Consider the following 112,257-nt stretch of genomic DNA (forward strand, 5'->3'; position numbering starts at 1 on the left):
GGCTGGCTCGTGCGGACGCTGGAGAGCGATCCGCTGTCCGCCCAGTTCGTCGTCACCGACGCGGCGACCGGTGCGGAGTACGAGGTCGGCCTTCACAAGGAGGTGCTGTGGCGCCCGCCCGTGCTGACCGGGCTCGGGCCGGCCCTCTCCCTGGACGACCTCGTCGGCACCCGCGTGCGGGACCTGGCCGACCGTGGCCTCGCCCGCGACCTGGTCGACGTGTACGCCGCCTCGGCCCGCTGGAGCCACCCCGAACTGGAGGAACTCGGTCGCCGCCACGCCTCCGAGCCCTTCGACCTCACCGACCTCCAGGCCCGGCTGACCGGCGTGGACTGGCTCGACGACAGCGCGTTCACCGCCCACGGCCTCGACGTCCCGGGCGTCGCCGGACTCCGCCGCTGGGCCCAGGCGTGGGCCGACGACATCGCGGAACGGCTCATCGAGGGCGGGGCCCCGGAGGAGAGCGCCCCGGACGAGGAGTGACACCCTTCGTAACCTCCCCGCGGACGTTCCCTCAGAAGCTCACCGTCCCGGCACCGGTGCCATCGCCCGCTGCTCCCGCCTCCCCGCCGTCATCAGCGCCAGCGTCACCATGGCCGACAGTGTCGCCATGGCCGTCATCGCACCTGCCGGGGACGTCAGTTGGGCCACCGAACCCGCGAGTGCCGCGGCCACGCCCTGCATCGTGAGCATGCCGGCCGAGTGCAGTCCCAGGGCGTGCCCCGTGAGGGCGTCGGGCGTCAGGGCCACCAGGCGCTCCTGCTGGACGAGGCTCGCGCCGAAGCCGACCGAGGCCAGCGTGACGGCGGCCGCCGCGAGCGGAACGGGCGGGTGCAGGAGGAAGGGCACGTACGGGACGGCCAGGAGCAGCAGGAGCGGGAAGCCCAGGCGGGGGCGCAGCCGCGGTGGGACCAGGCGGCCCACCAGCACGTCCCCGGCCAGCATGCCGAGTGCCGCGAAGGCGAACAGGGTGCCGGCGGAGTCGGGGGCGTAGGAGACGTAGAGGGATTCGCAGCCCACGACCAGGCCGTTGGGGATCCACAGGGCCAGATAGACCCGGCGGCGGGGTGCGGACGACCAGAGCAGGGCGTTGGCGCGCCAGGTCGCCGACACCGAGGGGCGGCCCGTCGCGCGGGGTGGGCGGCCGGTCAGGCCGAGGCGGACGACCGCGGCGGCGAGGGCGTAGAGGGCGGCGGCCACCAGCAGGGAGATCCGTGGGGACAGCAGGGCCACGAGCGCGCCGCCGGTCGCGTATCCGGCGATCTGCATGAGGCCGCTCATCATGTTGAGGACCGAGCGGCCCAGCAGGTAGCCGTCCTTGGAGAGGATCTCGTTCAGCAGGCCCCAGCGCACTCCCCCGCCCACCGACTTCGCCAGCCCCATGGCCAGGACGATCGCGAAGAGGGACCAGATCGGCAGGCCGGGCAGGGCCATGGCCGCCGTGCCCGCCGCGAAGAGCAGGGGCAGGGCCGTCAGGGCCGCGCGCGGGGGCAGCCGGTCGGCCGCCGAGAGCAGGAACATCGCGCCCAGCACCTGCACCAGTGACTCGCCGAACATGCTCACCGCGGACAGCAGCGGCGACTCGGTCGCCCGGTACACCAGGGTGCCCAGCGCCAGCCCGCCCATCGTCTGGGCGACCGTCTGCGCCGACGCGGCCAGGAAGAACGGGGTGAACTCGGGCGTGCGGAACAGTTCGCGGTAGTTGCGCATGCGGGGAGTCTCCGGCGCCCCGGATCGCCTGGTTATTGTTTCGCGCGGATGCGAAACATTGGGGGGTCCACATGGGCTGGTGGCAGATCAACGCCGACACCCTGGCCGGGAGCCGGTTCGTGATCTCCCCGCTGGCCGAGACCTTCGCCTGCCTCCAGCTGCTGCACCGGGGCACCCCCGCACACCCGGGCGAACGGGCCTGGCTCCGCGACCACCTGCCCGGCTACCGTGCCCGGCTGGCCGCCGACCCCGTGACCGCGCTGCTCGTCCGCGCCGGGCTGGGCCGGTCCTGGATCGCCGACTTCCTCACGCCCGCCCCGAGAGACCGGGAGACCTTCGAGGAAGAGGTGGCACGGGTGCGGGCGGCCCGCCCCGACGCAGCCCGCTCCCATCTGCGGATCTCCCTCGCCGGCCCGCTTCCCGCCGCCCTGGACCGGGACGACCTCCCCGAGCGCGCGGCCGGCCTGCTGACGTACGTCTGGACCGAGACCGTACGGCCGGACTGGGACCGGCGCCGGCGAGTGCTGGAGGCGGACGTGGTCGCCCGGACCGCGCAGGTGAGCCGGGGCGGCTGGGCGGCGGTGCTGGACGCGCTGCGACCGGGCCGGACCCGGTGGCTGGGTGACAACCGGCTCCAGGTGAACCTGCACGAGTACCCGCCCCGCGAGATCTCCGGCGCCGAGCTCCTGTTCGTGCCGGTCACCCCGAAGACCGGCTGGGTCTCCTGGGAGGAGCCCGACCGGTACGCGGTGATCTACGCGTGCGCGGGCGTGCTCGCCGACACCGGCGGCCGGACCGTGCCCGCGAGCCTCGGCGCACTGCTCGGGGCCGCACGGGCCGGTGTGCTCGTCCTTCTCGACTCCCCGCTGAGCACCAGCCAGTTGGTCGCCGTGACCGGGCAGGGGCTCGGCTCGGTCGGCCGGCATCTGAGGGTGCTGCTGGACGCCGGGCTGGTCGAGCGGCGGCGGGCGGGCCGGTCGGTGCTGTACTCGCGCACCGCGGCGGGGCAGGTCCTGGTGGAGGCCGGAACGGGTCGGCCCGACACCCGCCGGAGTTAGCATCCGCTCATGACGACTGACAACGGTTCCTCTCCCCTCGACGTCGAGATCGGTGCCCTCCAGGGCGGTTCCGCCGACCTGTCCCAGTACGCGGGCAAGGCGGTGCTCGTGGTGAACGTGGCCTCGAAGTGCGGCCTGACCCCGCAGTACAACGGGCTGGAGAAGCTCCACGAGCGGTACGCCGAGCGCGGCTTCACCGTCCTCGGCGTGCCCTGCAACCAGTTCCTCGGGCAGGAGCCCGGCAGCGCCGAGGAGATCGCGGAGTTCTGCTCGGCGACCTACGGCGTGACCTTCCCCCTGACCGAGAAGGTCGAGGTCAACGGTGAGAACCGGCACCCGCTGTACGACCGCCTGACCGGCTTCGCCGACGCCGAGGGGCACAGCGGGGACATCCGCTGGAACTTCGAGAAGTTCCTCGTCGGCCGGGACGGCCGGGTCGTCGCCCGCTTCTCCCCGCAGACCGAGCCGGAGTCGGACGAGGTCGTGGCGGCGATCGAGGCGCAGCTGGCCTGACACCCCCCGGTTGACCTTGCCCCTGGGGCAGGGCCGAGCCTCCTCGTCATCGGGCGGAAGAGCCGCCCGATGACGGAGGATGCCGTGGTGGACGCACCGGACCGTGACCTGCTCACCATCGGGGCGTTCGCCGCGCGCGCCCGGCTGTCGGCCAAGGCCCTGCGGCTGTACGACCGGCTGGGGCTGCTGTCCCCGGCGTACGTCGACGAGGCCACCGGCTACCGCTACTACCGCGCAGGGCAGGTCGAACGGGCCCGGCTCGTGGCCATGCTGCGGCAGCTCGACATGCCGCTGGCCCGGATCGCCGAGGTGGTCGCGGCGGGCGACGGGCCGACGGCGGCGGAGCTGCTCGGCGCGTACTGGGCGGACGTCGAGGCGCGGGTGGCGGGGCAGCGGACGCTCGCCGAGTACCTCCGTGGACGACTGTCGGGGAGGAGCTCCGAGATGTACCGGAAGTTCGCGGTCGAGACGGTGGACGTGCCCGAGCAGGTGGTGATCACCGAGAGGCGGCACACGCTGGCGGACGAGCTGCCGACGTGGATCGGGGCGGCGCTGGGCCGGCTGGAGGAGGCGGCCCGGGAGTGCGGGGGCGTGGCCGGGGTGCCGTACGTCGCCTACCACGCCGAGGTGTCGATGGAGAGTGACGGCCCGGCGGAGGCATGTGTGCCGGTCGCCGACGAGGCGGCGGCCCGGGCCTGGGTGGAGCGGCAGGGGCGGGCGTGGGAGACGGCGGTACGGGTGGAGCCGGCCCGGCGGCTGGCGTACACCCGGATCACCAAGGCGCAGGTGGCGCACCCGCAGATCCTGGCCGCGTTCGAGGCGGTGGAGGAGTGGACGGCGGCTCAGGGACTGGCCCCGGCCGGTCCGTGCCGGGAGCTGTACTTCGCGGACTGGGAGACGGCGGGAGCCGACGACCCGGTGTGTGATGTGGCGTTCCCGGTGAGCTGATCGCACTCAGGGGCCCGCGGGCACGAGCGGAGCCCTCTCGGCAAGGACGGCGAGGCTGGTCGAGAGGGCTCTGTCGGTGGTGCTTGTGCTGTTGTCGAGCGGTGGCTCAGGCCTTGACCGAGGCCACGAAGGCGTTCCACGCGTCGGCGGGAAACGCCAGCTTGGGGCCCTCGGGGACCTTGGTGTCCCCGAGTTCCAGGGCCTCTTCGACGGTCGACCTGACCATCACGCAGGCGCCGTTGTTGTTGGTGTAGGACGACGTCGTCCACGTTTCCGTGGCGCCCAGACGAATTGCCATGTTCGCTCCGTAGCAGTTGCGTTTACGCCAACCTGTGCTGGTGGTTGGCGTGATCGACGCTACTCGCCAACATCCTCGTTTGGAGCAGCCATTCACTCGACCGGATGGCATATTCCAGGGGAGACTTCCAGTCAGGCGTGTCAGGGGTGTAGCATCCCGCGCTTTGCCGGACGGAAGGTCCCGGGCCACGGAAGGTCCCGCGCCACGGACGGTCAGCGCGCGTAGTCCTTCGCGAGGCGCTCGATGAGCTGCCGCGACTGGTCCACGTTCAGCGACTGGGCGCGCAGGTGCTCGTACATCACCGTGTACTTCTGCACGTCGAGCGGCTTCTCCAGGTACAGGTCGCTGGTCACGCCCTCGATGTACACCACGCTGGAGTCGGCCGCGTCGGCGAACTCCAGGATCGAGTACTGCCCGTTGATGCCGGCGTGCGCGCCCACCTCGAACGGCAGCACCTGCACGGTGATGTGGGGCAGCTGCGACATCTCGATGAGGTGCTCCAGCTGCTCGCGCATCACCTGCCGGCTCCCGACGACCCGGTGCAGGGACGCCTCGTCCAGGACCACCCACAGCCGCAGCGGCTCCGTCTCCGCGGTGATACGGCCCTGCCGGCGCAGCCGGACCTCGACGCGCTTGTCGTTGTCCGCCTCCGAGGCCTCGGGCGAGCCGCCCCGGATGATGGCCTCGGCGTACGCACGCGTCTGCAACAGGCCGGTGATGATCTGGGGTTCGTAGACCCTGAGCGACTCGGCGTCCGTCTCCAGGCCGATGTAGACGCTGTACGGAATGTCCCCGAAGGCGTGCCACCAGCCCTGCTGCCGGGAGTCCTTGGCCATCTGCATCAGCGAGTCGACGATTCTCTGGTCCTCGACCTCGTAGACCCCGCACAGGTCCCGGACGTCGCGCTGGCTGATGCTGCGCCGCCCGTTCTCCAGCCGGCTGATCTTCGACTGGGACACCAGCAGCCGCTCGGCGACCTCTTCGGCCGTCATGCCCTTGAGCTCGCGGAGCCGGCGCAGCTCCTGGCCCAGCCGGCGCCGCCTGACGGTGGGATTGACATTGGACGCCACGGGACGTGCACCTCCGGCTGCGTGCCTCTACTTTGCGTGTCTGCTGTTGAGCAGACTGCCACCAAGGCGCTTCCTACCGCTGGGAAACGGTGGATATGCGACGGGTACACGCCAGTTCGGGCAGGCACGCCGAGCGGGGCGGGGAGAGTGTGTGCTCTCCCCGCCCCGCTCGGACAGCGGCTCCCGTGACCGGGTTCGTGGGCGCGGCGTCGTGCTCGTGCCGCCGCGCGGCTCAGTGGGCCACGGCGCGCGCCATGGTCCCGTGGCGCGGTTGCATCGGAACACCACGGGCGGGTTCCGGTGCGGGCCTGGCTCCGCCGGCGGCCTGGCGGCCGGACGGGGCCGGGCTGCGGCGCGGCTGGGCCGCCACGCCGTTCTGGACGTCCATCACCGCGTGCGCGACGAGACCGCCCATGGGGTCGTGCCTGATCAGGTCCCGCAGCCGGGACCGAGAGGAGCGCCCCTCGTTGCCCGGATACAGGTGCTTGCCGAGGCCGACCGCGTGTGCCAGGGCGGCGAGCGCGGCGGTCCGCGGGTCCGGCGGTACGCCGGTGCGGATCGCCGAGTCCAGCCGGGCCCTGATCTCCCGGCTGATGTCGTTGTCCGTCGCCTGGTAGCGAGTCGTCGGCAGCACTCCGCACATCTGGCCCGCCACGGCATGCACCATGCCGCACCGCTCCAGATGGCTGAGGTAGGTCTGGCGTAGCCCCAATCGTGGCCCGCCGATCCAGTGAACGGCCCGTACGGGAGCGCCGCGCCTTCGCAGCAACTCCAACGCGCAGTCCAGAGTTGGATCTCCAGTCGGCCGTGGTACAACCACGGCGATACGATCCCCGTCTGGGGCTATCCGTCCGGCCAGTGCCAGCTCCACTAGCTGTGCACCGGCCAGACCGAGGTCGAGCGACTGCGGCTGCGCAGTGGTACCCGTGGCCGGGTCCAGTGCCAGCAGCAGAAGCTCTTCCGGAAGTGTTCTGCGGCTCCTGCCCATCCATGCCTCCCCGCGTGGATGAATGACAGGGTGACCCCTCTCACATTGGTCTGTCGAGGGTGCGTGACCGGTTCGTAGTGGAACCAGTAGGTATGTCGTTCTCGTCTACCGGATGGGTCCAGTCCGCACACAGGACACTGGTACATGGTTCGGACAGCGCCGGGGAGCGGTGTCACGGGCGGCGGTTCACGGTTCGGTACGCGCACGCGGGTGGTGCGGCGCGAGGAGGAGGCATCGGTGGCGGGCGAGTCCCCCGACAGGTCGAAGCAGCGCGAGTCGTCGGCAGAACCGACGTCGGGGAGCGCGAGTCCGGTTCCCGAGGCCAGGAGCGAGGCCGCACCCAAGCGCGACCCGCGCCTCGCGGTGGCCCGGGACACGGAGAGGTCCGCGAAGCGGGGCGGCGCCGATACGGCGACCCGTGTGCTGTCCACCCGGACGGCGGAGAAGCCGGGCGAGGCGGCCGACACCGAGCGGGACACGGGCGAGGCCGGTTCGACGGCTGACGCCGAGCGAGAGGCTGACGCCGAGCGGGGCGAGGGCCGGGCGGGCGCCGAAGGCACGGTGGCCGATGCCGAGCAGGGCTCGGACGAGGCGGACTCGGCGGCTGACGCCGAGCAGGACGCCGACGACACCCGTGCCGAGGGCGCGGCGGCCGACGCCGAGCAGGGCGAGGACGACGCCGGCGCGGAAGGCCCTGCGGCCGGCGCCAAGCGAGACCCGCGCGAGACGGACCCGGCCACTGACACCGAGCAGGACGCCGACGACACCGACTCGGCCGCCGGCGCCGAGCAGGACGCGGGAGAGCCCGACTCGGCGGCTGACGCCGAGCAGGGCGAGAGCGACGCCGGTGCCGAGGGCACGGCGGCCGGCGCCAAGCGAGACCCGCGCGAGACGGACCCGGCCACTGACACCGAGCAGGACGCCGACGACACCGACTCGGCCGCTGACGCCGAGCAGGGCGAGAGCGACGCCGGCGCCGAGGGCACGGCGGTCGGCGCGTCCCAGCGGTCTGCGGAGGAGGCCGTGAAGGACTCCGGCGAGTCCACCGGCTCCGGTGAGCGCGGGGACGACACTGCCTCCAGTGACGGGCGGCTGCGGGACGCCGTGGCCGCGTGGGTCGCGTCGGCCGACCAGGACGAGGAGCCTGCGGCAGCCGAGGGCGCCGACAAGGGCTCTGAGGGCGGCCAGGAGGCGGCTGAGAGGGCGGAAGGGGCCACGGAGGCCGACACGGACGGCCAGAAGCCTGAGAAGGCTGCTGAGGCCGACGTGGACGCTCGGGACGACCAAGGTGCCGAAGGCGCGGACGAGGCCGCCACCGACGTCGAGGACCGGCCGAGGACAGAAGGCACGGACAACGCTGCCACCGACGTCCAGGACCGGCCGAAGACCGAAGGCACGGACAACGCTGCCACCGACGTCCAGGACCGGCCGAAGGCCGAGGCCGCCGAGGCCGGTGCCGGTGCCCAGGACGGGCAGGAGGAGGCCGACGAGCCCGAGGCGGACCGTTCCGCCACCGGTGCTTCCGAGGGCGCCTCGGCGGACACGACCGCCTCCGACGACACCGACGACATCCCGGAGAAGCCCGAGACGGCCAAGGCCGACGGCGCGGACAAGGCTCCCGAGTCGGACGACACCGACACCGACGAGGGCGACACGGAACCCCCCGTCGACCAGCCCACCGCCGTCTTCAAAGCCGTACGGCCCCCGGTCGATCAGCCGACCACCATGCTGAAGCTCGGCGGTGCCGCCAAGGAAGCCAAGGACGCCAAGGCCGCGCCCGAGAAGGACGCCGAGCGGACCAGCAAGTTCGTCGCGCTCAAGCCGTTGGACGACCCTGCGGCCCGTAAGCCGGCGTCCACGCCCGCCCCCGCCGAGGCCACCGCCCCCGTGCCCACCGTCGGCCCCGAGCGGACCACCCAGCAGCCCCTGCCGCCGCGGCCGCCGCTGGACCTGCTGGCCGAGCTGACGAACACCCCGCCGCCGCCGGACACCCCGCTGCGGACGGCCGTGCGGCGGGTGAAGATCTGGACGCCGCTGGTGCTGCTGCTGGTGATCGTCTTCGGCGTCGTGCAGAGCGTGCGCCCGCTGCCCGCGCCCACGCTGGAGCTCACCGCCGAGGACAGCTACACCTTCGAGGGCGGCGAGGTCGACATCCCCTGGCCGGCCAAGGGCCAGGCCGCGCTCGACGTGCAGGGCATCGGCACGTTCGGGTCGTCCGGCGAGCAGAAGCCCGTGCCGATCGCGAGCGTCGCCAAGGTCATGACCGCCTATGTGATCCTCCGCGATCACCCGCTCAAGAGCGGTGCGGACGGGCCGAAGATCGAGATCGACCAGGCCGCCGAGGACCAGTCAGACGCCGGCCAGGAATCCACCGTCGACGTCACCAAGGGCGACAAGATCAGCCAGCGGGAGGCTCTGGAGAGCATCCTGATCGCTTCCGCGAACAACGTGGCGCGGCTGCTCGCCCGCTGGGACGCGGGGTCCGAGAAGGCGTTCGTGGGCAAGATGAACGACGCCGCCAAGGACCTCGGCATGAAGAACACGACGTACACAGACCCGTCGGGCCTGAACAACACCACCGTGTCCACGGCCGTGGACCAGGTGAAGCTCGCCAAGGCGGCCATGGAGCAGCCCGCCTTCCGCGAGGTCGCGGCGATGATGTCGTACGTCGACTACAAGGGCACCAAGCACGACAACTGGAACCGCCTGGTCGGCTACAACGACGTCACCGGCATCAAGACCGGCACCACCACCTCGGCGCTCGGCAACCTCGTCTTCTCGGCGAGGAAGGACGTCAACGGCGAGACCCGCCGGATCGTCGGCGCCGTCGTACGCCAGCCCGCCGGCGGCCCGGACAACACCATCCTGGGTGCCGCGCTGCACGAGGGCGACAAGCTGATCAAGGCCGCGCAGGGCGCGCTGGAATCGGCGACGATCCTGAAGAAGGGCTCGGTCGTCGGGTACGCGGACGACGGTCTCGGCGGCCGTACGCCGGTCGCCGTCACCGAGGACGTCACGGCGGTCGGCTGGGCGGGCCTGTCCGTCAAGCTGACGTTCGCCGCGGACGAGCTGCCGCACACGGCGAAGGCCGGCAAGAAGGTGGGCACGCTCACCGTCGGTGACGGCAGCACCAACGCGGTCAAGGTCCCGGTCGCCCTCCAGGAGGACCTCGTGGAGCCGGGCTTCGCGGACAAGCTCACGCGGATCGGCTGAGCCGGCTCGCCCGCCCGCACGACCGCACCCCGCCGGTAACGGCCCGTACGGGCGCCGCCCGGCGGGGTGCGTGCTAGCGTCGCGGCGCGGCTGTGAACCGCTGACCAACGGGGCACGGCCGGGTAGCGAAGACGAGAACAGAAGACGGGACACGGGGAGTGCCTTCGAGTGGCCACTGCGGAGCCGACACGCGCCGACGACGCCGAACCGGGCCCGGTAGCCGGCCCGCGAATACGCCTGCCCGCAGCCGGGGAAGGCAGCGGCCGCAACGGCCGTGACGGCGACTCCCCTGACCTCCCGGAATCCAGGTTGCCGTCCGCCGTACTGACGCTGCGTGAGCGCATGCTGCGCCACCCGGTGCTGTCCATCACGGGCCTGGCCGGAGTGCTCCACGTCGTCTGGTTCTTCACGTTCGCGAACAGCGGCGGCGATCTGGCCGCGCAGGACGCCTGGGCCGAGTTCGTCGGCCGGCACCCGGACTCGGCGTACAACCTCGCCTGGTACGGCGGGATGCACCCCGTGTCGTACAGCGTGGTGTCGCCGTATCTGATGTCGGTGCTCGGCGTGCGGACGACGATGATGATCGCGGGGACGGTCTCGGCGGGACTGCTGACCCTGCTCCTCCTGCGCAGCCGGTCCGTGCGCAACCCCCTGTGGGCGTCGCTGGCCGGCGTGTTCGGGCTGTTCTGCAACGCGGTGTCCGGGCGCGTGACGTTCGGGCTGGGCATGATGTTCGCGCTCGGCGCGGTCGCCGTCGTGTTCTGCTGGCCGTACCGGTGGCGCTACAAGCGCTGGGCGAAGGCCCTGTCCGCGGCGCCGCTGGCCGCGCTGGCCACCATGGCCTCGCCGGTCGCGGGTCTGTTCGTGGGCCTGGTCGCGGCGGCGCTGTTCCTCCAGAAACGGCGGCCGGGCGCGTGGGCGCTGGGGCTGGCGCCGAGTGCGGTGGTGGCGGTGTCGGCGTGGCTGTTCCCGTTCTCGGGGACACAGCCGATGATAATCGGCTCGGTGCTGCTGCCGCTCGCGTTCTCGGTCCTCGTCTTCGTCCTGGTGCCGGAGGACTGGAAGACGGTCCGGCTGACGGCCGCGGTGTACGGGCTGGGCGTCGTGCTGGTGTGGCTGGTCAGCTCCCAGATCGGTTCGAACATCACGCGGCTGGCGATGCTGTTCGCCGGGGTGGCGCTGGTCGCCGCGCTGCCGTTCACGGTGCCGCAGAGCCGCAAGTGGTACGCGGCCGTCGTCGCGCTCGTCGGTTTCGCCGTGTGGATCGGCTTCAAGACGGTCGACGACATCGTGCACACGGCCCCGGCGGCGTCCTGGTCGCGCGAGCTGGCGCCGCTGGTGAACGAGTTGCAGGAGGTCCGCGCCGAGAAGGGCCGCGTGGAGGTCGTCCCCGCCCGCTCCCACCGGGAGGCCTCCGCCCTCGCCCCGTACGTCAACCTGGCCCGCGGCTGGAACCGGCAGGCCGACATGGAGCGCAACCCCCTCTTCTACGACGACACGCTCAACTCGGCGAACTACCACGAGTGGCTGAAGCGCTGGGCGGTGCACTACGTGGTGCTGCCGAAGGACGAGCCGGACGGCGACGGAGGGCAGCGGGAGCGGGCGCTGGTGCAGCGCGGGCTGCCCTATCTGACCCAGGTCTGGGGCGACGCCAACTGGCAGCTGTTCAAGGTGACCGACCCCACCCCGCTGGCCGAGCCGAACGCGGTGGTCGACCGGGCCGAGCAGGGCGAGATGATCCTCCAGGTGAAGAAGGCGGGCCGCATCCTGGTCCGCATCCCGTACTCGCCGTGGCTGAGCATCGTCGACGCCGAGGGCAAGAGCCTGAAGCCGCCGCAGGAGACGGAGGCGTCCAAGGACCGTCCCGAGGGCGAGCCGAAGACGTACGTCAACGTCAACGGCTGCCTGGCGGAGACGGAGGAGGACGAGGACGGCGACAGGTGGACGGTACTGGTCGCGCCGAAGCCGGGCACCTACCACCTGGCGGCGCCCTACCAACTGCCCCGGGGCACGCCGTGCCCGGAGGAGCTGCGCTGACCCCGACCCCCCTAGCGGAGCCGGTCGACGTACTGGTCCGTTCCCGGCACCGTCGGGACGAAGGGCGCGACCAGTTCCACCCGCCCGAGCCCGGATTCGCCGACCGCCGTGTCCAGGCCGGTGAAGAAGGCCTCCCAGCACTCGCGCGGGTCCGCCTGGAGGAACCACAGCAGGGTCAGCCGGGTGTCGACGCCCTCGACCTGCTTGACGTAGGTCATGCGGTCGCCGGGCAGCGGGGTCGGGCGGAAGACGGTCACCATCGCCGCCGGGGAGCCCGCGAGCCGCTTGGGCAGGTGGCGGGAGCGCAGCCACTCCAGTAGCTGCGGGCGCTGCTCGGGGGTGCCGGCCTCGACGACCTGGAGGACCAGGCCCGCGTAGGGGTGGTCGAGGGCGTGGACGTCGCGTGGTCCTGCCGCCCCGTCCCGGTAGACCGTCGCCTCGTGGTCCTGGAAGGCCGTGAGGACGTGGGTGCGGTCGTGGTAGACGCGGCCGTCGCGGTTGAGGCGCTTGTTGATGGCGACCGTCCAGCGCATGTGGTCGTCGTAGCGGCCGGCGGTGATCCAGTACGTGGAGAGGTAGCAGCCCGTGGTGACGGGCTGGGCGACCGCCGACTTCTCGGGGTAGCGCAGGAGTTGCAGGTCCCGGGTCGCCACCCAGCGGCGGCCGGCGTACATCCAGGGCATGGCCATCGCGCCGGCGTAGTAGTGGTCGTCCTCGTACCAGCGGTTGTAGGCGTACTCGTGGCCCGGGCGCGGTTCGACCATGGTGATCAGGGCGTGGCCGGGGCGGGTGCCGTAGGGGCCGACGGCGGCCAGTTCGGCGTACAGCTCGCTGCGGGTGTCGTCGCTCATGCCTTCCCCTTCGTAGGCGGCTGGCCCATACTCTGACGCTCCGTCAGATAAAGCGCCAGGGTCCGGACCAGGGAGGCTGCGATGCCACTGCTCGCGGGGAAGACGGTCGTCGTGTCGGGGGTCGGGGCCGGGCTGGGGCGGCAGGTGGCGGCGGCCGTCGTACGGGACGGGGGGTGTGCCGTGCTCGGGGCCCGAACCGAGGGGAACCTGGCGAAGACGGCCGCCGAGCTCGATCCGGACGGGTCGCGCACGGCGTACCGGGCGACCGACATCGCCGACGAGGGGCAGTGCGAGGCACTGGCGGGGCTGGCGCGGGAGAGGTTCGGGCGGATCGACGCGGTCGTGCATGTGGCGGCGCTGGACGGCCACTTCGGCGGCCTGGAGGACGCGGACTTCGAGGCCTGGCGCGCGGTGCTGGACGTGAACCTGCTGGGCACGCTGCGGATGACCCGGGCGTGCCTGCCGGCCCTGAAGGAGGGCGGCGGCTCGGTGGTGTTCGTCGGGACGCAGTCGGCGGTGGCGGCTCCCTCGCAGGTGCGGCAGGCGGCGTACGCGGCGTCGAAGGGGGCGCTGACGAGCGCGATGTACTCGCTGGCGCGGGAGCTCGGGCCGTACCGGATCCGGGTCAACACCGTCCTGCCGGGCTGGATGTGGGGCCCGCCGGTACAGGCGTACGTACGGTTCACCGCCGGCCGGGAGGGCGTGTCGGAGGCGGAGGTGCTGGGCAGGCTGACGGGTCGTACGGCACTGCCGGAGCTGGCGACGGATGCGGACGTGGCGGACGCGACGGTGTTCCTGGCGTCGGACCGGGCGCGGGCGATCACGGGCCAGTCGCTGCTGGTGAACGCGGGTGAGCTGATGCGGTGAGGGTGATTTCCAGCCAGCCGCACGAGTCACGCATGGTTCACGTACATAAACACAAGTCATCTCACCGAACTTTTTTACGGTCTCTTGACCTTCCTCTTCCTTGCCGTGCGCACGTCACCGAACCCAGAGTTCACATGCCTGACCCTGGCGGCGCACCCGTGGAAGGGGACTCATGAACGGTCTCGACTGGGCCGTGCTCATCGGCTACTTCGCCGTGATGGTCGCGATCGGCGTCTGGTCGCACAAACGCGTGGACAACGTCAGCGACTTCTTCACCGCCGGCGGCAAGATGCCGTGGTGGCTCTCCGGCATCTCGCACCACATGTCGGGCTACAGCGCGGTGATGTTCACCGGGTACGCGGGCATCGCCTACACCTACGGCGTCACGTCCTTCGTCACCTGGTCCTTCCCGATCGCCCTCGGCATCGCCATCGGCTCGAAGCTGTTCGCGCCGCGCATCAACCGGCTCCGCTCGCGGCTCCATGTGGCCTCCCCGCTGGAGTACCTGAAGAACCGTTACGACCTGAAGACCCAGCAGGCGCTGGCCTGGTCCGGCATGCTGCTGAAGATCGTGGACGTGGGCGCGAAGTGGGCGGCGATCGCGACGCTGCTGTCCGTCTTCACGGGGATCTCCCTCAACCAGGGCATCCTCATCACCGGCGGCATCACGGCGGTCTACTGCACGATCGGCGGCCTGTGGGCGGACGCGCTGACCGAACTCGGCCAGTTCATCATCCAGTTGCTGGCCGGCATCGCGATGTTCGTGGCGGTGTTCGTACGCCTCGACGACCACGGCGGCTTCTTCGGCGTCTGGGACTCGCCCGAGCTCCAGGGCCACGAGAAACCGCTGGTCGGCCCGTACGGCACGGTCTTCCTGCTGGCGTTCCTGTTCATCAAGCTCTTCGAGTACAACGGCGGCATGCTCAACCAGGCCCAGCGCTACATGGCCACGCCCAACGCCAAGGAGGCCGAGCGGTCCGCCCGGCTGTCGGCGATCCTCTGGCTGGTCTGGCCGCTGGTGCTGTTCTTCCCCATGTGGATGTCCCCGCTGCTGGTCGAGTCGCAGAAGGGCGACGGCTCCGACTCCTACGCCCTGATGACCGAACAGCTCCTCCCCCACGGCCTGCTGGGTCTGGTCATCGTCGGCTTCTTCTCGCACACCATGGCCATGTGCTCCTCGGACGCCAACGCCATCGCGGCCGTGTTCACCCGGGACTGCGCGCCGGTGATCTGGGCACGGGCACGGGCCTGGAACCAGAGCCAGGGCCTGCGGGTCGCCCGTGTCGCGACGGTGGTCTTCCTCGGTCTGTCGATGGCGGCGGCGACGCAGGTCAACTCCCCCGCGTTCAAGGACATCATCACGGTCGTCATCAAGTGGGTGGCCGGTCTGATGGGCCCGATGGCGATCCCGATGATGCTGGGCCTGCTGCGGGCGTTCCGCCGCTCCGGCCCGACGGCGGCCCTCGTCAGCTGGTCGATGGGCCTGCTCGCCTTCTGGCTGGTGAACTACCCGATCCACTGGAACGTCGAGGGCGGCGTGCCGCTCCAGTACCAGGTGTCGATCCCGCTGGCGGTGTCGCTGGTCCTCTACATCCTCGTCGGCTACATCAAGCCGGAGGACACCCCGGAGCGGCTGGCGCTCATCGAGAAGATCAACACGGACGGGGACGGGGCGGCGTCGGCCGCGGTTCCGGTACCGGCCGGGCCGGCGGACGACGTGGTGCGGACGACGGTCAAGGACTGAGGCACGACGGTCAAGGACTGAGGCGCAGCGACCGCGGGGTGGGCTCAGGCCCTCGGATAGCGGGCGAGCCACCCCGGCGACGACCCACCGGGCCCGTGCAGGGCGGGCCCCTGGGTCATCTCCATGGCGAAGTCGTCGGCCAGTTCCAGGATCGTGGGGCGGCCCTCCAGCTCGGCCAGCCAGGCCGGGGGGAGGGCCGTCTCGCCGTGCAGGGCGCCGAGCAGCCCGCCCGTCAGCGCGGCGGTGGCGGCGGAGGGGCCGTCGTGGTTGACGGCGAGAGTCAGTCCGTGCCGGACGTCGGCGGCGACGAGAGCGCAGTACACGGCGGCGGCGACGAGGCTCTCCGCCGTACCGGCCCCGCACAGCTCCGCCACGCGCTCCGGCCCGGGCAGCCCCTGCCGTACGGCACCGAGGGCGTGCTGGAGCGCGTCCGACACGGGCTGGTGCCCGGGCCGGGCGGCCAGCAGCGCGAAGCCCCGCTGCACGGCACCGTCGATGCTCTCCCCGAGGGCGAGGGCGTGCACGATCACCGCGTACGCGCCCGCCGCGAGATACGCCGTGGGATGACCGTGGGTCTGCGCCGCGCACTCCACCGCGAGCTGGGCGACGAGCTGCGGCTCCCACCCCACGAGCAGCCCGAACGGGGCGGACCGGGCGGCGGCCTCGGGCCCGAGCTCGCCGGGGTTCTTGGGCGTCTCGGGAGTCCCCATGGTCTCGTCACCGAGTCCGAGGAGCAGCGCACTGCTCGGGTCCCTGCGCGCGTACAGCCACTCCTCGCGCGCGAGCCACCCGTCGTCCTTGCGCCGCAGGTCGGGCCCCCAGTCCCGCTGGGTGGCGGCCCAGCGCAGATAGGCCCGGTGCAGATCGGTGGGCGGATGCCAGGCGCCGGTGTCCCGCCGCACCTGGGCCCTTATCAGCCCGTCCACGGAGAACAGGGTGAGCTGGGTGAGATGGGTGACGGCACCGCGTCTGCCGAAGGCGGGAGCCAGATCGACCAGCCCCTCCGCCCCGTGCGCCTCCCTGATCCCGTCGATCCCCAGCCCGTCCACGGGCGCACCCAGCGCGTCCCCGACGGCCAAGCCGAGCAGCGTCCCCCGCACCCGGCTGCGAAAGTCCTGCTGTTCCGTACGCCCCCAGACGGCACCGGCAGTCGCACCCACCTTGACCTCCCAGGGACCGTCCATACGTACGACAGCTCAGCACTGTAATCGAACGGGGACGGCGGGTTCAGCGGGGCGGAACGGTGTGGGCCTGCCCGGCGGATCAGCCGGACAGGCCCGGGGTCCCGGGGAGGGCTCAGCGCTTGAGCGTGAAGGTGAAGTCGCCGGAGAGCCTGCCGCTCAGCCGTACCGCCGACACGAGCTTCCCCTCGTCGATCAGTCTCCCGACCTCGGCCGCGAAAGACCGAAGCCTTCGGCGATCAGTCGCACCGGCCGGACAGGGATCCGCGCCGCGAAGCGGACCGAGACGTCGATCACCTCGCGGTCCAGGTGATCCGATCCGCCGGTGTCGAGGCGCCAGGCGTCGTCCCAGTCGAGGGCGATGCGATTACGGCGCCGCACGACCGGATCCTGGAGCAGCTCGGCCGCCAGGCCGGGGTCGTTGTCGTGCATCCGGTCCAGCAGCCCAGGTCGTACGGAGCGCACGTTCATCCGCTCCAGGACCGTGAGCTTCGCCGTGTCCCCGCAAGCGGCGCAGAGCACGAGGAGCCAGGCGTCGAGGAGCTTGTGGTTCGCGTTGACGCGGAACTTGCCGTTCGCCCGGAAGCGCCCGGACGCGCACGCGTGGCAACGGCGGAGGACGGTCGGCAGGCAGGTGGGCATGACAACCCAGTCAATGAGCACAGAAGTACACCGGTTCCAGTGAGAAATCCGCAGCGAAAAGGAGCGCGGCGCACCTGCGCGACGCGCGACACATCAGCTCTCGGGAGGTCTCACAGGGTGTACAACGGCACGTCCTTGCCTGGGCGACTTGATTCGGCAGCACGGTAAGGCGGCACAGCGGCGCCGCTCCACCAGTTTTCGGGCGGCAGTGCGTTCACTTCCACCCAATGCAACGAGCGTCCCTTTCGGTCGTTGCGTTGATTTCAAAACCGTTGCAACGATTACCGTCCTGTGAGCTGCGAGAACGCCAATAGCGCGCAACGAGATAGTTGCCAGTATCGTGAATGCAACGTAGCTTTTCCATCGTTCGAAACGACGAGCCAAGGAGAGCACGATGCAGAACTTCGCCACCCCCGCCCCGATCTCCGCCGTCCTCGACATCCCGGCCGGACGCGTCCAGTTCATCGCCGCGGACCGCGCCGACACCACCGTCGAGGTCCTGCCCGCCGACCCCTCCAAGAGCCGCGACAACAAGACCGCCGAGAAGACCGCCGTCGCCTACGCCGACGGTGTCCTGCGGATCACGGCCTCGGCTTCCGGCAACCAGCTCACCGGCCCCTCCGGAGCCGTGGAGGTCACGGTCCGGCTGCCCGCCGGCTCCCGTGTCGAGGTCAAGGCCGACAGCGCCGAGCTCCGCGGTGTCGGGCGCCTCGGCGACGTCGTCGTCGACGGCGCGTACCGCCAGATCAAGATCGACGAGGCCGCGAGCGTCCGCCTCACCGCGATCGACGGCGACGTCGAGGTCGGCCGGCTGGGCGGCCCCGCGGAGATCAGCACCGCGAGGGGCGACATCCGGATCGCCGAGGCCGTGCGCGGCACGGTCGTGGTCCGCACCCAGTCCGGCGACATCTCGGTCGTCGCCGCCGCGGGCGTCTCGGCCGCCCTGGACGCCGGCACCGGCTACGGCCGTGTCAGCAACTCCCTCAAGAACGACGGCACCACCGAACTCGACATCCGCGCCACGACCTCCCACGGCGACATCACCGCCCGCAGCCTCTGAACGAACAGCACCACGACTGACCGGCCCGAGCCCACCACCAGGGGGAACACATGACGAAGAACAGCACTTCCTCGAACAGTTCGGCGTGGACCGGCATGGTGCCGGTCGACGACACGGCCCTGGCCGTCACCGACACCGGCGGTCCCGGGATCCCGGTGGTCTACCTCAACGGCCAGTTCGCCACCCAGGGGTACTGGCGGCGGGTCATCGCCGAACTGGGGACGGGGTGGCGGCACATCACCTTCGACGAGCGGGCCCGGGGCAAGTCGAAGCGTTCGGCGGACTACTCCTTCGAGGCGGCCGTCCGCGATGTCGACGCCGTCCTCGCGGCCAGGGGCGTGGACCGGGCGCTCGTGGTCGGCTGGTCCTACGGGGCCGTCGTCGGGGCGCACTGGGCCGAGCGGAACCCGGAGCGTGCGATGGGCGCGGTCCTGGTCGACGGCGCGTTCCCCCACGACTGGCTGGACGAGGCCATGGAGCGGCGGATCCGGATGCTGTTCCGGCGGCTGGGCTGGTTCATGCCGCTGCTGCGCCCGACGGGCCTGACCCCGCGGATGACCGCGGCACAGCAGGCCGACAGCAACATCGAGCTCGGCAGGCTCTCCCGGGAGCGGGAGCTGGGGCCCGTGCTGGGCGACATCACCGTCCCGGTGCGGTACGTGGTCGCTTCGGGTACGTCCTTCGGCAGCCGCGGTGACGAGCAGGAACGGATACGCACCGCCCTCGACGCGGTGACCGCCGGCAACCCGAACATCCGGATCAGCGCGAAGGTCGCCAGCAACCACGGCGCGCTCCTCAAGAAGGACTTCCGGGCCACCGCCGATGCCGTACGCGAGGTCGCCGCCCTCGACCGCGGGGAGCACTGATCAAAAATCACCGAACCCACCATCGCCGACGCCGTACGGGCAGGCCGTGTCCTTCCGCACACAGCTGATTCGGGCGCTGTTCACCCGGCGAGGACCGACCCGAGTACCGCACGGTCGGTATCCGAGAAGCGTTCCAGTGCGGAGTCCAGTTCGCGGATCCTTTCCACGTCGGCCCGTGCCTCCGTGAGCCGATCCATCGCCGCGAACAGGACGGCCCGGCGGCACAACGCCCAGACGTATCCCGGCCGGAGTTCCACCGCCCGGTCCAGGTCGGCGAGGGCCTCCGTGTGGCGGCCGAGGCCGGCGAGGGACGCGCCGCGGCTCGCGTACGCCGAGGCGTAGGCGGGGTCCAGGGACAGCGCACGGTCGAAGTCGGCGACCGCCTCCTCGTCGCGGCCCGCGACGCGCAGCGCGTCGCCGCGTTCGCAGCGGGCCCAGGGCCAGTCGGGGCTCAGGATGAGGGCCTGGTCGAGGTCGGCCAGTTGGCGTCGGGGGTCGCCCAGCGCGCGCCAGACCCGGGCGCGGCGGGCGAGCGCCCAGGCGTAGTCCGGCTTGAGGTCCAGTGCCCGGTCCAGGTCGGAGAGGGCCGCGTCCAGGTCTCCGCGGCGTTCGTGCGTGGCTCCCCGGGAGGCCCAGGCGAACTCGCTGGCCGGGTCGAGGCGGATCCCTTCGCTCAGGTCCCGGACGGCCTCGGCGTCGTGCCGGGCGAGCCGGTGGTGTTCGCCGCGCAGGGCGACGTACCAGGAGTTGTCCGGCTCCAGCGCGACGGCCCGGTCCAGGTCGGCGATCGCCGCGTCGTGATCGCCCAGTTCCCCCCGGATTCCGGCCCGGTGACGGTAGGCGACGGCCAGCTCCGGATCGAGGGCGACGGCCCGGTCGTACTCGGCGAGGGCCTGCGCGTACGCGGCCTGTCCGCGCAGCTCGTCACCCCGTACGACCCGGGCCCGGGCCTGGGCCGGCACGTCGAGCACCGCGCGGCGCAGGAGCAGCCCGAGCGCGGACGTGATGCCTTCCGTGTCGAGTGCCGCCGTCAGTTCGGTGCCCCACCCGGCCACCGCCGCCGCGTCCGCGTCCTGGCCCGCGTCCACCAGCACGCGCGCCCACTGCGCGGCCACGGCCGCACCGGCGTCGCAGGCGTGGACGAAGTCCCGCAGCGCCTGCGGCAGCGCGTCCCGCTCACCCGCGCAGAGCAGGTGGTACACCTCGGCCAGGCGCAGGCTCCGCCACCTCTCGTCGGTCCACGGCTCGTCCCCGTCGGCCCGGGCCTCCTCCCGCCAGCCGCCGAACGTCCGCGCCAGGCGTCGTTGCCGCTCGGCCCATCCGCGGGGTGACCTGTTCCGTTCCGCGCGCAGCATCGGCGCCCGTACGACGTCGTGGTAGCGCAGTCGGCCCCCGCCGAGCTCTCCGACGAACGGCATGCTCCGCAACCACGCGTAGAGAGGCTCCAGTTGCTCTTCGGGGCAGTCGGTGGCCGCCCGGAACACGTCCGCGTCCAGCCATCTCGGCAGCGCGCAGGACAGTGCGGCCGCGCGGCGTGCCGGGTCCCGCTCCCACTTCAGGAAGCGTTCCACCGCCGTGGCGCTCGGGTCGCCCACGTCGTCCGGGTCGGCGGGGCGGGACTCGGCGAGGGTGGAGACCAGGACGGGGAGGCCGCCGGTGAGGCGCAGGACCTCCTCGACGACCGGTTCGGAGGTCACGCCCTTGCCGGCGAGCAGGCCGCGGGTCTCCGCCTCGGTGAAGGGGGACAGCGGGACGTCCGTCATGAAGTCCCGCAGGCCGCCCCAGAGGGCCGTGTCCAGGGGGCGCCGGCCCGCCGTGACCACGACGGCCGTGGCCGGCATGGCGCCGTGGCGGTCGGTGGTCATCGTCTCGTGCAGCCAGTGGTCGAGGTACGGGCCCGTCCGCTCGTAGGTGTCGAGGAAGAGGACGATCCAGGGGGCCGAGGCGGCGGCCTCCGAGAGTTCGCGCAGGAGGACCGGGGTGATCACCTGCTCCGGGGCGAGGACCAGCCGCGCGTCCTCGTGGTCGCGGAAGCGGGCCAGCACCCTCTCCCGGAACCGGTCCACTCCGCCCGCGAGTTCCTCGGAGTCGAGCAGGCCAGCCAGGGGGCCGACCACGGGGACCATCCCCAGCGCGACCGTCCCGGCCCGGGCCACGACCCTCCCGCTCACCGTCGGGCCCGCACCCTCCTCCTGCTCGTCCAGTGCGGCGAGCGCGGCCAGCTCCGCCTCGTGCCTGCGTTCGGCGTGGGCGGCGAGCGTGCGGTCGAGTTCCTTCAACCGGCGGCCCTGCGCGGCGAACTGGCGGCCGATCTCCGCCATCACCTCCGGCACGCTGCCGGAGCTGTCGTCCACGTACGCGGTCAGCGCGCCCTGTTCGCGGGCGATCTGTTCCAACTCCCGCAGAAGGAAAGTCTTTCCGACGCCCGCGTTGCCGTGCACGTGGAAGCGGAAGCGGTGGCGTTCGTCGTGTGGAGGAGTGCCGAAGTTCGCGCGGAACGACGCCCGTTCAGCGGCCCGGCCGACGAAACCGGCCCGGGTCCGCTGCCGTATCAGGTCCTGCATCGACGGCCTCGCCTGCGCCATCCCTACGACCCCCTCGTCTCGCCCTGCCGCTTCCGTCGTCATTCTGTCGCGTCGGCGACCGCCGCTCGGGAAGAATGATCGGCATGGCCACCTCCTCCACTTCACGCCGCGGCGCGCTGCCTCTCGCCGCCGCCCTGCTCACCGCCTCGGTCGCCCTCTACATGGCGCTGGTCGCGTTCGGGAACATCACCGACTTCGGTACCAACCAGCAGTTCGTCCGGCATGTTCTGGCCATGGACACCACGTTCAAGGACGAGGACCTGATGTGGCGGGCCATCACCAGTACGGGGCTTCAGGACACCGCCTACGTGCTGATCATCGTCTGGGAGACCGTCGCCGCGCTGGTCCTCATATACGGGACCTGGCTGTGGGCCAGACGTGACCAGCAGCAGGCCCGGCGGATGTCCACGTACGGGCTGCTGATGGTGCTGCTGCTGTTCGGCGCCGGGTTCATCGCGATCGGCGGTGAGTGGTTCTCCATGTGGCAGTCGAAGAGCTGGAACGGGCTGGACGCCGCCACCCGCGTGTTCCTGTTCAGCGGGCTGGTGCTGATCGTCAACCACCTGCCGTCCAAGCAGGCGGACTCGACTACCTGACCACGGTCACCGTCGTGCCGACGGTGCCGAACGCCCACAGTGCCGTGCCGTCCGCCTTCCGCATCCTGACTCCGCCCGTCCTGGCACCGGGGTCGGCGGGAGGCGGCGAGGCGCCGTCGACCGCGTTGGAGAAGGCGACGGAGACGCCGGACTTCGCGGCGAAGTAGATGATGTGCTCGATCTGGACGCCGTCGGAGCCGGTCGTGGCCTCGTTGCGGGACGACACCGTGTACGTGCCGGGGTCGGGGCTGACCGTGCCCGGCCACACGGTGAACGTACGGCGGGTCGACTCGCTCGCGTCGACCAGCCACACCCGCTTCTCGTCGAGGGAGTAGACGACGCGCCGGCCGGTGCCGGAGCCGTCGGGCACCCTCGCCGGGGCCGAAGCGGAGGGCGTGGGCTGCGCCGACACCGAGGTGCTCGGCTTGGCCGAGGTGGCGGTGGGCTGCGGGCCCCGGTCCGCCTGCACGGCCAGGACCGTCACCGCGGCTATCGCTCCCACGGTCAGCCCGGTCACCCAGGCCCACGAAGGAAGTCGGGCAGGCACGGGCACGCATCTCCTCAGTCACGGGACCCCGCGGAACGGGGGTTCCGATCATCGTACTGCGAGCCCGTTGCTCCCCAAGCGGCTCAGGGTCCGTCGACGGTTTTGCGGACCGGTACGGGGCCGGTGCCGGCTCCGTGGGCGGTGTAGCGCGGGGTGCGGACGGGGGCCGGGTAGGAGAGGTGCACCAGCCGGGTCTGTTCCTGCCGCATGTGGGTGAGCGACTCGAGGATGTAGCCCACGAGCAGGACGAGCGCGGCGATGGTCATGATCGCGGCGGCGAGGATCGCCGTGGGGACGCGGGGCACGGTGCCCGTGCGGACGAAGTCGGCGATGACCGGGATGCCGAGGACGACCGAGACCAGGGCCAGGACGCCGGCGATCACGGTGTGCACGAGGGAGGGGCGCTCGCGCCGCGCCAGGTCGAGGATGACCCGCAGGATGCGCCAGCCGTCCCGGTAGGTGCGCAGCTTGCTCTCGCCGCCGGCGGGCCGGACCCGGTAGTCCACGACCACCTCCGCCGTGGGGAGGCGCAGGTGGAGGGCGTGGATCGTCATCTCGGTCTCGGTCTCGAACTCCCGGGCCAGCGCCGGGAAGGACTTCACGAACCGGCGCGAGAAGACCCGGTAGCCGCTGAGCATGTCGGTCACGTCGTTGCCGAACAGGGACCGCACCGCCCCGGTGAGCAGCTTGTTGCCGACCGCGTGGCCGGTCCGGTAGGCGCCGTCGTCCGCCACCCGGCGGGCGCCGACGACCTGGTCGTACGGCCCCTCGAAGAGCAGGTCCACCAGGTCCCGGGCGCACGAGGCGTCGTAGGTGTCGTCGCCGTCGATGATGAGCAGGGCGTCGGCGTCGACATCGGCGAAGGCGCGGCGGATGACGTTGCCCTTGCCCTTGCGGGGCTCCTGCCGGACGATCGCGCCCGCCGCGCGGGCGACGTCCACGGTGCGGTCGGTGGAGGCGTTGTCGTAGACGTAGACGACGGCCTCGGGGAGGGCCGCGCGCAGGTCGCGGACCACCTTGCCGACGGCCGCCTCCTCGTTGTGGCACGGCACGACACACGCGATCGTCGGTTCCACGACCACTCCCCACTCCTCATCCGAACATCCGAGCCGGTGTCAAATAGTCACATATGGGGGAAATCGTGCGGTATGAGCGCGTCCATGAGGCGGGGACGCGCCGGGTGGCTACTCTCGCTCTGTGCCGGTTCTCGCCTCTGTGACACGTTCCGTCCGTGATGCCCTACGGGGCATCTGGCGCGAGGCCGCGAAGTTCTCAGCCGTGGGGGCCCTGGCCTTCGTCGTGGACAACGGCGGCTACAACCTGCTGGTCTTCGGGCTGCCCGGCGGCGCGGAGGGCGGGCCGATGGGGGCCGCTCCCGTCCAGGCGTCCGTCGTCGCGACGGGCGCCGCCGCGCTCTTCAGCTGGGCCGGGAACCGCTACTGGACCTACCGTCATCAGCACCGCGACCAGGTGGCCCGCGAACTGGGCCTGTTCCTCGTCGCGAACGGCGTCGGTCTCGTCATCACGGCGGGCACGGTCTTCGCCTCGCGGCAGTTGCTCGGGCTCGACTCGGCGCTCAGCGACAACACCGCCCGCGTCTTCGGCTGGGTGCTCGCGACCCTGTTCCGCTTCTACGCCTACCGGCGCTACGTCTTCGTCGCACCCTGAGCCGTTAGCATCCGACATATGGGACAAATGCCGTGGTTGCCGCGTGCGCAGCGCTGGGTCTGGGGGCTGGGCGCCGTCGCCGCGGTCTGCTGCCTTGGCACGATCCTCGTGTTCTTCCCCGGCTATCTGAGTCCCGACAGCCTCGACCAGCTCCGGCAGGCCGAGGGGAAGTCGCGCCTGACCGACTGGCACCCGCCCGTGCTGAGTCTGGTGTGGCGTGCGCTCATCGCGGTGACCGGCTCGATCGCGTCCATGCTCGTCCTCCAGGCGATTCTCTTCTGGGGAGCGCTCTGGGTGCTGGCCTGGTGCGTCTGGGAGCTGACCGCGAGCCGCGGCGGATCGCTCGCCGTACTCGGCCTGGGTCTGGCTCCCTTCGTGCTGACGTTCGTCGGGGTGGTGTGGAAGGACGTCCAGGCGGCGGTCGCACTGCTCGCCGCGTGCGCGGTCGCGCTCACCGGGCTGCTGCTGCGGGACCGCCGGCCTCCTCGTCCCGCCGTGCGGTGGGGGCTGCTCGGGCTGGGCGTGCTGTTCCTCGCGTACGCCATGCTGGTGCGCAAGAACGCCTTCTTCGCCGCGCTCCCCGTCTTCGTCATGCTGGTCCTCGCACTGTGGCGCGCTCCCGGACGCCGTACGTGGGCGACGTGCACGGCGGCACTCCTGGCCGCCCTCGTCGTACCGACCGTCGCCATCTCCCTGTTCGCGCGGCCTCTCGAGACGGAACAGGCCGCACAGATCATGCTCGACGACCTGGTCCACGTACTGGAGGTGGACGAGCTCCGGACGGCGGACGTGCCGCCCGGTCTCAGGGACCGGCTCGTGGCATCCGCGCAGGAGTGCGAGCGCGTCGGGGCCCTGTCGGACGCCTACTGGGCCTGCTACGAACGCCCGGCGGACGGGCTGCGCGGGGACTCGGGGGAGATCACGTCCTTGTGGCTGCGCGAGATGAGCGGGCATGTGCCGGAGTATCTCCAGTACCGGCTGCGGCTCTTCACGACTCTGCTGTTCGAGACCGACGATCCGTACAAAGCAGGGGTCAGCCGCAACGACCTGGGCATCGAGGTGGCGCACCCCCGGCTGGAGGACATGCTCGGCACGTACGTCAACGGCATGGTGACGGACCTGCGGTGGCTGTTCCGCGGGTGGTTCTGGCTCGCCGTCGCGCTGGTCCTGGCCATCCGCCCGGGCAAGGGCCGGTTCTCCATGCCGGTCCGGTCGCTGGGCATCAGCTCGGCGGCCTACATCCTCGGCTATCTGCCGATCATGCCCGCGACGGACTTCCGCTACGTCTACTGGCCGGCGATCGCCTGCACGCTCGGCCTGCTCCTGCTCTGGCTGGGCCGGGGCACGGCTCTCCCACCACCGAAGAGCCCCGGCGCCACGCCCGACCGTGCCGTGACGGCACAGCAGCCGGCGGACGCCGGGGGCCACTAGACGGCCTCGCCCAGCCGCCCAGCCGCCCAGCCGCCCAGCCGCTCAGCCGCCCAGTCCAGCACCGGCAGCAACTCCGGCAGATGCCCGTCCGACACCTCCGCCGCCCGCTGCCGCTCCTGCGGGATCTCCCCGTACAGGGTGTTCCGGGGCTTCGCCGGGCGGGCCCGCGGCATCGACCGGCCCGCGGCACGGCCGCCCCGCCACAACCGGACCCCCGCACCACGGCCGGCCGCACGGTGACGGCGCACCAGCCGACCGACACCCAGGGGCCAGTAGACCCTCAGCCGCTCAGTCCAGCACCGGCAGCAACTCCGGCAGATGCCCGTCCGACGCCTCCGCCGCCCGCTGCCGCTCCTGCGGGATCTCCCCGTACAGGGTGTTCCGGGGCTTCGCCGGGCGGCCCGCGGCGTCGGCCACCGCGATGAGGTCCTTGACCGACTTGTACGAGCCGTAGGAGGAGCCCGCCATACGGGAGATGGTCTCCTCCATGAGCGTCCCGCCGAGGTCGTTGGCGCCCGAGCGGAGCATCTCGGCCGCGCCCTCGGTGCCCAGCTTCACCCAGCTGGTCTGGATGTTGGGGATGTACGGGTGCAGGAGGAGCCGGGCCATGGCCGTGACCGCGCGGTTGTCCCGCATGGTGGGGCCCGGGCGGGCGATGCCCGCGAGGTACACGGGCGCGTTGGTGTGCACGAACGGCAGCGTCACGAACTCGGTGAAGCCGCCCGTGCGCTGCTGGATGCCCGCGAGGGTGCGCAGGTGGCCGAGCCAGTGCCGGGGCTGGTCGACATGGCCGTACATCATCGTCGAGGACGAGCGGATGCCCAGCTCGTGGGCCGTCGTCACGACGTCGATCCAGTCGGCCGCGGGCAGCTTGCCCTTGGTCAGGATCCAGCGGACCTCGTCGTCGAGGATCTCGGCGGCCGTGCCCGGGATGGTGTCCAGGCCGGCCTCCTTGGCGGCGGTCAGCCACTCGCGGACCGACATGCCGGTGCGGGTCGCGCCGTTGACCACCTCCATCGGCGAGAAGGCGTGCACGTGCATGCCGGGGACGCGTTCCTTCACGGCCCGCGCGATGTCGAAGTACGCCGTGCCGGGCAGGTCCGGGTGGATGCCGCCCTGCATGCAGACCTCCACCGCGCCGACGTCCCAGGCCTGCTGGGCCCGGTCGGCGACCTGGTCCAGGGACAGGGTGTAGGCGTCGGCGTCGGTGCGGCGCTGGGCGAAGGCGCAGAAACGGCAGCCCGTGTAGCAGACGTTGGTGAAGTTGATGTTGCGCGTGACGATGTAGGTGACGTCGTCGCCGACGGCCGACCTGCGGACGTCGTCGGCGACCTGCGCGAGGGCGTCCAGGGCCGGGCCGTCCGCGTGCAGCAGGGCCAGTGCCTCGTCGTCGGTGAGCTTCGTGGGGTCGTCGGCCGCCGTGCGCAGGGCCTGCCGTACGTCGGTGTCGATGCGCTCGGGTGCCATGCCCGGGGCGGCCGCCTCGCGCAGTGCGCCCCAGTCGCCGTACACCTCGTCGAAGTCGTCCCGGCGGTCCGAGCTGCGGCCCTCGCTGTCGATCGAGGAGTGCAGGTCCGTGCGGCCGGACGCGACGAAGACCTCCTCCGGCTCCTGCCACGGCAGCCCCTCGGGCAGGGCCTCGGGCCGCGCGAGCCCGGTCTCCGGGTCGGCCAGCGCCGCCACGTGCGGACGCAGCCGCGGGTCCAGCCAGGGCTCGCCGCGCCGGACGAACTCCGGGTACACGCACAGCCGTTCCCGCAGTTCGAAACCGGCCGCGCGGGACTTCTCGGCGAGTTGCTCGATCTGCGGCCAGGGGCGCTCGGGGTTGACGTGGTCGATGGTCAGCGGGGAGACCCCGCCCCAGTCGTCGATACCGGCGCCGATCAGCCGCTCGTACTCGGCGTCGACGAGGTTGGGCGGAGCCTGGATGCAACCCGAGGGGCCCATGAGGAGGCGGGCGACGGCCACCGTGGCGACCAGTTCGTCCAGTTCCGCGTCCGGCATGCCGCGCATCGCGGTGTCCGGCTTGGCGCGGAAGTTCTGGATGATCAGCTCCTGGACGCCGTGGTAGGCCCGGGAGACCTTCCGCAGCGCGAACAGGGACTCGGCGCGCTCCTCGTAGGTCTCGCCGATGCCTATGAGCAGCCCGGAGGTGAACGGCACGGAGGAGCGACCCGCGTCCTCCAGGACGCGCAGGCGGACAGCCGGTTCCTTGTCGGGGGAGCCGTAGTGGGGGCCGCCCGGCTCCGACCAGAGACGGGTCGCGGTCGTCTCCAGCATCATGCCCATGCTGGGCGCGACGGGCTTCAGCCGCTGGAAGTCGGTCCAGCTCATGACGCCCGGGTTCAGATGGGGCAGCAGGCCCGTCTCCTCCAGGATGCGGATGGAGATGGCGCGGACGTAGGCGATGGTGTCGTCGTAGCCGTGCGCGTCGAGCCACTCGCGCGCCTCCGGCCAGCGGTCCTCGGGCTTGTCGCCGAGGGTGATGAGGGCTTCCTTGCAGCCCAGGGCGGCGCCCTTGCGGGCGATGTCCAGCACCTCGTCGGGGGACATGAACATCCCGTGGCCCTCCCGGCGCAGCTTGCCGGGGACGGTGACGAACGTGCAGTAGTGGCACTTGTCCCGGCACAGCCGGGTCAGCGGGATGAAGACGCTCTTGGAGTACGTGATGACGCCGGGCCGGCCGGCCGCATCGAGCCCCGCGTCCCGCACCCGGGCGGCCGAGGCCGCCAGGTCCTCCAGGTGCGCGCCCCGGGCCTGGAGCAGGACGGCCGCCTCGGCGACGTCGAGCGAGACGCCGTCCCTGGCCCGTTTCAGGGCGCGACGCATGGAGTTCTCGGTGGGGCCGGTTCCGGAGGTCGCGGAAGTCGTCATCCTTCGAGCATACGATCGCGCTGATCAACTGGGCCGGGCCCCGTCAGTGGAAGGCCAGCCACCCGATGCCCAGGGCGGTCACGAGACCGCTGAGGGCCACGGCGAGGGGCCTGTGGCGGTGCAGGGAGAACCAGACCAGCGCGGCGGTCACCAGCACGGCCGACGTGCCGATCGCGGCGGGCAACAGCCCTTGGCTGTAGCCGTATTCGGTGAAATGCCGCCAGAGCCACGCTAACCAGGCGATCCTCATGACGCTGCGTTCTCTCCCTTTGTCCCGTCGAGTTGTCAGGTACCTGGAAGATATCCCGCCAGCCCGTCCAGCGCCTTCAGAATCTCCGCCTCCCCCGCCGGCGGCAGTTGCGCCACGACCTCCTCGATACCCAGGTCGGCGTAGTGCGCGAGCTTGCCCGGGGTCGGGTGGACGGCGTACGGGACGACCTGGAGGGCCCGGGGGTCGCGGCCCGCTTCGGCCCAGGCGGTGCGCAGCAGGGGCAGGGACTCCGACAGGCCGCGGCCGCCGATGGGGAGCCAGCCGTCGGCGTACTCGCAGATGTGGGAGAACAGCTTGGGCCCGGCGGCGCCGCCGACGAGCGTGCGCGGGCCGACGACCGGGCCGCGCGGCTTCTGGACGGGCTTGGGGTGCGCGTGGCTGGCCCGGACACCGCCGAACTCCCCCTCGTACCCGACCGGTTCCTCCGACCACAGCGCCCGCATCAGCGCCATCCGGTCCCGGACCAGCTCGCGCCGGGTGGGCCACTGCACGCCGTGGTCGGCGGCCTCCTCGACGTTCCAGCCGAAGCCGAGCCCGAGTGTGAACCGGCCCCCTGACAGATGGTCCAGGGTCGCGACCTGCTTGGCCAGGTCGATCGGGTCGTGCTGGGCGACGAGCGTGATGCCCGTGCCGAGCCCGAGCCGCTCGGTGACGGCGGCGGCCTGGCCGAGCGCCACGAACGGGTCGAGGGTACGGCCGTACTCCCGCGGCAGCTCGCCGCCCGCCGGGTACGGAGTGGTCCGCTCGACGGGGATATGCGTGTGCTCGGGCAGATACAGCCCGGCGAAACCGCGGTCCTCCAGCTCGCGTCCGAGCCGGGTCGGAGTGATCGTCTCGTCGGTGAGGAAGATCGTTACGGCGATGCGCATGGCCTATTCCTACCCGCGGGGGAGTCGGCTGTCCCTACCGACGGTCGGCCCCCTCGGTCGGTATCAGGTGACCGTCGCGAGCGCCGCGTACCCCGTGCCCGCCTCGGCGCCGGCCCACAGCAGGGCGGCGACCGCGCTGTAGGGCGCGATCCGGTGGTAGGGCAGGCGGGTGGCGCCCGCGAGGTGCGGGGTGAGCGTGCGGAGCACCGGAACGAAGCGGGCCAGGAACACCGCCTGGCCGCCACGGCGGTCCATCCGGGTCTCGGCGTTCCGCCAGGCGGTGGCCGGGACACGGCTGCCGAGGCGTCCGGTGCGCAGGCGATCGCCGAGCAGGGCTCCGGTGCGGTGGCCGAGGAGGTCACCTGCCACCGCGGCGCCCGCCGTGACCCCGACGACGAGTGGCAGGCTCAGCTGCCCGCTGCGGGCCAGCGCCCCGGCCGCCAGGAGCAGGCCGAGGCTGGGGACGAAGGCGCCGACCAGCAGGACCGACTCGGCCAGGACCGCCACCGCCAGGACGGCGTAGGCGGCGGTGGCGGGGACGTGGCCGAGAAGGTCCGACGGGACGGTCACCGGCGGGCTCCGGTGACGTCGTACAGCGCCTCCCGCGCGTCCGGCGCGTCGCGGGACGGACGGCGCAGCTGCCAGACCCTGGCCGGGGGGAGGTTCGCCCACACCGACCAGCGGCCGGTGGCGTACCGGCGTTGATAGGCGACCATGACCTCCTCGACGGCGTGGTGCCGGCGGGCTTCCGCGCGGGAGGACAGCAGGGCGCGGGCCTGCCGGGTGCCTCGGTAGGCGAAGTAGGTGAGGGTGCCGCCGGGGTGGAGGAGCTCCAGGAACCGGGCCATGATCGTTTCGGTCTGGCCGGGGCTGAAGTTGGTCAGGGGCAGGCCGGAGACGATCACGTCGTAGCGCTCCTCGCCGGGAAGGTCCTCGACGTAGGAGCGGTGGACGCGGACCCGCTCGGGCTCCCCGGCCAGGAGGGGGTGCGTGTCGACGAGGCGGCGCAGCCGTCCGGCGAACCGGGGGTTGGCCTCGACGACGTCCAGGCGACTGCCCGGCGGCAGCTGCGGGACGAGGGCGCGGGTGACCGCTCCGGTTCCGGCTCCCGCCTCCAGGACGGTCAGCGGCCGGGGCGCGAGGGCGCGTACCGGGTCGGTCAGCGCACGGGCCAAAGCCTTGCCGCTGGGGGCGACGGCGCCGGTGGTGCGCGGGTCGCGGGCCGCTTCGGTGAGGAACGTCCAGTCCATGGGTCGAAAATCCATGGTTTCGACGCTAGGAAGCGGCCCGCGCCCGGAAATCCGTCGTTGTGCGGCGGCCTTCCCCTACGAAAGTAGGGGGTCGCAGGGTACTGAGGTCGGACGCCGGACGGGCCGGGCCCGCCTAGCATCCGGTGAGTGATACGAGAAGGATTCCGGTGGAGCACCTGCGGGCGCTGGTGCCTGGTCGTGCTGCTGACCGCCCTCGCGGTGCAGAACAGCGCGACGGTCGCCGGCGGCCGGTACCTGACGCCGGCCACCGCCGCGGCGGTGCTGTGCGGGGCGGCCCTGCTGGTGCGGCGGCTGCCCCGGTACGTCCCGGCCGGGCTTGCCACCGCGGCGACCGGGCTGTGGGGATGGCCCTTGCTGGTGCTGCTCCTCGTCGCACTGTTCGACCTGGCGGCGCAGCGGCGGATCCGGTGGGCGGTGGGGTGCGCCGCGGCCGCGCTCGGCGCCAGCTTGCTTTTGACCCCCGAGACCTCGCTGTGGACCCCGCAGCAGTACGGCTCCACCCTGTTCGTGCTGCTGGCCCTGGTGAGCGGGCTGTGGGTGGGGAACCGCCGCCGGCTGCTGAAGGCGCTGGGCGACCAGGTCGAGCATCTGCGGATCGAGCGGGAGTTGCGCGGAGAGGCCGCCCGGGCCGCCGAGTGGTCCCGGATCGCCGCGGAGATGCACGACGTACTGGCTCACCGCCTGAGCCTGATCGCCCTGCACACGGGCGTCCTCGCCACCCGCAACGAGCAGTTGCCCGCGCCGGTCGTGGAACGCCTGGCCCTGCTGCGTACCGCCTCCACCGAGGCCCTGGCCGACCTCCGCGACGTCCTCGGAGCCCTGCGCGACCCCGATTCCGAGCCCGCCGAGGCCGCTCCCGTCCCCGTCCTGCGTGACGTGGACGCACTGGTCGACCAGGCACGGGCGGCCGGGCAACAAGCCGAGCTGCGGGTCGACGGCCGGCCCGAGCAGGCTCCCGCCGCGCACCGGCTGGCCGTCTACCGGCTCGTCCAGGAAGCACTGACGAACGCCCGCAAGCACGCCGGGGGCGCCCCGGTGCGCATCCAGCTCCGTTACCGGCCGCCCGCCACCACCGTGGAGGTCACCAACGCCCCCGGCAGCCCGGCCGCACACGCCGTCGCCTCCGGTTTCGGGCTGGTCGGCCTGCGCGAGCGTGTCACCGCCCTCGGCGGCCACCTGCACGCCGGACCCGGCGGGGCCGGCAGCTGGCGGCTGGCCGCCCGCATCCCGCACCCCGCGCCCCTCGAACAGAACGGCACCCCCACATGATCCGCGCCCTGATCGCCGACGACGACGCCCTGGTCCGCCTGGGCCTCACCGACCTCCTCGACGGCGACCCGGGCATCGAGGTCGTCGCCCAGGCGTCCGACGGCCTGCACGCCGTCGAGCTGGCCACCGCGCACCGTGTCGACGTCGCCCTCGTGGACGTCCGCATGCCCCGCATGGACGGCATCACGGCCACGGCCCGGCTGCGCGCCCTGCACCGTCCGCCGAGGGTGATCACGCTGACCACCTTCGATCTCGACGAGTACGTCTACGACGCCCTCGCGGCCGGTGCCGACGGCTTCCTCCTGAAGGACACCGATCCGGCCGAGATCCTGCGCGCCGTCCACCTCGTCGCCGCCGGCTCGGCGATGCTCCACCCGAGCGCCGCCCGCCGCCTCATCGACCGCTACCACCGCTCGGGCGGTTCGCAGGCCACCGCCGCCCGTGCCCGCCTCGACCGGCTCACGCCCCGGGAACGCGACGTGCTGACCCTGCTCGCCCAGGGAGAGACCAACGCCGACATCGCCGACCGCCTCGGCATGCGCGAGAGCACCGTCAAGGCCCACGTCAGCCGCATCCTCACCGCGCTGGAGGTCGCCAACCGGGTGCAGGCGGCCCTGCTGGCCCGCGACGCCGGCCTCACCGCCTGAACTCCCCGTCCGGCTTGGCCTGTTCGGCTGTTTCCCGCCGCCGGGTCCCCTTCCCTTACACGCCGGTTCACGGCTGAATACAAAGGTTGCACGCACCACCACTGCACCACCCATGCCTTGTCACCGACGACACCTGGGAGCAGCAGCATGTGCGAGGACAACCACGGCGGGCTCGGCCGACGGGCTCTGTTCGTGACGGGAGCGGCCGCCGCGCTTACGTTGGGAAGCGTGAGCTTCGCTTCAGCGGCCGACGCCGACCAGGGCGACGGAGACCAGGAGAGCAGAACGGTGCGCGGCACCCTGCCGGCCGGCTCCCCCGACTTCGTGTACGTGCCGGTCGAGGTCCCGTCCGGCGTCCGGGAGATCAAGGTCGCCTACACCTACGACCGCCCGTCCGTCCCGGCCGGCACGACCGGCAACGCCCTCGACATCGGCATCTTCGACGACCGCGGCACCGAGCTCGGCGGCCGGGGCTTCCGGGGCTGGTCGGGCGGGGCGCGCACGGAGTTCTTCATCCGTGCGGACGAGGCGACGCCCGGATACATCCCGGGCCCGGTGCGCGAGGGCACCTGGCACATCGCGCTCGGCCCGTACACGGTCGCCCCGCAGGGCCTGTCGTACGAGATCACCATCACGCTGACGTACGGCGAGCCGGGCGAGGCAGTCCGGCCGGTGTACCCGCCGGACCGGGCCAGGGGCCGGGGCCGTGCCTGGTACCGGGGCGACTGTCATCTGCACTCCTGGTACTCCGACGGCCGTCGCACCCCCGCCGAGATCGGGGCGCTGGCGCGGGCGGCGGGGCTGGACTTCATCAACTCCTCCGAGCACAACACGCATGCGGCGCACGCCCACTGGGCGGACGTGGCCGGGGACGACCTGCTGGTCATGCTGGGCGAGGAGGTCACCACGCGCAACGGTCACGTCGTCGCGCTGGGCACCGACCCGGGCACCTTCGTCGACTGGCGTTACCGGGCACGCGACAACCGCTTCGGCCGGTTCGCCCGCCAGATCCGCCGCGCCGGAGGCCTGGTCGTCCCGGCCCACCCGCACGCCACGTGCGTCGGCTGCAACTGGAAGTTCGGCTTCGGCGAGGCGGACGCGGTCGAGGTGTGGAACGGCCCCTACACGCCCGACGACGAGGTCGCCCTCGCCGACTGGGACAGCATGCTGGTGGCGTCCGTGCGGGACGGGCGCGACTGGATCCCGGCGATGGGCAGCAGCGACGCCCACCGCGACCCGGACCCCGTCGGGCGGCCCCAGACGGTCGTCTTGGCCGACGACCTGACCCGCCGGGCGATCCAGGAGGGCATCCGGGCGGGACGGTCGTACGTCGCCGAGTCCGCCAAGGTCGAGCTGTCGTTCCGGGCGTCCGGTGCACGCGGCGAACACGCGGGCATCGGCGAGCGGTTGCGGGTGGACCGCGACACCCCGGTCACCGTCCGCCTGGAGGTCACGGGCGCTCCGCGCTGCACGGTCCGCTTCGTCACCGACCAGGGCGTGCTGCACACCAGCGCCCCGCTGCCGGTGTCCGGCTCGGGTGTCGTCGAGTGGCGGACGACCCCGTCGTACGCGGCGTACGTACGGGCGGAACTGCGGCACGAGGCGGCGGCGGGGCCGGTACCGGGTGTGCTGGCGGCGTTCACGAACCCGGTCTTCCTGGGGCGCGCCGCGGGTTGAGGTGGCTTCAGCCCCGGTCGGGGTCCGGCCCGTCCGCCAGGTCGGCCACGACCGCCGCGTGGTCCGAGGGCCACACCCCGTCCACCGGACCGTCGCACGCCCGCCGGACGTCCCGTACGTGGCCGAGTCCGCCGGGGCCGGGCGGGCCCACGTGGATGTAGTCGATGCGCACGCTCGGCTCGTGGGTCGGCGCCACGTACGGGTTGGCCGCGTCCCAGGTGGCGGAGGGGGCGGCCGGGTCGGCGTACTCCCAGGCGTCGAGGAGGACCTGGCCCGGCACGGCCGGGGCGGTCTTGTAGCCGCCGAGGAGACGGATCTCGTCGGAGTCGGGCCAGGCGTTGAGGTCGCCGGTGACGACGGGCGGGAACGGGGTGCCGCCGCGGTGCCGGGCGACGAACCCGGCGAGCGCGGCGACCTGGCCGCAGCGGACCGCGGAGGCGTCCGGGGCGGAGGCGAAGTGGGTGGTGAAGAAGGGGATCTCGTGGGCGGGGCCGGCCAGGCGGGCGTAGAGGGCCAGCCGGCCGTCGTCCGTGTCCGCCGGGGCGGGCAGCGGCAGCATGTCCCGGTCCACGACCGGCCATCTGCTGAGCACGGCGTTGCCTATGTCCACCGTGGGGTCCCCGATCCGCCGCCGCCAGCGTTCCGGTGCGGGCGAGGCGGCCCAGGCGCAGTGCAGGCCCAGCTCACCGGCCAGCCACTCCGCGAGGTTCTCGCCGTCGGCGGCCCACACCTCCTGGAGGCCGACGACGTCGGGGCGCAGTTCCCTCAGCGCCGTCAGAATCGCCTTCTGCCGTGCCTGCCAGGGCCCGAAGCGCCACCACAGGTTCCACGTCACGATCCGCATCCGCAGCCACCCGCTCTCGTCCCGCCGCGTCAGGGATCATTGAAGCAGGAACCGCTATGGGAGCAGGAACCGTTGCGGAATCCGTGAGAGCTCGTGCGAAGGAGATCCCGACGATGTCCCGTCTCGCCGACCTGAGGTTCCGTGCCGCCACGTCCTTCCAGCGCCGCGTCAACCCGATCGTGCGCCGCCTCCCCCTCCAGACCGTCCTGGAGACGAAGGGCCGCGTCTCGGGCCTGCCCCGCCGCACCCCGGTGGGCGGCCGCCGCGTCGGCGACTCCTTCTGGCTGGTGTCGGAGTTCGGCGAACGGTCGCAGTACGTGCGCAACATCAAGGCCGATCCGCGGGTGCGGGTGCGGATCCGGGGGCGGTGGCACACGGGCGTCGCACACCTGCTGCCGGACGACGACCCGGTGGCGCGACTGCGGCGGCTGCCCAAGGTCAACGGCCTGGGGGTGCGGGCGTTCGGGACGGATCTGCTGACGGTGCGGGTGGATCTGACGGACTGACGGCCCCCTGGCGCGCGGCCCTCACCCCGGCCACACGATCGCCTGTACCTCGCTGTACGCGTGCAGGGCGTACGAGCCGACGTCCCTGCCGACGCCGCTCTTCTTGAAGCCGCCGAAGGGGGCCTCCATGTTGCGGCCCACGGTGTTGATCCCGACACCGCCCGCACGCAGGCGCCGCGCCACCCGGAAGGCCCTGGCCACGTCGGAGGACCACACGTAGTCGATGAGGCCGTAGTCGGTGTCGTTGGCCAGGGCCACGCCCTCCTCCTCGTCGTCGAAGGGGATGACGACCACCACCGGGCCGAAGATCTCCTCGCGGGCCACGCGCATGTCGTTGGTGCAGCCGGCGAGGAGGGTCGGGGTGACGTAGAAACCGGTCGGCAGGGAGGGGCGTTCGCCGCCGGTGACGACCACCGCGCCTTCCTTCCGGCCCAGTTCGACGTACGACTCCACCCGGTCCCGGTGTGCCGCCGAGATCACCGGCCCGACCACCGTGTCCGGCTCCCGGGGGTCTCCCACCTTCAACCGGCGAGCGTAAGTGGCTAGTTGCTCGACGAGTTGGTCGTGCACCCCTCGCTGCGCCAGTACCCGTGTCGGTGCCGTGCAGATCTGCCCGCTGTAGAAGGAGAAGGTGGTCCCGATGCCGGACACGGCCGAGCCGATGTCGGCGTCGTCGAGGACGACCGCCGCGCCTTTGCCGCCCAGCTCCATCAGCTGCCGTTTCATGTCGCGCCCGCACACCTCGGCGATGCGCTGCCCGACCGCCGTGGAGCCGGTGAAGCTGACCATGTCGACGTCCGGCGATGCCACGGCCGCCTCGCCGGCCTCGGTCCGTGCACCGCTGACCACGTTCACCACGCCCGGCGGCACACCGGCGGCCTCCAGCGCCTCCGCCATCCGGTAGACCGACAGGGGGTCCTGGGGTGCCGGCTTCACCACGACCGTGTTGCCCATCGCCAGGGCGGGGGCGATCTTGCCCGCCGGGTTGGCCCAGGGGTTGTTGTACGAGGTGATGCAGGTGACGACACCGACGGGCTGGCGGACGGCGAGTGCGCCCATGACGCCCGCCCGCCCCATCGGCCCGGCCTCGTTGATCTGCGGCGGGATCGCCCACTCGGCGGGCTCCACGCGCGCGTAGCGCCGGAAGCGGGCGGCGGCGACCCCGACCTGCATGCCGCGTGCGGTACCGGTGGTCGCGCCCGTCTCCGCCCGGGCCAGCTCGGCGTACGGCACGAGACGGTCCCGGATGACGTCCGCGGCGCGGGCGAGGACCGCGGCCCGCTCCTGTGGAGGCGTGGCCGACCACGGCCCGAAGGCCTCGCGGGCCGCGGCGCAGGCCGCGTGCACCTGATCCCGCGAGGCCTCCGGCGCCCACCCGACGGTCCGCTCGGTCGCCGGGTCGATCACCTCGTAGTGCCCGCCGTCCGGCTCGACCCAGGAACCGCCGACGAACAGCGGCTGCCGTGCCGTCACCTCGTGCTCACCGTCTCCGTGTCCCGGCCGGAGCGCAGCACCCGGCCCGGCACGGCACCGGTCACCACGTCGTCCCGGATCGCCTCGACCCCGTTGACCCACACGGCCCGCACGCCCAGCGCCCGGGAGTCCAGCCGCGGGCTGTCACCCGGCAGGTCGTGCACCAGGGTGGCCGGGCCCGCGTCGATCCGCTCCGGGTCGAACAGGACGAGGTCCGCATGCCAGCCCTCCCGCAGCTGCCCCCGCTCCCGCAGGCCGAAGAGCCGGGCCGGGTCGTCGGTCAGCATCTTCACGGCCTGCTCCAGACCGACCAGCTTCCGGCCCCGCAGGCAGTCCCCGAGGAACCGGGTCGTGTACGGCGCCCCGCACATCCGGTCCAGATGCGCACCCGCGTCGGACCCGCCGAGCAGCACGTCCTCGTGCTGCCAGGTCTCCGCCCGCAGCGCCCAGGACGCCGGGTCGTTGTCGGGCGGCATCGGCCACAGCACCGTGCGCAGCTCGTCGTTGGCGCAGATCTCCACCAGGCATGCGAAGGGCTCCTGGCCGCGCTCCTCGGCGATGTCCTCGACCACGCGCCCGGTCAGCCCGGCGTTCGCCTCGCTGTAGGTGTCGCCGATGACGTATCGCCCGAAGTTCGCCAGCCGCCGGAAGACGCCCGCCTCCTTGGACCGGGCGCGCCGCAGCATCCCGTCCCGTACGTCCGGGTCGCGCAGCTTCTCGATCCGCTCGGGCACGGGAAGCCCGAGAATCGGCCCCCACCCGGGGATGAGGTTCAGCGCGCAGAAGGTCCCCAGCGACATGTTCATCGGCGTGAGGATCGGCATGGTCAGCGCCACGACCCGGCCGCCCGCCTTCCGGGCCTGCTCGCTCGCCAGGAGCTGCCGGGGCACCCGCTCGGGCACGGCCGCGTCGATGGTCAGGACGTTCCAGTTCAGCGGCCGCCCCGCCGCCGCACTCATCTCGGCGAACAGGTCGATCTCCGCGTCGCTGAACTGATCCAGACAGCCCGCGACGATCGCCTCGATCTGCGTGCCCTCGTGCTCGCCGACGGCCCGCGACAGCGCCAGCAGCTCGGCCGGCCCGGCGTGCCGGGAGGCGACCGGTTTCCCGTCGCCGTCGGAGTGGCTGGTCGACTGGGTGGTGGACAGCCCCCAGGCGCCGGCGTCCATGGACTCGCGCAACAGCCCGGCCATCGCCGCCAGCTGCTCCCCGGTCGGCTGCCCGCCGATGGCCTGCGGCCCCATGACGTACCGCCGCAGCGCACAGTGCCCCACCATGAACCCGGCGTTGACGGCGATCCGCCCCTCCAGGGCGTCCAGGTACTCCCCGAAGGAATGCCAGTTCCAGGGCGCCCCCTCCTCCAGCGCCACCAGCGCCATGCCTTCGACCTTCGACATCATCCGCCGCGTGTAGTCGGCGTCCTCGGGCCGGTCCGGGTGCAGCGGCGCGAGGGTGAACCCGCAGTTCCCCCCGGCGACGGTGGTGACCCCGTGGTTGAGGGAGGGCGTGGCGTACGGATCCCAGAAGAGCTGGGCGTCGTAGTGGGTGTGGGGGTCGACGAAGCCGGGGGCGAGGACGAGGCCGTGCGCGTCCTCGCTTGTGCGCGCTTCCTGAGTGACCTCACCGATGACGGCGATACGCCCGTCCTGGATGCCGACGTCGGCGGTGTGAGCGGGGACGCCCGTCCCGTCCACGACGGTCACACCCTTGATGACGTGATCGAGCATGAGCCCTCAACTCCCTTGAGACCGTTGCCCTATAAGGGGCGCGGGGAACTGCGCGACAAGCCGCAACGCACGCCGCACCCGCCAACGACGCTCAAACACCCCTCCGGAACCGCGAAGTCCGATGCACAGGATCCGTATCGATCTTCGGAATCACGTGCTCCCCGACCAGCCGAATCGTCTGCAGGGTCTCCTCCTTCGGCACCCCCACCGGCAGTCCGAAACTCAACTGGTCCGCCCCCGCCTGCTCCCAGCGCTTGCACTGCGTGAGCACCTCGTCCGGATCCCCGCAGATCAGCAGCTCCTCCTCTATGAGGACCTCCACGAGCTCCTCGGTGTACTCCGGCAGCGTCTCCGGCCACACCGGAAATCCCTCGGGCCGCGGAAACGTGTCGTGGTACCGGAACACCAGCGACGGCAGATAGTGCAGCTGCCCGTTCGCCGCGATCCGCACCGCCTCCTCGTGCGTCGGCGCACAGATCGCCGTCGTCGTCACCATCACGTTGTCGTTGACGAAGTCACCGACCGGCTCGGCGTCCACGATCGCCGTCTTGTACTGCTCCAGCACCCACTCCATGTCGGAGACCTTCTGCACGCTGAAGCCGAGCACCCCGAGCCCCTTCTTCGCGGCCATGGCGTACGACGGAGGCGACCCGGCCGCGTACCACATCGCCGGGTGCGAGCCGCCGTACGGCTTCGGCAGGACCTTCCTCGGCGGCAGCGACCAGTGTTTGCCCTGGAAGCCGACGTACTCGTCCTGGAGCCACATCTTGGGGAACTCGGCGATGGTCTCTTCCCAGATCTCCTTGGTGTGGTTCATGTCGGTCACTCCCGGCATGAAGCCCAGGATCTCGTGCGAACCGGCACCCCGCCCGCTGCCGAACTCGAACCGCCCCTCGCTGAGATGGTCGAGCATGGCGACCTTCTCGGCGACCTTCACGGGGTGGTTGACCGGGGCGAGCGGGTTGAAGATGCCCGAGCCGAGGTGGATCCGCTCCGTGGCGTGGGCCAGGTACCCGAGGAAGACGTCGTTGGCGGAGAGGTGCGAGTACTCATCCAGGAAGTGGTGCTCGGAGGCCCAGGCGTACTTGAAGCCGGACTGGTCCGCCTGGATGACGTACTCGGTCTCCTCCATCAGCGCCTTGTGCTCGGCGAGCGGGTCGGTTTCAGCCCGTTTGCCCACGTATCCCTGTACGAAGACCCCGAATTCCAAGGAGATTCACCGCCCCACGGTCTTTTCTGACGAGTCGTCAGATCGATGGCTCCGACTGTTCCACCGCTCCTGGGGAGCGTCAATAGCTGACGGCTCGTCAGGTCGCGGTGGATCAGATGACGCTCACTCCCGCCAGCCACCCGCCGTCGATCACGAACGGCTGCCCGGTGATGTAGGAGGAGTCGTCGCACGACAGGAACAGGGCGAGCCGCGCCACCTCCTCCGGCTGCCCGACCCGCCCCAGCGGCACGAGCTTGCGGTACAGCCGGTCGAGCCCCCTGGCGGTCTCCTCCGGGTCGGCGTCCGGGTCCAGCCGGGCCGGGTTGGACATCGCGGTGTCGATGGCGCCCGGACAGACGGCGTTGACGCGTATCCCCCGCCCGGCCAGCTCCAGCGCGGCCACCCGGGTCAGACCGACCACGGCGTGCTTGCTCGCCGCGTACGCGCCCACCCCCGCCATTCCGGTCAGCCCGGTGTACGAGGCGGTGTTGACGATCGTGCCCCCGTCGGCCAGCTCGGGGGCGACGGTCCTGATGCCGAGGAAGCAGCCCACCTGGTTGACCTGGACGACCCGCATGAACTCGTCGAGGGGTGTGTCGAGGAGGGAGTCGAAGCGGAGGATGCCGGCGTTGTTCACGAGCCCGTCGACCCGGCCGTACGTGTCCTTGGCCGCGGCGACGGCCGCCTCCCAGTCGTCCTCCCGGCCGACGTCGAGATGGACGTACCGGGCACCGATCTCCTTCGCGAGGGCCTCGCCCTGGCCGTCGAGGACGTCCGCGACGACCACCCGGGCGCCCTCGGCCGCGAACAGCCTGGCCTCCTGCTCGCCCTGGCCGCGCGCGGCGCCGGTGATGATGACGACCCGTCCGTCGAGCTTGCCCATGGCTCTCCTCACAGCTGTGGGGCGACCTCGGCGCCGAACGCCGCGATCTGGTCGGTGAGTTCGGTGCGGTCCCGGCTGCGGAACCGCACTTGGACCTGGTCCACCCCCATCGCGCGATAGACCCGCAGCGACTCGGCGACGGCGTCGGCGGGCCCGCTGACCGTCCGCCGCCCGACGTCCCAGCCCGCCGTCCCGACGTAGAGGGGCTCCGCGATGGCGCCCACGGTGAACGGGCCCTCGATCCCGGCCTCTTCCCTGAGCCGCCGTATCCGCGCGATGCGGTCCGGCAGCACGTCCCTGGGATCTCCCTGCGGCAGCCAGCCGTCGCCCTTGAGCGCGGCCCGTCGCAGGGCGGCGGGCGAGGACCCGCCGACCCAGAGGGGGACCCGGTCCTGCGCCGGGCGCGGCCGCTGCCCGAGCCCTTCGAAGTCGTACAGCTTGCCGTGGTGTCGGGGGAACTCGTCCGGCCCGAGGGCGGCCCGCAGGGCGTCGATCGACTCGTCCAGCACGGTCCCGCGCCGCTCGAAGTCGGCGCCCAGCGCCTCGAACTCCTCGCGCACGTGTCCGGCCCCGACGCCGAGGATCAGCCGACCGCCCGACAGGTGGTCGAGGGTGGCGTACTGCTTGGCGCTGAGCAGCGGATGCCGTAGCCCCACGACGGCGACGTGGCTGAGCAGCCGGGTCCGCTCGGTGGCCGCCGCGAGGAAGGCGAGGGTGGCCACCGGGTCGTACCAGACCGTGCTCATCGCGGACGCGAGGCGGCGCGGGATGGCGACGTGGTCGCAGCACGCCAGGTAGGCGAAGCCGGCGCGGTCGGCGGCACGGGCGACGGCGAGGAGGTCCTCGGGCCCGGCGGCGGCTTCCCACGGTTCGGCGTAGATCGTGCTCCGGGACTGGACCGGGAGCTGGATCCCGTAGGCCAGGCTCACCGCGTCCCGTCCCAGAGCCCGTCGTCGGTCAGCCCCAGCAGTTCGATCGCGTTCCGCCGCACGATCCGCTCCACCACCTCGGGATCCAGGTGCCCCATCTGCGCCTCGCCGACCTCGCGGGACTTGGGCCAGGTGCTGTCGGAGTGGGGGTAGTCGGTCTCGTAGAGCACGTTGTCCAGGCCGATCGCGTCCAGGTTGCGCAGCCCGAAGGCGTCGTCGAAGAAGCAGCCGTAGACGTGCTCGGCGAACAGCTCGGACGGCGGCCGGTGCACCTTGTCGGCGACGCCGCCCCAGCCGCGGTTCTCCTCCCACACGACGTCGGCGCGCTCCAGGATGTAGGGGATCCAGCCGATCTGGCCCTCGGCGTACATGACCTTGAGGTTCGGGAACTGCTCGAACTTGCCGCTCATCAGCCAGTCGACCATCGAGAAGCAGCAGTTGGCGAAGGTGATGGTGGAGCCGACGGCGGGCGGGGCGTCGGCGGAGGTGGAGGGCATCCGGCTGCTGCTGCCGATGTGCATGGCGACGACGGTGCCGGTCTCGTCGCACGCGGCGAGGAACGGGTCCCAGTCGTCGGTGTGGATGGAGGGCAGCCCGAGGTAGGGCGGGATCTCGGAGAAGGCGACGGCACGGACGCCGCGTGCGGCGTTGCGCCGGACCTCCTCGGCGGCCAGCTCGGGGTCCCAGAGGGGGATCAGGGTGAGCGGGATGAGCCGCCCGTGCGCCTCGGGGCCGCACCACTCCTCCACCATCCAGTCGTTGTAGGCACGGACGCAGAGCAGACCCAGCTCGTGGTCCTTCGCCTCGGTGAAGGTCTGGCCGCAGAAACGCGGGAACGTCGGGAAGCAGAGGGCGGACTGGACGTGGTTGACGTCCATGTCGGCGAGCCGGGCCGGGACGTCGTAGGAACCGGGCCTCATCTGCTCGTAGGTGATGACCTCCAGGCGTATCTCGTCCCTGTCGTACCCGACGGCGGTGTCGAGGCGGGTCAGGGGCCTGCGGAGGTCCTCGTAGACCCACCAGTCACCGACGGGACCGTCGTCGCCGGGCGCGCCCATGACCGGCTTGAAGCGCCCGCCGAGGAACGTCATCTCCTTGACGGGCGCACGGACGATCCGGGGGCCGGTGCCCCGGTACTTCTCCGGGAGCCGGTCCTGCCAGACGGTCGCGGGCTCCACCGTGTGGTCGTCCACGGAGATGATCAGCGGAAACGTGCTCTCGTGGGTGTCCATGGCGCTCACGGTAGCGCCGATCTGACGGGGCGTCAGCTATGCGGACGGGGGCGGGTTCCGGCCGCGATGGCCGGGCAGGGACGGGCAGGTGCGGAGAGAGTGTGCGGACCTTGTGGACTCCCGTGCGTCGCCCTGTGATCGGTGTCTCCCACGGCTGACGTATCCGCCGTGCACAAGGCAAACTGGCGTGGTTGCTCAGGATGTCTAGGGGGACTGCATGGACGGTGTACCGGACGGTGTACCGCGCGTACCGGAGCAGCGGCGTTCCGACTCCTCGGCCGAGCCGCCGAGGTCGGCGGAGTCGGCGGAGACGGGGGGATCGACAGAGCGGGCGGCGCTGCGTTTCAGTGTGCTCGGACCGGTGCGCGCCTGGCGTGGCGACGAGCCCCTCACCACCGGTTCTCCCCAGCAGCGCGCCCTGCTGGCCGCCCTGCTGCTGCGCGAGGGCCGTACGGCCACGGCCGCGGAGCTGATCGACGCCCTGTGGGGCGAGGAACCGCCCTCACAGGCCCTGGCGGCGCTGCGGACGTACGCCTCCCGTCTGCGCAAGGTGCTGGACCCCGGCGTCCTGGTCAGCGAATCCGGCGGCTACGCGATACGGGGACTGGGCGACGGCGCCCTGGACCTCGCCGTCGCCCAGGACCTGGCGACCGAGGCGGAGAAGGCGCGGTCGGCCGGCGACCTCTGCCACGCCCGTGAGGTGCTGCGGCGCGCCCTCGCCCTGTGGGACGGGGAGACGCTGGCCGGCGTACCGGGCCCGTACGCGGAGGCGCAGCGCGTCCGCCTGGAGGAGTGGCGGCTCCAGCTCGTCGAATCCCGGCTGGACATGGACCTGGAGCAGGGCTGCCACGCGGAGGCGGTCTCGGAACTCACCGCCCTCACCGCGGCCCATCCGCTCCGCGAGCGGCTGCGCGAACTGCTCATGCTGGCGCTGTACCGCAGCGGCCGCCAGGCCGAGGCCCTCGCGGTGTACGCCGACACCCGGCGCCTGCTCGCCGACGAACTGGGCGTGGACCCGCGCCCCGGCCTCAGCGAGCTGCAACAGCGGATCCTCCAGGCCGACCCGGGGCTCGCGGAGCCCTCCTCCCCGGCCCCCGAGCCCGCCTCGGTCCCGGTCCGCCCGGCGCAGCTGCCGGCTACGGTGCCGGACTTCACCGGACGCTCCGGCTTCGTCCGCGAGCTCGGCGACATCCTGGCCGCGGCCGGGAACCGGGTCATGGCGGTATCGGCCCTGGCCGGCATCGGCGGCGTGGGCAAGACGACCCTCGCGGTGCACGTGGCCCACCAGGCGCGCGGGGCGTTCCCGGACGGGCAGCTGTACGTCGACCTCCAGGGCGCGGGCGCCCGGGCGGCGGAGCCGGAGACGGTCCTGGGCTCGTTCCTGCGCGCCCTCGGCACGGCCGACACGGCGATCCCCGACTCCCTGGAGGAACGCGCGGCGCTGTACCGCTCGGTCCTGGCCGGCCGCCGCGTCCTGGTCCTGCTGGACAACGCCCGCGACGCCGCCCAGATACGCCCCCTGCTGCCCGGCACGGACGGCTGCGCCGCGCTGGTCACCTCCCGGGTGCGGATGGTGGACCTGGCGGGGGCCCACCTGATCGACCTGGACGTGATGGCGCCGGACGAGGCCCTGGCGCTGTTCACGAAGATCGTGGGCGAGGAGCGGGTGGCGTCCGAGCGGAAGGCCGCCCTGGACGTGGTCGCGGCCTGCGGCTTCCTGCCGTTGGCGATCCGCATCGCGGCCTCCCGCCTGGCGGCCCGCCGTACCTGGACGGTGTCGGTCCTCGCGGCGAAGCTCGCCGACGAGCGCCGTCGCCTGGACGAACTCCAGGCCGGAGACCTGGCGGTGAAGGCCACCTTCGAACTGGGCTACGGACAGCTGGAGCCCGCCCAGGCCCGCGCCTTCCGCCTGCTGGGCCTGGCCGACGGCCCGGACATCTCCCTCCCGGCCGCGGCGGCGATCCTCGACCTGCCCGTGGAGGACACCGAGGACCTCCTGGAATCCCTGGTGGACACCTCGCTGCTCGAGTCGGCCGCTCCCGGCCGCTACCGCTTCCACGATCTGGTACGGCTCTACGCGCGTGCCTGTGCGGAAAGGGACGAGCAGCCGCCGGGCGAGCGGGGGGCGGCGCTGTCGCGGCTGCTGGACTTCTATCTGGCGTCCGCGGCGGGGGTGTACGCGATCGAGCGGCCCGGTGACGGGCTGGTGGACCATCTGGAGCCGACCTCGTATCCGGGACTGCGGTTCGAGAACCGGCACACGGCGCAGGACTGGCTGTACGCGGAGGCCATCTGCCTCCTCGCGTGCGTGCGGCAGTCCGCCGGACATCCGGACACCCTCCCCCGGGCGATCGACCTGCTGTGGGCCGCGCACGACCTCTCCGAGTCGGGAGCCAACTCCAGGGAGTACGAGGCGACGGCCCAGACACTCCTGGAAGCGGCACGGCAGTTCGGCCTCGCACGCTCGGAGGCCCGGGCGCTCACGACGCTCGTCAACGTCCACCACGTCGGCGGCCGCTTCGAGCGGGCCGACCAGGAGGCAAAACGGGTCATCGTCCTCGCTCAGGAGGCCGACGACCTGCTTCCCGTCTGCTGGGCCCGCAACGCGCGCGGCATCATCGCGCTCTACCAGAACCGGCATGAGGACGGCGAGGAACACCTCTCCCGGGCCATCGAGCACTTCCGGGCCCTGGGCAACCGCCCCGGCGAGGCCTCCGCGCTCTGCAACCTGTCCCGGATCCACCTCGCGACCGGGCGCACCCAGAGCGCCGTCGCGCTGGCCCAGCAGGGCATCGACATCTACGACGCCATGGGAAACTCCATGCGCGGGGCGAACGCCCGCTACGCCCTCGGCCTCGCCCTCACGCAGAGCGGCGAGCTGGGCGACGCGGCCGGCCGGCTCCAGGAGGCACTGGAGGTGTTCCGCGACAGCAGGCAGCGCCTCTGGGAGGGCATGAGCCTGTTCCGGTTGGCCGAGGTGGATCTCGCCGCCCGGCGCCCCGCACAGGCCGCCGCCAACGCCGAGATGGCGCTCACCGTGCTGCGCGGCATCGGCGGGGACTGGCGGCGGGGCAACGTCCTCACCGTCCTCGGCCGCGCGCTCAGCGGCATAGGACAGACCGGCCGGGCCCAGGTGTGCTGGCAGGAAGCGGCGGCGATCTACGAGGAGCTGGGCTCGCCCGAGGCCGCCGAGGTGCGGGCGCTGCTGTCCCCGGCACGGGCGGCCTGAGGCCTGGCGCGCCCGCGTTCATCATTCGTTTATCGCTCCGCGCCATGCTTGAAGCAGTCGATCCGTCGCGTCGGGGGGCAGACGGGTCACTGCGCAGGGCCGCGCACCGCCGAACTAGGGTGAGCGGCCCGGGCGGGCCCGCCCGGTCACCCTCGGGGGAGTGACCGGGCGGGTCCGCCGACCTCACTGCTTGATCCATGCCAAGGGGAGTTGACGATCATGGGCGACGAGCTCAAGCCGCAGGACCTGCACGCCACGGGCGGCACGGACGGCGAGGCCTCGACGGAGGACCTGCACGCCACGGAAGAGGGCGCCGTGAAGACGCAGGACCTGCACGCCACCGGTGAGCCGCTGGAGACCAAGGACCTGCACGCCACGTCGGAGCCCTTCAAGCCGACCAAGTAGGCGACCGCACAGATGGGGGAAGCAAGCCATCTCCACACGGGGATCGGCCGCGGCGGCGCGGAGGGGGAGCCGTCGCGGCCGAAGTGTGTCCGGAAGCGGGGGCGTTCGCTACAACGGAGCGACCTTGACACCCGGCCCGCAGAGCTTGCCCATGTCGTTCTCGTCGGACGTGAAGAGCATCACGCCTCCGGGCTGCCGGCCCGCGATGACGGCCAGGGCCGCGTCGATGGCGTACTTGTGGCCGTGCAGGCCCGTGTCCTGGAGCAGGACGACGGCCGCGTCGGCGACCTCCCGCGTCACGGGCTCCACCACGACACACGACATCGCCCACGCCCAGGCGGCACGCTGTACCCGACCCTGATACGCCTCGATCAGCGTCATGGAGCTGGTCACGACGCGGATGCCGGAGCGATGGGCGTCCTTCAGCCGCGCGAGCATCGCCCGGTCACCCAGCACGGCGCGCGACAGCGCCTCGCAGTCCAGCACATAGCAGGACGGCCGCATCAACTCGCCTTCCGGTGCTGCTCACCCTGCTCCGCGAAGTGGCTCTCCAACTCTTCGCGCTCGGCTTCGGCCGACGCCAGCTCGTCGTCGGTGACGGGGCCGTGCTCCCCCTCCAGCCACGCCACCAGCTCACCGAGCCGGTCCTGCTCCCGCTGACGCTGGATGGCCCGCGTGACATAGGCACTGAAGCCGCCGGACCCGACCTCCTGCCGGATCTCCTCGGCGAGCTCCTCCGGGAGGGTCACGGTGTACTTCTTCGTTGCCATACCGTTCACCATGCCGGGGTCGGAGGGGCTCGGCCCGGTGGCGTGCGCCGCCGCTCCGGGCGCGCGATAGTAGGTCCGGAACGATCACGATCGGCCCGACCCCGAAGGCGGTCCCATGCCCGGTGAGCAACCGCAGACGTACGAGACCCTCGACGAGCGCTTCCGCACCGGCCGGTGCCAGGCAGGGGACTCGCGGCTGGAGACGTTGTTCGACGGGTGCCGGTGGGCCGAGGGGCCGGTGTACGTGCCGGCCGGGCGGTATCTGCTGTGGAGCGACATCCCGAACGACCGGCTGCTGCGGTGGGACGAGACCACCGGGTCCGTCGGGGTGTTCCGCTCGCCCGCCGGGTATCCCAACGGCAACACCCTGGACGGCCAGGGCCGGCTCATCACCTGCGAGCAGGGCAACCGGCGGGTGACCCGGACCGAGCACGACGGCTCGGTCACCGTGATCGCCGAGCGGTTCCGGGGGAAGCGGCTCAACAGCCCGAACGACGCCGTCGTCAGGTCCGACGGGTCGGTGTGGTTCTCCGATCCCGAGTTCGGGATCGCGACCGACTACGAGGGGCACCGCGCGGAGAGCGAGATCGGCGCCCGGAACGTGTACCGGGTGGACCCCGGCAGCGGCGAGGTGCGCGTGGCCGCCGAGGGGTTCCAGGGTCCGAACGGGCTGGTGTTCTCCCCCGACGAGCGCAAGCTGTACGTGTCGGACAGCCTGGCCAACCACATCCGTGTCTTCGACGTCCGGCCGAACGGCACGCTGTCCGGCGGCGACGTCTTCGCCGAGTGCCGCAGCGGCAACTTCGACAACATCCGGTTCGACGACGCGGGACGTCTGTGGGCCGCCGCCCTGCACGGCGGTGTGCACTGTTACGACCCCGACGGCACGCTCCTCGGCCGCGTCCTGGTGCCCGGCACCGTCGCCAACATCCGGTTCGGCGGCGCCCGGCGCAACCGGATGTTCATCGCCGCCGACAGCACCCTCTACTCCCTCGTCATGTCCGTCACCGGGACCCCGCCGCTGCCGTCGGTCAGCCGCTGAGGAGGCCCTCGCGCAGCGCTCCCTTGACGACCTTTCCGCTCGCGTTGCGGGGCAGCTCCGCCACGAACTCCACCGTCCTCGGGACCTTGTAGTTGGCCATCTCCCTGCGGGACCAGGCGATCAGGTCGTCCGCCGTCACGAGAGCGCCCGGCCGCCGGACGACGTACGCCCTGCCGACCTCGCCCAGCCGGGCGTCGGGGACGCCGATCACCGCGACGTCCGCCACGTCCGGGTGCAGGCCCAGGAGTTGCTCTATCTCCGCGGGGTAGGCGTTGAAGCCGCCGACGATGAACATGTCCTTGAGGCGGTCGGTGATGCGCAGGTTGCCCGCGGCGTCCAGGACGCCGACGTCGCCCGTGCGCAGCCAGCCGTCCTCCGACAGCACCTCGGCGGTGGCCGCCTCGTCCTCGTAGTAGCCGGTCATGACGTTGAAGCCGCGGACCAGGACCTCGCCGGGGGTGCCGGGCTCCAGGGGCTCGCCCCGGGAGTTCACGACCCGTACCTCCGTGCCGGGGATCGCGCGGCCCGACGTCGAGGCGATCACCGTCGGGTCGTCGCCGCGCCGGCACATCGTGACGACGCCGCCTGCTTCGGAGAGGCCGTAGGCCGTCAGGACCGTGCCGACGCCGAGTTCCCCGCGCAGCCGCTCGACGAGTCTCAGCGGCACCACCGCCGCTCCCGTCACCACCAGACGCAGTGCCGACAGGTCGTGCGCGTCCCGCGCCGGGTGGTCCAGGAGGGCCTGGAGGAGGGTCGGCGGGCCGGGCAGCACGGAGACCCGTTCCGCCGCGATGTTGGCCAGGACCGTGGTCACGTTGAACACCGGCTGGGGGATCATCGTCGCGCCCCGCGTCAGGCAGGCGATCACCCCGGCCTTGTAGCCGAAGGTGTGGAAGAACGGGTTGACGATGAGGTAGCGGTCGCCCCGGGTCAGGCCCGCCAGCTCGCTCCAGATGTCGTACGCCCGAAGCGTCTGCGCATGGGTGATGACGGCGCCCTTCGGGCGGCCCGTCGTGCCTGAGGTGAAGATGAGGTCCGAGGGCCCCAAGCCGTCGACCGCGTCCGCCCTCGCCCGCACCTGTGCCGTCCCGACCGCCTCTCCGCTCGCCAGGAAGTCCTTCCAGGTGAGGAAGTCCGCCGGGGCGTCCTCCGAGAGGACCACCACCTGCTCCAGGGCCGGCAGACCAGGCAGTGGTCCGGAGCCGGGGCCCTGCCCCGCCGCTCTGCGCAGCGACGCCACGTACGACGTGCCGAGGAACGTGCCCGTCACGAACAGCAGCCGCGCCCCGCTGCGGCGCAGGACGTCCGCCGCCTCCGCGCCCTTGAACCGGGTGTTCAACGGCACGAGCACCGCACCCGCCGAGACCGCGCCCAGGGCGCTGACGATCCAGTCGAGGGTGTTCGGCGCCCAGATGCCGACCCGGTCGCCCGGCCGGGTGCCGTGCGCCAGGCAGGCCGCCGCCGCGCGCTCCACGCGGGCGCCCAGCTCCGCGTAGGTGATCCGGGTGCGGCCCTCGACGACCGCCTCGGCGTCCGCGTACCGCTCGGCCGCCGTCCGCACCAGGCCCGGGATGCTTCCCCACTCCGTATCCGCTCGCACAGCGCGCCTCCCGAAGGCATAGGAGCTGACTGACCGTCAGATTATCGGTAACCTGACGACCTGTCAGCGACCGTTCGGCCCCGGAGGTGCGGCAGCATGCCAGCAGGATCGGGCGGCCTCAAGGACGCCACCGCCATCGTCGGCATAGGCCAGACACCCTTCGCCAAGCGGCTCCCCGAGGACGAGCGCACCCTCGCCTGCCGTGCCGTCCTGGCCGCCCTCGACGACGCCGGGATCGCGCCAGGCGAGGTCGACGCCCTCGCCTCCTACACGATGGAGGAGACGGACGAGGTCGAGCTGGCGAAGGCCTGCGGCTTCGGGGACCTCACCTTCTTCAGCAAGGTCGGCTACGGAGGCGGCGGTTCGTGTGCCACCGTCGCCCATCTCGCCGCCGCCGTCGCCACCGGGCAGGCCGACGTCGGCGTCGCCTGGCGCTCGCGCAAGCGGGGCAGCGGCCCCCGGCCGTGGACCAGCACCGCCGTCCAGCTGCCGACACCGGCCCAGTGGACCCGGCCGTTCGGGCTGCTCAGGCCGGTCGACGAGATCGCCATGCTCGCCCGCCGCTACCTGCACGAGTACGGGGCCACCCGCGATCACCTGTTCAACGTCGCCCTGGCCTGCCGGAACCGCGCCAACCAGAACCCCGCCGCGATCATGTACGACCGGCCCCTCACCCGCGAGATGTACATGACGTCCCGCTGGATCAGCGAGCCCCTGTGCCTTTTCGACAACTGCCTGGAGACGGACGGGGCGCTGGCCTGTGTCGTCGTCTCCGCCGAGCGTGCCCGGGACTGCCGCCGGAAACCCGTCTACGTCCATTCCGCCGCCCAGTCGCTCCCCGCCCAGCACCACGGCATGGTCAACTACTGGAACGACGACCCCCTCACCGGACCGGCCTGGACCGCCGCCCGGCACCTGTGGAAGCACTCCGACCTGACGCCCCAGGACGTGGACGTCGCCCAGATCTACGACGCCTTCACGCCCCTGGTCCTGCTGTCCCTGGAGGGCTACGGCTTCTGCGGGCGGGGCGAGGGCGGGGCGTTCACCGAGGGCGGGGCGCTGGAGATCGGCGGGACGCTGCCCGTGAACACCGGCGGGGGCGGGCTGTCCGAGGCCTATGTGCACGGCTTCAACCTCGTCAACGAAGGGGTGAAGCAGTTGCGCGGGACCAGCACCGCGCAGGTGCCGGGCGCGTCGGCCTGCCTGGTCACGGCGGGTGAAGGAGTGCCCACCTCCGCCCTTCTGCTGAGGAGTTGAGATGCTGCGTCCCGTCACCGACACCGACGGCGCCCCCTTCTGGGAGTACGCCGCCCGGGGTGAGCTCCGCGTCCAGGCCTGCGCCGGCTGCGGTGAACTCCGCTTCCCGCCCCGGCCCTGCTGCCCGCACTGCCAGTCCTTCGAGGCCGAGTGGCGCCGGGTGTCCGGCCGGGGCCGCGTCTGGTCGTACGTCGTTCCGCACCCGCCGCTGCTGCCCGGCTATGCCGAACTGGCGCCGTACAACGTGGTCGTCGTCGAGCTCGACGAGGCGCCGCGCATCCGGCTCGTCGGCAACCTCGTCGCCGGGCCCGGCGACCCGGTCAACTCCCTGGCCACGGACCGTCTCCGGATCGGCGCCCGGGTGCGGGCCGTCTTCGACGACGGGCTTCCCCGGTGGGTTCCGGAGCGGTCATGAGCAGTGTGCTGGTGAGTGCCGACGAGGAGAGCGGGGTCGCGGTCGTCACCCTGAACCGGCCGGACCGGCTCAACGCCGTCGATCTGGAGATGGCCGGAGAACTCGCCCGGACGTGGCGGGAGTTGCGGTTCGACGACTCCGTGCGGGCCGTCGTCCTCACCGGCGCCGGTGAGCGTGCCTTCTGTACGGGCATCGACCGGGACGCCGTCGTGCCGCAGCCGAGCTCGCCGTACGCGCAGGACGATCCGCTGCTCGGCATCGGGCCCAAGGCGAACGACCTGTGGAAGCCGGTCGTCGCCGCCGTGCGCGGGATGGCCTGCGGGGGTGCCTTCTACCTGCTCGGGGAGGCGGAGTTCGTGGTCGCCGACACCACCGCCGCCTTCTTCGACCCGCACACCACCTACGGCATGGTCAGCGCCTACGAGTCCGTCCTCATGGCGCAGCGCATGCCGTACGGGGAGGTCGCGCGGATGGCGTTGATGGGGACGGCGGAGCGGATCTCCGCGCGGCGGGCGTACGAGGTCGGACTGGTGTCGGAACTCGTCGCCGAGGGCGAGGCGTTGAGAACTGCGCGCGCGTGCGCCGCCGTGATCGCCGGGTATCCGACCGAGGCCGTGCAGGGGACCGTGCGGGCGCTGTGGGCCGCGAGTGAGGCGGGGCGGTCCCGGGGCGTCGCACAGGCGCCGCACCTGATCGCGCTCGGGAACACGGCGGGTGAGGAGCAGGCCCGGCTGTTCTCGGGACGGCGGCGGGAGTACCGGTTGCGTTGACGCCGGTTGCACGGACGTACCGGTTGCGGCAGAAAATCGTTTACCCGTACACACGTATGCTCGACGGGTGGTTGAGCATCGGATGATCGACGTGAACGGCATACGGCTGCACATCGCGGAGCAGGGCGAGGGCCCGCTCGTGGTGCTGCTGCACGGGTTCCCGGAGTCCTGGCACTCCTGGCGGCACCAGTTCGGGCCGCTGGCCGAGGCCGGTTTCCGGGTGGTCGCGCCCGACCAGCGCGGATACGGGCGCAGCGATCACCCCGAGGACGTCGAGGCGTACAGCATCCTCCACCTGGTGGGAGACGTGGTCGGGCTGGTCCACGCGCTGGGCGAGGAGCGGGCGTTCGTCGTCGGGCACGACTGGGGAGCGCCGGTGGCCTGGCACACCGCGCTGCTGCGGCCGGACGTGGTGCGCGGGGTGGCGGGGCTGAGCGTGCCGCCGCCGTTCCGTGGCGGGCAGCCGCCGCTCCAGACGATGCGGGAGCGGTTCGAGGGGCGCTTCTACTGGAACTACTTCGAGCAGCCCGGGGTCGCCGAGGCCGAGTTCACCGCCGACACCCGCGCCGCCCTGCGCAAGCTGCTGTACTCCGCCTCCGGTGACGCCCCGGGCGCCGGACGCCCCGAGCAGGCCCTGGTCGACCCGGAGCGCGGTTGGCTGGCGGACGCGCCCGACCCCGAGGTGCTGCCCGGCTGGCTGACCGAGGAGGACCTCGACGCCCTCACCGACAGCTACGCGCGGGGCTTCACCGGCGCGCTCAACTGGTACCGCAACCTGGACCGCAACTGGGAGCTGACCGCCCCCTGGCAGGGAGCGGTCGTGTCCGCGCCCGCGCTGTACGTGTACGGCGACCGGGACCTGGTCCCGGCCTTCCCCGGCACGCCCGAACTGATCGAGACGCTCCCCGAGTTGATGCCGAACCTGCGCCGGAAGCCGCTCGTGCTGCCGGGCTGCGGCCACTGGACGCAGCAGGAGCGGCCGGCCGAGGTGAACGAGGCGCTGCTCGACTTCCTGACGGAGCTGCGCGACTGAAGTGCCGGCAGTCCCGGCCCCGTTCAGTCGTCTCAGTCGTCGACGAGGGCCTGGCGGTCGACCTCGCAGTGGTCGACCGAGTCCACCAGGCCCGGGGCGCCCACCTCGACCTCGACGGTCGCCTTGCCCTGGGCGGGGACCGTGACGTCCGCGTAGCGGTCGACGACGGTGATGCCCCGGGCGTCCTCGAAGGTCACCGAGACGGAGAACGTGGCCTTGCGGCCGTTGGGGTTGCCGACCTCGACGGTCGCGTGGGGGGAGGCGGGGGTCGCGCAGGTCACCAGCTTCGCCGTGCCGTCCCGCAGGGCCTTGCCGGAGCCGGACGAGGACGTCGGCGTGGAGCCGTAGTGCGGCCTGCGGTTGTACGAGCCGCCGCCGCTGGTTCCGTGGTCATCGTCGTCATCGGAACCGTAGGAACCGCCCGAGCCGCCCGAGCCGTACGAACCGCCGCCCGACGTCGACGACCTCGAACTGTCGTGGTCCTGGCTGGAGCTGCTGCACCTGCCCCCTCCCCCGCCACCGCCGTGGCTGCCGCCGCGGCCCCGGCCCGTCGAGAAGCCGGTCAGTGCCAGTACCACCAGGACCGACACCGCTGTGAACCTGAGCCCGCGCCCCCGTATCCGCATGGCGGACAGCCTAGTGATCACCTGTCACGGTCATGTCACCGCGAGGCGACCGGCGCGTGCCCGAAGCCATCGGGCACGCGGCCGTCCCGGGCGCGTCACGCGGTGCGCGCCGTGCCCGTGCCCTTCTCCGCGTCCAGGGCGTACACGCAGCGGTCCTTGCTGCACGCGTACACCACTCCGTCCCGGACGACCGGGGAGCCGGTGATCTCGCCGCCGGTGGCGAGCTTCCAGCGGAGCCGGCCGTCGTCGGCCTTCAGGGTGTAGAGCAGGTGGTCGGTGGAGCCGAAGTGGATACGGCCCTCGGCCACCGAGGGGGCGCCCACGATGTCGCCGCCCGCCTGGAAGCGCCACTTGGGTGTGCCGGTGACCGAGTCGAGGGTGTAGAGGCCCTTGCCGCTGCCGACGTGGACGTGGCCGGCGGCGACCAGGACGGGGTCGACGGACGCCCGGGACTCGGTGGCGATGCGCCAGCGGTCGCGGCCGTCGGTGGCGTCGAGGGCGTAGACCGTGCCGAGGTAGTCGGCCAGGTAGATGCCCCCGCCGGTGACGGCCGGGCCGGGGACGAAGGTGGGCGGGGAGAGGAACGCGGCCGGGGCCTCGAAGTGCCACTTGACGTGCCCGGCGGCCACGTCGAGGGCGAGGACGCGGGTGCCGGCGCAGACGTAGACGTAGCCGTCGGTCGCCTGGGCGATCCGGACCGGGACGCCGCCGCAGGAGGCCGCGTCGCCGATGGGGTACGACCAGCGCTCGTCGCCGGTGCGGGCGTCCAGGGCGCGCAGCCGGGCGTCCTGCCACACGTAGACCGTGCCGTCGTGCAGGGCGGGTCCGGCCTCGGGGGACTCGAAGTCGCTCTGGCAGCCGGTGACCTCCCAGAGCTTCTGGCCGTTCGAGGCCTCCCAGCCCTGGACGCCGCCGCCCCGGGTGCCGGTGACGACCGTGCCGCGGCCGGCCTTGAGGGAGTAGACCCAGGCGTCCGTCTGGAGGCGCCACAGGTCGGCGCCCTCGCGGGCGTCGAGGGCGAACAGCGTGGGCCCGTCGGAGGCGTGGATGCGGCCGTCCGCGACCGCCATGGACCAGGCGACGTCCCGGGTCTTGAAGCGGCGGCGGCCGGTGGCCACGTCCAGCGCGTGCACCTCGAAGGAGGTGACGTAGACGAGGTCGCCGTCGACGGAGGGGGTGCCCCAGACGTCGTTCGACATGCGGAAGCGCCAGGGCCGCCAGCCGCTCGCCTGCTCGGGCGGCGCGGCCGGGGCCGGGGGCGCGGTGACGGCAGGGCCCACGGCGGGGTCCGCGCCGTTGACGCCGGGGCGGGGCTTGGACCAGGAGGCGGCGAGGGCGGCCTCCGGAGGGGGTGCCTTGACGGCGGCGGCACGGACGTCGGCGACGCGCGGGCCCGGGCCGATGGGCACCTGGGCGCCGGCCAGCCGGACGGGGCCGGTGTCGGGTCCGCCGACAGGCGCGGGTGCGGGCGACGGTACGACGGGGTCGTGCGAGGGCGGGGGCGGGATGGGGGCGGGTCCCGGGGCGGGGCGTCCGCCGCCGCTGCGGCCGGCGCCGACGGGGGCGGGCTTGCCGGCCGGGCGGCCGTTGCGGCGGGTCTCGATCAGGCTCACCGCCCGCTCGGGCAGCCACGCGGAGGCCGTGCCGCTGTCGTCGGAGCCCGAGCCGAAGAGGTGGGGGGCCAGCTGGGCCTGGAGGTCGGCCGGGTTGGGGCGGGCCGTCGGGTCCATCTGCATACAGGACTCGATGAGCGGACGCAGCTCGTCCGGGAGGCCCTCCAGGTCCGGGCCCTCGCGCAGCAGCATGAAGACGGTCTCGACCGGGTTGGCGCCGTGGAAGGGCGGGTGTCCGGTCGCGGCGAAGACCAGCATGGAGCCCAGGGAGAAGACGTCGCTCGCGCCCGTGACGCTGCGGGAGTCCTTCGCCTGCTCGGGGGACATGTAGGCGGGTGTGCCGACGGCGACGTTCGTCATCGTCAAACGTGTGTTCGAAACGCCTGACGCGATACCGAAGTCGATCACCCGGGGGCCGTCCTCGACGACGAGGACGTTCGACGGCTTGAGGTCCCGGTGCACCAGCCCGGCACCGTGGATGGACTGGAGCGCCTCGGCCACGCCCGCCGCCAGCCAGCGCACCGCCTGGGCCGGGAGCGGCCCGCAGTCGTTCACTATTTCTTCGAGGGAGGGCGCGGGAACGTACGCGGTGGCCAGCCACGGCACGGCGGCGCGCGGGTCGGCGTCCACGACCGCGGCCGTGTAGAAGCCGGAGACGGCGCGCGCCGCCTCCACCTCACGCGTGAAGCGGACCCGGAACAGCTGGTCCTCGGCCAGCTCCGTCCGGACGGTCTTGATCGCCACGCGCCGGCCGGACGCCGAGCGCGCGAGATAGACCAGCCCCATGCCGCCGGCACCCAGCCGTCCCAGCACCTCGAACGGCCCGATCCGCCGCGGATCGTGCTGCGTCAGCTGATCCACCACTCTGCCTGCCACCTCCCCGTACGAGCCGCGCCAAGCCACATGTTCCACGCGACCCCGTGCAGCGTCTCACCACCGCACCGCCATGGCGGCACGCACCCCGATTCTTCCTGGCCGGAGCCGTGGTTGCGAACCCGGTGACAATTGGGGTGTCTCGGTACACAGGCGATCAAACAGTGACCAATCACTGCCCGATCTGCCCTGCTCAGCGGTGCAGCAGCGCGAAGGACGCCCCCTGATTGTCCGTGACGACGGCGACGGTGCCGTACGAGGCGTCGAAAGGCGGGGCCTGGATCCGGCCGCCGAGGCGGGTGACGTCCTCCAGCGCGGCCGGTACGTCCTCGACGGCGAAGTGGACGAGGAAGTGGGGCGGCATCTCGGCCGGGAACACGTCGGAGACGGGGGCGCGGCCGAAGTCCGGCTCGGCGTCGGGCCCGAACAGGGCCTCCTGGAAGAGGTCGCCGTAGAAAGCGTTGGCCGCCTCGGTGTCCCGTGCGTACAGCTCCGCCCAGGCGAAGGTGCCCGGCTCGTGCCGCCTGCCGAAGCCGGGGTGCCGGTCCGGCTGCCACAGGGCGAAGACGGCGCCCTCCGGGTCGGTGACGAGGGCGGTGACGCCCAGCTCGCCGGCCGGCACCGGCGACGAGACGACCTGCCCGCCGGCCGCCCGGACGCGCCGGGCCAGGGCCGCGGCGTCCGGGGTCGCGAAGTACACCGTCCAGACGGTGGGCAGCCGCCCGTCCATCTTGCGGACCAGCGCGGCCACGGGCTCACCGTCCTTCAGCGCCTGCGCGAAGGGGCCGAACCAGTCCTCGAAGGTCCACCCGAAAAGTTCACCGTAGAACCGTTTGCCCGCCTCGACGTCGGCAAGCTGCGCGTCCACCCAGCAGGGAACGCCCTCTGCGTACACCGATGCCCTGTTTTCGGCCATGCCGACAACGTAACCGCGACTGCCGCACCCCGCAGACCAGGCACACCAGCCCCCGCACTCCCTTACACCCCATTTGCAGTCGGCCGAATCGCGCCCCGATCACGCCTCGGTAAGCTGACGGCATGACAGGACAAGTGCGTACCGTCGACGGCCGCGTGGCCGGCCGGCGTGGGCAGGCGACCCGGCAGAAGCTGCTCGACTGCCTCAGCGAGATGCTCAGCTCCTCCCCTTACCGGGACGTCAAAGTCATCGATGTCGCCCGGAAGGCGGGCACTTCGCCCGCGACCTTCTACCAGTACTTCCCGGACGTCGAGGGCGCCGTACTGGAGATCGCCGAGCAAATGGCCGCCGAGGGCGCCACGTTGACCGAGCTCCTGGAGGGCCGTTCCTGGGCCGGCAAGGCCGGCTGGCAGACGGCACAGGAACTCGTCGACGGGTTCCTGGAGTTCTGGCGCAAGAACGACGCGATCCTCCGGGTCGTCGATCTAGGTGCCGCCGAGGGCGACAAGCGCTTCTACAAGCTCCGGATGAAGATCCTCAACTCGGTGAACAACTCCCTCGCGGACGCCGTCGCCGAGCTCCAGGCCAAGGGCAGGGTCGACAAGGACGTGAACCCGGCGGCCGTCGCCGGTTCGCTGGTCGCGATGCTCGCGGCCGTCGCCTCCCACCAGAAGGGCTTCTCCTCCTGGGGCGTGAAGCAGGCCGAACTGAAGCCCAACCTGGCGCTGTTGGTCCACCTGGGCGTCACGGGCAGGAAGCCGACGAAGTAACCCGGCCCGGCGCCCCCGGTCTTTTCCCGCACCCAAGTCCTGTCTGGCAGGCGGCGGTCCACCCGAGTGGACCGCCGCCTGTCGCGCTTCCTGCCGTGCCGATGTGCGCTTCCTACCGTTGCACGAGCCTGAACAACCGGATCTCCCGCTGCACCCGTGCCTGATACGCCGCGTACGGCGGCCAGAACTCCAGCACGGCCTCCCAGGCCGCTTCCCGTTCCGCCCTCTCCAGCAGCCGGGCCCTGACCGGGATGTCCTGGCCCTTCCAGCTGACGCGGGCGTCGGGATGCGCGAGCAGGTTGTAACTCCAGGCCGGGTGCCCCGGCCGCCCGAAGTTGGACCCGACGAGGATCCAGCTGTCCCCGTCCTCCTCCGGCATACAGGCCAGCGGCGTACGACGGGGCAGGCCGCTCTTCGCCCCCGTCGAGGTCAGCACCAGACCCGGCAGGAGGTGTGCGCTGAGCAGCACCTTTCCGCGCGTGAGCCGGTGCACGGCCCGGTCCAGGGCCGGGAAGACGTACGGTGCCACGCGCGCGAACCCCCGCGTGGCGGACACCGTCTGCACGAACCGCACGCTTCTCATCGGCCGGCCTCCTCGAGGACATGCGCCACGTCGGCGGCGTGCGCCCGCAGCCGGTGGACCGGCCCGAACAGCAGCTCGTCGCCCGCGGCGTGTTTGAAGTACAGGTGCACGTCGTGCTCCCAGGTGAAACCGGTACCACCGTGCGACTGGATCCCCTCGGCGGCGGCACCGCGCAGGGCCTGGAGCGCCTGCGCGAGGGCGAGGCCGCCCACCCGCTCCCCCTGGGCGGTGGCCCAGGCCGCGTAGTACGCCGCCGAGCGGGCCGCCTGCACCTGCACGTACACGTCGGCCAGCCGGTGCTTCACCGCCTGGAAGGAGCCGATCGGCCGCCCGAACTGCTCGCGCCGCCCGACGTACTCGACGGTGCGCTCCAGCACCCGGGCGGCGGCACCGACGGCCTCGGCGGCGAGACAGGCGGCGGCGGTGTCACCGAGCCGGGCGAGGGCGGGGAGGACATCGTCACCGCCACGACCCAACAACTCTCCTTCTACGTCTCGAAGTTGGAGGCGGGCTTGTGGACGGGTGGCGTCCAGCGCGGTCTGCCGTACGCGGGTGAGGCCGGCCGCGTCCCCGCGCACGAGGAAGAGCAGGACGCGGGAGCGGGCGAACCCGCCGGTGTGCGCGGCGACCACGAGCAGCCGGGCACTGTGCCCGTCGAGGACCTGGTCGACCTGCCCGTACAGCCGCCAGCCGCCGTCGGCCTGCCGGGCCTGCACGCCCCCGGCCCGCCCGCCGCCGGCCCACTCCCCGCGCGGGTCGTGGCCGGTGAGTCCGAGCGCGGTGGCGAGGGCGGGGCCCGGTACCGCGAGTGCCGCCGTGAGTGCCCCGGAGGCGATCCGCGGGAGCAGGTCGGCCCGCTGGGTGTCGGTACCGAGGGCGAGCAGCAGCGGGGCGGTGAGTACGGCCGTCGCGAGCAGCGGGGACGGGGCGAGGGCCCGGCCCGTCTCCTCGCAGGCGAGGGCCAGCTCGGTGACCGAGCAGCCGACACCGCCGTAGCCCTCGGGGAGGGCCAGTCCGGGCAGGCCGAGCTGTTCGGCGAGGGCGGTCCACAGGGCCGGGTCGTGCCCGGCCGGGGTGTCGACGGCGGCCCGCAGCTCCTCGGAGCCGCACCGCTTGTGGAGCAGTTCGCGCAGGGTGCGGCGGATCTCGTCCTGTTCGGCGGTGAAGCGGGCGTCCATGGGGGTACCACCTCCGCATCTGACGGTGCGTCATATTAGGGCGGAGGACCGGGGATGCCCAGAGTCCTTGCCGTGGTTGTGCGGAGCACTATCTGATGTACCGTCAGATTCATGGTTGCCCGGAGGAAAGTGGCCGTCGTCGGCGTGGCCCTCTCGGACTGCGGCCGCGTGGACGACGCGACCCCGTACGCGCTGCACGCCCAGGCGGCCCGCCGCGCCCTCGCCGACGCGGGCCTGGACCGCTCGCTGGTCGACGGCTTCGCCTCGGCGGGCCTGGGCACGCTGGCCCCGGTGGAGGTCGCCGAGTACCTGGGCCTGCGCCCCACCTGGGTCGACTCCACCTCCGTCGGCGGCTCCACCTGGGAGGTGATGGCGGCCCACGCGGCGGACGCGATCGCGGCCGGGCACGCGCGCGTGGTGCTGCTCGCCTACGGCTCGACGGCCCGCGCGGACGTCAGAGCGGGCCGCCGCACGGGGACGCTGTCCTTCGGCACGCGCGGCCCCCTCCAGTTCGAAGTCCCCTACGGCCACACCCTGATCGCCAAGTACGCCATGGCGGCCCGCCGCCACATGATCGAGTACGGCACGACGATCGAGCAGTTGGCGGAGGTGGCGGTCCAGGCCCGGGCCAACGCGGCCCTGAACCCGGAGGCGATGCTCCGCACTCCCGTCACGGTGGACGAGGTCCTGGCCGGCCCTATGATCGCCGACCCCTTCACCAAGCTGCACTGCTGCGTCCGTTCCGACGGCGGGGCCGCGGTGCTGCTGGCGGCGGAGGAGTACGTACGGGACTGCCGCACGTCCCCGGTGTGGGTGCTGGGGAGCGGGGAGCACGTCTCGCACGCCGCGATGTCCGAGTGGGCGGACTTCACGGTGTCCCCGGCGGCGGTGAGCGGACGGCTGGCCTTCGAGCGGGCGGGCGTACGGCCGGACGAGATGGACTTCGCGGAGATCTACGACGCGTTCACCTACATGACCCTGGTGACGCTGGAGGACCTCGGCTTCTGCGGGAAGGGCGAGGGCGGGGCGTTCGTGGAGAAGGGCCGGCTGCGGGTCGAGGGCGGGGAGCTTCCGGTGAACACCGACGGGGGTGGGCTGTCGGCTCAGCATCCGGGGATGCGGGGGCTGTTCCTGCTGGTGGAGGCGGTGCGGCAGTTACGGGGAGCGGGCGGGGAACGGCAGGTGCGGCGGCGTGGTGACGGATCACTGCCGCGGCTGGGGGTGGCGTCCGGGACGGGTGGGTGGTTCTGCTCGTCGGGGACGGTGGTGCTCGGGGTGTGACGATCCCGGCACTCGGCGATCGCCGCGCCTCCGGCCCACAGAGCAGTCCGATCTCCCCCCATTGGCCGTTCCCAGCCGCTCGGAGGAGTGGTTACGGTCCGGCCATGGACGAGCTGACCAGGATCTTCCACCGCGCCGCCGAGCACGCCGCCGCCTACCGCCGCTCGCTGCCCGAGCGGCCGGTGGCGCGGCCCGTCGACCACGCGGCCCTGCGCGCCGCGTTCTCCCGCCCCCTGAACCGCTCGCCCGCCGACCCGCTCACGGTGGTCGACGAGCTGGTGGCCGCCGCCGAGGACGGACTCGTCGCCACCGCCGGGCCGCGGTTCTTCGGGTTCGTCGTCGGCGGGGCGCTGCCCGCGGCCACCGCCGCGGAGATCCTGGCCGCCGGGTGGGACCAGAACGCCTTCAACGCCGCGCTCTCGCCCGCCGCGCTCGCCGCGGAGGAGGCGGCGGGCGGCCGGCTGAAGGACCTGCTCGGCATCCCCGCCACCGCGTCCACCGGGTTCGTCACCGGCGGGCAGGCGGCCAACACCGCGGGGCTCGCGGCGGCCCGGCAGCATCTGCTCACCGAGGCCGGCTGGGACGTCGGGCGCAAGGGGCTGGGCGGCGCCCCGCGGCTGCGGGTGGTCGTGGGCGAGGAGCGCCACGCCACCGTCGACCGCTCGCTGCGGCTGCTCGGCCTGGGCACCGACTGCCTGGAGACGGTCCGCACCGATGGACGCGGCGCCCTCGACACCGACGACCTGCGACGCGTGCTGGCGTCCGACCCGGGCACGCCGGCGATCGTGTGCGCCCAGGCCGGCAACGTGAACACCGGCGCCTGCGACGACCTCCGTACCGCCTGCGACCTCACCCACGCCCACGGCGGCTGGGTGCACGTCGACGGCGCCTTCGGGCTGTGGGCGGCCGCGAGCCCGGCGACGCGCCACCTCGTCGACGGCGTCGAGCTGGCCGACTCCTGGGCCTGCGACGGCCACAAGTGGCTGAACGTGCCCTACGACTGCGGCTACGCCTTCTGCTCCCGCCCCGCCGTCCACGCCGACGCCCTGTCGTACACCGCCTCCTACCTCACCCGCGCCGACGGCACTGCGGCCGGCGGCGCCGACTTCACCACCGAGTCCTCCCGCCACGCCCGCGGCTTCGCCACCTGGGCGGCGCTGCGCGAACTCGGCCGTGACGGCGTCGCCGCGCTCGTGGACCGCTGCTGCCTGCTCGCCCGCCGCTTCGCCGACGGCCTGTCCGCGGCGGGCTACGAGGTGGTCAACGACGTGGTGCTCAACCAAGTCCTCGTCGGCTTCGGCGACGACGCCCGCACCGACCACGTCGTGCAGGCCGTGCAGAACGACGGCACCTGCTGGATGGGCGCCACCACCTGGCGCGGCCGACGGCTGATGCGCATCTCGGTGTCCGGCCACAGCACGACGGAGGCCGACGTCGACCGGTCGATCGCGGCGATCGTGCGGCTGGCCCGGGCGTCGTGATGGGGGGCGGGCCGCTTTGCGAGGGGACTGACACCCGCGAAGTGACCCTGTCCTGCCCCCACTGCGGCGACCACACGGTGACCGAACTGCAAGAACCGGTCGCTCGCCGCTGAGTGCCGTAACCGCTCCAGGTCTTGTTGCCGCCACTCACCTGACGTACCGTCAGATTCCTGTCTCGGGCGGCGGCGACGCGGGAGCATGGGCATGGACACGATCTGGCTCACCGGAGCGGAATGGCTGGCCGTGCTGCGGATCGGGCTCGGGCTGTGGTGGCTGGAGAGCTGGCGGCACAAGGACCGCAAGGCCTGGTTCCAGAGGGGCACCGGTATCGCGTGGGCGGCCGGAATAGCCGCCGAGCACCGCTGGAGCGCCGTGCGTTCGGGCTTCGACAGGGTCGTCGCGCCCCACCCGCGTGCGATGGCGTACGTCGTCGTCCACGCGGAACTCGCGCTGGGACTGGGCCTGATCACCGGCTTCCTCACCCCGGTCGCCCTGGCCGGCGGATTCCTCCTCAACGCCCTCTACTTCACCCTCATGATCCACGAGGTCGCCGAGCAGGGGCAGAACTCGATGATGGCGCTGATGTCGGTGGTCGGGCTGTTCGGAATGTCCTGGCAGACCTGGTCGCTGGACAGCGCGCTGGGGCTGTTCTGATGACAGGGCGTTCCGACCTGCCCGAACCGGACGCCTTCACCCGGACGTACTGGGAGGCGGCAGCCGAGGGCCGGCTGCTGATCCGCCGCTGCCGGGCCTGCGGACGGGCCCACCACTACCCGCGCGAGTTCTGCCCCCACTGCTGGAGCGAGGACGTCGTCTGGGAGCCCGCGAGCGGCCGCGCCACCCTCTACACCTGGTCCGTCGTCCACCGCAACGACCTGCCGCCCTTCGCGGATCGCACCCCGTACGTCGCCGCCGTCGTCGACCTCGCCGAGGGGCCGCGGATGATGACGGAGGTCGTGGGGGCGGGGGAACCGCCGACGGGGGAACCACCGGCCGGGGAACTGTCCGCCGGGGCGGAACTGGAGGTCGCGTTCCGGGAGGGCATCCCGGTGTTCCGGGTCGTGCCGGGCACGGCCGGCGGGTGAACGGCACCGCCCCACGCGCTTGAATGGCCCCATGGCCCCCATACGCGACCGGTCCCTGACCGGCCCCCTCCCGGAAATCCACGGCCGCGGCCTCCGTCTGCGCCCCTGGGACGCCACGTCCGGCTCCGATGTCGAGACATGGCTGCGCGGCATGCGGGACGCGGAGTTCCGGCGCTGGAACACCCCGCTCAGGCTGGTCACCGACCGGACGAGCGCCCGGGAGTCGCTGCACGCGCGGGCACAGAGCGCGGCGGAGGGCACGTCCGTGTCGTTCCGGGTCGCGGACGCCCGCAGCGACACGGCTCTGGGCCACGTCGGCGTCAACGAGATCAAGTACCACCTGAAGGTCGCCCGCGTCGGCTACTGGGTGCTCCCCGAGGCCCGCGGCCAGGGCGTCGCCACCCGGGCCCTCCTGCTCGCCGCCCACTGGGCCCTCACCGAACTCGGCCTGTACCGGCTGGAACTGGACCACGCCGTCGGCCACGACGCCTCCTGCCGGATCGCCGAGCGGTGCGGATTCGCGTACGAGGGAACCCTGCGCGGGGCGATCTTCGCGGAGGGCCGGCACGACGCGTTCCGGGACGCCCACCTGCACGCCCGGCTGGCGACGGATCCGGAACCGGACGCGGGAGCGGATACGGAACCGAAGCCGGACGCGGGCCGAGAGTCCAGGGCGTAATTCGGAGGTGCCGACCGGGCCCCGGGCGGCACGATGGGGCATGCGCACCGACGACTGGCACCTCACCCGGGACCTCGACACCTTCCTGACCCGAGCCGGAGCCTTCCTCCACTCCCAACCCGGTCTGCATACCCTCCCGTTGACCGTCACGGAGAACCTGCGCAGGCGCGGCCCGCACATCTACGGCGACGGAGTGCCGGAGTTCGGCCTGCTGGAACACGACGGCGCGGTCCGGGCGACGTTCTTCCGCACACCACCGCACCGGCTGAACCTCACCGTCCTGACGGCCGAGGAGGCCGATGTGCTGGCCGCACGGCTGGCCGCCCTCGGGCAGCGCCTGCCCGGCGTGCACGCCGACCGCGACACCGCCACCGCGTTCGCCGAGGCCTGGCAGCGGCACACGGGCGCCACGGCCACCCTCCGAGAGCGCAACCGGCTCTACCGGCTCGGCACCCTGACCGTGCCCCGTCCCCTGCCGCCCGGCGGTCCCCGCGTCGCCGGTGAGGCGGACCGGGAGCAACTCGTCCGCTGGCACGACGAGTTCGTCGCAGCCGTCGGCTCGGGCGTCTTCCGGGACACCGCCGAGTGGGCGGACACCCGCATCGAGCAGGGCGGCATCACGTTCTGGGAGACGCCCGACGGCACCCCCGCCGCCATGGCCGGAACGACCCCTCAGGTCGCCGGCCAGATCCGCGTCGCCCCGGTCTACACCCCGCCCCACCTCCGCGGCCGCGGCTACGCGGGCGCCGCCACGGCCGAGGTCAGCCGCGCCGCCCTGGCCGCCGGAGCGCGGGAGGTGCTCCTCTTCACGGACCTGTCGAACCCGACCAGCAACGGCCTGTACCAGCGGATCGGATACCGGCCCGTGGCGGACTTCGCGGTCTACGACTTCACGGGGCGGTCCGCGCCCGCTTGACCTTGACACCGTGACAAGGCCTTCACTGTGCCGAGGAGGTGGTCCCGATGAGCATGGCGAAACAGGACACGGATACGGTTCGCGGTCTCCGGGGGCTGGAGGACAGCAGCTCGTCGGTGCGGCTGCGGGCGGCGCTGGCGGTCGGCACGGCCCCCGACCCGCGGTTCATCGGCAAGCTCATCGAACGATGCGCGATCGAGCCGGAGTTCCACGTCCGTGAAATGCTCACGTGGGCGCTCACCCGCCACCCGGCGTCGATGACGGTCCCGGGGCTTGTCGACGAACTCCGCTCGGAGCGTGCGCAGGCACGGAGCCAGGCGTTGCACACGCTGTCCAAGATCGGAGACCGGCAGGCGTGGCCGGCGATCACGCGGGCGCTGCTGGCCGACGCCGACGACGAGGTGGCGCGGAGCGCCTGGCGAGCGGCGGTCGTTCTCGTGCCCGACGGTGAAGAGGCGGGACTGGCCGGAGTGCTGATGACGCAGCTCGGGCGCGGCGAACGGGAGACGCGGTTGAGTCTCAGCCGGGCGCTGATCGCGCTGGGTGAGGTGATCATGCCGATCCTGCGCGCGGCGATGACGGATGCCGACCCTCGTGTGCGTGCGCACGCGATCGCCACGGAACGGCTGTCGCGCGACCCGGATGCCGGATTCGAGTTCGCGGTCGAGGAGGCGAAGCGCGTCGTGGCGCTCGGCCCGGCCGGCCAGGAGGAGTGACAGGCAGTGTTGATCGGTGAGGTGGCACGGCGGTCCGGGGTCAGTGCCCGCATGCTCAGGCACTACGACTCGCTCGGGCTGGTGCGGCCGACGGGCCGTACCGGCGCCGGCTATCGCGAGTACTCCAGCGAGGACATCCGGCGGATCTTCCACATCGAGAGCCTGCGGTCGCTGGGGCTGTCGCTGCGTGACGTCGGGCGCGCGCTCGACGACCCCGGCTTCACGCCCTCGGAACTCGTCGACGACCTCGCCCGCCGGACGCGAGAACGCATCGCGGCCGAGACGGAGCTGCTCACGCGCCTCCGCCGGATCGGTGCGGCGGAGCCCGCCGGCTGGGAGGACGTCCTCCAGATCGTCGCCCTCCTCCAGGCGTTGGGCTCGAAGAGCGCCGGGACGCGCCAGCGTGCGGCCCTGTCCTCGGTCGACGAGGTCCCGGTGCCGGTGGAAGCACTGGTCGAGGCAGCGCTGAGCGAGACGGACCCGAACGTCGCCGGGGCCCTGCGGTGGGCCTTGGCGCAGTCGGGCGAGGCCGGACTGGCGCTGCTGGTGGAGGGCCTGGGCTCGCCGGCGGCCGAGGTGCGGAAGCGTGCCGTCCAGTCCATCGCCGAGATTCCGGACGGCAAGGCGACCGCACTGCTGCGGGACGCCCTCGCGCACTCCGACATCGTGGTCCGCAGATATGCGGCTGTGGCGCTCGGGGCACGTGGAGTGGCCGACGCGGTCCCCACGCTCATCGGCATGATCGTCGAGGAGGCGAACGACGTCGACGCGGCCGACGCACTGAGCGCGCTGGCGAGTCGTCCGGCGTCGGCGGATCAGATCGCCGCCGGGCTCGTCGACCGCCTCGCCGACGGCACCGTCGGACCGTCCGCACGTCGACGGCTGACGCAGGCGCTCGCGGACATCCCGGGAAGCACGGCGTCACGTGCCCTCGAAGACCTGTCGCATGACGAAGACCGTGCCGTCGCGCTCACCGCGGCCTACATTCTCCGGCTACGCGACAGCCGGTAATCCGCGGTCCATTCACGGCCACAGCAGTTCCCGTGTCCACCCTTCCTCCGTGCTCCGGTAGCGGAGCCGTACGTGCCGCCGCGCCTCGTCCCCCTGGAAGAACTCCACCTCCTCCGGCCGCAGCCGGTAGAGGGTCCAGGACGGTACGGGAGCCTCCGGCTCGCTCCGGGCCCGTTCCCACGCCGATTCCGAGGCCCGCGCCATCTCCTCCACCGAGTCCAGGATCTCGCTCTGGCGGCCGGTAAGTGCCGCGGCCAGCGCGCCCGTCGAGCGGGCGTGCAGGTCGCCCTGGGCCTCCTCGGACGGGGCCGCCGACACCGGGCCGCGGACCCGTACCTGCCGGCCCAGGACCGGCCAGTAGAAGCAGAGGGCGGCGTACGGGCGGGCGGTGAGGTGGCGGCCCTTGCGGCTGCCGGCGTGGGACGCGAAGGACCAGCCGGTCTCGTCGGCGCCGTGCAGCATGACGATCCGTACGTCGGGCAGGCCGGCCTCGTCGGAGGTCGCCAGCGACACGGTGTGCGGCTCGGTCTGCCCGGCCGCCACCGCCGCCGCGAACCACTCGGCGAAGAGGGTCAGCGGGGCGGCGGGAGCGGTCGTCGGGTCGAAGGAGGGGAGTCGCGTGACCTGCGGGTCCCAGACCCGCAGTGACCTCAGCAGCTCGTGAAGATCCGTTGCCATTCCCCGATTGTCACCCCGGCGCGCTCCTCACACCTGCCCGAGGTCCGACGACACCCATCGCTCCGGCCGCATCCGCAGCACCAGTTGTTCCCCGTGGTTCTTCCAGGCGAAGTCGACGTAGCCGTCGACCTTGTCGGCCGGCAGGTAACGCGCCGAGAGCTCGCGGAGCTGGTCGACGGTGGCGGGGGCCGTGTCGACGACTGGGCCCTCGACCGACACGTACCGGATCGTCGGCTCCAGCCGGTCCACCATCAGCGAGAACCGGCCCGCCGCGCTGATCAGCTCGTTCTTGCGGGAGTCGAGGCCGGTCATGATCCAGATGTCGCCGCCGGGCTCGTACTGGTACCAGATCGGCACGGTCAGCGGCGCGCGGCCCGGGCCCGCGTCGACCGCCAGCGCGGCGATGTGCGGCTCGGCCAGGAACTGTTCGCGCTCTTCACGGGTCAGGGCCATTCCGGTCTCCTTCGCGGGGCGTTCCGGTCTCCATCGGCGTCCTCTCAACACTGCCTGCACAGCCGGGTGTTCCCGTGCGGGCAGCCCACAGGTCAAGACTGATCACCAGCTCGCCACAACCAGGCCCTCCACCCCACCGGCTCCGCCCCGTCCTCCCACAGCCGTGATCAATCCGAAACCAATTCCGGTCTTGACCGAGACCCATCAAGCGGCCCCGTGGCTACGCTCCCGCTCATGGCCGACTCCACTCCCCCCACACACACCTCCGCGCATCCCCCACCCGACCGCCCCGTCTACGTCATCGGCGGCGGCCCCGGCGGACTCTCCGCCGCGTACGCGCTGCGGGCCCGGGGCATACGCGCCGTCGTCCTGGAGAAGTCCGACCACGTCGGGTCGTCCTGGCGCGGCCACTACGACCGGCTGCACCTGCACACCACCCGCCGCCTGTCGTCCCTTCCCGGGCTGCCGATGCCGCGGCGGTTCGGACGGTGGGTGTCCCGGGACGACGTGGTGCGGTACCTGGAGAAGTACGCCGAGCACCACCGGCTCGAAATCGTCACCGGTGTCGAGGTGTCCCGTATCGAGCACGCTCCCGACGGCACGGGCTGGCTGCTGCACGCCACCGGCGGCCGTGAGCTGACCGGCGCGGCCGTCGTCGTCGCCACCGGCTACAACCACACGCCCCGCGTGCCGGACTGGCCCGGCCGCGACACCTACACCGGCGAGTTCCTGCACGCCTCCGCCTACCGCAACGCCGAGCCCTTCGCCGGCCGCGAGGTCCTCGTCGTGGGCGCCGGCAACACCGGCGCCGAGATCGCCGTGGACCTGGCGGACGGGGGCGCCCGGGTACGGCTGTCCGTCCGCACCGTCCCGCACATCGTGCGCCGTTCGACCGCGGGCTGGGCCGCGCAGTACTCCGGCGTCATGGCACGGCACCTGCCGGTCGGTCTCGTCGACCGGATGGCCCGGCAGATGGGCAGACTGAGCGTGCCCGACCTGTCCGCCCACGGCCTGCCGCGCCCCGGCACCGGTCTCTACACCCGGGTCACCGAGGGCGCCGTCCCCGTCCAGGACGTCGGCCTGATCGACGCCGTACGCAAGGGCAGGGTGGAGGTCGTGGCGGCCGTGGAGGGCTTCGAGGACGGCAAGGTCGTGCTCGCCGACGGCACCCGCCTCTCCCCGGACGCCGTCGTCGCGGCCACCGGCTACACCCGGGCCCTGGAGGGCCTCGTCGGCCACCTCGACGTGCTCGACGCCCGCGGGCGGCCCGTCGTCCAGGGCCCCCGCAGCCCGCGGACCGCCCCCGGCCTGTACTTCACCGGCTTCACCAACCCGATCAGCGGCATGCTCCGCGAGATGGCGATCGACGCGGTGAGGATCGCGAAGGCCGTCGCACGGGACGGTTCGGGGAGCGTGTCGCGGTTGCCGGGCTAGGCAGTGTTTGAGATGTGCAGTCCCAGTCCGCTCAGGCCGCTGGCTGCCTATTCTTGTGGCCATGACTGCCCAGCCTCCGGAGCCCTCTCCGCGCCTTGCACCATCAGGAGAGCTCCGCGCCTCTCACGACGACCGGGAAGCAGTGGTGGAGCAGCTGCGCGATGCGGCAGCCGAGGGGCGAATCGATCTCGATGAGCTGGATTCGCGCCTGGAGCAGGCGCTGACGTCCAAGACGTATGCCGAGCTGGCCGTCCTGACCGCCGACTTACCGAGGCTGAATTCCGCCGAGAGCCGGCCGCCGCTGGTGCTCAAGGGCGGCTTGTATGGCGCGTCTCGAGGCCCCGGGCGCTGGGAGGTTCCCGGGCACGTGATCGCTCGCGGAGGCGTGGGGGGTGTGAAAATTGACTTCACCCGGGCCGAGTGCCGCCTCACGGAGGTCGCAGTGGAGGCGTACGGGGAGGCAGCTGGTGTCACGATCGTCGTTCCAGACGGCTGGGCCGTAGACACCAGCGGCATGGATCCCGGCGTTGGCGGCCTGACGGACAAGACCACTCCCGACCGGCTCCCGGGAACTCCCCTGATCCGGCTCACTGGTTCCGGCGGCATGGCGGGAGTAGTCATCCGCCATCCCAGCCGCCGGGAACGGCGCAAGCTGGACAGCAACCCGACGCAGGGCTAGGACGCGTGCAGGCAAAATGCCCGCCACCAAGCCTTCTGCAACACCTTTGGTCAGTCCGGCCGCGCACCCGGCGTCCCGTGCCGTCACGTCCGTTCCTCCCACCGGCCCGGAGGGTGACCGGGAAGCGTCAGGTCGGCGGCCAAGCCGTAGTGGTCGCTCGCGTAGACGCCGTTCACCGGTCGCACCAGGACTCGCCTGCATGAGGAGACGTGCAGGGTGGGGCCGTGGGGACCGCACCCGAGCAGGATGTAGTCGATACGGCGATCCGAGGCCTCGGGCATGTCACCCCGCCGTACGAGCGGGTTGGCAGGGCTGAAGGTGGGGCCCGGTTCGCCGGGGTGCACCGCCGACCAGGCGTCCTGGAAGCAGACGCTCATGCCGTCGAGCGACTGGAGCCCCTGGAGGAACCGCAGGCTGGCAGCCTCGGGGGTCGCGTCGAAGTCGCCGAGCAGGACGGTGTGGCGCACGGGGCGCTCGGCGGCGACGCTCTCCACGAGCCGGGCGGTGACGAGCGCCTGCAACTCCCGTTCGTACTCGTGGTCGTAGGGCCAGCTCGGCTTGTGGTGCACGACGCGGACCGTGCCGAGGGGTTCTGGGAACCGGACTTCGGCGGCGACGACTCCGCACCAGCTCGTGCGCTCCGTGCGCTCGGTCACCTGGAGCGTGTCCGTCACGGTGTACCCGAAGGGGCGTCGGGCGGCCAGTACGGCCCCCACGCCGTCGGAGGACCAGCGAGGGTGCGGAACGACGTGCCAGCCGTCGTCGACGAGGGCTGCCACGTCCTCCCGGGTGACTTCCTGGAGCGCGAGTACGTCCGGGTCCTGATGCCGGATCTCCCGTGCCAGGACCGCCCTCCTGCTCGCACCGTCGGCGTACTGCGGTGCCAGCACGTTCATGGTCATCAACCGCATACGGGGTCTCGCCTCGCTCTCACTGTCGCTCCCGGCTCCCCCTCAGGGAAACTTCGCTCGCCCACAACCATTCCTGACATCACGTCAGTTCGGATAATCTGACACAGCGTCAGTTAGCGGCTGTCTCACAGGAGCGGGCGGAGCGATGCTTGGATCGACCCACGGCACCCTTACCACCGACTCCCGCCGGGCCCGGGCCATCGCCTGTGGCGAACGGTCCGGGCCCGTCGTGCACGGCAGGCCGGCCGAGCTGGGAGACCTCGACGTCAGCGGGCGTCCGCTGCACGCCGACGTACCCGATCTGGACCGTTTCTTCCGCCCGCAGTCCGTCGCCGTGATCGGCGCGTCCGATGCCGAAGGACGCCCCAACACCGGTGTCACGCGGCAACTGGCCGACTGGGCCGAGCGGGTCGGGGCACGGTTGTATCCGGTGCATCCGAGCAGGCAGTCCGTCTTCGGCGTGCCCTGCTGCCCTTCCGTCTCCGACCTGCCCGAGCAGGTCGACCTGGCCGTGGTGCTGGTCGGCGCCCCCCTCCCGGTGGTCGAGGAACTGGCCGAGGCCAAGGCACGGTTCGCGGTCGTCTTCGCCTCCGGGTTCGCGGAGACCGGGCCGGAGGGCGAGGCCGCCCAGCGGCGACTGGCCGCCGCCGTCGAGCGGTCCGGGATGCGACTGCTGGGCCCCAACACCAACCTCAACGCCTTCGAGCGGTTCCGCGACGACCTGGAGGGGCCGGCGATCGCGTTGATCACCCAGTCCGGCCACCAGGGCCGCCCCGTCTTCGCCCTCCAGGAGCTCGGCATCCGCCTCTCCCACTGGGCGCCCACCGGCAACGAGGCCGACCTGGAGACCGCCGACTTCCTCTCCTACTTCGCCGAGCAACCCGAGGTCGGCGCCATCGCCTGCTACCTGGAGGGGCTGAAGGACGGCCGCTCCTTCCTGCTCGCCGCCGACCGGGCCGCCCGGCGCGGCGTGCCGGTCGTCGCGGTCAAAGTGGGCCGCACCGAGACCGGCGCCCGCACGGCCGCCTCCCACACCGGCAAGCTGACCGGCGCGGACGCGGTGGTGGACGCGGCCCTACGGCAGTACGGCGTGATCAGGGTCGACGGCCTGGACGAACTCCAGGACACGGCGACCCTGTTGGCCCGGGCCCGCCCGCCGCGCGCCGACGGGGTCGTCGTCTACTCGATCTCCGGCGGCACGGGCGCGCACGTCGCCGACCTGGCGACGGAGGCGAGCCTGCGGCTGCCGGTGCTGTCGGAAGCCAGGCAGGCCGAGCTGCACCAGTGGATCCCCGAGTACCTGAGCGTCGCCAACCCCGTCGACAACGGCGGTCACCCGGTCGGTGACTGGCGCGGCCGGAAGATCATCGACGCGATCCTCGACGACCCCGAGGTGGGCGTGCTCGTCTGCCCGATCACCGGGCCGTTCCCCCCGCTCAGCGACCGGCTCGTACGGGACCTGGTGGAGGCGGCGGAGCAGACGGACAAGCTGGTGTGCGTGGTCTGGGGCTCGCCGGTCGGCACCGAGCCGGCCTACCGCGAGGTCCTGCTCGGCTCCTCCCGCGTCGCCACCTTCCGCACGGTCGGCAACTGCCTCACCGCCGTCCGCGCCTACCTCGGCCACCACCGTTTCACGACCGGCTACCGCTCCCCCTTCGACGACGCCCCGCGCACCCCCTCGCCCTCCTACCGCAAGGCCCAGGCGCTCATGCGGCCCGGCGAGCAGCTCAGCGAGCACGCGGCGAAGCAGCTGCTGCGGGCGTACGGCATCCGCGTGCCGCGCGAGCAGTTGGTGACCAGCGCGGCGGCGGCCGTACGGGCGGCGGGGCTGGTGGGCTACCCGGTGGTGATGAAGGCCTCCGGCGCCCGCATCGCCCACAAGACCGAACTGGGCCTCGTCAAGACCGGGCTCACCTCGGCGAGCCAGGTCCGCGACGCCTACCGGGAGCTGACCGACATCGCCCGCTACGAGGATGTCCCGCTGGACGGCGTACTGGTCTGCCAGATGGTCGAGCAGGGCGTCGAGATGGTCGTCGGAGTCGCGCACGACGACCTGTTCGGGCCGACCGTGACCGTCGGGCTCGGCGGCGTGCTCGTGGAGGTCCTGCGCGACACCGCCGTAGGGGTGCCGCCGTTCGGTGAGGACCAGGCGCGGGACATGCTCGCCGGGCTGCGCGGGCGGGCGCTGCTCGACGGGGTCCGGGGCCGGCCGCCGGCGGACCTGGACGCCCTCGTCGAGGTCGTCCTGCGCGTGCAGCGCATGGCACTGGAACTCGGGGACCAGCTCGCGGAGTTGGACATCAACCCGCTCATGGTCCTGCCCCAGGGCCAGGGCGCGGTGGCACTCGACGCGCTGGCGGTGTGCAGCGCATGACGGAACCCGCCGTTCTGCACACGACGGGCGACCACGTCCTGTCCGTCACCCTCAACCGGCCCGAGACCCTCAACGCCCTCACGCCCGGCGATCGGGACGAGGTCGTGCGGCTGCTGGCGGAGGCGTCCGCGTCGCCGGAGGTACGAGCGGTCGTCCTCACGGGAACGGGCCGCGGCTTCTGTGCCGGCGCGGATCTCCGCGGCACCGCGGCCACGACCGGCGAACGCGTCGCCGGAGATGTGGCACGCACCCTCCGCACCGGCGCCCAGCGCCTGATCGCCGCCGTCCTGGACTGCGAGAAGCCGGTGATCGCGGCGGTCAACGGCACGGCGGCGGGCCTCGGCGCGCATCTGGCGTTCGCCTGCGACCTGGTCCTCGCGGCCGAATCGGCCCGCTTCATCGAGGTGTTCGTACGCCGCGGACTGGTCCCCGACGGCGGCGGCGCCTACCTCCTCCCCCGCCTCATCGGCCCGCAGCGCGCCAAGGAGCTGATGTTCTTCGGCGACGCGCTCACGGCGACCGACGCGGAGCGGATGGGGCTGGTCAACCGGGTCGTCCCGGACGGGGACCTGGACAAGACGGCCCGCGCGTGGGCCGAACGCCTCGCCACCGGCCCGACCCGCGCCCTCGCCCTGACCAAGCAGCTCGTCAACGCCTCCCTCGACGCCGACCGCGCCACCGCCTTCGCCGCGGAGGCCGCCGCGCAGGAGATCAACATGACGACGGCGGACGCGCGGGAGGGCGTACGGAGCTTCGTGGAGCGGCGCGGCGCGGTATATGAGGGCCACTGACACTTCCTATCTGACGTTCCGTCAGTTTCAATGACGATTGTGATGGGACAAGCAGGAATGGCAGAAGCCGCCGTCCGCTACCTCAGGTCGGTCCGCGCACCCGCTCCGGAGCCCGTCGAAGCGCTGCCGCGCCCCGAGTTGCGGTGCGTCGGCGCGGACGAGCGCGCTCCGCTGGATCCGGCGGAGTTCCGCCGCGTCCTCGGAAACTTCGCGACGGGCGTGGCAGTGATCACGTCACCACCCACCAGCACCGCCGACTCCCCCGCCGGCTTCGCCTGCCAGTCCTTCACGTCCCTCTCCCTCGACCCGCCGCTGGTCGCCTTCATGGTGGGCCGTACGTCGACGACGTGGCCACGGATCGCGAGGGCGGGGGTGTTCTGCGTGAACGTCCTGGCCGCCCACCAGGCCGAGCTGTGCCGCGCCTTCGCGGTGAGCGGGGCGGACAAGTTCGCGGGTGTGGCGTACGACGCGGCGCCGGTGTCCGGCTCGCCGCGCCTGTCGGGTGCCGTCGCCTGGATCGACTGCGCGATCCACGCCGTCCACACCGGCGGCGACCACCTCATCGTGGTGGGCCGGGTGGACGCCCTCGGCACGGCCGCCGACGATCCGGATCCGGAGGGACCGCTGCTCTTCCACCGGGGGCGCTTCGCGCGGCTGTCGGGCTGATCGAACCGGTACGGATCAGGCGACGGCCAGCCGCCACAGTGACGTGACCTCGGCGGCCCGTACGGCGTGCAGCGGATCGTCCGTGTCCCGCACGCGCGGGTGACGCGGCCGGGTGTCCAGACGGTCGACCACCCGCAGCCCGGCCCCCTCCACGGCGGCCGTCAGCTCCTCCCGGCTGCGCATCCCGAGGCGCTCGGCCAGGTCGGACAGCACGAGCCAGCCCTCGCCGCCCGGCTCCAGCCGGCCGGCGAGCCCGTCGAGGAACCCGTGGAGCATGCCGCCGCCCTCGTCGTAGACGCCGAGGTCCAGGTCGGAGGCGGGACGGGCGGGGAGCCAGGGCGGGTTGCACACCACGAGACCGGCGCGCCCCTCGGGATACAGCTCCGGGCCGGTGACGCGGACCGCCCGCTCGACCCCCAACCGCCGTACGTTGTCCCTCGCACACTCCCGCGCCCGCGCGCTGACGTCCGTGGCCACCACCTGCCCGACACCGCGCCGGGCGAGCACGGCGGCGAGCACACCGGTGCCCGTGCCCAGGTCGAACGCCGTCCGCACACCGCCACCCGGCAGCGGTGCCAGCGCGACTAGATCGACGTACTCGCCCCTCGTCGGCGCGAACACCCCGTAGTGCGGATGGACCCGCGCCCCCAGCGCCGGAACGTACACACCCTTCTCCCGCCACTGCCGGGCACTGATCACACCCAGCAGTTCGGTGAGGGCGACGGCCATGGGCCCGCCGGACGGCCCGTACGCCTCGGTACACGCCAGTCGCACGTCAGGCGCCCGGCGCAGATCCAGTACGTGCTCCTCGTCCAACAACACGAGCAGCTTGCCGAGCACGCGGGCACGGTGAGCACGGAACCGGCGGTACAGCCGGAAGGTCTCGGCCGGCGTGCCCGCCGCTCCCGGCGTGGTCCGGCCGACACGGCGGTCCATCGCGCGCAACAACTGGCGCGCGTTCTGAAAGTCCCCGCGCCACAACAACGCGGTGCCCTCGCAGGCCAGCCGGTAGGCGACGGCGGCCTTCATCCGGTCGTCGGCGACGACGACCCGCCGGGGCAGGGGCAGTCCGGACTCAGAATGCCAGCGGGCGGAACGGGGCTGAGCATCGATCCAGTGAATCGTGGACACGGCAAACTCCTCGGAAGGCCGAACGCGAACGAACCTGCGACGTCACGACGACCACGTCACCGAGGACCATGCCGAGTGTCATCAACCGGGCCTTTCCGAGTGGTGAAGAAGCAACCAGGTCAAGGATAGGCCGCCCGGGCATCCCAGTCCTCGACTCCACGCCACCCGCCCCACCGAACGCTCGAACCCACGAGTCGGGGAAATCAGCCGTTCGGCAGGACGAACTCGGGCTGGTCGAGCAAGCGCAGCCAGCTTCCGTCAGGCTGGCGCCGGACCACCTGCGCCCGGGCGCCGGCACCGTCCTTCGGCGGGGTCGAGGTGAGGGCGATGTCGCCGCTGACCAGCGTCGGCAGCGGTTGTTCCGGCTCGAAGCGGGGACGGTCGGCCAGCACCTTTTCCCACAGCGCTCGGATCGCCTCGCGGCCCACCGTCCGCTCGCCGGGCGGGTAGGCCAGCACCGCGTCCTCCTCGTACAGCGCGGCGACCCCGGCCGCGTCACCGGCGTTGGAGCGTTCGACGAACAAGCGGGTGATGTCTTCGGGCCGCACGGCCTTCTCGTACTCCGGCACGGGTACCTCCTGACGTCGGGCTTCAGCGCTTTCCAGCCTGGTCACCCGTCGACCAGAAGTCCAACAGATGGTTCTTCTGGAAACTAGAATCGCCAGTCATGGAAATGAGGCAGCTGGAGTACTTCGTCGCGGTCGCGGAAGAACAGAACTTCACGCGGGCGGCGGAGCGGGTCCACATCAGCCAGTCCGGCGTCAGCGCCCAGATCCGCCAGCTGGAACGCGAACTCGGCGCCGAGCTGTTCCACCGGTCAGCGCGCACCGCCACCCTCACCGTCGCGGGAAAGGCCGCGCTGGAACACGCCCGCGCCGCGCTCGCCGCGGCCGACGCGGTCGGCCAGGCGGTGGGTGAGGTCACCGACCTGATCCGCGGTCGGCTCACGGTCGGGATGGTCATCGGCTGCACCGTCACGCCGCTGTTCGACGCCCTCGCCGCATTCCACCGGGCCCATCCGGGTGTGGAGATCTCCCTGCTGGAGGACAACTCCGACCGGCTCGTCGAGGGCGTCCGTGCCGGCACCCTCGACCTGGCTCTCATCGGGACCGCAACCGCCACCCCCCAGGGGCTGGACGCGCTGACCATCACCAGCGAGCGGATCGTCGCGGCAGTTCCGGCCGGGCACCCCCTGGCGAAGCGGCGGCGGGTCACTCTGCGCGACCTGGCCGCCCACCCCATCGTGTGCATGCCGCCCGGTACCGGACTGCGCACGGTGTTCGACCATGCCTGCGCCGCACAGGGCCTCCACCCCGCGATCGCCCTGCAAGCCAGCTCCGCGGATGCCATTGCCGGCCTCGCCGCACGCGGGCTCGGCGTCGCCGTCCTCAGCGACTCGATGGCCGCGAACTACCGCGACCGGCTCACCGCCCGCGCCATCGACGACGTCGATACGCCGGCGTTGCTCGCCCTGGTCTGGAAGAGCCCGCACGGCCCCGCCCTGCGTGAGTTGCTCCTGCACAGCCGGCAAGCATTCACCAAGCCCGGCGCTACTCAGAACTCCTGATGAGTGCGAGCGACAACTGACCATGCAACATGCGACAACTGACCATTCAATAAAACGAGATGACGCTTCCGACTCGAAATGCACACGGATGGCCCAGGGCGTAGCTTGGATGAAGTGGGGGGGGAGCGTTGTGCGACTGGGGAATTTCTGGGGGAATCCGCACGGCGCAAATGAACCCGCAAATGAACTATTTCCAGGAGGGCCGCAACATGACAACAGTGATGGCAACGACAGAAGCTTCTGTGTTCGTTGACTGGACGTCGCGCGAAGGCACCGTGAAGGCGGTCGGGAAGCTGGGCGGCCGCACAGCAACGGTCGTAGGCCCCTCGGGCGGCATAAACGAAGTGAACACCAACGGGGAGTACCCCTACTTCGCCGACCCGTCCGTCTTCACCCCTCCGCTGCCCGCCTCGGACACGGTAGGACTCGTAAGCAAGCCCGACGACAGCCAGTTCACAGTCGACTTCGGCGCCCCGGTACAGGATGCCGTCTTCCACATAGGATCCCTCGCCTCGATCATGACGTTCGAGGACGCGACTGTCACCCAGCTCAGCGGCGACCAGAATTTCAAGGTCGAGCACAACGGCAACACATACGAAGTCAAGGGCCTGCCGAAGGACGGCGCACCCACCGACTCCAACGGCACCATTCGCATCAGCAAGCCCGCGCCCTTCAAGTCGGTCACGTTCAAACTGAGACTGAACTTCTCGTCGCCGGGCGGAGAGGAAGGCGTATATCTCCAGATCGGCAGGACAGTAAGGTTCGTCGACTGGACGTCGCGCGAAGGCACCGTGAAGGCGGTCGGGAAGCTGGGCGGCCGCACAGCAACGGTCGTAGGCCCCTCGGGCGGCATAAACGAAGTGAACACCAACGGGGAGTACCCCTACTTCGCCGACCCGTCCGTCTTCACCCCTCCGCTGCCCGCCTCGGACACGGTAGGACTCGTAAGCAAGCCCGACGACAGCCAGTTCACAGTCGACTTCGGCGCCCCGGTACAGGATGCCGTCTTCCACATAGGATCCCTCGCCTCGATCATGACGTTCGAGGACGCGACTGTCACCCAGCTCAGCGGCGACCAGAATTTCAAGGTCGAGCACAACGGCAACACATACGAAGTCAAGGGCCTGCCGAAGGACGGCGCACCCACCGACTCCAACGGCACCATTCGCATCAGCAAGCCCGCGCCCTTCAAGTCGGTCACGTTCAAGCTGAGGCTGAACTTCTCGTCGCCGGGCGGAGAGGAAGGCGTATATCTCCAGATCGGCCGTTAGCCTCGACCGTTCATGAGTCCCCGTCAGTTCTACTGGCGGGGACTCCATATACCCAGAACCTGACCCGTTCTCAGGCCGCGGTCGCCACTCCCACCGGCCGTCGCCGGATCACCAGTGCCATCAGCGCCGCCACCGCGCACAGCGCCCCCGACGCGTACCAGACCACGTCGTACGAGCCGAAGGTGTCGCGGGCGACGCCGCCGAGGAAGGCGACCAGGGCGGCGCCGACCTGGTGGGAGGCGAGGACCCAGCCGAAGACGATCGCGCTGTCCTCGCCGTACTGCTCGCGGCACAGGGCGAGGGTGGGCGGGACGGTGGCGACCCAGTCGAGGCCGTAGAAGACGATGAAGAAGATCATCGGGGGCTGGACGCTGGGTGTGACCAGGAGCAGGGGGAGGAAGAGGAGGGAGACGCCCCGCAGGGAGTAGTAGACGGCGAGCAGGCGCCGGGCTTCGAAGCGGTCGGTGAACCAGCCGGAGGCGATCGTGCCGACGACGTCGAAGACGCCGATGACCGCGAGCAGCGAGGCGGCGGTCGTCAGGGGCATGCCGTGGGCGTGGGCGGCGGGCACGAAGTGGGTCTGGATCAGGCCGTTGGTCGAGGCGCCGCAGATCGCGAAGGTGCCGGCGAGCAGCCAGAACGGGCCGGTGCGCGCGGCCGAGAACAGGACGGTCACGGCCCGGCGGGCGGCGCCGGGGACCGGTGCCGGCTTCGGTACGAACTCGGTCGCGCCGTACGGCTTCAGGCCCACGTCCGCGGGGTGGTCGCGCAGCAGGAGCCAGACGAACGGGACGACCGCGAGGGCGGCGAGCGCGACCGTCACGGCCGCCGGGCGCCAGTCGTGCCGCTCGACGATCCAGGACAGCAGGGGCAGGAAGATCAGCTGGCCGGAGGCGGACGCGGCGGTGAGGATGCCGGTGACCAGGCCGCGCCGCTCGGTGAACCAGCGGTTGGTGACGGTCGCCGCGAACGCCAGCGCCATGGAGCCGGAGCCGAGCCCGACCAGCAGGCCCCAGCACAGCATCAGTTGCCAGGCCGCCGTCATCCACACCGTGAGGCCCGAGCCGAGCGCGATGACCGTCAGGGCGACCGCGACGACCCGGCGGATGCCGAAGCGGTCCATCAGGGCCGCCGCGAACGGGGCCGTCAGACCGTACAGCGCGAGATTGACCGAGACCGCGGCGCTGATCGTGCCGCGCGACCAGTCGAACTCGTCGTGCAACGGGTCGATGAGCAGGCCGGGTACGGAACGGAAGGCGGCCGCGCCGATGATCGTCACGAAGGTGACGGCGGCGACGAACCAGGCCCGGTGCACACGTACACGGCGGCCGCGGCCCGCCTTCGTCGGCTGCGGCACGACTGCTGCGGCTTCGCTTGTCTGGGTCACGACACAGAGCTTCCGGCCTGCGGCGACTTTCATCGAGTGGCCCGGAGGACAGCATTCGCTAGGATCGGGCCATGACACCGGCCAGCCACTCCGCTCCGGACCCGTCCCCGGCCACCGGCTTCCGCCCCCACCGCGTCGTCGTCCTCGCCCTCGACGGGCTGCTCCCCTTCGAACTGGGCATCCCGCACCGCATCTTCGGCCGCCCCAAGGACGCCCTGGGACGGCATCTGTACGAGGTCGTGACCTGCTCGGTCCGCCCGCCCGGCCCGGTGGAGACGGACGCCGACTTCGCCATCCACGTCACGCACGGCCCGGAGGCCCTGGCCGACGCCGACACGGTGATCATCCCGGCGTCGTACGAACTCGGCCCCGTCCACGCCGAGGGCGTGCTGACCGAGGAACTGGCCGCGGCCCTCGCCCGCCTCCGGCCCGGCACCCGGCTGGCCTCCATCTGCACCGGCGTCTACGTCCTCGCCGCCGCGGGCCTCCTCGACGGCCGCCCCGCCACCACCCACTGGGCCGACGCCGCGCGCCTCCAGCGGCTCTTCCCCAAGGTCCGGGTCGACCCCGACGTGCTGTTCATCGACGACGGCGACGTACTGACCTCCGCGGGCGTCGCCGCGGGCATCGACCTGTGCCTGCACATGGTGCGCCGCGACCACGGCGCCGCCGTCGCCAACGACGTGGCCCGCCGCACGGTCGTACCGCCGCACCGCGACGGCGGTCAGGCTCAGTACATCGAGCGGCCGGTGCCCGATCCGCAGCAGGCCTCCACCACCACCGCCCGCGCCTGGGCCCTGGGCCGTCTCCACGAGCCGATCCAGTTGCGCGACATGGCCGCCCATGAGTCCATGTCGGTCCGCACGTTCACCCGCCGCTTCCGCGAGGAGACCGGCGTCAGCCCCGGCCAGTGGCTCACCCAGCAGCGCGTGGAACGGGCCCGGCACCTGCTGGAGACCACCGACCGCACCGTCGACCAGGTGGCCCGCGACGCGGGCTTCGGCACGGCCCAGTCGATGCGCCAGCACCTCCAGGCGGCGCTCGGCGTCACGCCCACCGCCTACCGGCGGACCTTCCGAACCGAAAAGACCGGAAAACACCAGGAAGAACCGGAAAGGACGGAACGGGGCCGAGCCGCGGCCGTCAGAACGTGAGCACCCCGCGCGCCACCCGCCCCGCCTCCGTGTCCGCCGCCGCCTTCTCGAAGTCCTCGACCGGGTAGGTCCGGGTGACGAGTTCGTCGAGCAGCAGCCGGCCCTGGCGGTACAGGTCCGCGTAGAGGGCGATGTCCCGCTGGGGGCGGGAAGAGCCGTAGCGGCAGCCCAGGATGGACTTGTCGAGGTACATCGACGAGACGCGGAAGGACGCCTCGGCCGTGGCCGGCGGCACCCCGAGGAGGATCGCCTGGCCGTGCCGGTCCAGTGCGTCGATCGCCTGGCGGATCAGCTCCACACGGCCGACGCACTCGAAGGCGTGGTCCGCGCCCGTGGGCAGGACGTCCCGCACGCCCTCCGTCGAGGTGAGGAAGTGGGTCGCGCCGAAGCGGCGTGCCACCTCCTCCTTCGCCGGGTTGGCGTCGACGGCCACGATCCGCAGGGCACCCGCGAGCCGCGCCCCCTGCAACACGTTCAGGCCGATGCCGCCCGTCCCGATCACCAGGACGCTGTCGCCGCGGTCCACCCGCGCCCGGTTCAGCACGGCGCCCACCCCGGTCAGCACCCCGCACCCGATGAGCGCCGCCGACGGCATGGGGATGTCCCCGGGGATCCGGACCGCCTGTACGGCCTTCACGACCGTGGCCTCCGCGAACGCCGAGTTCGCGGCGAACTGGTGGACCGGCAGGCCGGCGTGACGGAACGGCCGCCCCGGACGCCCGATGGCCTGCCGGCACATGGTCGGGCGCCCCCGGTCGCACTCGGCGCACGTACCGCAGTTCGCGAGCGTGGACAGGGACACGTGGTCCCCGGGCGCGACATGGGTGACGCCCTCCCCCACCGCCTCCACCACACCCGCTCCCTCGTGTCCCAGCACCACGGGAACCGGGAAGGGTATGGTCCCGTCCACCACCGACAGATCGCTGTGGCACAGCCCCGCCGCCGAGATCGCGACGCGCACCTCACCCGGCCCCGGCTCCCGCACCTCCAGGTCCGTGACGACCCGGACCTGCTTCCCGTCGAAGATCACGCCTCGCATCACGCGGCTCCCTTGGGCTCCCTGGGCAGGCCGAGCACCCGCTCGGCGATGATCGTGCGCTGGATCTGGTCCGAGCCGCCGTAGATGGTGTCGGCCCGCGAGAAGAGGAAGAGGTGCTGTGCCGCGTCCAGCTCGTACGGCGACGAGAGCGACCAGTCCGCCGGACCGACGCTCGCCGCCGCGCCCCGCACCAGCACCGCCAGCTCCCCGAGCCGCTGGTGCCAGCCGGCCCACAGCAGTTTCGCCACGCTCGGGGCCCCCGCGTCGCCCGAACCGCCCAGGGTGCGCAGGGCGTTCCAGCGCATGGTGCGCAGCTCGGCCCACTGCCGGACGAGCCGTTCCCGTACGCCGGGATCCCCCACCGCACCCGATTCCACGGCCGCCCGCACCACACGATCCAGCTCCTCGGCGAACCCGATCTGCTGCGCCAGCGTGGACACGCCCCGCTCGAACCCGAGGAGGCTCATGGCGACGCGCCAGCCGTTGCCCTCGCCACCGACGACGTGCTCCGCGTGCGCTCCGTCGAAGAAGACCTCGTTGAAGTCGCTGGTGCCCGTCATCTGCCGGATGGGACGCACCTCGATCCGGCCCGGCTGGTCCATGGGGACGAGGAGGAAGGACAGTCCGTGGTGCCGCCGCGACCCGGGCTCGGTGCGGGCGAGGACGAAGCACCAGTCGGCCTCGTGCCCGAGTGACGTCCAGATCTTCTGCCCGGTGACGCGGTAGGTACGGCCGTCCGCCTCGCGCACGGCCGCGGTACGGACACCGGCCAGGTCCGAGCCGGCGCCGGGTTCGCTGTAGCCCTGGCACCAGAGTTCCTCGCCGGCGGCGATCGGGGGCAGGAAGCGGGACTTCTGCTCCTCTGTGCCGTGGGCGATGAGCGTGGGGGCCAGGAGGTTCTCACCGATGTGGCCGGAGCGCGGGGGCGCGGCCGACCGGGCGTACTCCTCGGCCCAGGCGACCTGCTGGGTGAGCGTGGCGGTGCGATTGCCGTACCCGCCCGCACCCCACCCGATCCCGACCCACCCGGCTGCGCCGAGCGTGCGCTCCCAGGAGCGGCGGTCGCTTGCGCCCTTGGCATGCGCGGCGAGCCAGTCCCTGACCTCGCCCCGGAAGTCCTCGTCTTCTCGCGCGAACCCGAAATCCACGATTGCCGCCTTGGTTCGATGACTGGGCTTGAGATGAGGCACCCAAGGGGCGCGGGGAACTGCGCGAGAAACCACAACGCACCCGCAGCCGCCACACCACACACACCCCCGAGCTACTGGGCGTTCGGCCGCTCCTCCTCCCGAGCAGCCCGCTCCATCTCCCGCACCCGCTCAAGCATCGGCATCGGATCCACCCCCACCGACCCGGGCAGAAACTCCGCGATCCTCTCCACGGACCACCCGTCGGAGGCATACGCCGCACGCAACTCCCTCGGCTGCGCCCACACCGCGATCTTCGCCCCGGCGACCGTGTACACCTGCCCGGTGATCCCCTGCCGGGAGGCCTCGTCGGACAGCAGATACACCACCAGCGCGGCGACATCCTCCGGCTCCCCGATCTCCGCCAGTTCCATAGGAACCCCCGCGGACATCCGCGTCCGCGCGACCGGCGCCACCGCGTTCGCGGTCACCCCGTACTTGTGCAGCCCCAGCGCGGCACTCCGCACGAGCGAGATGATCCCGCCCTTGGCCGCGCTGTAGTTGGCCTGCGAAACCGACCCCTGGTGGTTGCCGCTGGTGAAGCCGATCAGGGTGCCGGCGCGCTGCTCGCGCATCACCGCCGAGGCGGCCCGGAACACCGTGAACGTGCCCTTCAGGTGCGTCGCGACGACCGGGTCCCACTCCTCCTCGGTCATGTTGAACAGCATCCGTTCCCGGAGGATCCCCGCCACGCAGACCACCCCGTCGAGCCGCCCGTACGACGACAGGGCCACGTCGACGACCCGCTGCCCGCCCGCCATCGTGGAGATGTCGTCGGCCACGGCGACCGCCTCCCCGCCCGCCGCCTCGATCTCCTTGACCACGGCCTCGGCGACCTCACTCGTCGGAGAGGCGCCGTCGACCGCCACGCCGTAGTCGTTGACGACGACCTTCGCCCCCTCGGCCGCCGCCGCGAGCGCGACCGCCCGGCCGATGCCCCGCCCGGCGCCCGTGACGGCGACGACCTTGCCTGCCAAGAAGTTCCCCACGTCCGGCCCCTTCCCGTCCCACGGTTTCTGACGGACCGTTAGATTTCGCGGACTCCAGATTCTACGACCCGTCAGATACGGGAACACAAGCCCCGGGGAGGACTCATGTCGCTGCCGGACGCGTTCCACGACATCGCCAAGCGCGTGAACAACTGGGGGCGTTGGGGAGCCGCCGACGAGCTCGGCACGCTGAACCTGATCACCGACGAGGTCGTCCGCGAGGCCGCGGCGACGGTCCGCACCGGTCGCCGGATCCCGCTCGCCCTCCCCCTCCGGCGCGACGGCGTCCAGACGGGGATGATCCCGGGGCGGATCGACCCGCTGCACGTCATGGTGCAGATCAACCAGGAGCTCTTCGGCCCGGGCACCGTCGCGTGCAGCGACGACGCCGTGACCATGGGGCTCCAGGCGGCCACCCACTGGGACGCGCTGCCCCACGTGTCGCACTCGGGCAGGCTCTACAACGGCCGCCCGGCACACTCCATCACCCCGCACGGCGGCGCGGAGTTCAGCGGCATCGACAAGGTCCGGCACCTCGTCTCGCGCGGAGTGCTGCTCGACGTCGCCCGGGCCCGGGGCACGGACCGGCTCGACGGCGGGTACGCCGTCACGCCCGAGGACCTGGACGCGGCCGAGGAACTGGCCGGAACGCGCGTGCGCTCCGGCGACGTCGTGCTCGTGCGGACCGGGCAGGTCCAGCTCTGCCTGGCCGGGGACCGGCACGGGTACGCGTATCCGTCGCCGGGGCTGTCGATCCGGACGCCGGAGTGGTTCCACGCCCGCGATGTCGCGGCGGTCGCCAACGACACCCTCACCTTCGAGGTGTTCCCGCCCGAGGTGGAGGACCTGTGGCTGCCGGTGCACGCACTGCACCTCGTGGAGATGGGGATGCCGCAGGGCCAGAACTGGGATCTCGAAAAGTTGTCCACAGCCTGTGGAGAAACAGGCCGCTACGCGTTCCTGCTGGCGGCGACACCCGAGCCGTTCACGGGAGCGACCGGCTCTCCGGTGGCCCCGGTCGCCGTCCTCTAGGCCGGCACCGCCTGGCCAGGCACACCGGGACGGCATGCCTGGCCGCCCCCCTCAAGCCGCCGGCCAGGCCACCGCCCCACCGCCTGAAGCTGGATGGCGGCGCCGCGCTGCTCGCCCCGAGCACGGCAGCGCGCGCCGCCACCCGACTCCGGCGCTCCCGCCCCGGCTCCCATGGCCCTGAAAGGGAGCCGACGCCGAATCACGACTCACACTCGCCGAGGGCCGCCGTCGTCGCAGCCCTCGCCGTCCCCTCACGGCGAATCGCTGCTCACAAGCGTGAGCAAACGGTCACGAGGCGTCAACACCCATTCGGAGATTTGTTGCTTATGCGGCCTTTGCCTTGGGCGCGCACGGAAGCACATCCCGGCGCATCGCCGCATGCCATGAGGGAAACGGCGGAGCCGCCGTGCGACCGTGCCCCGGCTTCGCCGCAACACCGCGCGGCATGTGCCGCCGTACATCACACCTCGTCGACCACGCGCCCGGCGGTCACGGACAGGGCGTCCCGAGCAACCCGGCCCTGGGCCGCTTCACACCGCCTCGTACGCCAGCCCTTCGAAGGCCGCCCCGCCGCCGCACACCACCGCGCCGCCTCCGCACGCCGCCGTGACCTCGGAGGACTTCTCACACCGGTCCAGTTCGCACCAGATGCGCTTGCCGGTGCTCTCGACGCTCCAGCCCCAGCGGTCGGCGAGGCCGTCGACGAGGGCGAGGCCCCGGCCACCGGTCGCGTCGTCCTCCGCGCACCGGGGCACGGGGGCCCGGCCGCTGCGATCGGCGACCTCGAGACGGACGGTGACCTCCTCCGTCACCGCGTGCGGCAGGGACAGCCGCAGCACGGCGGGCCGGCCGGTGTGCACCACGGCGTTGGTGACCAGCTCGGACACGAGCAGGATCAGGGTCTCGGCGAGCGGCTCGTCGGCCTGTATGCCCGCCCCGGCCAGGCGGGAGCGGGCCCACCGCCGGGCCCGCCCCACTTCTGCGGGGTCGGGCCGGATCTCCAGCTGCACTTGAAGCACCTGCACCGCTCACACCATCCGAACCGGCGGACACTTAGGCTCGCGCCTCACGAAGGCCACGATCGTAGCCATTTTCTGCATGGCCAGAACAACGGCCGGGACAGGGATCACGGAACGTGAATCCCTTGTGGGACAGCATGGTTGACGTACAGTCACCCCAACAAGCGCTTCGGGCATATTCCAGCGCGAAGGAGTACCCGTGCGGCATACTGTGCGACGCTCGCTACGGGGAGTCGAACAGGCGGCGCCACCGGGTCGCACTGCGCTCTGAGCCACTCGCATCTCACACAAGGTACCGGAGCGGGCCGTCGACTCCGGGCCGTAACGAGCCGCACGGAGGACACGAGCGGATATCAACGCTCCGTGATCACCGGATGCCACGATCCGCGACACCCTCACGGGCATATTCGGCGACACCGCAGCCAGACGGCCCGTCAGGCCGTTCCGGCCAGCAGAGCGGCCGCCAGAGTTTCCTCACTCTCCGTGATTCCGCCCGCACGTTGGGTTCGAACCCATGCACGTTTCAGATGCAGATGGACCTCGGACTCCCAGGTGAAGCCCATGCCGCCGTGCACCTGGAGACAGTCGCGGGCACCGCGCACGGCGGCCTCGTCGGCGAGCAGGCGGGCGACGGCGATGTCGACCGGGTCGGCGGTGACGGCTGCCGCGTACACCGCCGCGCGGGCCGTTTCCGACCGGACCAGCATCCCGGCGCACAGATGTGCCACCGCCTGGAAGGCCCCGACGGGCCGGCCGAACTGCTCGCGCGCCCGGGCGTGTTGCACCGCCAGTTCGCAGACGCGGGCGGCCGTGCCGAGCTGCTCGGCGGCACTGAGGAGGACGGCGGCGGCATCCGGGTCCGCCGCCGCACCGCCGGGCACGCGGTGCAGCGGCGTCAGCGGGTCGAGGGAGCGCATCGGCACGGCTCCGGCGGTGTCGCCGCGTACGACGTCGGCCTCCGCCGGCCACTCCACGAGCCCGCCGTCCACGGCCGAGACGACCGTCTCCCCGGTGGCGGCTCCCGGCACCGCACCGGCCGCGAGATGGGTGGCGATCAACGGCCCGGGCAGCAGCGCCCGCCCCGCCTCCTCGAACACCAGCACCGCCTCCGGCAGTCCGGCTCCCACCCCTCCCTGCGCCTCCGGCAGCCGCAACGCGAAGAACCCGGCCTCCCCCAGCGCCCGCCACAACGCCCGGTCGAGCCGCCCGGGGCTCTCCACGGCCCTCCGCAGCGCCTCACCGTCGAAGCGCCGGGCGAGCAGCCGCCGCGTCCCGTCCCGCAACGCCCGCTGGTCGTCCGTCAACCGGAAGCGCACGGTCACCGTCCCTTCGGCAGGCCGAGGATCCGCTCGGCGATGATGCCGTGCTGGATCTGCGAGGTGCCGGCCGCGATGGTGTACGAGAGGGAGGAGAGGCGGTCGAGCGTCCAGGGGCGGTCCAGGTCGAGACAGTCGGCGCCCAGTACCTCGGCGGCGGCGTCGTAGAGCTCCTGGCGGGCGTGCGAGTACCGCAGCTTGAAGACCGAGCCTCCGACGCCCGGCACTCCGCCCGACGCCTGGGCCGCGCTCACGTTCCACTGGATCAGCCGCCACAGCGCCCGGAACTCGGCGTTGAGCCTGCCCAGCCGGCGCCGGAGCGCCGGGTCGTCCCAGCGGCCGTTCCCGCGGGCCTCGACAGCCAGTTCGCCGAGGACGCGGCGGCAGGCGACGACCTCGCCGGCGAAGGCCGTGCCGCGTTCGAAGGACAGCGTCACCATGGTCACGCGCCAGCCGTCGTTCTCGTCCCCGACCCGGTTCTCCGCCGGCACCCGCACCTCGTCGAGGAAGACCTCGGCGAACTCGGCCGACCCGGCGAGCGTGCGCAGCGGCCGTACGGTGACGCCGGGCGCGTCCATGGGCATGGCCAGCCAGGTGATGCCCCGGTGCTTGGGGGCGTCCGGGTCGGTGCGGACCAACAGTTCGCACCAGTCGGCGACTTCCGCGTGGGAGGTCCAGATCTTGGAGCCGGTCACCACGTAGTCGTCGCCGTCGCGCCACGCGCGCGTGCGCAGGGCCGCGAGGTCGGAGCCGGCGTCCGGCTCGCTGAAGCCCTGGCACCAGACCTCCTCGCCGCGCAGGATCGGCGGCAGCCAGCGTGCCCGTTGTCCGTCCGTGCCCTCGGCGGCGATCGTCGGGCCGGCGTGCAGCAGCCCCACGAAGCTGGCCCCCACATAGGGAGCGCCCGCCTTCTCCGTCTCCTCCAGGAAGATGAGCCGGATGGCCGGGGAGGCGTCCCAGTGGACGTCGGCGTACCCGGCGTCGTAGAGCCTGCGCTGCCAGCCGAGGTCGTAGGAGCGCCGCCCGGGCCAGTCGTCGGGGGACGGCTCGGCCGGGAGGCCGGGGAGCGTCTTCGCGAGCCACTCCCGCAGCCGGGCCCGGAACGCCTCCTCCTCGGGGGTGTCCGACAGGTCCATCAGCGGTCGAGGTCCAGGTCCAGCATCCGGATGGCGTTGCCGCGCATCAGCTTGTAGACCGTCTCGTCGTCGAGGCCCTTCACGTGGTCCAGGGCGACCTCCTTGGTGTGCGGGAAGGTCGAGTCCACGTGCGGGTAGTCGGTCTCGAAGGTGGCGTTGTCGCGGCCGACGACATCGATCGACGCCACTCCGTGCTTGTCGCGGAAGAAGCAGCAGAAGATCTGCCGGTAGTAGTACGTGGACGGCGGCTCGGGGATCGTGTCGCGGACGCCGCCCCAGGCGCGGTGCTCCTCCCAGACGTCGTCGGCACGCTCCAGGGCGTAGGGGACCCAGCCCATCTGCCCCTCGCTGTAGGCGAGTTTGAGGCGCGGGAACTTCACCAGGACCCCGCTGAAGAGGAAGTCCATCATCGAGGCCATCGCGTTGTTGAAGCTGAGCGAGGCCTGGACGGCGGGCGGGGCGTCCGGGGAGGCGGCCGGCATCTGGGACGAGGACCCGATGTGCATGTTGACGACCGTCCCGGTCTCCTGGCAGACCGCGAAGAACGGGTCCCAGTAGCCGGAGTGGATGGACGGCAGCCCGAGGTGCGCGGGGATCTCGGAGAAGGTCACCGCCCTCACCCCGCGCGCGGCGTTGCGCCGGATCTCGGCGACCGCCAGTCCGACGTCCCACAGCGGGATCAGGCACAGCGGGATGAGCCGCCCGCCGCTGTCCCCGCACCACTCCTCGACCATCCAGTCGTTGTAGGCGCGCACGCAGGCGAGGGCGACTTCCTTGTCGTGCGCCTCGGCGAAGGTCTGGCCGCAGAAACGGGGGAAGGAGGGGAAGCAGAGACTGGCCTCGACGTGGTTGAGGTCCATGTCCTCCAGCCGTGCCTTGGGGTCCCAGCAGCCGCGCCGCATCTCGTCCCGGGTGATGCCCTCCAGGGTCATCTGGTCCCGGTCGAAGCCGACGGCGGCGATGTTGCGCTTGTACGGGAACTTCAGGTCCTCGTAGATCCACCAGTCGGTGGGCTGGCCGTCCGGATCCATCGTGATCCGGTACTTGCCGCCGACGTAGGCGAGTTCACCGATCCCGGCGGTCAGCGCCTTGGGGCCGCGGTCGCGGTACTTGGCCGGCAGCCACGTCTCGAAGAGGTGGGCCGGCTCGATCACGTGGTCGTCGACGCTGATGATGCGGGGCAGTTCGGTCGCCATGGGTCCCCTCCGCCGGACGGTACTTATCTGATGCAGCGTCAGATAGCATCCCACCTGACGACCCGTCAGCCAAGGAGCCAGGGGGCAGACGTGAACGACACCCCGCACGCCCTGAGTTCGTCCCGCACGCTGTGGGAGCTGGTCACCCGGCGCGCCGCCCTCACCCCCGACCGTCCGCTCTTCTTCCAGGACGACCGGTCTGGAAGGCGCACGCTCACCTTCGGCGCCCTGCGCGCGCGTGCCGAGCGGGTCGCGGCCGGCCTGTACGGGAGGGGCGTACGCCCCGGCACGGTGGTCGCCTGGCAGCTGCCCACCCGCATCGAGACGGCCCTGCTCTCCTTCGCGCTGGCCCGCCTCGGCGCCGTGCAGACCCCGGTGATCCCCTTCTACCGGGACCGCGAGGTCGGCTTCGCGCTGCGCGAGTCGAAGGCGGAGTTCTTCGCGGTGCCGGGCGAGTGGCGCGGCTTCGACCACACGGCGATGGCCCGGCGGCTGGGCGCGAAGGGCGTCTTCGAGGCCTACGACGACCTGCCCGACGGCGATCCGTCCGTACTGCCGCCCCCGCCCTCCGACGGCACCGCCGTCCGCTGGATCTACTGGACGTCCGGCACGACCTCCGCCCCCAAGGGCGTGCTGCACACGGACCGTTCGCTGCTCGCGGGCGGTTCCTGCCTCGCCCACGCCCTGCGGCCCTCGGCGGACGACGTGGGGTCGATCGCCTTCCCTTACGCCCACATAGGCGGGCCCGACTACACGGTGATGCTGCTGCTGTACGGCTTCCCGGCGGTGCTGTTCGAGCAGTTCGCGCTGCCGGACGCGCTGGAGTGCTACCGGCGGCACGGGGTGACGGTGGCGGGCGGCTCGACGGCGTTCTACTCGATGTTCCTGGCGGAGCAGCGGAAGCAACCGGGCGTTCCGATCGTCCCCTCACTGCGGCTGCTGGCGGGGGGCGGGGCGCCCAAGCCGCCGGAGCTCTACCACGCCGTCGTACGCGAGATGGGCGTGCAGCTCACCCACGGCTACGGCATGACCGAGGTGCCGATGATCACCATGGGGGCGCCGGACGACAGCCCCGAGCTGCTGGCGACGACCGAAGGGCGGCCACCGGAGGGGATGGAGATACGGATCGTGGACGGGGAGGTGCGGCTGCGCGGGGAGGCCGTGTGCCGGGGATACCTGGATCCGGGGCAGACGGCGGAGGCCTTCGACGAGGACGGGTTCCTGCGCACCGGCGACCTCGGGCGTCTCAGGGACACCGGGCACCTCGTCCTCACCGGCCGGCTGAAGGACGTGATCATCCGCAAGGGCGAGAACATCTCGGCCCAGGAGATCGAGGACCTGCTGCACCGGCATCCCGCGGTCGGGGACGTGGCGGTGGTCGGGCTGCCGGACGCGGCGCGCGGGGAGCTGGTGTGCGCGGTGGTGGAACAGCCCCCGGGAGCCGAGCCCCTGACGCTCGCCGACACGACCGCCTTCCTGCGCGCGGAGGGACTGTCCGTGCACAAGCTGCCCGAGCGGCTGGAGGTGGTGGACGCCCTTCCGCGGGGCGAGACCCTGCGGAAGGTGCTGAAGTACGAGCTGCGCGAGCGCTATGCGGGCACGTGACGCCCGGCGCCCGGGGCGGCTACTCGGGGACGGTGAAGTAGCGGGCGAAGGCGGACACGACCTCGGCCTCGCCGACCTTGCCGTCACCGTCCGCGTCGAGCGTGGCGGCGGCCGTGCCGGCGACGTCCTCGGGGACGCCGAGGCACTTCAGGACGCGGGCGGCCTCCTCGACCGTCGCCGCGCCGTCACCGTCGGTGTCGGCGACGTCCAGGGACGCGTGCAGGAAGGGACGGGCGATCTCGGCGAAGCGGTCGGGGTTGTCGCGCAGCCGCTTGACCGCGCCGTTGACGAACTCCTCGCGTGTGATGCGCTGGTCGCCGTCGCGGTCCGCGATCCCGGCCATGCCCTGCCAGAAGCCCTCGGCGCCGCCGTACAGCGCCTGCCCCTTGTCGGACCGGGCCGCCACGGCGAACTCCGTGAGCAGCGCCTTGGCCGCGCCGTAGAAGTCCTCGCGGTCGATGTAGCCGTTGCCGTCCTGGTCGAAGGTGGCGAACCGGGCGGCGATCTTGCGCTCGTACTCGCTGCTGACCATGTCTCTTTCGGGCCGCCTTACGTCAGGTGGGGTGCGTCTCGCTCGGAGCGTACGACGGAGGGGGCCGTTCGGGCGCGGGAAAACGTCACTTGTGCCAAGACCGGGGGAATTCCGGGACAACAGCGTGTCGGAACGGCAACACTCGCCCTACCGTGCGTCACCGGCCGTTCACGCGGACAGGGGTTCGCCCTCGTCGGCCAGGGCCGCGTCGACATCGCCGTACACGTCGAACAGCCTGCGGACGCCCAGCGCGCCGAGGACCCGGTTGACGTGCGACCCGTCGGCCGCGCCCCGGGCGGGCAGCACCAGCCGCAGCCTGCCCTGGCAGGAGCGGATCAGACGGCGGGCGGCGATGAGGACGCCGACGCCGCTGGAATCGCAGAAGAACACCTCGGACAGGTCGAGGACGAGACAGTGGTGCCCCTCGGCCACCGCGTCGTGCACACGCTGACGCAGCACCGGCGACGTCACCAGATCCAGCTCGCCCGACACCTGGAGCACGGCCCATTCGCCCTGCTCGCCGCCGGTCACTTTGAAGGTCACCACCACGCCCTTCGATCGCCAAAACGGAAGCAGTCCCTACGCTTCCTTGCAGCGCGGCTGCCCAGCGGCCGTTCCCTGAAACACAACCCGAAAAACGGATCCCCCGTAGAAGAGGCTTGTTTTAGTCGACTTCGTTCCTGTTCGATCCTCTTCAGTCAGATCTGATCGGAGGGCGGATGAGTAAGCGCGGCCCGAGGGCACCCGGAACGAGCGCCGCTGGTCCCCCTACCACCTGCGGCCGGTCAGGGGGCGCACATTGCCACAAAGGGGCGTGCGCTACCGGACGTGCCGACTACATTCGGGGAGACGTCGGACACAGGCTGGACAGGGCACGGGCGCGGCACATGGGCAGGGGGTGAGGGAGCCGCATGGCGAAAAAGGACGTACCGCCTCGCTGGGACCGCAAGATGCAGCAGCGGCTCGCCCGCGGGGAGGCCGCCGCCCTCGGTGAGCTCTACGACCGGTTCGCCTCCCTCGTGCACGGCCTCGCCCACCGCGTGCTCGGTGACGAGCGCGCCGCCGACGGCATCACACGCGAGGTCTTCATCCACGTCTGGGAGCATCCGGACGCCTACGACCCGAGACAAGGCCCTTTGCGCACCTGGGTCGCCACGCTGACCCACCGCCTGGCCGTCCAGCGCCTGCGCACCACCGAGACCGCCGCCCTCGCCCTCGAGGGCTCGGGCACCCCGGAGGAACTGGAGCACAAGGTGCGCCGGGCCTCGGTCGCCGCCCGCGCCGACTACATCGTCCAGTCCATGCCGGTCCCGCTGCGCTCGGCCCTGGAGCGGGCCTACTTCCAGCGCCGCGACTACCGCCAGACCGCCACCGACCTCGGCATCACCGAGGACGAGGCCCGCCGCCGCCTCCGCCTGGGTCTGCAACTCCTGTCCACCGCCCACGACTCCGAGGCACCCGGTGCGCCGCCCGGACACGGGGGTGCGGTGTGAACGGGCCGGACCGGTTCGAGGCGTACGACGGCGCGGGCGGTGACGGGCACGAGGAGGGGGACGGGCACGAGCCCGGGAGTCCGCCGCGGATCCCCGCGCCCCGGGCCTCCGTCGAGGACAGCGGGCTGCCGTTGCCCGCGCTGGAGGATTCCGGTGACGCGCCGGCGCCGCCGCCCGTACGGCTCGTGTTCGAGCACCCCGTGCTGAAGGCCCTGCTCGGCGCCTGGGCGCTGGCGGCGTGCTCGGCGGAGGAGGCCACGGCCGTCGAGGAGCACCTCGGCGAGTGCGGCGCGTGTGCCGACGAGGCGCGGCGGCTGCGCGAGGCGGTCGGGCTGCTGCAACGCCCCGACAGCCTCGACCTGGACCCGGGCCTGCGCACGCGGGTCCTGGGAGCCTGCCTGGAGCGCCGCCCGCCGCGCATCCCGGTGCCGGACTGGGCCGCCGCGTACGACGCCGAGACCGCGCGCCTGGACGCCCTGCTCCAGGACTTCGGCGACGCCGAGTGGCACGCGCCGGTACGGCTGCGCTAGTTCCGGGCCGACGAGGCCACGAGCCGCCGTACCACCGTCGCCGGCGTCATCGCGCATCTGCTCAGCGTGGACGGGCTGGTGGCGGTCGCGCTGGGCCTCGACGACCCGCTCGGCGACGTCACGTCCCGGCGCCCGACGCCGGCGGCCCGCACCGAGGCGTACTGGAGTGCCTCCCACTTCCCGCCCACCCGTGCCGTGCGGGCGCCCTGGCGGGAGCAGAGCCACGGCATCGTCCGCACGGCGTCCTTCACGGGCAGCGGCGTCGGCGGGCTGCCGGTGCCGTACGGCGACTTCGAGCTGCCCCTGCGCGACGCGATGCTCGACCGTGCCTTCGAGTGCTGGGTGCACGCGGAGGACATCGCCGACGCGGTCGACTACCCGTACGACCCGCCCTCGCCGCGCCATCTGCACCGCATGATCGACCTGGCCGCCCGCATGCTGCCGAACGTCCTGGCCCACCGCCGCCGCAACGGCCTGGCGGCACCCGCCCACCACCGCCACCTGGTGACCGCGGGCGAACCGGGCCGCAGCCTCCGTCTGGAGATCGAGGGCTCGGGCGGCGGCGAGTGGCTGATCCCCCTCGACTCCCCCGCCGCGAAGGGCTCCGCCGACCACGAGGTGGCCCACGTGGCCCTGGACGGCGTCGAGTTCTGCCGCCTGGCAGCGGGCCATGTGCCGCCCCAGGAGGCGGCGGCGGGCCAGGTGGGAGACAGGGAGGCGATCAGAGACGTCCTGTTCGCGGCGGCGTCACTGAGCAGGATGTAGGAACCGCGTTCCTAGGCGAAGATCACAGTCCGCCGCCCGTTGAGCAGGATCCTCCGCTCGGCATGCCACTTCACGGCCCGGGCCAGCGCCTGGCACTCCACGTCGCGCCCGATCGCGACCAGCCCCTCCGGCGTCACGTCGTGCCCCACCCGCTCGACCTCCTGCTCGATGATCGGCCCCTCGTCGAGATCGGCCGTCACGTAGTGAGCAGTCGCCCCGATCAGCTTCACACCCCGGGCGTGAGCCTGGTGATACGGCTTCGCCCCCTTGAAGCTCGGCAGGAACGAGTGGTGGATGTTGATGATGCGCCCGGCCAGCGCCTTGCACAGGTCGTCCGACAGCACCTGCATGTACCGGGCGAGGACGACCAGCTCGACACCCTCCTCACGCACGATGTCGAGCAGCCGGGCCTCAGCCTCGGACTTGGTGTCCTTCGTCACCGGAATGTGGTGGAAGGGGATGTTGTACGAGTCCACCAGCTCCGCGAAGTCCGTGTGGTTGGACACCACACCCGCGATCTCCACCGGCAGCGCCCCGGTCCGCGCCCGGAACAGCAGATCGTTCAGGCAGTGCCCGAACTTGCTGACCATCAGCAGGATGCGCATCTTCTCGTCGGCCCGGTTGATCTGCCAGTCCATCTGGAAGGAGTCACCGATCGCCGCGAAGCTGGCCCGCAGCTTGTCCAGGGTCACCGGGGCGTCCGCCGAGAAGTGGACGCGCATGAAGAACAGTCCCGTGTCGTGGTCGCCGAACTGCTGGCTGTCCTCGATGTTGCAGCCGGTCATGAACAGATAGCTCGACACGGCGTGCACGATGCCCTTCCTGTCCGGACAGGAGAGGGTGAGGACGTACTGGTCGGCCGGGGCCTCGGCGCGGGTGGACTGCTCGTTCATGCAGGACAGGTTCCCACAAGGGCCGAGGGGACCGGCAATCGTCCCGCTAGGCGGACCTGGTCATGATCCGCAGTACGTCGAGGGTGCGCGGTGGCGTGTCCGGGTCCTCGCCGTCGCTCGCGGCCAGCCGCACATGCGCGTCCCGGGCCGCCCGGACCGCCTCGGGCCACGCCTGGTGCTCGAGGTACGTGGCGACCGGCGCGTCCGGCCCGACCTGGTGCATGATCCGCAGCACCCGCAGCACGGCCGTGTCGACGAGGGCCGCCTCCTGGGAGTCGCGGAAGATCGTGCCGACGTACTTCTCGGCGGACCAGTGGTCCAGCCAGGTGTCCTCGACCAGCCGGTACACCGCGTCGGTCACGTCACCGTAGCCGTCCACGCCGGCCAGCCAGACGTCCCGCTGGAACCCGGGGTCGGAGAGCATGTGCAGCGCCGAGCGCACGTTGCTGCGCCAGCGCCACCACGGCATGTCGTTGACAGGCATGCCGCCCATGGTGGATGAGCGACGGCCACGACGGGAAGAGTTCTCCGAAGCTTGCACGGTCATCGATCGTACGTTCCCCTCCACATCGGTCACACCGGCCCCTGCAATTCACCTGTGCGTCACCAATTGTTGACCAGAGATCACTCACGGGTTAGCCATGTGGCGGAATCGTGCGGAACCATGACCGGTAGGCGACGCAAGCGCAGCACATTCCTCCCCGGCCTCCTCGCCCGTCACGCCAGAAACGGCGTCCTCTCCGCGGGCACGGCGGTCGCGTGCGCGGCTCTCGTCTCCGGCTGCGGGGTCGTCCCCGGCACCACGGGGGATGCCGGGGACGACCCGATCACCGTCATGACCTGGGCGCCGGAGGACACCAAAGCCACCAACAAGCCCGGAATGCCCGCCTTCGCCCGCGCCTACGCCCGCTGGGTCAACGCCAAGGGCGGGATCAACGGCCGCAAGCTCAACGTGCTGACCTGCAACGACCACAACGACAGCGTGGCCGCCGCCAAGTGCGCCCGACGGGCGGCCAAGGAGAACGTCGTCGCGGTCGTAGGATCCTACAGCCAGCACGCCGACTCCTTCTTCCCTTCCCTGGAGGGCGCGGGCATCCCGTACATAGGCGGCTACGGCATCACCAACGCCGAGTTCACCAGCCCCCTGTCCTACCCCGTCAACGGCGGCCAGCCCGCGCTGCTCGCCGGTCTCGGCAGCGCCCTCGCCGACTGCGGGCCCGTCTCGCTGATCCGGCCCGACACCATCGCGGGCGACCAGCTGCCCCCGCTGCTCGACTCCGGCCTGAAGACGGGCGGGCACTCGCCCGCCCGGGACCAGCGGGCGGCGGAGGACGCCACCGAGTACGACGGCCACGCCGATCTGGCGCTGCGGACGACGACCACGGACGCGGAGGACGAGGGGTGCGTGGTGCCGGCGCTCGGGGACCGCAACAGCACCTTCATGGACTCCTTCCGGCGCGCCCGCGAGGAGTACCCCGACGTACGGACGGCCACCGTGCTCGGCAGCGTCGACCAGACGGTGATCGACGCGACCGGCGGGGCGTCGGGGCCGTACGAGGGCTCGTACATCACCGGCTGGTACCCGGTGGCGAGCGATCCCCGCTGGGACGCGATGAAGCGGGTGATCAAGGAGGAGGCCTTCGACGACAACCGCATCGACCCCGCGGACGCCGGAGTGCAGACCACGTGGATCGCCTACAGCGTGTTCCACAAGGCCGTCGAGTCGCTCGGCGACGGGGAGGTGACCGCCGACACGGTCGCTGAGGCCCTCGACGACGGCCTCAGTGTCAGCACGGGCGGTCTCACGCCGACCCTTCGGTGGCGGTTCGAGGGCAAGCTCGCCTCCGTCGGCTTCCCGCGCATGGTCAATGCCGACGTGACCCTTCAGGTGGTGCGGGAGGGACGGCTGGTGTCGGCGCGGAAGGGCTTCGTCGACACGACGCGGACGCTGGAGAACGCCGACGTGAACTACTGAGCCCCGGCTCGGCAGTTCACGCCCGTACCGGATTGCCTCACAGCTGCGTCGGCTGCCTCTCGGTCAGGCCGTACGTCTTCGCGATGCCGTTCCACAACTTGGCCGCCTTGGCCTTCTCGGCACTCGCGACACCGCTGGCCCGGTTGCCGGCCTGCGTCTGGCCGGTGACGCGGGCCTGGCCCTTCTTGCAGCCCTTCTTGCCCGCGGTCTGGTCGGCCCAGGCCGCGTAGTGGTTGTCGGCCGAGGCCGAGGCCTGCCACGCCTTGGTGAGGGCGGTGGTCAGCGCGGCGTGGTCGGGCAGCTTGTCGACCGTGACGCCGGAGAGCCGGGTGACCAGCTGGTTGCGCTGCCTGGCCGCGTCGCGCAGGTCCTTGGCGGCCTGGGCGAGGTTGTCGCAGCCCTTCACGTCGGCCACCGCGTTGATCACGGTGCTGCGGCTGTCGCCGCTGTCGGCGAGCAGCTTGTCCAGCTCGACCGCCTGCGCGCGGGCCGGGTCGGCGGACGGAGAGGCGGAACCGTCCGTCGCGGGCGCCGAGGCGGCCACGGTCTTGTTGTCGCCGCCTTCGTCGTCACCGCCTCCGCCGCCCGCGAGCAGCGCGCCCGCACCGACGCCGAGGACGGCGATGCCGATGCCGACGGCCGCGATGACCGGCACGCGGGAGCCGCCACGGCCACCGCGACCGGACCGGCCGCCGCCGGAGTGACCGCCGCCGGGCGGGGCGTAGGAGGGCTGGGACTGCGGCTGGGGCTGCTCGAAGCGGGGCAGCTGCTGGGTGGCCGCGGCCGGGCTCTCGGCGCCGTGCTCGCTGCGGAAGAGGTTCTCGAACCCGGCGGGCGGCTGCGGGTCCCCGCCGGGCACCGGCGCGATGTACTGCGTTGCCTCGGCGTCCGGGTTCGAGGCGGGCGACAACGGCCCGGTCCCCAGGAACCGCGTCGCCTCGGAGTCCTGCTCGGCGGGCATCTCGGGCGGCAGCGCGCCCGGGCCCACCGGGGGTATGTACTGCGTCGCCCCCTCGTCGGCCGGGGTGGCGGCGACGGGCGGCAGATACTGCGTCGCCCCCTCGTCGGCCGGGGTGGCGGCGACGGGCGGCAGATACTGGGTCGCCCCCTCGTCGGCGGCCGGAGGCAGCGGCGCACGTCCGGCGGCGGCCCCGTGCCCGTCGGAGACCGGCGGCTGCGGACCGCCCGCGGCAGCGGAGCCGTACGCATCGCTCTGCCGGGGCGGCTGCCCACCGGCGGACCCGTACGCCCCGGAGGCCGGTGGCAGCCCGCCCCCGGCGGGAAATCCGTACGCGCCGGATTGCTGGGGCAACTGCCCGCCGGTGGGGCCGGTCCCGTACGCGTCGGCCTGCTGCGGCGACTGCCCGCCCTCAGGACGGGCCCCGTACGCGCCGGTCTGCTGCGGCGACTGCGTCCCGGCAGGACCGGTCCCGTACCCGCCGCTTCCCTGAGGGCCCGGCGCCCCGGCAGAGGAGTTGTACACGTCGGTCTGCTGGGCCGGAGGCAGGCCGCCCCCGGCGGGAGAGCCGTACGGGCCGGCCTGCTGCGGCGGCTGTCCGCCCTCCGGAGGCAGCGGGGCGCCGCCCGCGGGAGCGCCGTACTGGGCGTCGCCCGCGGGAACGCCGTACTGGGCGTCGCCCGCGGGAGCGCCGTACTGGGCGTCGCCCGCGGGAGCGCCGTACTGGCCGGCATACGAGTTCGAGGGCTGGGTGCCCTCCGGGGGCAGCGCGCCCTGGCCCGGTGTGCCGGGAGTGGAGTGCTGGGCGTCCCATGCCGGTGCCTGGGGCGGCGCCGACTGCCAGCTCTGGCCCGGCTGCGCGGACGGGGTCTGCTGGTCGGGGCCCCACGGCTGGCCCCATGTCTGCCCCTCGGCGGGGGCGGAGGCCGGGGCCTGGCCGGTCGGGGGCGGGCCGGACCGGCGGCCGGAGGGCGCGTCACCGGTTCCGCCCGTCATGCCCGGCAGCAGGGGCTCACCACCGTCGGAGGGCAGCACGATGCCTTCGCGCGCGGGGCGCGCCGAGGGCTCCTCGCCCTGTCCACTCTGCGTCACCGGGACTCCTACTAATGGGGGACCTTGTGAATCGTCGGGTCACGCTACCGGGTCCCCGGAGCCCGGTGCCACGCAGCACAGGGCGAGGCCTCCTGCCCTGTGAGCGCGGTAACAAAACCGGGTCACGGCACGCCGCTCATGTCACCTCCCGCGCGTCAGGCGGCCGTTTCCCCACGTTCACGCATCCGCAGGCCCTGTGTTCACGCCGCCGCCTGGAGGTCCAGCCGCGCCCCGAACTCCCTGACCACCGCCTCGTCCCGGTACGGCTCCAGCCGCTGCTGGAAGTCCTCCAGATACTCGGCGCCCCGGTTGGTGCGCAGCCCCTCCAGGAGTTCGACGGCCTTCATGCCCGTGCCGCACGCCTCTTCGATCTCGCGCTGCTGCACCTGCGCAGTGGCCAACAGCACATAACCGATGGCCCGGCGGCGCGCCCGCGTCTCGGGATGCCCGGCCAGCGACTCCTGCGCACACCGCGCCGCCGCCTCGGCCTGCCCCAGATCCCGGTGGCAGTGGGCCAACTCGTCGGCGAGATAGGCCTCGTCGAAGTGAGCGATCCACGCCGGGTCGTCCCCGGCGGCCGGATCGGCCACCTCCAGGGCGCTCACCGCGCGCCCGGCGGCGGTCTGGGCGGCGCGCGCGTCGCCCATCAGGGCGTGGCCGCGCGCCTCCGCCGCGTGGAACATCGACTCCGCACGCGGCGTCACGCGCCCCCGCGCCCCCTCCTGCGCCGCCCGCGCCAACTGCGCGATCTCCCGCGGGTTCCCGAGCTGTGCGGCGAGGTGGCTCATGGAGGCGGCGAGCACGTATCCGCCGTAGCCCCGGTCCCCGGCCGCCTGGGCGAGCCGCAGCGCCTGGATGTAGTAGCGCTGGGCCAGACCGGGCTGACCCGTGTCCACGGCCATGTACCCGGCGAGCTCCGTCAGCCGGGCCACGGCGGCGAACAGGTCCCGCCCCACCGCCTCCCGGTACGACCCCGCCAGCAGCCCCGAGACGACGCTGTTGAGGTAGTGCACGACGACCGGCCGGACATGCCCGCTGCCGTACTGGTGGTCGAGATCCACCAGCGCCTGCGTCATGGCCCGCACGGCCTCCACGTCGGACTGCCCCACCCGCGGCCCGGCCGAGCGCGACACCTGCGTGTCCGGCGCGGAGATCAGCCAGTCACGGCTGGGCTCGACCAGCGCGGACGCGGCGACGGAGGAGCCGGACAGGAAGTCCCGCCGCCCCACGTCACTGCGCCACAGCTCGCAGACCTGCTCGATGGCCCCCAGCACCGTCGGCGAGAACTGGAGACCGACGCCCGAGGCGAGGTTCTTGCCGTTGGCCATGCCGATCTCGTCGATCGTGACCGTACGGCCGAGCTTGCGGCCCAGCGCCTCGGCGATGATCGCCGGTGCCCGGCCCCTTGGCTGCTGCCCGCGCAGCCAGCGCGCCACCGACGTCTTGTCGTAGCGCAGGTCGAGGCCGTGCTCGGCCCCGCACATGTTGACCCGGCGGGCGAGGCCGGCGTTGGAGCATCCGGCTTCCTGGATGAGCGCCTGGAGCCGTTCGTTCGGCTGCCGGGCGACGAGCGGCCTTGCGGCCATGGCGTACCCCCTGTGGCTGCGGTGCCTGCCCACGCACCGAGTTGACGTGTCTTCCGCGGCCGAGTCCCTTCACGCTCCAGCGAAAGGATCCGGCCGTGAAGATCAATGCCCCGCCGACCAGGCGAAAATGCGAGGCATGTGAGGATTGCCGGGGTAACGGCTGTTGCCGGCCCCCCTCGTGGCTACCCAGCTCCGGCCGCGGTTCCTCCTGCGCGCCCCCGCACATGCACCCATGCGCCCCGACTACAGGGGCGGTGCTCCTCCCCGCGCACGCGGGTGGGCGTAACCCCTGGTGACGACCAGAGTTGTGTTCATCGTGGAAGAGACGATCGCCGGCACCGAAGCCGCTCAGATCCCGAAGCAGCGCGGGGAATCGCTGCTGGAGACCGCTGTTCGCTACGCCGAGGAACGCCACTGGGACGTGTTCCCCGGCACCTGGCTGGAAGCCGCCGACGGCGCTCAGCGCTGCTCCTGCGGTGACGCCGCGTGCCCGGCGCCCGGGTCGCACCCGGCGCGTCCGGACTGGGAGTCGCAGGCGACGGGCAGCGCGACCGTCGCGCGGCGGATGTGGCAGAAGCAGCCGACGGCGTCGATCCTGCTGCCGACGGGGCGTACCTTCGATGCGATCTCCGTGCCGGAGACCGCCGGGTTTCTCGCGCTGGCGCGGATGGAGCGGATGGAGCTGACGCTCGGGCCGGTGACGCTCACGCCGGATCGTCGGATGGAGTTCTTCGTGCTGCCGGGGGCCGCTGTGAAGGTTCCCGATCTGGTGCGGAAGCTGGGGTGGTCGTTGTCGTCGCTGGATCTGACCGTGCTGGGTGAGGGCGCGTACGTGGCCGCGCCGCCCACGCGGTTCGGGTCTCGGGGAGCGGTGCAGTGGGCCTGCCGGCCCACGCCTGCGAATCGGTGGCTGCCGGACGCGGAGGAGTTGATCTCGCCGTTGGCGTATGCGTGCGGCAGGGATCGGTAAGCGCCTGTTCGTCTGCCTGATTGCCGTTTCGTGGCGGCTGCGGGTTGTGTTCGGTTGCTCGCGCCCGCGCGGCGGAGCCGCATACCAGACAGAGTCCCGCGCCCCTTGAGGGTCGCTTCTCCACCGTAGGGTTCAGCTTGACGGAGGGAGACGCGGTGGGATCCAGCGCTGTACGGGTGCAGGGGCTCTGGAAGCGGTTCGGGCAGCAGGTCGCTGTTGCCGGGGTCGATCTGGAGTTGCCCGCGGGCAAGTTCATCGGGCTTGTCGGGCCGAACGGGGCCGGGAAGACCACCACACTGTCGATGGTGACCGGGCTGCTCAGGCCCGACCACGGGACCGTCGAGGTGGTCGGGCACGACGTGTGGCGGGACCCCGTCGAGGTGAAGGCGCGGATCGGGGTGCTGCCGGAGGGGCTGCGGCTGTTCGAGCGGCTGTCGGGACGGGAACTGCTGGCGTACAGCGGGCGGTTGCGCGGGCTGCCCGGTGCCGAGGTCGACAAGCGGGCCACGCAGCTCCTCGACGTCCTCGATCTGGCGGGCGCCCAGCACAAGCTCGTCGTCGACTACTCGACCGGTATGCGCAAGAAGATCGGGCTCGCCACGGCCCTCCTCCACAATCCCGAAGTGCTGTTCCTGGACGAGCCGTTCGAGGGCGTCGATCCCGTCTCCGCCCAGACCATCCGGGGCGTCCTGGAGCGGTACACCGCCTCGGGCGCCACGGTCGTGTTCTCTTCCCACGTCATGGAGCTCGTCGAGTCACTGTGCGACTGGGTGGCCGTCATGGCCGCCGGGCGGATCCGCGCGCACGGGACGCTGGCGGAGGTGCGGGGTGACGCGCCCTCCTTGCAGCGGGCGTTCCTGGAGCTCGTCGGGGCGCAGAGCCGGGACGCCGGATCCGACCTCGACTGGCTGGGCGGCGGGTCCCGGTGAGCGGCGCCACGATCACCCCCGTCGTCGTACGGCTGAAGCTGTCGCTGCTGCGCAACGGGCTGCGGCAGTCCGGCGGGCGCAAGGCCGCCTACATCGCCTCGGCCGTCTTCGCCCTGCTGTTCGCCGCGCTGCAACTGATCGGCCTGATCGCGCTGCGCGGGCACGCGCACGCCGAGTCGGTGGTCGTGCTGGCGGCGGCGGTGCTGGGGCTCGGCTGGGCGGTGATGCCGCTGTTCTTCCCCAGCGGTGACGAGACGCTTGATCCGACCCGGCTGGTGATGCTGCCGCTGCGGCCCCGGCCGCTGGTGCGGGCCCTGCTCACGGCGTCGCTCGTCGGCATCGGGCCGCTGTTCACGCTGTGCCTGCTGATCGGGTCCGTGGTGGCGGTGGCCGAGGGCGGGGCGGCGTTCGCCGTCGGTGTCGTCGCCGTCGTGCTGGCGCTGCTGGTGTGCGTGGCCCTCGCGCGGGCCGTGGCCGCCGCCAACGTCCGGCTGCTGACCAGCCGCAAGGGGCGGGACCTCGCGGTGCTGAGCGGACTGGTCATCGCGATCGGGGCGCAGGTCGTCAACTTCGGCGCGCAGCGGCTCGGGGCGTCCGGACTGGGCGAGCTCGACCCGGCGGCGGACGTGCTCCAGTGGGTGCCGCCGGCGTCGGCGATCGCGGCCGTGCACGCGGTGGGCGAGGGGTCGTACGGTCTCGCCGCCGTGCAACTGGCGCTGACCGCCGGCGCGCTGGCCGCGCTGCTCGCGGTGTGGTCGCGGCATCTGACCCGGCTGATGACCTCGCCCGACGGGTCGACGCTGCCGGCCGCCGAGTCGGCCGCCCGCGAGCGGACGTCGACCGGGCTCGGGCGGCTGCTGCCCTCCGGCCGCACCGGCACGGTGATGGAGCGCAGCCTGCGGTACGTGTGGCGCGACCCCAAGACCAAGGCGGCCTGGGTGACGTCGCTGGCCATCGGGCTGATCGTGCCGGTGTTCAACGCCTGGCAGGGCACCGGGTCCGTGTACTTCGCCTGCTTCGCCGCCGGGATGCTCGGCATCCAGATGTACAACCAGTTCGGGCAGGACACCTCGGCGTTCTGGATGGTCGCGATGACGATCTCGTCGACCCGCGACGCCTACGTCGAACTGCGCGCCCGCGCGCTGGCCCTGCTGCTGATCACCCTGCCGTACGCCACGCTCGTCACCGTGGTGACGACCGCCATGCTCGGTGACTGGCGGCGGCTGCCCGAGGCGCTGGGGCTGTCCTTCGCGCTGCTCGGCGCGATGCTCGCGACCGGGGCGTGGACGTCCGCCCGCTTCCCCTACTCCATCCCGCAGGAGGGCTACAAGAACGTCGCCCCCGGGCAGACCGGGCTCGCCTGGATCTCCATCTTCGGCGGGATGATCGCCGCCGCCCTGCTGTGCGCGCCCGTCATCGCGCTCGCGATCTGGCTGAACGTGACCGCCGACGGCGACGCCTGGACGTGGCTGCTGCTGCCGGTGGGCACGGCGTACGCGGCGGCGCTCACGGCCGTGGGACTGCGGCTCGCCGCTCCGCAGACGGCCCGGCGGTTGCCGGAGATCCTCACGGCGGTCAGCAAGGGATGACCGCGGGACGTCAGTCGCCGCCGAGGGCGTCCAGGAACGGTTCGATCGCCGCGCGCCAGGCCTCCGGCTGGTCGTAATGGACCAGGTGACCGGCGTCGGCGACCTCCGCGTACTGGCCGCGGGGCAGGACGCGGACCATCTCCTGGGCCTCCGCCCGGCCCAGCTCGCCGTCGAGGCCGCGCACCACCAGGGCCGGGCACCGGACCTGGGCCAGCTCCTCCCAGTGCGCGTCGAACACCCACGTCTCTCGGGAGCGCAGCATCTGCTCCGGGTCGAAGACCGGGCGCCAGCCGTCGGGGGACTCGGCCATCACCTCGGCGTAGAACTCGCCGCGGGCCGGGTTGGGCCGCTCCACCCACGGGTCGTCCTCGCCGAACCACTTGCGGACGTCGGCGAGCGTGGCGAACGGCAACGGCCAGGACTGGAACCACTGGTCCCACTCGCGCTGCGAGGCGGCGCCGAGCGCCGAGGCCCGCATGTCGCAGATGATCAGGCCACGGACCAGATCGGGGCGCTTGGCGGCGAGCTGCCAGGCGGTCAGCGCGCCCATGGCGTGGCCGATGAGGACGACCGGGGCGAGGCCGAGCTGTTCGAGGGCGGCCTCGGCGTCGTCGACGTAGGCGTCACGCGTGAAGGAAGCCTGCGGGGGCTTGTCGCTGCGGCCGTGGCCGCGCTGGTCGAGGGCGACCGCGCGGTACCGGCCGGAGAGCCAGCGGGCGGTGGACGCCCAGTGCGAGGCGCGGCCCATCAGGCCGTGGAGTAACAGCACGCCCGGAGAGCCGTCCGGCACGTCCCGCGCCGGATCGGATCCTGCCGGATCGGTCTTGGGCGGGTCGCCGAACTCCCAGGCCGCGAGGCGTACGCCGCCCGTCCCGGTCACGTCGATGCGTCGCGCCATGTCCTGGCACCCCCCAAGCTTCGCGCGGACCGTGGCCGTCATGGGCCGGTCGGTCCTGTGAACCGTGTTCTGCCTGCCGTGCCTGTCGCCGTTCCTCGTGGTTCCTGCCGGAGTGCACATCCCTGTAGCGCACGTTCCGGTTCGTTCGTCACCCGCAGATTATCGAATAGCCATTCGAGGAGGCCGTTCTCGCGGGCAACACCCCTCGTTCGAGTGACCACCCCCGAGGATTGATCGCCTCGGCCGAGGGGAGATCTTCAACGGGAGGCGGACCGCTCGGGGAAACCGGTCCGACGGGGATGACCCTGAGAGCTCGGGGCTCCGGGTCAGCACAGGGGAGGACAGGCCCCGGCGCCACACGGCGCCGGGGCCCTCTGCTTCTGCACGGCACATCCTTCCGCCCCCCTCCCCGGCCGGGCGACATCGCTGTCAGGCCACGGCCAAGAGCCCTCAGGTCATATGCCTCACGCGACAGCGTCGCACGGGAAACGGGCGAGCGCTGCCATTCGACGGACTGAATCCAGGATTCGACGGGATCACGCCAACACCACAACGACCCCACGCACAACGGAAGTTGGCGACCACCCCGGGACCGGGTCCGCGGCCGGGCTCCCCGGGCTCAGGGCTTGGCGACGAACACGTGGGAGGCGACGTCCGACTCCAGCTCGGCCGCCTCGCCACCGCTGCCGACCAGCACACCACCCGCCGACTCCGTCACGCTCACCACCGAGCCGGGCTGCACGCCCGCCCGCCGCAGCGTGTACATCAGCTGCGCGTCCGTCTGGATCGGCTCGCCGATCCGGCGCACCACGACCGTCTTGCCCTCCGCGCCCGGGTCGAGGCTGGCCAGCGACACCATGCCCTCGTCCAGGAACGGATCGGCGCCGTCCTTCTCGCCGAGCTCCTCCAGCCCCGGGATCGGGTTGCCGTACGGCGACTCCGTCGGGTGCCGCAGCAGCTCCAGGACGCGGCGCTCCACGGCCTCGCTCATCACGTGCTCCCAGCGGCACGCCTCGGCGTGGACCTGCTCCCACTCCAGACCGATCACGTCGACGAGCAGACACTCGGCGAGGCGGTGCTTGCGCATCACGCGCGTGGCGAGCCGGCGGCCCTCGTCCGTGAGCTCCAGGTGCCGGTCGCTGGCGACGGACACCAGGCCGTCGCGCTCCATCCGCGCCACGGTCTGGCTCACCGTGGGCCCGCTCTGGTCCAGCCGCTCGGCGATACGGGCGCGCATGGGGACCACACCCTCTTCCTCCAGCTCGAGGATGGTGCGGAGATACATCTCCGTGGTGTCGATCAGTCCGGACATACGTGCCCCTCGAATGAGATCTGCCGGAGGCTGGACGGCTCACCGGCGTGTGCGCTGGCCCTGCACCCAATTCTGCCGGATACCACCGACAACCGTGCCGCGGGAGGAGAAGCGGGGGTTACCCGGGGCCCGCGGGGGGTACCACGGAGCCTTTCACAGCAGTGTGGAGCGCTCCCACGACCCTGCCGAGCTTTTCACGGCCGTATTGACACCGCACTGGTCCAGACCGCACCGTGATGCGCGACACTCGGCCCTGAGCCCGAAGGGACCCCGTATGAGCGACCGCGCGCCGGCCGGCCAGTTCCTCGACGCCGCGATCGGCCTGCTGCGGCGGGTCCGCGACGAGGAGGCCGACAGCATCGCGGCGGCCGGGACGCTCCTCGCCGACACCGTCGAGAACGGCGGCCGCCTCTTCGCCTTCGGCGCCGGGCACTCCTCCCTCGCCGCCCAGGACCTCGTCTACCGCGCCGGCGGTCTGGCCCTGATGAACCTGCTCGCCGTGCCGGGTGTCGTCGGCGTCGACGTCATGCCCGCACCGCTCGGCTCCGCCCTGGAACGCGTCGACGGCCTCGCGAGCGCCGTCCTGGACAGCTCCCCGCTGCGCGAGGGCGACGCCCTGCTGATCATCTCCCTCTCGGGGCGCAACGCCCTCCCCGTGGAGATGGCCATGAGCGCGCGCGCCCTGGGCGTCAAGGTCATCGGCGTGACATCGGTGGCGTACGCCTCGGAGACGAAGTCCCGGCACGCCTCGGGGACGTACCTCAAGGACCACTGCGATCTCGTCCTCGACTCGAAGATCGCGGTCGGCGACGCGGAACTCACCCTCGACAACGTGCCCGCCCCCTTCGCCCCCGCTTCCACGGTCGTCACCTCGGCCCTCCTCCAGGCCGTCATGGCGACGACGGCCGCCACGCTCGCCGACCGCGGCGTCGAGCCCCCGCTCCTGCGCTCCGGGAACGTCGACGGGGGCCACGACTGGAACCGACGGGTGATGGAGCGGTACCGGGACCGGATCTTCTACCGGCACTGACACTTGCTGCCGGCGCCGAGGCGACGCGGCCCGGGTCGCCTCTGCCGCTCACTCCTCGTCCGACAGCCCCGCGAGATCCAGCGCCGTGGCGATCCGGACCGCCACGTCCTCCGCGTACATCGCGTCGGACCGCTCGAAGGCACTGCGCCCCGCGCCCCGCAGGAACGTCACGACACCCAGCGTCCGCGCCCGGCTGCGCAGCACCGCGCACAGGGCGTGCACGGCGTCCGGCGGCCACTGACGGGCCAGGGCCCACTCCCGCGCCTGCTCGGGCGAGGCGGCGCCCGCGCTCGCCCGCAGCGCGCCGACCCGCTCCACGCACTGGAGGGCCGGGTGCCCCTCGGCGTACCGCACGGGCAGACCCGCGCGGTCGGCGAGCTTGCTCGGCCCCGGCGCGCCGGAGGGTGTCGCGGCGACCCGCACCAGCCGCACCGGCCCCTCGGTCTCCGCGTCGGTGAGCGCGCCGCCGGCCACCCGGTCGATCAGCGCGTGGTCGGCGAAACCGGCCAGGGCGAAGTCCAGGTGGACGGTCGCGGCCTCCGCCGGGTCCTCGCACTCGGCGGCGGCCCTCGACGCCCGGTGCAGCTGCTGCGTACGGAACCGCAGCAGCGACGCCTCCTGCTCGGCCTGTTTGGCCTCCGTCACGTCCTGGAACAGCCAGCCCACGCCCAGCGGAACCGGCTCCTCCGCCAGCGGCGAGGCCAACCGCAGGAAACCGCTGCGCCAGCAGCGCCGCCGCTCCCCCTCGGACGTACGCACCGTCACCCACACCTCGGCGGGCGCGGGCGGCGCGCCCTCCGCCAGCACATGCTGAAGCGCGCTCTCCAGCTCCTCCACGCCCTGCGCGAGCAGCTCTCCGAGCGGCCGCCCGAGCACGGACGTACGCCCCGTGCCCAGCGCCTTGGCCGCGTGCGCGTTCACCACGGCGGGCCGCAGGTCGACGTCCACCAGCACGACACCCCAGCTGGCGTCCTCGAACAGCGCCTCGCTCAACGCGATCGACCGCTCCAGATCGATCTGCGCGTGCACCTCGCTGAAGGCGCAGTACACACCCGCGGGCTTTCCGTCCGGACCCCGCACGGCCGCCGACTGCGTCCGTACGAGCACCCGCCCGCCGTCCTTCGTCAGCAGCGCGAACTCGTGGACCTGGCGGCCCGGCGCGTGCATGGCGGACAGCAGCCGCCCCTCGACCTCCTCGGCGTCCGCGCTGCGCACGGCCCACCCGGCAAGGCCCCGCCGCCCCACGGCCTCGTCCGCGCTCCATCCCAGGATCCGCTCGGCCTCGCGGTTCCAGTGCGTCACGACACCTTCGGCGTCGAAGGCGCACAGCGCCGCGTCCATGCCGTCGAGCAGCGCGGCAAGCAGATCCGAACCATCCGAGTTGTCCCGCTCGGGCTCGTCCGGCCCCAGCTCGTCGGTGGTCCCACTACGCCGGGAAGCACTCACCTGGACCCCCTGCAGGCTGCGTCCGCACGTACGGCACGCCGGTTCGCTCCTTGCAATCATTCAACTGGAACGTGACCCAGCGCACACCGAGTTCCCACAACATTGAAGGAATCGTTGTACGGCGGCGATCCCCACGTCAACGCCCGGAGAACGGCCCGCCGCGGACTCAGTCGATCAACGACAAGGCCCCAGTACCACTCCCGCGCCGCGCGTACACCTCGATCTCGATCTTCATCCGGGGATCCGCGAGACCGCACACCAGCATCGTCGCGGCCGGCCGCACCTCACCGAAGCACTCGCGCAGCACCGGCCAGCACGGTTCGAAGTCCTCCCGCTCCGGCAGCAGGTACCGCACCCGCACGACGTCCGCGAACGAACACCCCGCCTCCTTGAGTGCGGCCCCTATGTTCCGCAGACACTGCTCGGCCTGCTCCACGACGTCGTCGGAGATCGTCATGTCCGAGTAGTCGAAACCGGTCGTGCCCGACACGTGCACCCAGTCCCCGTCCACCACGGCCCGGGCGTACCCGATCCGCTCCTCGAACACCGAACCGCTGAGAATCGCCTGTCGCTGGTGTGTCATGTACCGAACGCTAGGCGCGAGATCATCCACGCGTCGATAGGCCGTAGCCGCCTCAGGGGAGCTTGCCGCACTGCGGTGCCGAACAACGCCAGGACCTGCGTAGCTGTAGCAGGCAGACCGATCACATGTTTGGCATTTCGGCGTCATTCGCACGGATGAGCGCTTATTGCCTGCTAAAGCACCTTCCGCTCAGCACGGGCCACTACTTTCAGCTGCATACACGAGAGAGGAGGTCACTCGCTCCCCGCCCGCGAGGCTGTCGAGTGACCAGCCCGAGTCATCACGATCCGACGGATCAGGGAGGTGCAACCCGATGGCTACGTTTCCTGTGGGCGAGCAGACCCACCAGGCTGTGCTTCCTCAGCAGCCTGCTCTGGAATCCGTGGGAGCAGACACCCCTGGGAGCAGGGACGAAACGGCTCACGGACATCCCGCCACCGGGCGGGACACCGGCAGGGAACATGGGCGAGGGGAGACCGGCGGGCGCGGCACCGTGGCCCGTCGGCGTCACGCCAAGAGTGCCGTTCCGGCGGCGCAGGCGGCAGAGACCGGGAGTGGTGACGCTCCCGCATTGGACCAGAGCTGCCGATCGTATGCAGGCGGGACGGGCGCATGCAGGGTCTTCGTGTTGTCCAGGGACGGGCAACCTCTGATGCCCTGTCATCCCGCCCGAGCCCGCGAACTGTTGGGCAAGGGACGGGCCGTCGTCGTCCGGCAGGTGCCCTTCGTGATCCGCCTGAAGGACCGCACGCTCGGCGAGTCGGAAGTCGAGGGCGTGCAGTTGCGCGTCGACCCCGGCTCCAAAGGAACCGGTCTCGTCCTCACCGATGAGAAGAAGGAACCCCACGACCGGAGCT

Annotated in this window: 103 protein-coding genes and 2 pseudogenes (2 of these 105 running past the window's edge); 51 read left to right on the forward strand and 54 right to left on the reverse strand. The window is 72.1% G+C overall.

Annotation, left to right across the window (positions count from 1 at the left end; all coding sequences use genetic code 11):
- Window positions 1–483, forward strand: the 3' portion of a protein-coding gene (locus tag ABFX81_RS24495) for a hypothetical protein (RefSeq protein ID WP_086853409.1). The gene continues 216 nt to the left of window position 1, outside the view; only the last 483 of its 699 coding nucleotides appear in the window; its start codon lies beyond the left edge, outside the window; its stop codon occupies window positions 481–483.
- 39 nt (window positions 484–522) lie between these two features.
- Here the strand turns inward: ABFX81_RS24495 and ABFX81_RS24500 are convergent, their stop codons facing one another.
- The gene (locus ABFX81_RS24500; RefSeq protein ID WP_086853408.1) at window positions 523–1,710 is read right to left on the reverse strand and encodes an MFS transporter; all 1,188 of its coding nucleotides are present in this window, start codon (window positions 1,708–1,710) and stop codon (window positions 523–525) included.
- A 71-nt stretch (window positions 1,711–1,781) separates the two neighbouring features.
- On the opposite strand from ABFX81_RS24500, the gene ABFX81_RS24505 reads away from it, so the two are divergent.
- The 3 genes from ABFX81_RS24505 (at window position 1,782) to ABFX81_RS24515 (ending at window position 4,229) form a co-directional block, all read left to right on the forward strand.
- Window positions 1,782–2,768, forward strand: coding sequence for an ArsR family transcriptional regulator (locus ABFX81_RS24505; RefSeq protein ID WP_086853407.1), 987 nt, complete (start codon window positions 1,782–1,784; stop codon window positions 2,766–2,768).
- Window positions 2,769–2,777: 9 nt separating this feature from the next.
- Window positions 2,778–3,281: a glutathione peroxidase gene (locus ABFX81_RS24510; protein ID WP_086853406.1), complete on the forward strand. Its 504-nt coding sequence runs from the start codon at window positions 2,778–2,780 to the stop codon at window positions 3,279–3,281.
- Between the two features lie 69 nt (window positions 3,282–3,350).
- Window positions 3,351–4,229, forward strand: a complete 879-nt coding sequence (locus tag ABFX81_RS24515; protein ID WP_346138665.1) for a MerR family transcriptional regulator — start codon at window positions 3,351–3,353, stop codon at window positions 4,227–4,229.
- A 106-nt stretch (window positions 4,230–4,335) separates the two neighbouring features.
- Here ABFX81_RS24515 and ABFX81_RS24520 read toward each other — a convergent pair whose 3' ends face one another.
- The 3 genes from ABFX81_RS24520 to ABFX81_RS24530 form a co-directional block, all read right to left on the reverse strand.
- A complete protein-coding gene (locus ABFX81_RS24520) occupies window positions 4,336–4,527 on the reverse strand; it encodes a DUF397 domain-containing protein (RefSeq protein ID WP_114253634.1) in 192 nt (63 codons plus the stop codon).
- Window positions 4,528–4,739: 212 nt separating this feature from the next.
- Window positions 4,740–5,597 carry a helix-turn-helix domain-containing protein gene (locus ABFX81_RS24525; protein WP_150481462.1) on the reverse strand — a complete coding sequence of 286 codons (858 nt, stop codon included), beginning with the start codon at window positions 5,595–5,597 and terminating at the stop codon, window positions 4,740–4,742.
- A gap of 232 nt (window positions 5,598–5,829) precedes the next feature.
- A complete protein-coding gene (locus ABFX81_RS24530; RefSeq protein ID WP_059424097.1) occupies window positions 5,830–6,585 on the reverse strand; it encodes a GOLPH3/VPS74 family protein in 756 nt (251 codons plus the stop codon).
- Between the two features lie 144 nt (window positions 6,586–6,729).
- On the opposite strand from ABFX81_RS24530, the gene ABFX81_RS24535 reads away from it, so the two are divergent.
- Both ABFX81_RS24535 and ABFX81_RS24540 read left to right on the forward strand, forming a co-directional pair.
- Window positions 6,730–9,798 (forward strand): D-alanyl-D-alanine carboxypeptidase, encoded by a 3,069-nt coding sequence (locus ABFX81_RS24535; RefSeq protein ID WP_428837210.1) that lies wholly within the window; start codon window positions 6,730–6,732, stop codon window positions 9,796–9,798.
- Between the two features lie 168 nt (window positions 9,799–9,966).
- Complete coding sequence (locus ABFX81_RS24540; protein ID WP_086849446.1) at window positions 9,967–11,835, forward strand: MFS transporter; 1,869 nt, start codon at window positions 9,967–9,969, stop codon at window positions 11,833–11,835.
- Window positions 11,836–11,846: 11 nt separating this feature from the next.
- On the opposite strand, the gene ABFX81_RS24545 is transcribed toward ABFX81_RS24540, so the two are convergent.
- Window positions 11,847–12,686 (reverse strand): hypothetical protein, encoded by an 840-nt coding sequence (locus ABFX81_RS24545; RefSeq protein ID WP_086849444.1) that lies wholly within the window; start codon window positions 12,684–12,686, stop codon window positions 11,847–11,849.
- A gap of 81 nt (window positions 12,687–12,767) precedes the next feature.
- On the opposite strand from ABFX81_RS24545, the gene ABFX81_RS24550 reads away from it, so the two are divergent.
- Both ABFX81_RS24550 and ABFX81_RS24555 read left to right on the forward strand, forming a co-directional pair.
- Window positions 12,768–13,553: an SDR family oxidoreductase gene (locus ABFX81_RS24550; protein ID WP_346138667.1), complete on the forward strand. Its 786-nt coding sequence runs from the start codon at window positions 12,768–12,770 to the stop codon at window positions 13,551–13,553.
- Between the two features lie 172 nt (window positions 13,554–13,725).
- Window positions 13,726–15,297, forward strand: a complete 1,572-nt coding sequence (locus tag ABFX81_RS24555; protein WP_086850250.1) for a sodium:solute symporter family transporter — start codon at window positions 13,726–13,728, stop codon at window positions 15,295–15,297.
- 44 nt (window positions 15,298–15,341) lie between these two features.
- On the opposite strand, the gene ABFX81_RS24560 is transcribed toward ABFX81_RS24555, so the two are convergent.
- Both ABFX81_RS24560 and ABFX81_RS24565 read right to left on the reverse strand, forming a co-directional pair.
- Entirely contained in the window at window positions 15,342–16,457 is a 1,116-nt protein-coding gene (locus ABFX81_RS24560; RefSeq protein ID WP_086850254.1) for an ADP-ribosylglycohydrolase family protein, read from the reverse strand.
- A 136-nt stretch (window positions 16,458–16,593) separates the two neighbouring features.
- Window positions 16,594–17,141: pseudogene (locus tag ABFX81_RS24565) on the reverse strand (DUF1062 domain-containing protein).
- 373 nt (window positions 17,142–17,514) lie between these two features.
- Here ABFX81_RS24565 and ABFX81_RS24570 point away from each other — a divergent pair.
- A complete protein-coding gene (locus ABFX81_RS24570; protein WP_086850249.1) occupies window positions 17,515–18,180 on the forward strand; it encodes a DUF4097 family beta strand repeat-containing protein in 666 nt (221 codons plus the stop codon).
- A gap of 50 nt (window positions 18,181–18,230) precedes the next feature.
- The gene (locus tag ABFX81_RS24575; RefSeq protein ID WP_086850248.1) at window positions 18,231–19,046 is read left to right on the forward strand and encodes an alpha/beta fold hydrolase; all 816 of its coding nucleotides are present in this window, start codon (window positions 18,231–18,233) and stop codon (window positions 19,044–19,046) included.
- 80 nt (window positions 19,047–19,126) lie between these two features.
- On the opposite strand, the gene ABFX81_RS24580 is transcribed toward ABFX81_RS24575, so the two are convergent.
- The gene (locus tag ABFX81_RS24580) at window positions 19,127–21,631 is read right to left on the reverse strand and encodes a tetratricopeptide repeat protein (RefSeq protein WP_086850247.1); all 2,505 of its coding nucleotides are present in this window, start codon (window positions 21,629–21,631) and stop codon (window positions 19,127–19,129) included.
- Window positions 21,632–21,714: 83 nt separating this feature from the next.
- Here ABFX81_RS24580 and ABFX81_RS24585 point away from each other — a divergent pair, with 83 nt between their 5' ends.
- Complete coding sequence (locus ABFX81_RS24585; RefSeq protein WP_086850253.1) at window positions 21,715–22,227, forward strand: DUF2165 family protein; 513 nt, start codon at window positions 21,715–21,717, stop codon at window positions 22,225–22,227.
- Here ABFX81_RS24585 and ABFX81_RS24590 read toward each other — a convergent pair.
- Together ABFX81_RS24590 and ABFX81_RS24595 are read right to left on the reverse strand one after the other, a co-directional pair.
- On the reverse strand, window positions 22,220–22,774 hold the full coding sequence (locus ABFX81_RS24590; RefSeq protein WP_346138668.1) for a hypothetical protein: 555 nt from the start codon (window positions 22,772–22,774) through the stop codon (window positions 22,220–22,222). The two genes, ABFX81_RS24585 and ABFX81_RS24590, sit on opposite strands and share 8 nt — an antisense overlap.
- Before the next feature lie 83 nt (window positions 22,775–22,857).
- Window positions 22,858–23,856 carry a glycosyltransferase gene (locus tag ABFX81_RS24595; RefSeq protein WP_086850245.1) on the reverse strand — a complete coding sequence of 333 codons (999 nt, stop codon included), beginning with the start codon at window positions 23,854–23,856 and terminating at the stop codon, window positions 22,858–22,860.
- Between the two features lie 196 nt (window positions 23,857–24,052).
- On the opposite strand from ABFX81_RS24595, the gene ABFX81_RS24600 reads away from it, so the two are divergent.
- Both ABFX81_RS24600 and ABFX81_RS24605 read left to right on the forward strand, forming a co-directional pair.
- Window positions 24,053–24,442, forward strand: a complete 390-nt coding sequence (locus tag ABFX81_RS24600) for a GtrA family protein (protein ID WP_346138669.1) — start codon at window positions 24,053–24,055, stop codon at window positions 24,440–24,442.
- 18 nt (window positions 24,443–24,460) lie between these two features.
- Window positions 24,461–25,873, forward strand: coding sequence for a hypothetical protein (locus tag ABFX81_RS24605; protein WP_428837211.1), 1,413 nt, complete (start codon window positions 24,461–24,463; stop codon window positions 25,871–25,873).
- Here the strand turns inward: ABFX81_RS24605 and ABFX81_RS24610 are convergent.
- The 6 genes from ABFX81_RS24610 to ABFX81_RS24635 all read right to left on the reverse strand — a co-directional run bounded on the left by ABFX81_RS24610 (window position 25,870) and on the right by ABFX81_RS24635 (window position 31,152).
- Window positions 25,870–26,121, reverse strand: a complete 252-nt coding sequence (locus ABFX81_RS24610) for a hypothetical protein (protein ID WP_346138670.1) — start codon at window positions 26,119–26,121, stop codon at window positions 25,870–25,872. The two genes, ABFX81_RS24605 and ABFX81_RS24610, sit on opposite strands and share 4 nt — an antisense overlap.
- 40 nt (window positions 26,122–26,161) lie before the next feature.
- Window positions 26,162–28,747, reverse strand: coding sequence for a bifunctional FO biosynthesis protein CofGH (locus ABFX81_RS24615; RefSeq protein WP_086850241.1), 2,586 nt, complete (start codon window positions 28,745–28,747; stop codon window positions 26,162–26,164).
- Window positions 28,748–28,790: 43 nt separating this feature from the next.
- Window positions 28,791–28,997 carry a hypothetical protein gene (locus ABFX81_RS24620; RefSeq protein ID WP_086850240.1) on the reverse strand — a complete coding sequence of 69 codons (207 nt, stop codon included), beginning with the start codon at window positions 28,995–28,997 and terminating at the stop codon, window positions 28,791–28,793.
- 35 nt (window positions 28,998–29,032) lie between these two features.
- Complete coding sequence (locus tag ABFX81_RS24625) at window positions 29,033–29,887, reverse strand: TIGR03619 family F420-dependent LLM class oxidoreductase (protein ID WP_086850239.1); 855 nt, start codon at window positions 29,885–29,887, stop codon at window positions 29,033–29,035.
- Between the two features lie 63 nt (window positions 29,888–29,950).
- On the reverse strand, window positions 29,951–30,457 hold the full coding sequence (locus ABFX81_RS24630) for a DedA family protein (RefSeq protein WP_346138671.1): 507 nt from the start codon (window positions 30,455–30,457) through the stop codon (window positions 29,951–29,953).
- The gene (locus ABFX81_RS24635) at window positions 30,454–31,152 is read right to left on the reverse strand and encodes a class I SAM-dependent methyltransferase (RefSeq protein WP_346138672.1); all 699 of its coding nucleotides are present in this window, start codon (window positions 31,150–31,152) and stop codon (window positions 30,454–30,456) included. The genes ABFX81_RS24630 and ABFX81_RS24635 overlap by 4 nt, the downstream gene beginning before the upstream one ends.
- A gap of 132 nt (window positions 31,153–31,284) precedes the next feature.
- On the opposite strand from ABFX81_RS24635, the gene ABFX81_RS24640 reads away from it, so the two are divergent.
- From ABFX81_RS24640 to ABFX81_RS24650, 3 genes are all read left to right on the forward strand, one after another.
- Window positions 31,285–32,427: a histidine kinase gene (locus tag ABFX81_RS24640; protein ID WP_086850197.1), complete on the forward strand. Its 1,143-nt coding sequence runs from the start codon at window positions 31,285–31,287 to the stop codon at window positions 32,425–32,427.
- Complete coding sequence (locus ABFX81_RS24645) at window positions 32,424–33,074, forward strand: response regulator (RefSeq protein WP_086850195.1); 651 nt, start codon at window positions 32,424–32,426, stop codon at window positions 33,072–33,074. Before ABFX81_RS24640 ends, ABFX81_RS24645 begins: the two co-directional genes overlap by 4 nt.
- A 147-nt stretch (window positions 33,075–33,221) precedes the next feature.
- Window positions 33,222–34,751: a CehA/McbA family metallohydrolase gene (locus ABFX81_RS24650; protein WP_086850193.1), complete on the forward strand. Its 1,530-nt coding sequence runs from the start codon at window positions 33,222–33,224 to the stop codon at window positions 34,749–34,751.
- A gap of 7 nt (window positions 34,752–34,758) precedes the next feature.
- Here ABFX81_RS24650 and ABFX81_RS24655 read toward each other — a convergent pair whose 3' ends face one another.
- The gene (locus tag ABFX81_RS24655) at window positions 34,759–35,595 is read right to left on the reverse strand and encodes an endonuclease/exonuclease/phosphatase family protein (RefSeq protein ID WP_086850191.1); all 837 of its coding nucleotides are present in this window, start codon (window positions 35,593–35,595) and stop codon (window positions 34,759–34,761) included.
- Window positions 35,596–35,708: 113 nt separating this feature from the next.
- Here ABFX81_RS24655 and ABFX81_RS24660 point away from each other — a divergent pair, with 113 nt between their 5' ends.
- On the forward strand, window positions 35,709–36,101 hold the full coding sequence (locus tag ABFX81_RS24660; protein ID WP_086850190.1) for a nitroreductase/quinone reductase family protein: 393 nt from the start codon (window positions 35,709–35,711) through the stop codon (window positions 36,099–36,101).
- 21 nt (window positions 36,102–36,122) lie between these two features.
- On the opposite strand, the gene ABFX81_RS24665 is transcribed toward ABFX81_RS24660, so the two are convergent.
- The 6 genes from ABFX81_RS24665 to ABFX81_RS24690 form a co-directional block, all read right to left on the reverse strand.
- Window positions 36,123–37,574 (reverse strand): aldehyde dehydrogenase family protein, encoded by a 1,452-nt coding sequence (locus tag ABFX81_RS24665; RefSeq protein ID WP_086850188.1) that lies wholly within the window; start codon window positions 37,572–37,574, stop codon window positions 36,123–36,125.
- Window positions 37,571–39,301, reverse strand: a complete 1,731-nt coding sequence (locus ABFX81_RS24670; RefSeq protein ID WP_086850185.1) for an amidohydrolase family protein — start codon at window positions 39,299–39,301, stop codon at window positions 37,571–37,573. The genes ABFX81_RS24665 and ABFX81_RS24670 overlap by 4 nt, the downstream gene beginning before the upstream one ends.
- Window positions 39,302–39,392: 91 nt before the next feature.
- Window positions 39,393–40,511 carry an LLM class flavin-dependent oxidoreductase gene (locus ABFX81_RS24675; protein ID WP_086850183.1) on the reverse strand — a complete coding sequence of 373 codons (1,119 nt, stop codon included), beginning with the start codon at window positions 40,509–40,511 and terminating at the stop codon, window positions 39,393–39,395.
- A gap of 112 nt (window positions 40,512–40,623) precedes the next feature.
- Entirely contained in the window at window positions 40,624–41,394 is a 771-nt protein-coding gene (locus ABFX81_RS24680; RefSeq protein ID WP_086850181.1) for a glucose 1-dehydrogenase, read from the reverse strand.
- A gap of 8 nt (window positions 41,395–41,402) precedes the next feature.
- Window positions 41,403–42,317 carry a TIGR03619 family F420-dependent LLM class oxidoreductase gene (locus ABFX81_RS24685; RefSeq protein WP_346138752.1) on the reverse strand — a complete coding sequence of 305 codons (915 nt, stop codon included), beginning with the start codon at window positions 42,315–42,317 and terminating at the stop codon, window positions 41,403–41,405.
- Between the two features lie 2 nt (window positions 42,318–42,319).
- Entirely contained in the window at window positions 42,320–43,555 is a 1,236-nt protein-coding gene (locus ABFX81_RS24690) for an amidohydrolase family protein (RefSeq protein WP_086850179.1), read from the reverse strand.
- Window positions 43,556–43,772: 217 nt separating this feature from the next.
- On the opposite strand from ABFX81_RS24690, the gene afsR reads away from it, so the two are divergent.
- Entirely contained in the window at window positions 43,773–46,784 is a 3,012-nt protein-coding gene (gene afsR, locus ABFX81_RS24695; RefSeq protein ID WP_086850177.1) for an SARP-family global regulator AfsR, read from the forward strand.
- 219 nt (window positions 46,785–47,003) lie between these two features.
- Window positions 47,004–47,189: a hypothetical protein gene (locus ABFX81_RS24700; RefSeq protein WP_086850175.1), complete on the forward strand. Its 186-nt coding sequence runs from the start codon at window positions 47,004–47,006 to the stop codon at window positions 47,187–47,189.
- A 108-nt stretch (window positions 47,190–47,297) separates the two neighbouring features.
- Here the strand turns inward: ABFX81_RS24700 and ABFX81_RS24705 are convergent, their stop codons facing one another.
- On the reverse strand, window positions 47,298–47,693 hold the full coding sequence (locus ABFX81_RS24705) for a hypothetical protein (protein WP_086850174.1): 396 nt from the start codon (window positions 47,691–47,693) through the stop codon (window positions 47,298–47,300).
- On the reverse strand, window positions 47,693–47,959 hold the full coding sequence (locus tag ABFX81_RS24710) for a hypothetical protein (protein ID WP_086850172.1): 267 nt from the start codon (window positions 47,957–47,959) through the stop codon (window positions 47,693–47,695). The genes ABFX81_RS24705 and ABFX81_RS24710 overlap by 1 nt, the downstream gene beginning before the upstream one ends.
- Window positions 47,960–48,074: 115 nt before the next feature.
- Here ABFX81_RS24710 and ABFX81_RS24715 point away from each other — a divergent pair, with 115 nt between their 5' ends.
- Complete coding sequence (locus ABFX81_RS24715) at window positions 48,075–49,001, forward strand: SMP-30/gluconolactonase/LRE family protein (RefSeq protein ID WP_086850171.1); 927 nt, start codon at window positions 48,075–48,077, stop codon at window positions 48,999–49,001.
- On the opposite strand, the gene ABFX81_RS24720 is transcribed toward ABFX81_RS24715, so the two are convergent.
- Window positions 48,991–50,601, reverse strand: a complete 1,611-nt coding sequence (locus tag ABFX81_RS24720; protein WP_086850169.1) for a FadD3 family acyl-CoA ligase — start codon at window positions 50,599–50,601, stop codon at window positions 48,991–48,993. The two genes, ABFX81_RS24715 and ABFX81_RS24720, sit on opposite strands and share 11 nt — an antisense overlap.
- Window positions 50,602–50,697: 96 nt before the next feature.
- Here ABFX81_RS24720 and ABFX81_RS24725 point away from each other — a divergent pair, with 96 nt between their 5' ends.
- From ABFX81_RS24725 to ABFX81_RS24740, 4 genes are all read left to right on the forward strand, one after another.
- Window positions 50,698–51,858 (forward strand): lipid-transfer protein, encoded by a 1,161-nt coding sequence (locus ABFX81_RS24725; protein WP_346138673.1) that lies wholly within the window; start codon window positions 50,698–50,700, stop codon window positions 51,856–51,858.
- Window position 51,859: 1 nt separating this feature from the next.
- Window positions 51,860–52,273: a Zn-ribbon domain-containing OB-fold protein gene (locus ABFX81_RS24730; RefSeq protein WP_346138674.1), complete on the forward strand. Its 414-nt coding sequence runs from the start codon at window positions 51,860–51,862 to the stop codon at window positions 52,271–52,273.
- Window positions 52,270–53,043, forward strand: a complete 774-nt coding sequence (locus ABFX81_RS24735) for an enoyl-CoA hydratase-related protein (protein ID WP_086846425.1) — start codon at window positions 52,270–52,272, stop codon at window positions 53,041–53,043. Before ABFX81_RS24730 ends, ABFX81_RS24735 begins: the two co-directional genes overlap by 4 nt.
- A gap of 82 nt (window positions 53,044–53,125) precedes the next feature.
- Window positions 53,126–54,076 (forward strand): alpha/beta fold hydrolase, encoded by a 951-nt coding sequence (locus tag ABFX81_RS24740; RefSeq protein WP_346138753.1) that lies wholly within the window; start codon window positions 53,126–53,128, stop codon window positions 54,074–54,076.
- Between the two features lie 32 nt (window positions 54,077–54,108).
- On the opposite strand, the gene ABFX81_RS24745 is transcribed toward ABFX81_RS24740, so the two are convergent.
- The 3 genes from ABFX81_RS24745 to kbpA form a co-directional block, all read right to left on the reverse strand.
- Entirely contained in the window at window positions 54,109–54,702 is a 594-nt protein-coding gene (locus tag ABFX81_RS24745) for a hypothetical protein (protein WP_346138675.1), read from the reverse strand.
- A 95-nt stretch (window positions 54,703–54,797) separates the two neighbouring features.
- Window positions 54,798–57,179, reverse strand: coding sequence for a protein serine/threonine kinase AfsK (gene afsK, locus ABFX81_RS24750; protein WP_346138676.1), 2,382 nt, complete (start codon window positions 57,177–57,179; stop codon window positions 54,798–54,800).
- 202 nt (window positions 57,180–57,381) lie between these two features.
- The gene (kbpA, locus tag ABFX81_RS24755) at window positions 57,382–58,104 is read right to left on the reverse strand and encodes an AfsK-binding protein KbpA (protein ID WP_086849930.1); all 723 of its coding nucleotides are present in this window, start codon (window positions 58,102–58,104) and stop codon (window positions 57,382–57,384) included.
- A gap of 134 nt (window positions 58,105–58,238) precedes the next feature.
- Between kbpA and ABFX81_RS24760 the strand changes: the two genes are divergently transcribed.
- Complete coding sequence (locus ABFX81_RS24760) at window positions 58,239–58,874, forward strand: TetR family transcriptional regulator (protein WP_086849932.1); 636 nt, start codon at window positions 58,239–58,241, stop codon at window positions 58,872–58,874.
- A 112-nt stretch (window positions 58,875–58,986) separates the two neighbouring features.
- On the opposite strand, the gene ABFX81_RS24765 is transcribed toward ABFX81_RS24760, so the two are convergent.
- Window positions 58,987–59,457 (reverse strand): nitroreductase family deazaflavin-dependent oxidoreductase, encoded by a 471-nt coding sequence (locus ABFX81_RS24765; RefSeq protein ID WP_086849934.1) that lies wholly within the window; start codon window positions 59,455–59,457, stop codon window positions 58,987–58,989.
- Window positions 59,454–60,635 carry an acyl-CoA dehydrogenase family protein gene (locus ABFX81_RS24770; protein WP_086849936.1) on the reverse strand — a complete coding sequence of 394 codons (1,182 nt, stop codon included), beginning with the start codon at window positions 60,633–60,635 and terminating at the stop codon, window positions 59,454–59,456. The genes ABFX81_RS24765 and ABFX81_RS24770 overlap by 4 nt, the downstream gene beginning before the upstream one ends.
- Before the next feature lie 111 nt (window positions 60,636–60,746).
- Between ABFX81_RS24770 and ABFX81_RS24775 the strand changes: the two genes are divergently transcribed.
- The 8 genes from ABFX81_RS24775 (at window position 60,747) to ABFX81_RS24810 (ending at window position 67,804) form a co-directional block, all read left to right on the forward strand.
- A complete protein-coding gene (locus tag ABFX81_RS24775) occupies window positions 60,747–61,916 on the forward strand; it encodes a thiolase C-terminal domain-containing protein (RefSeq protein WP_346138677.1) in 1,170 nt (389 codons plus the stop codon).
- A gap of 104 nt (window positions 61,917–62,020) precedes the next feature.
- Window positions 62,021–63,397 (forward strand): pyridoxal phosphate-dependent decarboxylase family protein, encoded by a 1,377-nt coding sequence (locus ABFX81_RS24780; protein WP_346138678.1) that lies wholly within the window; start codon window positions 62,021–62,023, stop codon window positions 63,395–63,397.
- Between the two features lie 204 nt (window positions 63,398–63,601).
- Complete coding sequence (locus tag ABFX81_RS24785) at window positions 63,602–64,051, forward strand: DoxX family protein (protein ID WP_086853286.1); 450 nt, start codon at window positions 63,602–63,604, stop codon at window positions 64,049–64,051.
- Window positions 64,051–64,482: an OB-fold domain-containing protein gene (locus tag ABFX81_RS24790; RefSeq protein ID WP_086853284.1), complete on the forward strand. Its 432-nt coding sequence runs from the start codon at window positions 64,051–64,053 to the stop codon at window positions 64,480–64,482. Before ABFX81_RS24785 ends, ABFX81_RS24790 begins: the two co-directional genes overlap by 1 nt.
- Before the next feature lie 31 nt (window positions 64,483–64,513).
- Complete coding sequence (locus ABFX81_RS24795) at window positions 64,514–65,161, forward strand: GNAT family N-acetyltransferase (protein WP_086853282.1); 648 nt, start codon at window positions 64,514–64,516, stop codon at window positions 65,159–65,161.
- Between the two features lie 40 nt (window positions 65,162–65,201).
- Window positions 65,202–66,077, forward strand: coding sequence for a GNAT family N-acetyltransferase (locus ABFX81_RS24800; protein WP_086853280.1), 876 nt, complete (start codon window positions 65,202–65,204; stop codon window positions 66,075–66,077).
- Between the two features lie 47 nt (window positions 66,078–66,124).
- On the forward strand, window positions 66,125–66,793 hold the full coding sequence (locus ABFX81_RS24805; protein ID WP_086853277.1) for a HEAT repeat domain-containing protein: 669 nt from the start codon (window positions 66,125–66,127) through the stop codon (window positions 66,791–66,793).
- 6 nt (window positions 66,794–66,799) lie between these two features.
- Entirely contained in the window at window positions 66,800–67,804 is a 1,005-nt protein-coding gene (locus tag ABFX81_RS24810) for a HEAT repeat domain-containing protein (RefSeq protein ID WP_086853275.1), read from the forward strand.
- 12 nt (window positions 67,805–67,816) lie between these two features.
- On the opposite strand, the gene ABFX81_RS24815 is transcribed toward ABFX81_RS24810, so the two are convergent.
- Entirely contained in the window at window positions 67,817–68,482 is a 666-nt protein-coding gene (locus ABFX81_RS24815) for a pyridoxine/pyridoxamine 5'-phosphate oxidase (RefSeq protein WP_346138679.1), read from the reverse strand.
- A 27-nt stretch (window positions 68,483–68,509) separates the two neighbouring features.
- On the reverse strand, window positions 68,510–68,935 hold the full coding sequence (locus ABFX81_RS24820; protein ID WP_346138680.1) for a pyridoxamine 5'-phosphate oxidase family protein: 426 nt from the start codon (window positions 68,933–68,935) through the stop codon (window positions 68,510–68,512).
- Between the two features lie 234 nt (window positions 68,936–69,169).
- Here ABFX81_RS24820 and ABFX81_RS24825 point away from each other — a divergent pair, with 234 nt between their 5' ends.
- A complete protein-coding gene (locus tag ABFX81_RS24825; RefSeq protein ID WP_086854258.1) occupies window positions 69,170–70,369 on the forward strand; it encodes an NAD(P)-binding domain-containing protein in 1,200 nt (399 codons plus the stop codon).
- Between the two features lie 61 nt (window positions 70,370–70,430).
- Window positions 70,431–71,048 (forward strand): DUF1707 domain-containing protein, encoded by a 618-nt coding sequence (locus ABFX81_RS24830; RefSeq protein WP_086854259.1) that lies wholly within the window; start codon window positions 70,431–70,433, stop codon window positions 71,046–71,048.
- Window positions 71,049–71,131: 83 nt separating this feature from the next.
- Here ABFX81_RS24830 and ABFX81_RS24835 read toward each other — a convergent pair whose 3' ends face one another.
- Window positions 71,132–71,950 carry an endonuclease/exonuclease/phosphatase family protein gene (locus tag ABFX81_RS24835; protein ID WP_346138681.1) on the reverse strand — a complete coding sequence of 273 codons (819 nt, stop codon included), beginning with the start codon at window positions 71,948–71,950 and terminating at the stop codon, window positions 71,132–71,134.
- 154 nt (window positions 71,951–72,104) lie between these two features.
- On the opposite strand from ABFX81_RS24835, the gene ABFX81_RS24840 reads away from it, so the two are divergent.
- The 3 genes from ABFX81_RS24840 to ABFX81_RS24850 are packed head-to-tail and all read left to right on the forward strand — an operon-like array spanning window position 72,105 to window position 75,790.
- Window positions 72,105–74,333 carry an acetate--CoA ligase family protein gene (locus ABFX81_RS24840; RefSeq protein WP_086854261.1) on the forward strand — a complete coding sequence of 743 codons (2,229 nt, stop codon included), beginning with the start codon at window positions 72,105–72,107 and terminating at the stop codon, window positions 74,331–74,333.
- Window positions 74,330–75,124 (forward strand): enoyl-CoA hydratase-related protein, encoded by a 795-nt coding sequence (locus tag ABFX81_RS24845; protein WP_086854262.1) that lies wholly within the window; start codon window positions 74,330–74,332, stop codon window positions 75,122–75,124. The genes ABFX81_RS24840 and ABFX81_RS24845 overlap by 4 nt, the downstream gene beginning before the upstream one ends.
- 57 nt (window positions 75,125–75,181) lie before the next feature.
- Window positions 75,182–75,790 carry a flavin reductase gene (locus ABFX81_RS24850; RefSeq protein ID WP_086854263.1) on the forward strand — a complete coding sequence of 203 codons (609 nt, stop codon included), beginning with the start codon at window positions 75,182–75,184 and terminating at the stop codon, window positions 75,788–75,790.
- Between the two features lie 15 nt (window positions 75,791–75,805).
- Here the strand turns inward: ABFX81_RS24850 and ABFX81_RS24855 are convergent, their stop codons facing one another.
- Together ABFX81_RS24855 and ABFX81_RS24860 are read right to left on the reverse strand one after the other, a co-directional pair.
- A complete protein-coding gene (locus tag ABFX81_RS24855) occupies window positions 75,806–76,921 on the reverse strand; it encodes a methyltransferase (protein ID WP_086854264.1) in 1,116 nt (371 codons plus the stop codon).
- A gap of 203 nt (window positions 76,922–77,124) precedes the next feature.
- A complete protein-coding gene (locus tag ABFX81_RS24860) occupies window positions 77,125–77,490 on the reverse strand; it encodes a nuclear transport factor 2 family protein (RefSeq protein ID WP_086854265.1) in 366 nt (121 codons plus the stop codon).
- Between the two features lie 98 nt (window positions 77,491–77,588).
- Here ABFX81_RS24860 and ABFX81_RS24865 point away from each other — a divergent pair, with 98 nt between their 5' ends.
- Window positions 77,589–78,488: a LysR substrate-binding domain-containing protein gene (locus ABFX81_RS24865; protein WP_086854266.1), complete on the forward strand. Its 900-nt coding sequence runs from the start codon at window positions 77,589–77,591 to the stop codon at window positions 78,486–78,488.
- A gap of 182 nt (window positions 78,489–78,670) precedes the next feature.
- The gene (locus ABFX81_RS24870; protein ID WP_346138682.1) at window positions 78,671–79,759 is read left to right on the forward strand and encodes a hypothetical protein; all 1,089 of its coding nucleotides are present in this window, start codon (window positions 78,671–78,673) and stop codon (window positions 79,757–79,759) included.
- 70 nt (window positions 79,760–79,829) lie between these two features.
- On the opposite strand, the gene ABFX81_RS24875 is transcribed toward ABFX81_RS24870, so the two are convergent.
- Complete coding sequence (locus tag ABFX81_RS24875) at window positions 79,830–81,146, reverse strand: MFS transporter (RefSeq protein WP_086850214.1); 1,317 nt, start codon at window positions 81,144–81,146, stop codon at window positions 79,830–79,832.
- 71 nt (window positions 81,147–81,217) lie between these two features.
- Here ABFX81_RS24875 and ABFX81_RS24880 point away from each other — a divergent pair, with 71 nt between their 5' ends.
- Window positions 81,218–82,300, forward strand: coding sequence for a GlxA family transcriptional regulator (locus ABFX81_RS24880; RefSeq protein ID WP_346138683.1), 1,083 nt, complete (start codon window positions 81,218–81,220; stop codon window positions 82,298–82,300).
- On the opposite strand, the gene ABFX81_RS24885 is transcribed toward ABFX81_RS24880, so the two are convergent.
- The 3 genes from ABFX81_RS24885 to ABFX81_RS24895 all read right to left on the reverse strand — a co-directional run bounded on the left by ABFX81_RS24885 (window position 82,290) and on the right by ABFX81_RS24895 (window position 85,515).
- The gene (locus tag ABFX81_RS24885) at window positions 82,290–83,339 is read right to left on the reverse strand and encodes an alcohol dehydrogenase catalytic domain-containing protein (RefSeq protein WP_086850216.1); all 1,050 of its coding nucleotides are present in this window, start codon (window positions 83,337–83,339) and stop codon (window positions 82,290–82,292) included. The two genes, ABFX81_RS24880 and ABFX81_RS24885, sit on opposite strands and share 11 nt — an antisense overlap.
- Window positions 83,339–84,487, reverse strand: a complete 1,149-nt coding sequence (locus ABFX81_RS24890) for an acyl-CoA dehydrogenase family protein (RefSeq protein ID WP_086850218.1) — start codon at window positions 84,485–84,487, stop codon at window positions 83,339–83,341. Before ABFX81_RS24890 ends, ABFX81_RS24885 begins: the two co-directional genes overlap by 1 nt.
- A gap of 113 nt (window positions 84,488–84,600) precedes the next feature.
- Window positions 84,601–85,515, reverse strand: a complete 915-nt coding sequence (locus tag ABFX81_RS24895; protein WP_086850220.1) for an SDR family oxidoreductase — start codon at window positions 85,513–85,515, stop codon at window positions 84,601–84,603.
- Between the two features lie 105 nt (window positions 85,516–85,620).
- Here ABFX81_RS24895 and ABFX81_RS24900 point away from each other — a divergent pair, with 105 nt between their 5' ends.
- Window positions 85,621–86,547: a cyclase family protein gene (locus ABFX81_RS24900; protein WP_086850222.1), complete on the forward strand. Its 927-nt coding sequence runs from the start codon at window positions 85,621–85,623 to the stop codon at window positions 86,545–86,547.
- Window positions 86,548–87,077: 530 nt separating this feature from the next.
- Here the strand turns inward: ABFX81_RS24900 and ABFX81_RS24905 are convergent.
- The 4 genes from ABFX81_RS24905 to ABFX81_RS24920 all read right to left on the reverse strand — a co-directional run bounded on the left by ABFX81_RS24905 (window position 87,078) and on the right by ABFX81_RS24920 (window position 91,214).
- Window positions 87,078–87,557, reverse strand: a complete 480-nt coding sequence (locus ABFX81_RS24905) for an ATP-binding protein (RefSeq protein WP_346138754.1) — start codon at window positions 87,555–87,557, stop codon at window positions 87,078–87,080.
- A gap of 443 nt (window positions 87,558–88,000) precedes the next feature.
- Window positions 88,001–88,882: an acyl-CoA dehydrogenase family protein gene (locus tag ABFX81_RS24910; RefSeq protein WP_346138684.1), complete on the reverse strand. Its 882-nt coding sequence runs from the start codon at window positions 88,880–88,882 to the stop codon at window positions 88,001–88,003.
- A gap of 2 nt (window positions 88,883–88,884) precedes the next feature.
- Complete coding sequence (locus ABFX81_RS24915; protein ID WP_346138685.1) at window positions 88,885–90,018, reverse strand: acyl-CoA dehydrogenase family protein; 1,134 nt, start codon at window positions 90,016–90,018, stop codon at window positions 88,885–88,887.
- The gene (locus ABFX81_RS24920; RefSeq protein WP_086849490.1) at window positions 90,018–91,214 is read right to left on the reverse strand and encodes an amidohydrolase family protein; all 1,197 of its coding nucleotides are present in this window, start codon (window positions 91,212–91,214) and stop codon (window positions 90,018–90,020) included. The genes ABFX81_RS24915 and ABFX81_RS24920 overlap by 1 nt, the downstream gene beginning before the upstream one ends.
- A 90-nt stretch (window positions 91,215–91,304) precedes the next feature.
- Between ABFX81_RS24920 and ABFX81_RS24925 the strand changes: the two genes are divergently transcribed.
- Entirely contained in the window at window positions 91,305–92,819 is a 1,515-nt protein-coding gene (locus tag ABFX81_RS24925; protein ID WP_086849492.1) for an AMP-binding protein, read from the forward strand.
- Between the two features lie 19 nt (window positions 92,820–92,838).
- On the opposite strand, the gene ABFX81_RS24930 is transcribed toward ABFX81_RS24925, so the two are convergent.
- Both ABFX81_RS24930 and ABFX81_RS24935 read right to left on the reverse strand, forming a co-directional pair.
- A complete protein-coding gene (locus ABFX81_RS24930) occupies window positions 92,839–93,351 on the reverse strand; it encodes an EF-hand domain-containing protein (protein ID WP_086849494.1) in 513 nt (170 codons plus the stop codon).
- A gap of 168 nt (window positions 93,352–93,519) precedes the next feature.
- Window positions 93,520–93,900 (reverse strand): STAS domain-containing protein, encoded by a 381-nt coding sequence (locus ABFX81_RS24935; protein ID WP_086604412.1) that lies wholly within the window; start codon window positions 93,898–93,900, stop codon window positions 93,520–93,522.
- A 362-nt stretch (window positions 93,901–94,262) separates the two neighbouring features.
- On the opposite strand from ABFX81_RS24935, the gene ABFX81_RS24940 reads away from it, so the two are divergent.
- Window positions 94,263–94,844, forward strand: a complete 582-nt coding sequence (locus tag ABFX81_RS24940) for a sigma-70 family RNA polymerase sigma factor (RefSeq protein ID WP_086849496.1) — start codon at window positions 94,263–94,265, stop codon at window positions 94,842–94,844.
- Window positions 94,841–96,139, forward strand: a pseudogene (locus ABFX81_RS24945) (zf-HC2 domain-containing protein). Before ABFX81_RS24940 ends, ABFX81_RS24945 begins: the two are co-directional and overlap by 4 nt.
- 11 nt (window positions 96,140–96,150) lie before the next feature.
- Here ABFX81_RS24945 and purU read toward each other — a convergent pair.
- Together purU and ABFX81_RS24955 are read right to left on the reverse strand one after the other, a co-directional pair.
- Window positions 96,151–97,032 carry a formyltetrahydrofolate deformylase gene (gene purU / locus ABFX81_RS24950; protein WP_086849502.1) on the reverse strand — a complete coding sequence of 294 codons (882 nt, stop codon included), beginning with the start codon at window positions 97,030–97,032 and terminating at the stop codon, window positions 96,151–96,153.
- A gap of 46 nt (window positions 97,033–97,078) precedes the next feature.
- Window positions 97,079–97,579 (reverse strand): SCO4402 family protein, encoded by a 501-nt coding sequence (locus tag ABFX81_RS24955; protein WP_086849504.1) that lies wholly within the window; start codon window positions 97,577–97,579, stop codon window positions 97,079–97,081.
- 117 nt (window positions 97,580–97,696) lie between these two features.
- Between ABFX81_RS24955 and ABFX81_RS24960 the strand changes: the two genes are divergently transcribed.
- Window positions 97,697–99,007 (forward strand): ABC transporter substrate-binding protein, encoded by a 1,311-nt coding sequence (locus ABFX81_RS24960; protein WP_086849506.1) that lies wholly within the window; start codon window positions 97,697–97,699, stop codon window positions 99,005–99,007.
- A gap of 37 nt (window positions 99,008–99,044) precedes the next feature.
- Here ABFX81_RS24960 and ABFX81_RS24965 read toward each other — a convergent pair whose 3' ends face one another.
- Together ABFX81_RS24965 and ABFX81_RS24970 are read right to left on the reverse strand one after the other, a co-directional pair.
- On the reverse strand, window positions 99,045–100,580 hold the full coding sequence (locus ABFX81_RS24965) for a hypothetical protein (protein ID WP_428837214.1): 1,536 nt from the start codon (window positions 100,578–100,580) through the stop codon (window positions 99,045–99,047).
- Between the two features lie 677 nt (window positions 100,581–101,257).
- Entirely contained in the window at window positions 101,258–102,643 is a 1,386-nt protein-coding gene (locus ABFX81_RS24970) for an NsdA family TPR-like regulatory protein (protein WP_086849508.1), read from the reverse strand.
- A gap of 307 nt (window positions 102,644–102,950) precedes the next feature.
- Between ABFX81_RS24970 and ABFX81_RS24975 the strand changes: the two genes are divergently transcribed.
- The 3 genes from ABFX81_RS24975 (at window position 102,951) to ABFX81_RS24985 (ending at window position 106,131) form a co-directional block, all read left to right on the forward strand.
- A complete protein-coding gene (locus ABFX81_RS24975; protein ID WP_086849510.1) occupies window positions 102,951–103,613 on the forward strand; it encodes a bifunctional DNA primase/polymerase in 663 nt (220 codons plus the stop codon).
- 137 nt (window positions 103,614–103,750) lie between these two features.
- A complete protein-coding gene (locus ABFX81_RS24980) occupies window positions 103,751–104,542 on the forward strand; it encodes an ATP-binding cassette domain-containing protein (protein ID WP_086849511.1) in 792 nt (263 codons plus the stop codon).
- The gene (locus ABFX81_RS24985) at window positions 104,539–106,131 is read left to right on the forward strand and encodes a transporter (protein WP_346138686.1); all 1,593 of its coding nucleotides are present in this window, start codon (window positions 104,539–104,541) and stop codon (window positions 106,129–106,131) included. The genes ABFX81_RS24980 and ABFX81_RS24985 overlap by 4 nt, the downstream gene beginning before the upstream one ends.
- 10 nt (window positions 106,132–106,141) lie before the next feature.
- Here the strand turns inward: ABFX81_RS24985 and ABFX81_RS24990 are convergent, their stop codons facing one another.
- On the reverse strand, window positions 106,142–107,029 hold the full coding sequence (locus tag ABFX81_RS24990; RefSeq protein WP_346138687.1) for an alpha/beta fold hydrolase: 888 nt from the start codon (window positions 107,027–107,029) through the stop codon (window positions 106,142–106,144).
- A 619-nt stretch (window positions 107,030–107,648) separates the two neighbouring features.
- The gene (locus ABFX81_RS24995; RefSeq protein ID WP_010035781.1) at window positions 107,649–108,341 is read right to left on the reverse strand and encodes an iron-dependent transcriptional repressor DtxR; all 693 of its coding nucleotides are present in this window, start codon (window positions 108,339–108,341) and stop codon (window positions 107,649–107,651) included.
- A gap of 274 nt (window positions 108,342–108,615) precedes the next feature.
- On the opposite strand from ABFX81_RS24995, the gene ABFX81_RS25000 reads away from it, so the two are divergent.
- On the forward strand, window positions 108,616–109,371 hold the full coding sequence (locus tag ABFX81_RS25000; RefSeq protein ID WP_086849517.1) for a sugar isomerase domain-containing protein: 756 nt from the start codon (window positions 108,616–108,618) through the stop codon (window positions 109,369–109,371).
- A 48-nt stretch (window positions 109,372–109,419) separates the two neighbouring features.
- Here ABFX81_RS25000 and ABFX81_RS25005 read toward each other — a convergent pair whose 3' ends face one another.
- Complete coding sequence (locus ABFX81_RS25005; protein WP_086849519.1) at window positions 109,420–110,877, reverse strand: PAS domain-containing protein; 1,458 nt, start codon at window positions 110,875–110,877, stop codon at window positions 109,420–109,422.
- A gap of 106 nt (window positions 110,878–110,983) precedes the next feature.
- Entirely contained in the window at window positions 110,984–111,400 is a 417-nt protein-coding gene (locus ABFX81_RS25010) for a Rid family hydrolase (RefSeq protein ID WP_086849521.1), read from the reverse strand.
- 313 nt (window positions 111,401–111,713) lie between these two features.
- On the opposite strand from ABFX81_RS25010, the gene iscB reads away from it, so the two are divergent.
- On the forward strand, window positions 111,714–112,257 hold the 5' portion of the coding sequence (gene iscB / locus ABFX81_RS25015) for an RNA-guided endonuclease IscB (RefSeq protein WP_086849523.1). The gene runs 1,124 nt beyond the window's last position; 544 of the gene's 1,668 nt are visible here — the first part of the coding sequence; the start codon lies at window positions 111,714–111,716; its stop codon lies beyond the right edge, outside the window.

This window comes from Streptomyces coeruleofuscus (assembly GCF_039532725.1).
In the GTDB taxonomy this organism is placed as follows: Bacteria; Actinomycetota; Actinomycetes; order Streptomycetales; family Streptomycetaceae; genus Streptomyces; species Streptomyces coeruleofuscus.

What these genes read in the sequence shown, in the direction of transcription:
- ABFX81_RS24680 (WP_086850181.1), bottom strand. Translation starts at nt 41,394, where the DNA reads ATGGGCAAGCTCGACGGACGGGTCGTCATCATCACCGGCGCCGCGCGC.
- ABFX81_RS24825 (WP_086854258.1), top strand. Translation starts at nt 69,170, where the DNA reads ATGGCCGACTCCACTCCCCCCACACACACCTCCGCGCATCCCCCACCC.
- ABFX81_RS24780 (WP_346138678.1), top strand. Translation starts at nt 62,021, where the DNA reads ATGGACGAGCTGACCAGGATCTTCCACCGCGCCGCCGAGCACGCCGCC.
- ABFX81_RS24990 (WP_346138687.1), bottom strand. Translation starts at nt 107,029, where the DNA reads ATGGCGCGACGCATCGACGTGACCGGGACGGGCGGCGTACGCCTCGCG.
- ABFX81_RS24865 (WP_086854266.1), top strand. Translation starts at nt 77,589, where the DNA reads ATGGAAATGAGGCAGCTGGAGTACTTCGTCGCGGTCGCGGAAGAACAG.
- ABFX81_RS24645 (WP_086850195.1), top strand. Translation starts at nt 32,424, where the DNA reads ATGATCCGCGCCCTGATCGCCGACGACGACGCCCTGGTCCGCCTGGGC.
- ABFX81_RS24765 (WP_086849934.1), bottom strand. Translation starts at nt 59,457, where the DNA reads ATGAGAAGCGTGCGGTTCGTGCAGACGGTGTCCGCCACGCGGGGGTTC.
- ABFX81_RS24930 (WP_086849494.1), bottom strand. Translation starts at nt 93,351, where the DNA reads ATGGTCAGCAGCGAGTACGAGCGCAAGATCGCCGCCCGGTTCGCCACC.
- ABFX81_RS24670 (WP_086850185.1), bottom strand. Translation starts at nt 39,301, where the DNA reads ATGCTCGATCACGTCATCAAGGGTGTGACCGTCGTGGACGGGACGGGC.
- ABFX81_RS24635 (WP_346138672.1), bottom strand. Translation starts at nt 31,152, where the DNA reads ATGGATTTTCGACCCATGGACTGGACGTTCCTCACCGAAGCGGCCCGC.
- ABFX81_RS24775 (WP_346138677.1), top strand. Translation starts at nt 60,747, where the DNA reads ATGGTTGCCCGGAGGAAAGTGGCCGTCGTCGGCGTGGCCCTCTCGGAC.
- afsR (WP_086850177.1), top strand. Translation starts at nt 43,773, where the DNA reads ATGGACGGTGTACCGGACGGTGTACCGCGCGTACCGGAGCAGCGGCGT.
- ABFX81_RS24520 (WP_114253634.1), bottom strand. Translation starts at nt 4,527, where the DNA reads ATGGCAATTCGTCTGGGCGCCACGGAAACGTGGACGACGTCGTCCTAC.
- ABFX81_RS24660 (WP_086850190.1), top strand. Translation starts at nt 35,709, where the DNA reads ATGTCCCGTCTCGCCGACCTGAGGTTCCGTGCCGCCACGTCCTTCCAG.
- ABFX81_RS24840 (WP_086854261.1), top strand. Translation starts at nt 72,105, where the DNA reads ATGCTTGGATCGACCCACGGCACCCTTACCACCGACTCCCGCCGGGCC.
- ABFX81_RS24715 (WP_086850171.1), top strand. Translation starts at nt 48,075, where the DNA reads ATGCCCGGTGAGCAACCGCAGACGTACGAGACCCTCGACGAGCGCTTC.
- ABFX81_RS24500 (WP_086853408.1), bottom strand. Translation starts at nt 1,710, where the DNA reads ATGCGCAACTACCGCGAACTGTTCCGCACGCCCGAGTTCACCCCGTTC.
- ABFX81_RS24535 (WP_428837210.1), top strand. Translation starts at nt 6,730, where the DNA reads ATGGTTCGGACAGCGCCGGGGAGCGGTGTCACGGGCGGCGGTTCACGG.
- ABFX81_RS25005 (WP_086849519.1), bottom strand. Translation starts at nt 110,877, where the DNA reads ATGATTGCAAGGAGCGAACCGGCGTGCCGTACGTGCGGACGCAGCCTG.
- ABFX81_RS24805 (WP_086853277.1), top strand. Translation starts at nt 66,125, where the DNA reads ATGAGCATGGCGAAACAGGACACGGATACGGTTCGCGGTCTCCGGGGG.
- ABFX81_RS24555 (WP_086850250.1), top strand. Translation starts at nt 13,726, where the DNA reads ATGAACGGTCTCGACTGGGCCGTGCTCATCGGCTACTTCGCCGTGATG.
- ABFX81_RS24845 (WP_086854262.1), top strand. Translation starts at nt 74,330, where the DNA reads ATGACGGAACCCGCCGTTCTGCACACGACGGGCGACCACGTCCTGTCC.
- ABFX81_RS24705 (WP_086850174.1), bottom strand. Translation starts at nt 47,693, where the DNA reads ATGCGGCCGTCCTGCTATGTGCTGGACTGCGAGGCGCTGTCGCGCGCC.
- ABFX81_RS24955 (WP_086849504.1), bottom strand. Translation starts at nt 97,579, where the DNA reads ATGACCGTGCAAGCTTCGGAGAACTCTTCCCGTCGTGGCCGTCGCTCA.
- ABFX81_RS24735 (WP_086846425.1), top strand. Translation starts at nt 52,270, where the DNA reads ATGAGCAGTGTGCTGGTGAGTGCCGACGAGGAGAGCGGGGTCGCGGTC.
- ABFX81_RS24570 (WP_086850249.1), top strand. Translation starts at nt 17,515, where the DNA reads ATGCAGAACTTCGCCACCCCCGCCCCGATCTCCGCCGTCCTCGACATC.
- ABFX81_RS24830 (WP_086854259.1), top strand. Translation starts at nt 70,431, where the DNA reads ATGACTGCCCAGCCTCCGGAGCCCTCTCCGCGCCTTGCACCATCAGGA.
- ABFX81_RS24510 (WP_086853406.1), top strand. Translation starts at nt 2,778, where the DNA reads ATGACGACTGACAACGGTTCCTCTCCCCTCGACGTCGAGATCGGTGCC.
- ABFX81_RS24770 (WP_086849936.1), bottom strand. Translation starts at nt 60,635, where the DNA reads ATGGACGCCCGCTTCACCGCCGAACAGGACGAGATCCGCCGCACCCTG.
- ABFX81_RS24580 (WP_086850247.1), bottom strand. Translation starts at nt 21,631, where the DNA reads ATGGCGCAGGCGAGGCCGTCGATGCAGGACCTGATACGGCAGCGGACC.
- ABFX81_RS24880 (WP_346138683.1), top strand. Translation starts at nt 81,218, where the DNA reads ATGACACCGGCCAGCCACTCCGCTCCGGACCCGTCCCCGGCCACCGGC.
- ABFX81_RS24625 (WP_086850239.1), bottom strand. Translation starts at nt 29,887, where the DNA reads ATGCGCATCGCCGTAACGATCTTCCTCACCGACGAGACGATCACTCCG.
- ABFX81_RS24585 (WP_086850253.1), top strand. Translation starts at nt 21,715, where the DNA reads ATGGCCACCTCCTCCACTTCACGCCGCGGCGCGCTGCCTCTCGCCGCC.
- ABFX81_RS24700 (WP_086850175.1), top strand. Translation starts at nt 47,004, where the DNA reads ATGGGCGACGAGCTCAAGCCGCAGGACCTGCACGCCACGGGCGGCACG.
- ABFX81_RS24900 (WP_086850222.1), top strand. Translation starts at nt 85,621, where the DNA reads ATGTCGCTGCCGGACGCGTTCCACGACATCGCCAAGCGCGTGAACAAC.
- ABFX81_RS24505 (WP_086853407.1), top strand. Translation starts at nt 1,782, where the DNA reads ATGGGCTGGTGGCAGATCAACGCCGACACCCTGGCCGGGAGCCGGTTC.
- ABFX81_RS24870 (WP_346138682.1), top strand. Translation starts at nt 78,671, where the DNA reads ATGAACTATTTCCAGGAGGGCCGCAACATGACAACAGTGATGGCAACG.
- ABFX81_RS24740 (WP_346138753.1), top strand. Translation starts at nt 53,126, where the DNA reads ATGATCGACGTGAACGGCATACGGCTGCACATCGCGGAGCAGGGCGAG.
- purU (WP_086849502.1), bottom strand. Translation starts at nt 97,032, where the DNA reads ATGAACGAGCAGTCCACCCGCGCCGAGGCCCCGGCCGACCAGTACGTC.
- ABFX81_RS24970 (WP_086849508.1), bottom strand. Translation starts at nt 102,643, where the DNA reads ATGGCCGCAAGGCCGCTCGTCGCCCGGCAGCCGAACGAACGGCTCCAG.
- ABFX81_RS24785 (WP_086853286.1), top strand. Translation starts at nt 63,602, where the DNA reads ATGGACACGATCTGGCTCACCGGAGCGGAATGGCTGGCCGTGCTGCGG.
- ABFX81_RS24920 (WP_086849490.1), bottom strand. Translation starts at nt 91,214, where the DNA reads ATGGCGACCGAACTGCCCCGCATCATCAGCGTCGACGACCACGTGATC.
- ABFX81_RS24835 (WP_346138681.1), bottom strand. Translation starts at nt 71,950, where the DNA reads ATGACCATGAACGTGCTGGCACCGCAGTACGCCGACGGTGCGAGCAGG.
- ABFX81_RS24995 (WP_010035781.1), bottom strand. Translation starts at nt 108,341, where the DNA reads ATGTCCGGACTGATCGACACCACGGAGATGTATCTCCGCACCATCCTC.
- ABFX81_RS24575 (WP_086850248.1), top strand. Translation starts at nt 18,231, where the DNA reads ATGACGAAGAACAGCACTTCCTCGAACAGTTCGGCGTGGACCGGCATG.
- ABFX81_RS24710 (WP_086850172.1), bottom strand. Translation starts at nt 47,959, where the DNA reads ATGGCAACGAAGAAGTACACCGTGACCCTCCCGGAGGAGCTCGCCGAG.
- ABFX81_RS24850 (WP_086854263.1), top strand. Translation starts at nt 75,182, where the DNA reads ATGGCAGAAGCCGCCGTCCGCTACCTCAGGTCGGTCCGCGCACCCGCT.
- ABFX81_RS24800 (WP_086853280.1), top strand. Translation starts at nt 65,202, where the DNA reads ATGCGCACCGACGACTGGCACCTCACCCGGGACCTCGACACCTTCCTG.
- ABFX81_RS24690 (WP_086850179.1), bottom strand. Translation starts at nt 43,555, where the DNA reads ATGGACACCCACGAGAGCACGTTTCCGCTGATCATCTCCGTGGACGAC.
- ABFX81_RS24550 (WP_346138667.1), top strand. Translation starts at nt 12,768, where the DNA reads ATGCCACTGCTCGCGGGGAAGACGGTCGTCGTGTCGGGGGTCGGGGCC.
- ABFX81_RS24605 (WP_428837211.1), top strand. Translation starts at nt 24,461, where the DNA reads ATGGGACAAATGCCGTGGTTGCCGCGTGCGCAGCGCTGGGTCTGGGGG.
- kbpA (WP_086849930.1), bottom strand. Translation starts at nt 58,104, where the DNA reads ATGGCCGAAAACAGGGCATCGGTGTACGCAGAGGGCGTTCCCTGCTGG.
- ABFX81_RS24885 (WP_086850216.1), bottom strand. Translation starts at nt 83,339, where the DNA reads ATGCGAGGCGTGATCTTCGACGGGAAGCAGGTCCGGGTCGTCACGGAC.
- ABFX81_RS24725 (WP_346138673.1), top strand. Translation starts at nt 50,698, where the DNA reads ATGCCAGCAGGATCGGGCGGCCTCAAGGACGCCACCGCCATCGTCGGC.
- ABFX81_RS24730 (WP_346138674.1), top strand. Translation starts at nt 51,860, where the DNA reads ATGCTGCGTCCCGTCACCGACACCGACGGCGCCCCCTTCTGGGAGTAC.
- ABFX81_RS24615 (WP_086850241.1), bottom strand. Translation starts at nt 28,747, where the DNA reads ATGACGACTTCCGCGACCTCCGGAACCGGCCCCACCGAGAACTCCATG.
- ABFX81_RS24655 (WP_086850191.1), bottom strand. Translation starts at nt 35,595, where the DNA reads ATGCGGATCGTGACGTGGAACCTGTGGTGGCGCTTCGGGCCCTGGCAG.
- ABFX81_RS24745 (WP_346138675.1), bottom strand. Translation starts at nt 54,702, where the DNA reads ATGCGGATACGGGGGCGCGGGCTCAGGTTCACAGCGGTGTCGGTCCTG.
- ABFX81_RS24915 (WP_346138685.1), bottom strand. Translation starts at nt 90,018, where the DNA reads ATGGACCTGTCGGACACCCCCGAGGAGGAGGCGTTCCGGGCCCGGCTG.
- ABFX81_RS24820 (WP_346138680.1), bottom strand. Translation starts at nt 68,935, where the DNA reads ATGGCCCTGACCCGTGAAGAGCGCGAACAGTTCCTGGCCGAGCCGCAC.
- ABFX81_RS24515 (WP_346138665.1), top strand. Translation starts at nt 3,351, where the DNA reads ATGACGGAGGATGCCGTGGTGGACGCACCGGACCGTGACCTGCTCACC.
- ABFX81_RS24960 (WP_086849506.1), top strand. Translation starts at nt 97,697, where the DNA reads ATGACCGGTAGGCGACGCAAGCGCAGCACATTCCTCCCCGGCCTCCTC.
- ABFX81_RS24545 (WP_086849444.1), bottom strand. Translation starts at nt 12,686, where the DNA reads ATGAGCGACGACACCCGCAGCGAGCTGTACGCCGAACTGGCCGCCGTC.
- ABFX81_RS24815 (WP_346138679.1), bottom strand. Translation starts at nt 68,482, where the DNA reads ATGGCAACGGATCTTCACGAGCTGCTGAGGTCACTGCGGGTCTGGGAC.
- ABFX81_RS24620 (WP_086850240.1), bottom strand. Translation starts at nt 28,997, where the DNA reads ATGAGGATCGCCTGGTTAGCGTGGCTCTGGCGGCATTTCACCGAATAC.
- ABFX81_RS24940 (WP_086849496.1), top strand. Translation starts at nt 94,263, where the DNA reads ATGGCGAAAAAGGACGTACCGCCTCGCTGGGACCGCAAGATGCAGCAG.
- ABFX81_RS24530 (WP_059424097.1), bottom strand. Translation starts at nt 6,585, where the DNA reads ATGGGCAGGAGCCGCAGAACACTTCCGGAAGAGCTTCTGCTGCTGGCA.
- ABFX81_RS24790 (WP_086853284.1), top strand. Translation starts at nt 64,051, where the DNA reads ATGACAGGGCGTTCCGACCTGCCCGAACCGGACGCCTTCACCCGGACG.
- ABFX81_RS25010 (WP_086849521.1), bottom strand. Translation starts at nt 111,400, where the DNA reads ATGACACACCAGCGACAGGCGATTCTCAGCGGTTCGGTGTTCGAGGAG.
- ABFX81_RS25000 (WP_086849517.1), top strand. Translation starts at nt 108,616, where the DNA reads ATGAGCGACCGCGCGCCGGCCGGCCAGTTCCTCGACGCCGCGATCGGC.
- ABFX81_RS24650 (WP_086850193.1), top strand. Translation starts at nt 33,222, where the DNA reads ATGTGCGAGGACAACCACGGCGGGCTCGGCCGACGGGCTCTGTTCGTG.
- ABFX81_RS24795 (WP_086853282.1), top strand. Translation starts at nt 64,514, where the DNA reads ATGGCCCCCATACGCGACCGGTCCCTGACCGGCCCCCTCCCGGAAATC.